We start from the raw sequence: 108,559 nt of genomic DNA, 5'->3' as shown, positions 1-108,559 counted from the left end.
CTGCGCGAAGCACCCGGCTGCCAGGTCTTGGACAAGCGCGAGGATGGCGGTTACATCACGCCGCTCGAATCGGCCGGCGAAGACGCCACCTTCATTTCGCGCATCCGCGAGGATTCCACCATCGACAACGGCCTGTCGATGTGGATCGTGTCGGATAATCTGCGCAAGGGCGCGGCGCTCAATGCGGTGCAGATCGCCGAGCTGCTGGTCGAGCGCGGCCTGATCCAGCCGAAGAAGAAGGCAGCCTGACGGCTTTTGTTTTCGCTCACGGGCTCGGCCTTTGGCCGATTCTGTTTTCGCTCACGGGCCGTATCGCCGCCGCCGCGGCGGGCCCTGCGCGGGCGCGCCGGACCACCGGCGGCCTGCGGTCGCAGGCTCGGCCTTTGGCCGGGGCACTTCTTCCTTCCCCCCTTGTGGGGGAAGGTGGATCGGCGCGTAGCGCCGAGACGGATGAGGGGTGTTCCAGCGGAGTGAGGCGTTGGCGTTCCCTTGATGACTAGCACCCAGCCCGTCGATATCACCCTGCGTCCCGCCACCGCTTCCGACGCCGCTGCCATCGCTCGGCTCCTGCGGGCAGCTCTTGGCTCGTTCGACTGGATGCCGGTCATCCACACGCCGGCCGAGGACCTCGCCTTCATCCGTGACATCGTCATGCCCCGGCAGCAGGTCACCGTCGCCGAGACCGGCAAGACAATTGTCGGCTTCATTGCCGTCAACGGCGATTGGGTGGAACAGCTCTATCTCGATCCGGCCTGGACCGGACAAGGCATCGGCAGCCGATTGCTGATGGACGCGATTGCTATCGTGCCGGTCGCAAAACTGCACTGCTTCCAGGCCAACACCGGGGCCCGGCGGTTCTACGAACGTCACGGGTTCCACACCGAGTCATCCGGTGACGGCACCATCAATGAGGAAGGCCTGCCGGATATTCTTTACGTGCAGGCGGTGATCTTAGCCGGCGCTGTCGCTGGCCAGGTGGCGCAGCAACTCCATCGCCTCCCCCGCCCGGTCAGCGGGCACGAACAGATGGTCGTGATAGAAACCCGAGACTGGATTGACGCCCATCCCGGCAGCGGCGAGACGCGCGGTGATGGCGGCGAGGAAGCCAATGGCTTCCAGCGACGAATGGATGTTCAGCGTGATCATGCGGCAGCGGAACGAAGCAGTCAGGCCTGTGGCACGGGCTGCATCCTCGGTGACGATCAGCGTCAGGCCTTCGCGCTCGCGAAAAATCATCACCGATTCGAGGCCCGCCGGCGACGCAGCGCCGGGTGCCAGAGTGACGAACACATAAACGCCTGGCAGCAATTGCGGCGTCATCGTCGCCAGCAGTTTTTTCAGATCGGTCTCGCCCGTCATTCGCTCGTCTCGCCCAGCCCCATCAATAGCCGTCACTGGCGAACGCCGATAGTCTGAGCGGCACACGTTCCGTGGTCTGATCCAAAAGAATCCCTGTCTTGTAGGATCGCTCCCCTGGCGCACGTCCTTGGTCCGAAGCCAGCAAACGGAGGGAACACTATGAGCATTTCTCAAACCATGCCTATCTCGTCGGGCGCCCTGTGGACCGGCCGCGTGCTCAGCGGTCTCATCATTCTGTTCATGATCTTCGACGGCGTCATCAAGCTGCCGCCGCTCGAAATCGTCACCCAGACCATGGTGCCGCTCGGCTGGCCGGCCGACGCCAACGTTGCGCGGATGCTCGGCATCATCGGACTGATCTCGACCGCGCTCTACGCGCTGCCGCGCACCTCGGTGCTCGGCGCCATTCTGCTCACCGGCTATCTCGGCGGCGCCATCGCCACCCATATGCGCGTCGGCAGCCCGTTGTTCTCGCACACGCTGTTCGGCGTCTATCTCGGCATTATCCTGTGGGGCGGCCTGTATCTGCGCGACCCAAGGTTGCGCGCTTTGATCCCGTTCAGCCGCTAAACTTGAAGGATAACAACATGTTCAGCACCATCCTCATCCTCCTGGTCGTCATCATCGCCGCCGTCCTCGTCTATGCCGCGACACGGCCGAATGATTTCGTCACCTCTCGCACGGCCAGCATCAAGGCTCCGCCGGAAGCGATCTTTCCGCTGATCAACGATTTCAAGCGCTGGCCCGAATGGTCACCCTACGAAAAGCTCGACCCGCAGATGAAGCGCACGCTGTCCGGCACTGATGCCGGCAAGGGCGCGGCCTATGCCTGGGAAGGCAATGCCAAGGCCGGCAAGGGGCGCATGGAGATCGTCAATTCCGTGCCGTCCTCGCTGGTGTCGCTAAAGCTCGACTTCGAGAAACCGTTCCGTGCCAACAACAGCGTCGACTTCACCCTGAAGCCAGCCGGTGACACCACCGCTGTTACCTGGGCGATGCGCGGCAGCCGGCCCTTCATTGCCAAGCTGATGGGCCTGTTCATGAATTTCGACACGCTGATCGGCAAGGATTTCGAGGCGGGCCTCAACAATCTGCAGAAGGCAACCGAACGGTAAAAACGTCTGAATTTCAATAGGCTCGGCGGCGATCGACACGATGTGACCGGCGCGGACATCGCGATCTCCCACGTCTTCGGGATCAAATTAGCCGTCTGAGAGTTAAAACCATGGCGGCAAGGACGGCGATCCGCGTGAGAGAGGAACGACAATGAAAAATGCGATTATCATTCTGGTGCTGGCGACCGCGCTCGGTGCGTGCTCGCAAACCGAAAAGGGTGCCGCAGTCGGCGGCCTCGGCGGCGCGGCGGTTGGCGCGGCGGTGGCAAATGATCCGGTTAAGGGTGCCGTCGTCGGCGGCGCCGTTGGCGCCGTCGCTGGCGCCCTGATCGGCCATGCCAGCGAGAGCGGCCAGTGCCGTTATCGCGACCGTTATGGGCGCACCTACATCGACAGCTGCCCGGAAGGTTATTGAACGCACCTGATCCAACAGCGAAACCGGCGGCTACGGACCGCCGGTTTCGCATTGCCCGAGACAGCTGGATCGTGGCGGCCTGCGCTATAGCGATGCCAGAATATGTTCCCAAGCCAAGCGGCCCAAGCGTCTATCGGCATCGTCATTGCCGCCATGGGCATGCAGCCCTGAGCGCGGGATGGTTTCACCCGGTAAGAGGATGCGGTGGCCAGCGTCCGGCGCCGAGATGAGGCGCGCGGTCTTGCCGGCGTCCTTTCGCCCGCGAACGATCGATTGCGCAAAGTCGAGAGACTCCACAGAGCGTCGTCGCCGCCAGCAACCAGGACGATTTCCGCCGAAATTGCGTCGACGGGAATGGCGGACTTGCTAGCTGCATCCTTGAAGGTTTGCAAGGCGCGTTGGAAAAGCCCCCGGTACGACACCAGACCGCCGACATACTCCGCACTCCAGTCAGGCGCGCTCGGGACAAACGGCAAAGGAACCCCCTTGAGTGTCCATGACGATCGCTCCGGCCAGCTGATGCCGTCGCGGCCCGGTCCGATATTGCCCCAGACGACCGATGTCGGGCTGATCGCAACCACGGCGTCGATACGCGGATCATGAGCCGCCGCAAGCAGCGATGCCTCGGCGCCTTTCGACGTCCCGATATAGACGATGCGCCGGCAGCCCAGCCCGACAAGATAATCGGTCGCCGCGAAAAACGTCTCAAGCGGGATCTCGCAGATGCCGGGCACCTGGCCATCGCCGCCGAACCACTGGAGCGCGAGTGCCGATGCGCCCTCATTGGCAAACAACCGGGCACGGGCGACGTCGACACGGCCGCTCGATCCGCTCAACACCACGACGCCCGTCGTGGCGCCGGCGCACCGCAACAGTGTTCCGGCAACCTCGCCGGACAGGGTTTCTTGCGTGATCGCCCGCTCAGCCATCCTCATCCGCCAGCCTGCCGCTATGCAGCACAATAGCAAAACGGCGGGCACAGGCCCGCCGTTTGTCGATGCGATAAAGCGAACGCTTATTCGGCGGTGGCGGCTTCCGCCTCGGCCGGGGCCGCGGCAGCGGCGGCAACGGCTGCCGCTGCGTCGTCCTGGGCCTTCTTCAGCAGAGCAGCGCGTTCCTGCGCCTTCTTGCCCGGCTCGGCCTTCTTCGGGTTGGAGCGGGCCTCGCGCTTGAGCAGGCCGGCCTCGTCGAGGAAGCGCAGCACGCGGTCGGTCGGCTGGGCGCCGTGCGACAGCCAATGCTTGACGCGGTCGGCGTCGACCTTGACGCGCTCGCCGTCCTTCGGCAGCAGCGGGTTCCACGAGCCGATCGACTCGATGAACCGGCCGTCGCGCGGCGAACGGGCGTCGGCGATGACGACGTGGTAGTAAGGACGCTTCTTCGAGCCCGCACGGGCCAGTCTGATCTTCAGTGCCATTTCATTTCTCCTAAAAGCTCTGATTTCGATGGTAGGGTGTGGCTAGTTGTTAGCCGGCTTTGCTTGCGCCGTTGGACGCGGCGATCTGCTCGTGATGGCGGATCACTTCGCGGACGACGAAGTTGAGGAATTTTTCCGCGAAATCGGGGTCGAGATGGGCGTCCTTCGCCAACTGGCGAAGGCGGGTGATCTGCTGCTGCTCGCGCGCCGGGTCGGCCGGGGGCAGGCCATGCTCGGCCTTCAAAACGCCGACCGCCTTGGTGCAGCGGAAGCGCTCGGCCAGCATGTGGATGAGGGCGGCGTCGATATTGTCGATCGAGGCGCGGTAGCCTGCCAGGATGGTGCGTGCATCGGCCATGTCCTTTTCTTCGTTCATAGCGTCCTCACTTCTTCTTGCCCAAACCGGGCAGTCCGCCGCCGCCGAGGCCGGGAAGCCCTGGAAGTTTCATGCCGCCGGGCAGACCGGGCAGGCCACCGCCGCCGGGCAGGCCCTTCATGCCGCCGAGGCCGGCGGCCTGCGCCTGCTTCTGCAAGGCTTCGAGCTGCTTGGGATCCATCTTGGACAGGTCCGGCATGCCGCCGCCAATGCCACCCATTCCGCCGGGCATCATGCCGCCGAGGCCCATCTTGGAGGCCAAACCGCCCATCATGCCGCGCATCAGGCCGCCGCCTTTGCCCTTGCCGCCCATCGCCTTCATCATGTCGGCCATGCCGCGATGCATCTTCAAGAGCTTGTTGATTTCGGCCGCGTCGGTGCCGGAGCCGGCGGCGATGCGCTTCTTGCGCGAGTGCTTCAAAATATCGGGATTGGCGCGCTCGGCCTTGGTCATCGACGAGATGATGGCGAGCTGGCGGCCGAACATCTTGTCGTCGAGGCCAGCGGCAGCCATCTGGTCCTTCATCTTGCCCATGCCGGGCATCATGCCCATGATGCCGCCCATGCCGCCCATTTTCGACATCTGCTGAAGCTGCCCGGCAAGGTCGTTCAGGTCGAACTTGCCCGACTGCATCTTCCTGGCCATTGCCGCCGCCTGCTCGGCGTCGATGTTTTCGGCAGCCTTTTCGACGAGGCTGACGATATCGCCCATGCCGAGGATGCGATCGGCGATGCGCTTGGGGTGGAATTCCTCCAGCCCATCCATTTTTTCGCCGGTGCCGATCAGCTTGATCGGCTTGCCGGTGACGGCGCGCATCGAAAGTGCGGCGCCGCCGCGGCCGTCACCGTCCATGCGGGTCAGCACAAGGCCGGTGATGCCGACGCGTTCGTCGAAGCTTTTGGCTAGGTTGACGGCGTCCTGGCCGGTCAGCGAATCCGCGACCAGCAGGATCTCGTGCGGGCTCGACACCTTCTTGATGTCGGCCATCTCGACCATCAGCGGCTCGTCGATATGGGTGCGGCCGGCAGTGTCGAGGATGACGACGTCGTGGCCGCCGAGCTTGGCCGCCTGCACGGCGCGCCTGGCGATGTCGACCGGGTTCTGGCCTGATATGACAGGCAGCGTCGCCACCTTGACCTGCTCGCCGAGCTGGCGGAGCTGCTCTTGTGCTGCGGGCCGCCGCGTGTCGAGCGAGGCCATCAGGACTTTCTTGTTCTGGCGCTCGGTCAGCCGCTTGGCGATCTTGGCCGAGGTCGTGGTCTTGCCGGACCCCTGCAGGCCGACCATCATGATGACGACCGGGGCGGGCGCGTTGAGGTCGACGGCGACGCCCTCGGCGCCCAGCATGTCGACCAGCTCGTCATGGACGATCTTGACGACCATCTGTCCGGGCTTGATCGACTTGACGACGGCGGCGCCGACGGCCTTCTCGCGCACCTTGTCGGTGAAGGACCGCACCACTTCCAGCGCCACGTCGGCCTCGAGCAGCGCACGGCGCACCTCGCGCAACGCCGCCGAGACATCCGCCTCCGACAGCGCGCCGCGGCCGGTAAGGCCGTTCAGGATGGAGCCAAGGCGCTCCTGCAGTGATTCAAACATCTGTCGTCCTTCGATCTCGGTTCGGGGTTCGATCCGAGAGGTAATGCGTTCGCGCCAAGTGTCCAAACAAAAGAGCTTGTCCAGACCAAAGCCCGGGCAAGCGCAAAGCCAAAAAGCACCCGGGGGCGCTCAGCGCTGCCGGGTGTTGGCCTCCAGGATCTGTTTACAGCACTTGGCCTCAAAGAGGCTTTGGCGTCCTGGTCGGCTTGCTCGGAGGGATACTCGTCGCGGAATTCGGGGGCTGTAGACAGGAAATCGGCCGAAGAGTCAAGACAAGGCCGGCTTGCCCGTCTCTGCGCCCATCCTGGCTCAGTTCACCCTGGCTGCATCCCTAAGGTCCGCCGTGACCTTCAGCGGCGAGCGTGGGTGCAGGAGTAGCACGATTGTCAGCAAGGTGCAGACGATGCCGATGGCGGCGATGATGACCGCATCCGTCGTCGTCCAGTCGGGGCCTTCCAGCGGCTTGTCGTTGAACAGGGCAAAGGAATTGTAGTTCTCCTGGTGCGAGATCAGCAGGAAGCCGGTGAGATTGTTGCCGAGATGGGCGCCGAAGGCGGCGCCGAGATTGCCGGTGACATAGACCACCAGCGTCAACAGCAGAGCGAAGGCGGCGATCGAGGCCAGCACGCAGGCGTTGATGGCGAGCGTCGAGCCCGGGCTCCAATGCAGGGAGGTGAACAGCAAAGCGGGAAGCAACGCCCAGACGTACGGGCTGTCGAAGCGCTTGGCCAGGCCGCGCAGCAGATAGCCGCGAAACAGTATCTCCTCCGACGAGGTCTGCAGCAGGGTCAGCGCTACGATCGGGACCAGGAACAGTAGCCAGGTCGACAGGCTGATGGCGCCGCGCGCGATTTCGGGCTGCAGCCAATAGAGCAGGACTTCGGAAAGCGCCGATGTGATCAGCACCGCGATCAGCCCCTTGAGGAAACCCGGCCAGGAGACGCGGCGGCTGGCGCCGAAAAGCGCTGTCAGCGGCTCGCCATGGACGAAACGCATGGCAAGCCACAGGCCGAGCCAGATGCCCGCGAACGAGGTGAGCGCGGTGAGTATGCCGATCGGCGAAGCCAGAAAACCCTGTATCGGGCCGCGCGGATCGCCCGGCAAGATATGCCAGATGATGGCGAGATAGGTGCCGCCAAGCACCACAACCAGGGTGACCGCCACCCAGAACAGGACGACAATGGCCGTTCCGATCATCAGGCGCGGCAGGTTCGTCTTTTCGGTGGCTGTGTTGCGATAGCGCTCGAAGGCGGTTGGATCTGATATCACGCGAATTCCTCTGCCGAACGCATCGGGTCGAATGATCTAGGAGATCGGCGCGCCGCGCGCAATCGTGGGCGCTGGCGATAGATTCGCAGGACGTATCGCCACGAGATACGTCATGTTTGACACGTGAGACGTATCGTCGTATGATACTTACCATGGAGACGGCGGTTGATACGCTCGTTCAGGGACAAGACCACGGAAGCGGTTTCTCGCGGCAGGGCGCCGAAGGGCTTCCCTTCCGACCTTGTCCGCGCGGCTCAGCGCAAGCTGTTCATGCTGGACAATGCGGACGATCTCGCCGACCTCAGAACGCCTCCGGGCAACAGGCTCGAAGCGCTGAAGGGCAACCGTGCCGGCCAGCATTCGATCCGCATCAACGATCAGTTCCGCGTCTGCTTCCGGTGGGTGAATGGCGGGGCAGAAGACGTGGAAGTCACCGATTACCACTAACCCGGGCAGCAGGAGCCGATGATGTTGAACCTCGATACCCCCATCCATCCCGGCGAAATCCTTCGCGAAGAATATCTCGTTCCGCTTGGACTGAAACCTTATTCGCTGGCGAAGAAGCTGCATGTCCCACGCACGCGCATCGAGCGCCTGGTGAACGAAACGACGCCAGTCACACCCGATACGGCACTTCGTCTCGCCAAGTTCTTCGGCACGTCGCCGAGATTCTGGATGAACATGCAGGCAAGTTATGATCTTGCTGTCGAGGGCAGGGCCAAGCACGCCGAGATCGACGCTATCGAGCCGTTGCAGGCCGCTTAAGGAACCTTCCAAAAGGGAAGCGACCGCGGGGTGGCGGTCGCTTCGGGAGAATCGCGTCAGCGCACGACGTACATGATGCGCCGTGTCTGCGGGTCGACCAGTGCTTGCTGGCCGTTCACATAGACATAGCGGTAGCGGTAGTCGGGGATTTCACGCAGTTCGACGGTGTCGGGCAAGGTCGCGCCGGTCACCACCTCGCCGTCGAGATAGACGGGGTCGAGCCGGTGCGTGCTGACATAGGTGCCGACTTCAGCCGGCGGCCTGTCGATGGCGTCGATCGGGCCATCATCGGAAAGGATCGCGCCGGTATAAGTGTCGGGATAATCGTCCTGCGGCGGTGTAACGACGGTGATGGCGGCGTCGGCGGGGCGGCGCGTCAGCACGACCCGGTTGCCGCCGAAATCGGCCGTCACATAGTCGGAATAGACCCAGCCCTGGCCACCGGCCTCGGCGATGGTGCACCATTTGCTGTTTTCGATGCAGCCATTGAGCGTCGCCGACTGGCCGGCGGCAAGCACGCCGATCACCGGATATTGCGGGCCGGGGCCGGCGCGCACGTTAAGATCGGTGACGGCCGAGACGGCAGTATCGGCAAGTGCCGCACCCGACATGGCGACAAGCGTCCCGGCGACAGCCGGAAACAGTATGCGTCTCATGGTTTCTCTCCGTTTTCATGGTCCCTCGCGACCCCAAACGAAAACAGAGCGCATGCGTTCCGGCTAAAATGCCCCTACCGGCTCACGATTTGTTCCGGTTTCTTTCGGCAAACCGGTCAAAAGCTCATGCACGAAGGCGAGTTTCTGCGCCGTCACGTCCGAAATGACGAAAGGATAGAGGTCGGGCAGGCCCATGCAGCGGTTGATCGAGTTGGAGGCTTCCGACAGCACCAGCCAGCGGGCGAGGATCTTTTCGAACGGCTCGGGCACAGCATCGGGTTCCGCGGGCGCGGCCTGCAGGCGGCCGCCGGTGTCGCTCTGCGGCAGCACATTGGTCTCCATTGTTTCCAGCTGGCCGAGCGGAAAATTCAACGCGTGCACCATCTCCAGCGTGTCGGTGATGTGCAGATGGTGCGCCCAGGTCTCGGCCCAGTCCTCCCACGGGTGGGACGTCGCATAGGCCGAAATGTGGCTCTGTTGCCAGTCGGGCGCCGCACCATTGGCGTAGTAGGTCTGCAGCGCACGCTCGTAATCGACGCGTTCGTCCCCGAACAGCGCGCGAAAGGCGCCGAGCCTCTGCGGGTCGTCGCGGATCAGCCTGTCCCAGTAATAGTGGCCGAGCTCATGGCGGAAATGGCCGAGCAGCGTGCGGTAGTTCTCGCCCATCTCGACGCGCCTCCGCTCGCGCTCGGCCGAATCCGCCTCGGCGACGTTAAGCGTGATCAGGCCGTTGTCGTGGCCGGTCAGAATGCGCTCGCCGCCGGGGCCACCGCCGATCGGGTCGGCCAGGAAGTCGAAGGCGAGCCCGATTTCGTCGCCGGGATTCTGCTTGGGCGCCACCGGCAGGCCGACGGCAAGCAGGGAATAGATGGCGCGCTTCTTGGCTGCCTCGACGCGGATCCAGCGACGACGGTTGCCGTCGACGGAGAGATCCGGGATCAGCTTGTTCAGCACGCAGGCGCGGCAGAAGGGCTGGCCCGGCTCGGCCATCCAGTTGCAGGCGCATTCATCGGCGTTGGTGCAGTGGAAGATGCCGTCGATATCAGACAGGGCGAAGCGTGCATGCTCGGGATCGTAAAGCACGAGGTTCGAGCAATTCAGGCACTGCGCGTTCTCGAAGTAGAGACGGTGGCCGCAATGCGGGCAGTCGAACAGTTTCATCTCGGCCTCAATTCGTCACGGCAGGATATATGGTATGCGCGGCGCGCTGCCCAAAACGCCAGTGATCGGCGGGCGTTCCGCCTTCCCGGCGCTATTTCACTGCCAGCCGGGCGGCGACCTGGCGCGCCACGTTCTCGCCCGACAGGCGTGCGCCGCCGCAGGTCTGGATCAGCGGCCCGGCCAGGTGCTCGCCGGCGAAGAAGATCTTTTCCGCCACCGGCTGCATCAGCGTAGCGCGGGCCCGGGAACGTCCGGGGCGGGCCGCCGCGTAGGCGCCGCGCACGAAGCGCTCTTCGCCCCACTTGGTCATCATGGCGCGCGCCACATGCTTTCTGGTGTCGCTGCCGAAAATGCCGCACAGCCGGTCGATGACAAAGTCGATGCCGGCCGCCTCGCCGGCCGCCGACATCTCCCAGGCAAAGTCGCCGCCGACGAAACCGACCATCAAATCGAGGTCGAAGGGAAAGCACAGGAAATAGATGTCGTGCCGGGCCATGCGTTCGATCAACAGGTCGTCGAAGGGTTCGAGACCCAGCCTGGTGCCGCGGATCTCCACCGGCAGTTTGGTCAGCATGCCCATCGGCAGGTCGAAAAAGGCGCCGAAATGCGTGTCGGGAAGCGCCGGCGAAAACTCGATCTCCTCGAAGGCGAGAACCGCCGGCGAGGCGGTCACGATCACCGCCTTGGCGCGCACGGTGCCGCGATCGGTGACGCAGGCGACGCCCGGAACATCCCACAGGATCTTGCGCACCGGCGTCGACAGTTCGACCGGCAGGTCTTCGCCGAAGCGGGCGACCAGCGCGCCGAAGCCTTCCTTGCTGAAATAGTTCGGGTCGAGGTCGGCTGCGGCCTGGAAATCGCGGATCGAGATCTCGTCCTCGTCGGCGCCGAAATCCATCGGTCCTGCGAAGGTGGCGGCGGCGCGAGGCGCCTGGCCCTTGGCCAGCAGCGTCGACAGCCGGTCGTCGTCGCCCTCTTCCACCTGATGGGTGGCCAGCAGCTCGAACAGCCGCGCATCGGCGGCTTTCATCTCGGCCTCCTCCTGCTCGCTCGCCTTGCGCTGGCGGTAATAGAGGTGGTCGACATTCATGTTGTGGTGATGCAGCGTCCAGCCGGCGGCTTGCGCCTCGGGAAAATAGGGATTGCGGTCGGCGGCATGCAGCCAGGCGCAGCCAATGTCGAACGGGATGCCGAAATGCTGGTCGCTGGTCCAGGCGCGGCCGCCGATGCGGCCCATGCCTTCGAGCAGCTTGAAGGAAAGGCCTGCGGCACGAATGGTCCTGGCGGCAGCCAAGCCCGCCGAACCGGCGCCGATGATAACGACATCAACGTCTTCCATGGTTTCCCCGCCACAATAAGCACTTGATCGTAGGCAAATTCCGCTGCATTGGCCAGCGTAGCGCCTGGGTACGGTGACAATGGCGCGTTTCACTGGCAAGTTCACAACCGGGACGTGATTCAGGCAATCAGGAGAGAAACATGGCATTGTTTGCCAAGGGAAAGATTTTTGCTGCCACGGTGGGGGCGATGCTTGCGCTGGCGACGGGCGCGCAGGCGGCGGCCAGTTGCGGCAAGACCGGCGCCGGTTTCGAGGCGTGGAAGCCGGAGTTCGCGGCAGAGGCCAGATCCGAAGGTGTTGGCCCCAAGGGCCTGGCCGCTCTGGCCGGCGCCAGCTACGCGACAAAGACGATCTCCGTCGACCGCGCCATCCACAAGGCATTCAGCGGCTCGGTGGACGCTTTCATGAAGCGTCGTGGCGGGGCGTCGATCATTTCCAGGGGCCGTTCGCTGAAGAAGCAGAACGCGGCCATGTTCGACAGGATCGAGAGCAATTACGGCGTGTCGCCGGGCGTGCTGCTCGCCATCTGGGGCATGGAGACCGGCTTCGGGTCCGCCATGGGCAATCAGAACACCGTCTCTGCCATTTTGACGCTTGCCTATGATTGCCGCCGTCCGGGTTTCTTCTACCCGCATGCCATTGCGGCGCTTAAGCTGGTCGATCGCGGCGCGCTGAGCGCATCGTCGGTCGGGGCCGCGCATGGCGAGATCGGCCATACACAGTTTCTGCCGGGCAATGTCCTGAAGTATGGCGTCGGCAACTCAAATCTGCGCGACAAGGCGACCGCGCTGGCGTCCACCGCCAACTTCCTCAAGGCTCATGGCTGGCGGGCGGGTGCGAGCGCGAGTGCTAACATGGGCGCGATTGCCGGCTGGAATTCCGCCAGCGTCTACCAGCAGGCCATCGCCCAGATCGCCGACGCGATCGACGGCAACTGATAGAAATCTCTATTCGATGGAGAGGCCCGGCCATGCGCCGGGCTTCTATTTTATGTCCAACGTGTAGGAGCAGCCGGCAAGCGTCTTTGCGGGATGTAACTCGACGGTCGAGCCAAGCCAGGAAACCGATTTTGAAACTGGCCCGGCGCCCAGGAATATCTCTCTCAATTATAGCCGCCGCCCAAGGGGCATTTCTCGGAAGCGGGAACCTCGAAGGAGCCGCCGTAAAGATTCGAGCAGGTACGGAACTTGGGGTTCCGCGGCGTTGGAGGAGCCGCCTTTGGCCTACCCTCGATCACCGTCGGGACTCCGGCAGCTTGCGAGTAGCTGCCGCCCAAGGGGCATTTCTCGGAAGCGGAAACCTCGAAGGAGCCGGTTATAACATTTGAGCAGGTACGGAATTTGGAGTTCCGCGGCGCCGGTGCTTGCGGAGGCGCCTTTGACTTGCCCTTAATGACCAGCCAGATTTCGGTCGATTGGTCGAGCTGCAGCCGGTTAAGGTCGGAGTAGGTAATCCGCCCGCTGCGTATCCCTTCGCCAAGGCGCTGGCAGAACAGGGCCGGCATGCGCTCCTGCGAGACGCCCATGAACGTGGCGATCTCGTGCTTGAAGGTAATGCTCCATAGGTGGACAGCGGAGATGCATCCGTCTGGATTCTGCTCGCGTTTCCCGGCTGCCTGCGAGGACTGGCATCCGGTAAAGACGATGGCCGCCGCAAGCAGGAGAAAAATGGCATTTTTCACTATCAGAATCCCTCCGTCCCACGAGGGAATTTAGATGAAGCTTTTAAAAGGTCAACACGAGCCGCTTTAGCTTGCTCGACTTTCTTTATATTAGAGAAATCAAATAAAAACCCGGCATCTCCGCCGGGCTTTTCGGGAACAGTATTTTGGCTCAACCCTTGCGGTTGCGCGCCGCAAGCGTCCTCAGCCGCAGTGCATTGAGGCGGATGAAGCCGGCGGCGTCCTTCTGGTCGTAGGCGCCGCGGTCGTCCTCGAAGGTGACCAGCGCGTCGGAATAAAGCGTCTTCTTCGACTTGCGGCCGGTGACCATGACGTTGCCCTTGTAGAGCTTCAGCCGCACGGTGCCTTCGACGTCTTCCTGGCTCTTGTCGATCATCGCCTGCAGCATCAGCCGCTCGGGCGAGAACCAGAAGCCGTTGTAGATCAGCTCGGCGTAACGCGGCATGAATTCGTCCTTGAGATGGCCCGCACCCCTGTCGAGCGTGATCGATTCGATGGCGCGGTGGGCCACGATCAGGATCGTGCCGCCGGGCGTTTCGTAGACGCCGCGCGACTTCATGCCGACGAAGCGGTTCTCGACCAGGTCGAGCCGGCCGATGCCATTGTCGCGGCCGAGATCGTTGAGCGCCGTCAGCATCGCGGCCGGCGACAGCTTCTTGCCGTTCAGCGCGACCGGATCGCCCTTCAGGAACTCGATCTCGATCTCGGTGACCTTGTCCGGCGCGTCCATCGGCGAGACGGTGCGCTGGTGGACGAATTCCGGTGGCTCGCTCCACGGGTCTTCCAGCACCTTGCCCTCGGAAGACGAGTGCAGGAGGTTGGCATCGACCGAGAACGGCGCCTCGCCGCGCTTGTCCTTCGCCACCGGGATCTGGTGCTGCTCGGCGAAGTTGATCAGGTCGGTGCGCGACTTGAATGACCAGTCGCGCCAGGGCGCGATGACCTTGATGTCGGGGTTAAGCGCATAGGCCGAAAGCTCGAAACGGACCTGATCATTGCCCTTGCCGGTGGCGCCATGCGCAATCGCGTCGGCCCCGGTTTCCTTGGCGATCTCGACCAGATGCTTGGAGATCAGCGGCCGGGCGATCGAGGTGCCGAGCAGGTAGGTGCCTTCATAGACGGCGTTGGCGCGAAACATCGGGAAGACGAAGTCGGAGACGAATTCCTCGCGGACATCGACGACGCGGATATCCTTGATGCCCATCATCTCGGCCTTCTTGCGCGCCGGCTCCAGTTCGCCGCCCTGGCCGAGGTCGGCGGTGAAGGTGACGACTTCGGCGCCGAGTTCGGTCTGCAGCCATTTCAGGATGATGGAGGTGTCGAGGCCGCCGGAATAGGCGAGCACGACCTTCTTGACGTCTTTGGTCTTCGACATGGTTGGCGGTTCCGCGACAAGGGTTCTTCGCGGGCGAGGTATCACGGGCTTTCCGGCCAGCGCAAGGGACGAACGCTGATCGCTGGACTAGATGATGCAACCCGTCAGCGGCTGGAAGCGACCCGGCGCCTGCGCTATAGGGCTGCGTATCCTTTCGCGCAGGGGCGACCATGTCCTTCATTCCCGACACCACGACGCTGATCCAGTTCGCCATCGCCACCATGATTCTGGCGATCACGCCCGGCCCGGACATGACCCTTTTCGTCTCGCGCACGCTGAGCCAGGGGCGCTCCGCCGGCTTTGCCTCGCTGGCCGGAGCGCTGTGTGGTACGCTGATCCACACAACTTTGGTGGCTGTCGGCGTCTCGGCCCTGATCGTCGCCTCGCCGATGGCCTTCCTCGTGCTGAAGATTTTTGGCGCGGCCTATCTCGTCTTCCTGGCCTGGCAGGCGCTCACCAAGGGCTCGGCATTTTCGCCCGAGAGGAAGAGCGGGCCGCAGATTTCGCTGTTCCGCAGCTGGGCCGCCGGGCTCGGCGTCAATCTGCTTAACCCGAAAATCATCCTGTTTTTCATGACGTTTCTGCCGCAGTTCGTTTCGGCGCATGATCCGAACGCGCCGGGACAATTGTTCTTCCTTGGCGTCATGTTCATCTTGCTGTCGATCCCGGTGACGGCGCCGATGGTGTTTGCCGCGGAAAAGTTCTCGGCGGCGATGAAGGCCAGCCCGCGGGTGACGCGGGTGGTCGACTATCTCTTTGCCGGGGTGTTTTCGGCCTTCGCGCTCAAGATTCTGACCGCTCAGGCGAAGTAGCGGCGTGCCACCAGCTTCCGGCCCAGCGGCCGGCGCTTAGCCAGTAGAAGATGCCGCCGACCATGCCGCAACCGATCACCGCGGCGATGCCGCGCGGCTCGGTGACGTCGAAGTTGATATCGGCATTCTGGTGGACGAAGCCGAGAAAGGCAGCGGCCACGATGCCGCCGGCCAGCGCATAGAACAGCCAGTCGCGCCGTCTGAAAATCTCCGAGATCAGGATGACGATGGCCGCCGGCATGAAGGCGAAGTAAGCGATGAACAGCGCCACGAAGGGGATCGAGAAATACAGCGATGCGGTTGCCGTCGGGTGGGCATGTTCCGGCGCGGAGCCGAGAGAGGCCAGGAACAGGACGTTGAGAAAGGCGCTCGCCGCCAGCGAGGCGACGATATAGCCGAACAGAATGACGGCGAAGCGGACGAGATAGGCGATGAGGCGGCTCACGCCTCGCCATGCCCCGCGATCATCATGGTTTCCAGCGCCAGCCGGTCGACCTTGCGCATGCGTTCGGAGTCTGACTTGAGCTGGCCGCAGGCGGCCAGGATGTCGCGGCCGCGCGGGGTGCGGATCGGCGAGGCGTAGCCGGCATTGTTGATGTAGTCGGCAAACTTCTCGATCGTCTCCCAGTCCGAGCACTGGTAGTTGGTGCCCGGCCACGGGTTGAACGGAATCAGATTGATCTTGGCCGGAATGCCCTTGAGCAGCTTGATCAGCCCCTTGGCGTCCTCGATGGAATCGTTGACGTCCTTCAGCATCACATATTCGAAGGTGATGCGCTTGGCGTTGGACAGGCCCGGATAGGCGCGGCAGGCTGCGATCAAGTCCTTCAGCGGATACTTCTTGTTGATCGGCACAAGCAGGTCGCGCAAATCGTCATTGGTAGCATGCAGCGAGATCGCCAGCATGACGCCGATCTCCTCGCCGGTGCGCAGGATCTCGGGCACGACGCCGGAGGTCGAGAGCGTGATGCGGCGCTTCGACAAGGAAAGCCCGTCGCCGTCGGAGGCGATCAGCAGCGCTTTCTTGACCGCCTCGAAATTGTAGAGCGGCTCGCCCATGCCCATCATGACGATGTTGGACACTTTCCTGCCCTCCGCCGGCACGATGGCGCCGTCGGGCGTGTCGCGGTCGGGGAAGTCGCCGAGCCGGTCGCGGGCGGTGAGCAGCTGGGCGAGGATTTCTTCCGCCGTCAGGTTGCGCACCAGTTTCTGCGTGCCGGTGTGGCAGAAGGAGCAAGTCAGCGTGCAGCCAACCTGCGAGGAGATGCACAGCGTGCCGCGGCCCTCCTCGGGGATGTAGACGGTCTCGATCTCGACGGGACGGCCGGCGCCGCGCGGTGGAAAGCGGAACAGCCACTTGCGCGTGCCGTCGGAGGAAATCTGTTCCTCGACGATCTCGGGCCGGGCGACGGTGAAATGCTTGTCGAGTTCGGCGCGCAGATCCTTGGAGATGTTGAACATGCCGGCAAAGTCGGAGACGCCGCGCACATACATCCAGTGCCACAGCTGCTGGGCGCGCATTTTCGCCTGGCGCTCGGGCACGATACCGGCACCGACAAGGGCTTCTGCGAGCTCTGCGCGGGTTAGGCCGATCAGCGACGGCTTTTCAGCCGATGCAGCGCGGGCGCGCAACGCATCGCGTGCGCCCTCAGTGGTGAGATCGAAGGAAAGGGTCATATCAGCGCCAATATAAGCGAATTGCGGCCGATTTCATCCATCGTGCCGAAAAGAAGCGCGGCGCATAGCACAGGTTGCGGCGAGAGTCATGCGGAGCGTTGTGCGCGCCGCTGCCCCGTCTAATTACACTTGGCGATTGACGACAGCGCGGCCGAAATGCCTTTCAGCGAAAACACATAGGTCGTCGTGTTGCCACGGCCCGACTTTGCCGACACCTTCATGTCGGTGCCGGTCTTCATGGCGGCGATCAGCACCGGCTCTTCGGCGGCGTTTTCCACCCAGGCCGACTTGCCGCGGGTGAACATCGAGAACGACTTCTTGTCGATGGTGACGGTGGCCTTCGAGCCTTCCTGGAAGGTGTAGCCGGCGATGAATTGCGGTTCGTAGGACACTTGCTGGCCCGGCCGCTGGCTGACGAAGAAGAACATGTCGCCATGGTCGAGCGTCGGCGGCTGCTTGTCGGTCGGCACGGTCAAGACGTAGCACACCTTGCCGCCCTGCGCCTGATAGCTGTAGGTGCCCCAGGCGTTGTGCTGGCCGATCTTGGTCGCCTGCTGCGCCAGCGCCGGCGCTGCAAAGGCCACCAGGACCAGGCTCGAGACTAGTGCAATCAATCCGCGCATCGTTTTTCCCGTATTCCAAATGGTGCGGGGGCAGGCCGGCTTGGCGTCCTGCCCGTCGCTTCATTTTGATTTAATCTGGGTTACCAAACGGTGAATTTCCTTCCGGAAAAGGACGTCCAACCGAGGAAACCGCCGCCATTTCCGCGCCGCTTCTTGAAAAACGGCTTTCGCAATGTCCCTTCGGCGACTTGGAGGCCACGAAAGCGGCAAGAGTTTGACTTTTTCAACGGCCGCAGCGGAAGCCGAAGCCGAGTCGCTATTGTCCTGTTTGAGCGCCGGATTTCTTGTGAACCAGTTGCCAACGCAACGCCGATTCAGCCCTTGTCGGCAATCGCTTCCCTGGCAGCCTTGCGGTGCGCAGGGGTGATATGGGCGCTGACGGCGGTGATCGCGGCCGTCAGCACGGCGATGTCGTCAGTGAAGCCGAGGCCGAAGACGAAATCGGGGATGACGTCGACCGGCAGCACGAAATAGCCGAGCGCTGCCAGCAATATGCCCTTGGCGCGCAAAGGCGTCTTCTTGTCGAGGGCGCAGTAATAGGCGGCGACTACCTCTTCCATGAACGGAATCTGCCGGGCTGCCTTCTTGGCCGTGCGCCAGAATTTGGCGCGCACTTCGCTCTCATCGCCCAGCTTGCCGCCGAAGCCGAAGAAATCAAAACCCGGTTGCTGCGCCATCAATGTCTCCTCTGCGGGCCGTCACGCACCGTGTTGCGCGCCGCTGCCAGCGGAAAATGTGGTGAAAGTGCCGGTCCGCTACAAGAGGATGACGCCGATTTGCCGGCACAGGCGCGTTGCACGCCGGACGGTCAGCCGCCGAAGTACCCGTTCATCTTCTTGGCCAGCGCAATGTCCAGCGCGGTGACGCCGCCGGCATCGTGCGTGTTCAGCGTCACGTCGACCGTCTTGTAGACGTTCGACCAGTCGGGATGATGGTCCATCTTCTCGGCGGCCAGAGCGACGCGGGTCATGAAGGCGAAGGCTTCGGAAAAATTCTTGAAGACGAAGCTGCGGTTGATGGAAGCGCCGTCCGCGGCCAGCGACCAGCCGCCCAGTTCGGCCAGTGAAGCTGCAATGGCGTCCTTGCTGAGTTTCTCTCTCGTCATGATGGTGTCCCGTGCTATCCCGGATTTTGACCCTGACCATAATGCAAGTCGTCCAAGCGTGCTTTGCGCTTTTGGGCTTCCAAATGCACAAATGGCGCATACCGATGAGCATAAAGCCGATAAACTCCATACTCTTCGTTTGCCTCGGCAATATCTGCCGCTCGCCACTCGCGGAAGGCGTGTTTCGCGCCGTGCTCGCCGAGCGCGGCCGCGACATGCTGCTGGACTCGGCCGCGACCGGCGGCTGGAACCTCGGCGAGGCGCCCGACCCGCGCTCGATCGCAATTGCGGCCCGCCACGGCATAGACATTTCCGGGCAGCGGGCACGCAAAGTCAGGCCAGAGGATTTTGCCCGCTTCGACCTGATCCTCGGCATGGACCGGCAGAATGTCCGCGACCTGAAGGCGCTGGCGCCGGCTCACGCAAGCGAGCGCATCCATCTGCTGGCGGCGTTCGCGCAGGGACAGGCCCGCGACGTGCCGGATCCCTATTACGACGGGGCGGACGCCTTCGCTTCGGTCTACCGCATGATCCGCGAAGCGTCGGAAGCGCTGGCAAAGCTGCTCGAAGAGCGCGCATCGGCGCCGGAGAGCGGCCAGGCTTCCTCGACGATGTAGGGTCCGCCGCCGACCGAATCGCGCGACGACATCAGCACGAAGCGGCCGACGCGGAACGGCAGCGTCGAGAAATTGCCGCGCGCCGACAAGTACTGCGCTACGTCGAGCGGGCTCGAATTGCGCAGACGCGCCAGCGTCACATGTGGCGTGAACTTGCGTGGGTCTGCCGGTAGGCCTAGCCGCTGGCAGATGCGGTCGATTTCGCCTTGCAGGGCGGAGAGATCCGGTGAGGCGAAAACGCCGGCCCAGACGGCATGCGGCTTTTTCTGGCCGAAAGCGCCGACCCCAGACAATGTCAGCGAGAAGGAGGGGCGGTGAACCCGGTCGAGCGCGTTGGCGATCTCGTCAGCGACATGGCCTTCGACATCACCGATGAAGCGTAGCGTCATGTGGTAGTTTTCAACGTCGATCCAGCGCGCCCCCGGCAGCCCGCCCCTGAGCAGGGACAGAGAAAGAGCGGCGTCACGCGGTATTTCGAGGGCGGTGAAAAGACGCGGCATGGTGAGCCTCCCTTCCTCGAATCGAACTATGCCCTACCGAATCATCGATATTGAAGCGGGGCAAGTGGTTTGTTGGTCGCAGGCTTTCCCTAGTGTTTCCCTTGCGGAAGGCTACGCCAGGAGTGAAGACCCCGCTTCAGGCTCCGCCCTCGACGGCTGCAATCGCCTTCTCCACCGTGGGCAGGATGCGCTCGACCATGCGGTCGACGCCCTTGGCGTTGGGGTGCAGGCCGTCCTCGAGCTGGAACCCGCTCTCGCCGGCGACGCCGTCGAGAAAGAACGGATAAAGCGGCACATCGTATTTCGCGGCCAGCTTCGGATAGATCGCATCGAAGGCGGTCTGGTAGTCGGCGCCGAGATTGGGCGCGGCGCGCATGCCGGCCAAAAGCACGGCGATCTTGCGAGCCTTGAGCTTCGCCAGCATCTCGTCCAGGTTCTTTTCCGCGATATTGGGCGAGACGCCGCGCAGCATGTCGTTGGCGCCAAGTTCGAGAATGACCAGCTTTGTGCCGTCCGGCACCGACCAGTCGAGCCGAGCCAGGCCGCCGCTCGTCGTGTCGCCGGAGACGCCGGCATTGGCGACGCTCACGTCACGGCCCTTGGCGCGAAGGGCAGCCTGCAATTTGTCGGTAAAGCCTTCGCCGGGCCCGAGACCGAAACCCGCCATCAGGCTGTCGCCGAAGCCGACGATGGTGAACGTCTCGGCGCGCGCCGACGAAATGGCGCCGCAAAGGGTAAGGAAAAGGATGAGCCCTGCGACAATCGAGTGTTTGAAAGACATGCGGCAGGCCCCATATGACGAAGAATTCTTCCGGCAACGGCTTCCGGCAGGCAGAGCCTTCATCCCCATATAGGACGCTTTAATTGTGACAGAAGCCGTCATCGAGCTGAAAGACATATCCCTGACCCTTGGCCAAGGGGCGTCATCCGTTCATGTGCTGAAGGGCGTCAGTCTCGACGTGACGCGCGGCGAAGCGACCGGCATTGTCGGTCCCTCAGGGTCCGGCAAGTCGACCTTGCTGATGGTGCTGGCCGGGCTGGAGCGGGTCGATTCGGGCACGGTGCGCATCGCCGGCGAATTGCTTAATGGCAAAAGCGAGGACCAAATCGCATCGTTTCGGGGCCGAAACATCGGCATCGTTTTCCAGTCCTTCCACCTCATTCCCAACATGACGGCGCTCGAAAATGTCGCGGTGCCGCTGGAACTGGCCGGCCGTGCCGATCCGTTCGGCGTCGCGGCGCGCGAGCTGGCGGCCGTCGGCTTGAGCGACCGCGTCACCCATTATCCCGGCGAACTCTCCGGCGGTGAACAGCAGCGCGTGGCGATCGCTCGCGCGCTGGCGCCGGCGCCGCGCATTCTCATTGCCGATGAGCCGACCGGCAATCTCGACCAGGCGACTGGGCGGCAGGTCGCCGACCTTCTGTTCGCCAAGGCGGCCGAGCGCGGCATGACGCTGGTGCTGGTCACGCATGATCCGGCCCTTGCGGCGCGCTGCTCGCGCCAGGTGTCGATGCGCTCGGGCCGCATCGAGGATGCGCCGGTCGCGCCGCGCAAGGTGCCGGCCTGATGCCGCTGTCGCAGACGCTGAAGCTGGCGTTCCGCTTTTCACTGCGCGAGATGCGTGGCGGGCTGTCCGGATTTCTGATTTTTCTTGCTTGCATTGCGCTCGGCGTCGCGGCGATCGGTGGCGTCAATTCGGTGGCGCAGGCGATCACCGCCGGGGTCGCCGACCAAGGTCAGACACTGCTCGGTGGCGATCTGCGTTTCCAGATCAACCAGCGCGACGCGACGCCGGCCGAAAGCGCCTTCCTCGATCGTCTCGGCACGGTATCGCACAGCGCCAATATGCGCTCGATGGCGCGGCTCGAGGACGGCTCCGACCAGGCGCTGGTCGAGGCCAAGGCGGTCGACGACGCCTATCCGCTCTATGGCAGGCTGGAGACCGAGCCGGCACTTTCGAGACCGGATTTGTTCCGCGAAAAATCCGGCGTCTTTGGCGCAGTGGCACCCGACCTGTTGTTCGCCCGGCTCAATGTGAAGCTCGGCGATCGGCTGAAGGTCGGCAGTGCGACATTCGAACTGCGCGCCAGGCTGGTCAGCGAACCGGACGCGGTGTCGGACGGTTTCGGCTTCGCTCCGCGGCTGATGGTCTCGACGCAAGGCCTTGCCGCGTCCGGGCTGATCCGGCCGGGCAGCCTGGTCGAGAATGCCTACAAGGTGCGGCTGCCGGCCGGCGTCAGCGAGGCCGATCTCAAAAGCATCCAGGATCAGGCGGCGAGCGATTTCCCCGAATCCGGCTGGTCGATCCGTACCCGCTCCAACGCCGCACCGGCGCTGTCCTCCAATATCGAGCGCTTCTCGCAATTCCTGACGCTGGTCGGGCTGACGGCGCTGGTGGTCGGCGGCGTCGGCGTCGCCAACGCCGTGCGCGCCTACCTCGACGGCAAGCGCGGCGTCATCGCTACCTTCAAGAGCCTCGGCGCCTCGGGCGGCTTCGTCTTCACCGTCTATCTCGTGCAGATCCTGATCATCGCAGGCCTCGGCATCGTGCTCGGCCTCATCCTCGGCGCCGCCATGCCGTTCGTGGCAAGTGCGGCACTGCAATCGGTCATTCCGGTGCCGGCGGAAGGTGGTTTCTATCCCGGCGCGCTGGCTATGGCGGCGCTGTTCGGGCTGCTGGTGACGCTGGCTTTCGCGCTGCTGCCGCTCGGCCGCGCCCGCGACGTGCCGGCAACCGCCTTGTTTCGCGAAATGGGGTTTGAAGGCCGCGGCTTTCCGCGCCTGCCCTATCTGGCGGCGGCGGTCGGCATTGCGCTTGCCCTGGCCGCACTCGCTATCCTGTTTTCCGGCGACCAGCGCATCGCCTCGATCTTCGTTGGCGCCTCGATCTTTGCCTTTCTGGTGCTGCGGCTCGTCGGCGCGCTGGTGCAATGGGTGGCGCGCAAAAGCCCGCGCGTGCGCTCGGTTGCGCTCAGGCTCGCCATCGGCAACATCCACCGGCCTGGCGCGCTGACGCCTTCCGTCGTGCTGTCGCTGGGGCTCGGGCTGACGCTTTTGGTGACGCTGGCGCTCATCGACGGGAATCTCAGGCAGCAGATCTCCGGTAGCCTGTCGGAACGGGCGCCGAACTTCTTCTTCGTCGATATCCAGAACGGCGATGTCGACGCCTTCTCGACACTGATCGGCAAGGAGGCGCCGAAGGGAACGCTGGTCAAGGTGCCGATGCTGCGCGGCCGGGTGATGGCGCTGAACGGCGTCGATGTCGACAAGGCCAATGTGCCGCCGGAAGGCGCCTGGGTGCTGCGCGGCGACCGCGGCCTGACCTATGACGCCAAACAGCCGTCCAACGCGACGCTGACCGAGGGCAGTTGGTGGCCGGACAACTATACCGGCGAGCCGCTGGTGTCGTTTTCCAACGATGAAGGCAAGGCGCTCGGGCTGAAACTCGGCGACACCGTCACCGTCAATGTGCTCGGACGCAATGTGACGGCAAGAATCGCCAATTTCCGGGAGGTGCAATGGGAGACCATGGGCATCAATTTCGTCATGGTGTTCTCGCCCAACACATTTGCAGGCGCTCCGCATGGCTGGCTGGCGACGCTGACCAACAAGGATGCCACGACAGCAGATGATGCCCGCCTGCTCAACGCCGTCACCCGTGCCTTCCCGGCGGTGACGACGGTCCGGGTCAAGGACGCGCTCGATATCGTCAACCGGCTGGTCGGCCAGCTCGGCACGGCGATCCGGGCCGCGGCCGGTGTGGCGCTGATCGCCTCGGTCCTGGTGCTGGCGGGCGCGCTTGCCGCCGGGAACCGCGCCCGCATCCACGATGCGGTGGTCCTCAAGACGCTGGGCGCAACGCGGCGGACGCTGATCACGGCATTTTCGCTGGAGTACATGCTGATCGGGCTGGCCACCGCAGTGTTCGCGCTTGCCGCCGGCGGCATCGCGGCCTGGTACATCGTCGCCCGAATCATGACGCTGCCATCGCATTTCATGCCGGAGGTGGCGGTGGCGACCTTGGTGTTTGCGCTGGTGATCACCGTCGGCATCGGCCTTGCCGGCACCTGGCGGGTGCTCGGTCACAAGGCGGCGCCCGTGCTGCGCGACCTCTGAGTTTTGAGGTGGGAAATCCCGGCCGAATCCCGCCGGTCCGGTTAAATCTTGGTAATGTGCGGGGTTGGAAGCCCAAGAAAACCGGCTTCCGGCGATTCACCAAGCGTTGCACCCCGTTACGGTCTTGTTCTTGACGTCAAGAACCATCATATTTCGCCACAGGCATGCTGGAGCCCCGCCAGCGGCGCCCAGGTCCTAAGGACCTGACACCGTACGGGGCAGAAGCAACAGAGGATTCCAATGGCTGAGCCCATTCGCAATTACCAAACTTCGGCCGTGCCAGGCGCGCGCGCCGACATTGACCAGGGCCTGCGCAGCTACATGCTGAAGGTCTACAATCTGATGGGGCTTGGCCTCCTCATCACCGGCATCGCCGCCTGGGGCGCTTTCCAGCTCGCCGTCACCGGTGACGGACAACTGACCGCTTTCGGCACGCTGATCTATGCCAGCGCCTTCCGCTGGGTGGTCATCCTGGCCCCGCTCGCCGCCGTCTTCTTCTTGTCTTTCAGGATCCAGTCGATGAGCGTGGCTGCGGCGCAGACGACCTTCTGGGTCTATTCGGGCCTTGTCGGCCTGTCGCTGTCGACCATTTTCCTGGTCTACACCGGCGCCTCGATCACCCAGACTTTCTTCGCCACGGCGGCTGCCTTCGGCGCGCTGTCGCTTTATGGCTACACGACCAAACGCGACCTTTCGGCGTTCGGCTCGTTCCTGGTGATGGGCGTCGTCGGCCTGGTGATCGCCATGGTGATCAACATCTTCCTGGCGTCGTCGGCGCTCGCCTTCGCTATCTCGGCGATCGGCGTACTGATCTTCGCCGGCCTCACCGCCTATGACACGCAGACCATCAAGGAAATGTACTATGAAGGCGACCAGTCCGACGTTGCCGGCCGCAAGGCGATCATGGGCGCGTTGAGGCTCTACCTCGACTTCATCAACCTGTTCATGTTCCTGCTTCAGTTCATGGGCGATCGTCGCTAAGCGGTCTCCATCCAGGCAACTGGACTATCTGTTATGCGAAGGGCGGCCCAACGGGCCGCCCTTTTCTTTTATGCCGGCCTTTGCTGTGATGGCAGGCGGATGAATCGTTTGCACAAATCATGAGCATTGTTACCATACGAGCGGCCTTGGAGGTCGACCTCGACCGAAACACCGAGATCTACGCCGATGCGGTGACGCATGGCACGGCGAGCTACGAGCTGGAGCCGCCCAGCCGCGCCGAGATGGGCGCGCGCTTCGACAGCCTGACGGGTGGCGGCTTTCCCTATCTGGTGGCGGAAAAGGATGGCGTGGTGCTTGGCTACGCCTATGCCGGCGCGTTCCGGCCGCGCCCGGCCTACCGATTCATCGTCGAGGATTCGGTCTATGTCGCGCCTGACGCCAAGGGGCAGGGCGTCGGGCTCATGCTGATGCAGGCGTTGATCGAGGCCTGCCGGGTCGCGGGTTTTCGCCAGATCATAGCTGTGATCGGCGACGGCCATGCCGACAGCGCCTCGGTGCGGTTGCATGAAAAGCTCGGCTTTCGTCATTCCGGCCGGCTGGAGGGCTCCGGCTACAAGCACGGACGCTGGCTGGACACGGTGTTCATGCAGCTGTCGCTGAATGGCGGCGCAACAGTCCCGCCCGATCCGGATTCGTTGCCGGAGCAGAAATTTCGCAACAAAATAATTAGTTAGCCTGGGACCAGCTTCAGCTTGCTGTCGAACACGCCAAGCACGCGGCCGAGTTCCTGGCCGCGCTTGAGGATGCGGCCGCCAGCGGCGATGACGGCGAAGGCGCCCTGCCGGCGGGCCAGTTTCGGATCCTTGACGATCTGGAACAGCGGCACTTCGCTGGCCCGGCGGAAGACCGAAAAGACTGCGCGATCAGACAGATGATCGATGGCGTAGTCGCGCCATTCATTGGCCGCAACCATACGCCCGTAGAGTCTCAGGATCTCATCGAGTTCACGCCGGTCGAAACGAACCGGCTGGTCGAGGCGTTCACGTCGCGCCTCCTGCAGCGGGATCAGTATTGCGGATGCGTCCCCATCCTCCGTCCCACCGCTGCGATCGGTCATACCGCGATCCCTTAAAAAAAATGAATCTCGCTTGCAGAAGTTGGCGTGTTCGCGGTGGAATTGCAAGACCCGGCTAACCATCCCGGGGCTGCGCTGTTTTCGCAACGTCCAGTCACTTTTGTAAGACGCCGTGTTTGAATTGGTGATGCTTCGCCACATTCCTGCCTTATTTTATCCGCGCTCATGCCCCAATGTCCGACGAATTTACCGGCGTTGCCTGAGACGGTTCGGTCCGGCACCGGCTCGTAAACCCCAAGCCCCCCGCCCACGGGTCTGCGTCGGATCGAACCAACCTCGGACCTTCCCCAGGGAAAGACCGGGTGCGACGATCCCAAAACCTAAATGACCGACGTCAGAAGCAAGCTGACGTCGGTTTTTTGTTGCGTGGCTTCGTCATCCTAGGGCGGAGTGCCGCAAAGCGGCGCGCAGACCCTAGGATCCATGCCGTGAAACTTGCCGTAGAATGATACGATCCAGAAGAGAGATCGGCGACGCTAGCGCTCCGGTACTGGGATTTGCACCCTCGGATAGCACGTGGGTCACCGCATGGATCCTAGGGTCTGCGCAGCGTCGCTTCGCTCCTTGCTCCGCCCTAGGATGACGAAGGCTAGCGGTGCTCTCACGGCTTATGAATAAACGCGGCGCCCAAAATCGGGCCGGGCAGGCCGTCCTTGCCGACCGATTGCAGCAGCACGGCGCAGCCGCCTTTCTTGGCGATCTCGGTCATCGGCAACTCGTAGCGCTGCGCCTTGCCGTGCCACATGCCGGCCGTCTGGATGCTGGAGACGGCGTTCCAGTAGGTCATCGAGCGGCCGGTGTTCTCGCCCTTGGCGATGGCGACCGTCTGCGGCGGTTCGAAATAGACGATGACGACATGGGCGTCGGTCGGGCCGCTGCCGGCGTCGCCGGCATCGATCATGACGCGGTCGCTGGTGCGGCTGACCTTGATCGAGACCCGCATGCCGTCGCCGGACTTCTCCATGCGGGCAAGCGCGCCGTCGACTTCCTTGCGGCTGGCGCCGTTGACATGGCTGCGGCCATTGATAACGGCCTGTGGCGTGTAGACGGAGCGGGTGCCGAAGGCGCGCATGTAGTCATATTGCCGGTCGGTGTTGTCCTTACTGCTCAGCGTGTCCTGCCAGCCGAGATAGTCCCAGTAATTGACGTGATAGGCGAGCGCGACGACGTTGTCCTTGGCGGCCAGCTCGGCAAAGAAAGCGTCGGCCGGCGGACAGGAATTGCAGCCCTGGCTGGTGAATAGCTCGACGACGCCCAAAGGCCTATCAATCTGGGGCTTGTCGGTCTGCGGCTTGTCTGCCTGGGTGGCGCCGGTCTCCTCGGCAAAGCCGCTCCCGGCAAGCGCCGAGAAGGCCAGCGCGAAAGCCGCAAGCCGTAGGGGTTGTCGAGGTGTCATGGTCGTTCCGATTCCCGCCGGTGACGCCGGCCTTGTTCTGGTTGCCCAGATTTGTGGCAGAAGCGACAGTCAACGGGAAGTCACGTTGCGGTGAAATTTTTGCTGCCGCAACCGTGGGTATGGCCGCTGCGGGCGGAGCACTTCACCGCCCGGTTCGATCGGGAGCATGGCGGCAGGAGATCGCGGCAGATCTTGCTGAGCCCAGCCGGTTTTTACTGCGGGCGGGCAGGGCGGAACTTCCGCCGGACCGGCCAATGCTTTGGAAAGACTGGGCAGTAGGGCAGTAGGGCAGTAGGGCAGTAGGGCAGTAGGGCAGTAGGGCAGTAGGGCAGTAGGGCAGTAGGGCAGTAGGGCAGTAGGGCGGCCTCCTTGCCTTACTCCTACTGCCCTGCTGCCCGTATTCCCTTCCTGCTACGCAGCCAGATCGCGCAGCACGTATTGCAGGATGCCGCCGTTCTTGAAGTAGTCGAGTTCGTCCAGCGTATCGATGCGGCAGATGATCGGCACGTTCTTCACCGTGCCGTCGCCATAGGTGACCTTGGCGATCATGGTCTGGCGCGGCTTGATCGTGCTCAGGCCGTCGATCTCGACCATTTCGTCACCCTTGAGGTTGAGGGAAGCCCATGAGGTACCTTCCTCGAAGACGAAGGGGATGACGCCCATGCCGACCAGGTTCGAGCGATGGATGCGCTCGAAGGACTGAGCTATGACCGCGCGGACACCGAGCAGGTTGGTGCCCTTGGCCGCCCAGTCGCGCGAGGAGCCGTTGCCGTATTCGACACCCGCGAAGATAACCAGCGGTACACCTTCCTTCTTGTACTCCATCGCCGCGTCGTAGATCGATTCCTCTTCTTTCGACGGGTAGTGGATGGTGTAGCCGCCCTCGCGGCCGTTCTCGCCCAGCATGTGGTTGCGGATGCGGATGTTGGCGAAGGTGCCGCGCATCATCACCTCATGATTGCCGCGCCGCGTACCGTACTGGTTGAAGTCGGCGACGCCGACGCCATGGTCTGTGAGGTACTTGCCGGCCGGCGACGCCGCCTTGATCGAACCCGCCGGCGAAATGTGGTCGGTGGTGATCTTGTCGCCGAAGAGGCCAAGCACTCGCGCGCCCTTGATGTCGCCGATCTTGCCGAAACCGGCCGTCATGCCGGCGAAATAGGGCGGGTTCTGCACATAGGTCGAATTGTCGTCCCAGGCATAGGTCTGGCCTTCCGGCGCCTTGACGTTCTGCCAGTACTCGTCGCCCTTGAAGACGTCGGCATATTTGCGGGCGAAAAGCTCGCGGGTGACGTTCTTCTCGATGAACTCCTGGATCTCGGCCGAGCTCGGCCAGATATCCTTCAAGTAGACCGGCTTTCCGTCGCGGCCTTCGCCGAGCGGTTCTGTGGTGAGGTCCTTGGTGACCGTGCCGGCCAGCGCATGTGCGACGACCAGCGGCGGCGAAGCCAGATAGTTGGCCTGCACGTCAGGCGAGACGCGGCCTTCGAAATTGCGATTGCCGGACAAGACCGCGGCAGCAATCAAACCTTTATCGTTGATGGTCTTGGAGATCGGCGCCGGCAGCGGGCCGGAATTGCCGATGCAGGTGGTGCAGCCGAAGCCGACCAGGTTGAAGCCGATCTGGTCGAGCTCTTTCTGCAGACCGGACTTTTCGAGATATTCGGCGACCACCTGGCTGCCCGGCGCCAGCGAGGTCTTCACCCAGGGCCTCTGCTTGAGGCCGACGCGGTTGGCGTTGCGCGCCAAAAGGCCCGCGCCGATCAGCACGCTGGGGTTCGAGGTGTTGGTGCAGGAGGTGATGGCGGCGATGACGACGTCGCCATGGCCGAGGTCATGGTCGGTGCCTTCGACGGCATAGCGCTTGGAGATTTCGGCGGCCTTCTTGTATTCGGTTTCCATCGCCTTGGCGAAACCGGCCGGAATGCCTTCCAATGCAACGCGGCCTTCGGGACGCTTGGGGCCGGCCATCGACGGCACGACTTCGCTGAGTTCAAGCTCGAGCAAATCGGTGAAGACCGGGTCGGCCGAGCCGGCGTCGCGCCACATGCCTTGCGCCTTGGAATAGGCCTCGACCAGAGCGATGCGGCTTTCCTCGCGGCCGGACATTGTGAGATAGCGGATGGTTTCGCCGTCGACCGGGAAGAAACCGCAGGTGGCGCCATATTCGGGCGCCATGTTGCCGATGGTGGCGCGGTCGGCCAGCGTCATGTTGGACAGGCCGGGGCCGAAGAACTCAACGAATTTGCCGACGACGCCCTTCTTGCGCAGCATCTGGGTGACGGTGAGCACGAGGTCGGTGGCGGTGACACCTTCTTTCAACTTGCCGGTGAGGCGGAAGCCGATCACTTCCGGCAACAGCATGGAGACCGGCTGGCCAAGCATCGCCGCCTCGGCCTCGATGCCGCCGACGCCCCAGCCGAGCACGCCAAGCCCATTGATCATGGTGGTGTGCGAATCGGTGCCGACGCAGGTGTCGGGATAGGCGGTGGTTTCGCCGTCCTCGGTGTTGGTCCACACGACCTGGCCGAGATATTCGAGATTGACCTGGTGGCAGATGCCGGTGCCGGGCGGCACGACGCGGAAATTGCGGAACGCCTGCTGGCCCCATTTCAGGAATTTGTAGCGCTCTTCGTTGCGCTCATATTCGAGTTCGACATTCCTGGCGAAGGCCATCGGCGTGCCGAATTCGTCGACGATGACCGAGTGATCGATGACGAGGTCGACCGGCACCAGCGGGTTGATCTTCTGCGGATCGCCGCCGAGCGCCTTGAGGCCGTCGCGCATCGCCGCCAGATCGACCACCGCCGGAACGCCGGTGAAGTCCTGCATCAGGACGCGGGCCGGGCGATAGGCGATCTCGACGCCGGCCGTGCCCTTGTCGGTCAGCCAGCCAGCAACCGCCTGGATCGATTCCTTGGTGACGGAGCGACCGTCTTCGTTGCGCAAAAGGTTTTCCAGCAGCACCTTCATCGAATAGGGCAGCTGGGCAATGCCAGTGAGGCCGTTTTTCTCGGCCTCGACCAGATTGTAATAGACATAGTCCGCGCCACCAACGGTGAGGGTGCGGCGGCAATTGAAACTGTCGAGGGATTTTGACACGTGCGGTCCGTCCTTGTCTGTTCAGCCTGAAAGGGAACGGACGCCGATGGGCATGCAATCACGCGCAAAGGTGCGGGTACGGCCATTTCCGCTGTCCGCTCCCAAGCAACCCGAGCCGTTCAAGGCGGCGCGTGCGCTGGTTCGGCGCAAATTCTGTTCCCGTGCCGACCGCTGGCACGGATGACCCGCATATAGAGAATTTTCTGGAATAGTTCTAGACAGGCGACAGGCAATTTTGTGCGATGCGGCAGCTGTCGCGCGGTAAAGTTTTCGGGACGGGCAGGCATGCGGCTGATTGCCGAAAATCTGGGCGGCGAACGCGGCGGCGAGACGGTCTTTTCCGGCATCGGTTTTGCGCTCGAGAAGGGCCAGGCGCTGATCGTCACCGGACCCAACGGATCAGGCAAATCGACGCTGCTCAGGGTCATCGCCGGGCTGCTGCCGAAAGCGCAAGGCGATGTGCGCATCGAAGGCGGCGGCGAGGCGTTTGCGACGATCGCCTCGGCCTGCCACTATCTCGGCCATCTCAATGCAATGAAGACGGCGCTGAGCGTGGCGGAGAATTTGCGTTTCTGGCGCGATTTCAACGGCGATGGCCAGTTGGGTGTCGAAGAGGCGCTGGAAACGGTTGGTCTGGGCGGTATCGGTCATCTGCCGTTCGGCTATCTGTCGACCGGGCAAAGGCGGCGGTCGGCGATTGCGAAATTGCTGGTCAGTCATAAGCCGCTGTGGCTGCTGGATGAGCCAACGGCTGGGCTGGACAAGGCTTCGGAGGAACGGTTCGCGAGGTTGATGACGAGGCACTGCGCCGACGGTGGCATTGTCGTTGCGGCGACGCATCTGCCACTGGGGATTGAAGGAACCGGTGAACTGAGGATGGGGGGGTGATGTTGGCGCTCCGTCACACCCCCCTCTGGCCTGCCGGCCATCTCCCCCGCAAGGGAGGAGATCGGATGCCGCGTCGGCTTTTGCCAATCACCAACGATGAAGGAAAGGTGCCTTCAAGGACGCTGCCAATCTCCCCCCTTGCGGGGGAGATGTCCGGCAGGACAGAGGGGGGTGTGAAGGAACGCTACGATCGAAGAGATGGCGATCCAGCCGCAGAGGCGTCTCGCCGATGCTAGCCCTCTTCCTCCGCGATATCCGCCTCTCCATCCGCGCCGGCGGCGGTGCACTCACCGGCGTCATCTTCTTCCTCGCCGTCATTGCCACCATCCCCTTCGGTGTCGGCCCCGACCTCAAGCTGCTCGCCCGCATCGGTCCGGCGATCCTTTGGATCGGCGCCTTGCTCGCCTGTCTGCTCGGTCTCGACCGGCTGTTCCAGGCCGACCGCGAGGACGGTTCGCTCGATCTCTTGGTGCTCGGCAACGACCGCCACATGCTGGCGCTGACGGTGCTGGTGAAATGCCTGGCGCATTGGGCGGGCAGCGTTCTGCCGTTGGTGGTCGCCGCGCCCTTGCTCGGCCTGTTCATGAACATGGAGCCGCTCAGCATCGGCGCCACCGCACTGACGCTGCTCACCGGTACGCCGGCCATCACTTTCATCGGCGCGGTCGGTGCGGCGGTGGCGGTGGCGCTGCCGCGCGGCGGGCTGCTGATCTCGGTGCTGGTGCTGCCGCTAACCATTCCGGTGCTGATCTTCGGGGTGTCGGCCAGTTACGGCGCGGTGGCCGATCCCGATCCCTTCGTGCAGCCCTTCCTCATTCTTGCCGCGCTGACGCTGTTTCTTGCCGTGCTCGGCCCGGTGGCGGCAGCGCTGGCGCTGCGGCATGGAACGGATTGATGTGGCCGCTGCGCATTGAAAACCCGATCTTTCTTGAGACCATCTACGGTCACTACCCTGATCTGTCTTCGGTCGAGATTACCGCAGCCACAATGCACCGCGACGGGCCTAGCATGCACCTCTCCTTTATTTCGACGATCCTTCCTTACCGCCCGCCCGCCAAATGGGGCGAGTTCAATGCTGTGTCTTTCGCGCTTGAGTTCATCGCGGTCGAGTCGATCAGCCTTCGTAAATTCAAGAGCCATGGCAGGAGTGCCATCAGAATGTGGGACGACGCAGGTAAAATCCTGCTTACTTGCGAAGGCGCTGTCAGGCTGTCGCTGACATGCGGGTGGCTACAGATCAAAGCAATATCCGGCTTGCGGCAGGAGCAGTGACGAATGACACCCAACCGTAAATCTGCCGCAGAGGCAGTTCATTGCGGCGAGCCGCCACTATGACTATGAAACCATCCTTGGAAGCCTTGGACCTGTAAATGAGCGCGCACGCCCTTTATGTCACCGCAGCCTACGCCATCACGGCGATTGTGCTGGCCGGGCTGATCGGCTGGGTCCTGCTTGATCAGCGAGCGCGCAAGCGTGACCTCGCCGAACTCGAAGCTACCGGCGTGCGGCGGCGTTCCGACAAGACAAAGGCGGCAAAGTCGTGAGCGACGAAACAGAAACCCAGGCGCCGCGCCGCCGCCTGATCGTGCTGTTGCCGCTGCTGGTTTTCCTTGGCCTTGCCGGATTGTTCCTGTTGCAGCTTTTGTCGGGACGCGAGGAGGCGGAAGTGCCGTCGGCGTTGATCGGCCTGCCTGCGCCGCAGACCAACCTGCCGGCACTGGAGGGGTCAAACCTGCCTGGACTGGATTCGAAAGCGTTCGCCGGCAAGGTGACGTTGGTCAACGTGTTTGCATCGTGGTGCGCACCGTGCCGGGAAGAACATCCGGTGCTTTTGGCGCTGTCGCAGGACAAGCGCTTCACGCTTGCCGCACTGAACTACAAGGACGAGCCGCAAAACGCGCGCCGGTTCCTCGGCGATCTCGGCAATCCGTTCCAGGCGATCGGCGTCGACGAAGCCGGCCGCACGGCCATCGACTGGGGCGTCTACGGCGTGCCGGAAACTTTCGTCATCGGCAAGGATAGCAAGATCGCCTACAAGCATGTCGGGCCGCTGACGGGCGAGTCCGCGCAGACGGTGCTGATGCCTGAAATTGAGAAGGCGCTCGCGGCACCGGGCTGACGGCCGCCTCGCGTCGAACGCGGAGCCGTCAGGTCGTTAAGCTCAGCCGTAAATCTGCTTGTGGACCTGATAGAGCATTTCCGAGCGATCGGCGCGCAGGTCGGCGAGGTCGCGACCGGAAAGGTTCTCGATTTCGGCGACGAGGCGGTTGTAGTGCTTGCGCTTGGCAATCGAGGTGCGAGCGCGGGTCATGAGACTGTCGAAGATCATAGCAAGGGTCCTTTCGTGCCGCATATCGCGGCGAATTTGTTCCTCCCTTGACTGTACGCAGCATGACATAGGAATGGTGCAATGCAAAAACGAGATGTTGCAATGCACCATTGCACAGGACGCATAGCCGGTTAATGCAGCGCTAACAGTGCCATGCCCTGCCGGACAGGCTGGCGAGCTAATGCTGGCGGCGTGTCTTTTGTCTTACAAATTGCGTATGCGCCATCTTGCCTTCTCGCTTACAGGCTGGCTTGATCCACGCGTTGCGTGATGCCCGGAGGAAAGCATGGCTGCTGCAGATTATTACGAAATTCTCGATTCGCGATTCGCGCGCCTGTTCAACGGCAATGCGCAGGTGGAAAAGCTGTTCACCGGATGTCAGTGGGCGGAAGGACCTGCCTGGTTCGCCGCCGGCCGCTATGTCGTCTGGTCCGACATCCCCAACAACCGCATGCTGCGCTACGACGAAACCGACGGCAATGTAAGCGTGTTCCGTCAGCCCTCCGGCAATTCCAACGGCAACACCGTCGACCGGCAGGGCCGGCTGGTGACGTGCGAGCACTCCGGCCGCCGCGTCAGCCGCACCGAGCATGACGGCTCCGTCACCACCATCGCGGCCAAATGGAAAGGCAAGCGGCTGAACTCGCCCAACGACGTCGTGGTGCGCTCCGACGGTTCGATCTGGTTCACCGATCCGAGCTACGGCATCGACACCGACTATGAGGGCGACAAGGCCGTGAGCGAGATCGGCGCCTGCTACGTCTACCGGGTCGATCCCGACAGCGGCGAGGTCGAGGCCGTTATCACCGACATGGTCCGACCGAACGGGCTTGCCTTCTCACTCGATGAAAGCCAGCTCTATGTCGTCGACACCGGCCGCACGCATGGCGCGCAAAACCCGGCGCATATGCGGGTCTTCAACATCGGCAAGGGCGGCAAGAAGGTGTCGGGCGGCAAGGTGTTCGCCGACTGCACGGCCGGCCTGTTCGACGGCTTCCGGCTCGACGAGGCCGGCCGCATCTGGACCAGTGCCGCCGATGGCATCCATTGCTACGATCCCGACGGCACGCTGATCGGCAAGGTCAAGGTGCCGGAAGTGACCGCCAATTGCGTGTTCGGCGGCAACAAGCTGAATTGCCTCTACATCGCCGGGACGACGTCGCTTTACATGGTGCGGCTGATGGTCAACGGAGCCAAGACCTATTGAGCGAGAGTGCTTGGAAATTCTACTCTGGCGGCCATCTGATGGCGTTTTCTGCGCTTCCGGTGCTCACGGACCAAATGTCCGCTGCGCTCCGGTTCTCGAAACCACCATCATATGACTCACCAAAGCGAATTTCGAAGCAGTCTCTCGGCGCTGTCTGCAGAAAATGAAGGGGAGGACGTCATGCCATTCGTCAACATCCGCATCGTCAAGGAAGTGATCGCCGCCGATCCGGCGGGCAAGAAGGCTGACATCGCCAAGAAGGTCACGGCGGCCATCATGGATGCCACCGGGCTCGGCAATGACGATGTCTGGGTGGTGTTCGAAGAGGTCAACGCGCGCGATTGGTATGTCGGCAAGACCGATGTCGAGACGTTGCGGAAGGGGTAAGGCCCGCCTTCCTTCTCCCACAAGGGAAGAAGGGGAGGGCTCCCTCACCGCCTGCGTATAAAACCCGCAAAGGCCTCCACGGCGGCGCGCATCGCCAGCAGATTGTCCGATTCCGCCAGGATGGCTTCCATCTCCGGCGGTTTCCTGCCGAGCAAGGCAATCTCCAGCAGCGCGTCCTCACAAAGCGCGAACGACATGGTCCGCATGATTTCAGCCAGAGCGGCGCGGGCATAGAGCGAGCGCGCGGAGGCATGCACCAGCATGGCCGGCTTGCCGACGGCGGCGTCGCGCGAGACCAGCCAGTCGAGTGCGTTCTTCATGCCGCCCGGCACGCCATGCGCATATTCGGGGCAGGAGACGATGATGCCGTCGGCGCTGGTGACGGCCTCGATCAGCCGTGCGGCTTCGCGTGGCGTGCGCTCGCCTTCGTCGTCGGGATTGAAGATCGGCAGCTGGCCGAGCTCGTCATAGAGGCTGACGCGGCAGCCGGATGGCGCATTGTACGCCAGAGCCGCGAGCAACGCCGAATTGGTCGAGGCGGCACGCAGACTGCCGGAGATGGCGAGGAGCTCGATCAAGGGGAAACCGGGGTAGGGGAATCGTGCTCCACTCTACCACATGGTCTGGCGGTAGGCCTCGTCGAGCGAGCGGTCGAATTCGCCGGCAGTTTCGGAAAGCGTCATCTGGTCGGATAGAATCTGGCCGAGCGTCGGCAATGTCGCGCGATCATACCAGCTGTCCGGCCTCCACAATTGCGAACGCATGAAGGCCTTGGCGCAGTGCATGTAGGCGGCCTTGACGCTCACCATGACGATGCTTTGCGGTTGCTTGCCATCGACGGCAAGGCGCTCGCGCAACGCCGCATCGATGGTGATACGTGCGTCGCCATTGACGCGCAGCGTTTCGTTCATGCAGGGGATGAGGAAGAGCAGCCCGACCGACGGGTTGCGCAGTATGTTTTCCAGCGTGTCGAGCCGGTTGTTGCCAGGCCGGTCGGGTATGGCGATGGTCTTGTCGTCAAGGACGAGGGCGAAGCCGGGTCTATCGCCTTTCGGCGTCACGTCGGCATTGCCGGCGCCGTCGGAAGATCCGATCAGCACGAAGGGGCTCTTGCCGATGAAGGAGCGGCAATGGCCGTCGAGCGCCCTGAGTTCCTTGCGGATGGGAGGGTCGGTCGGCCGCGGCGTCTTGTAGATCGTCCTCAGCTCGTCGTGCGTGGTGACGAATTCCATAGCCGTCTCCCCTTACTCTGACGCAATTCCGAACGGAAAAACCGCCACACACTTTTCCTGGAATTGCTCTACTTGCCAGCGTTCTCCGCATTCTCGGTCTTGTCATCCAGCGAATGGCGCAGGATCAGCGGCATCTGGCTGAAGGTGAACAAAAGCGTGATCGGCATGATGCCCCAGACCTTGAAGGTAACCCAGAAGTCCGTGGAAAAATTCCGCCATACGACTTCATTGGCAAGAGCCAGAAACAGGAAGAACAGGCCCCAGCGGAAGGTCAGCTTGCGCCAGCCTTCGGCATCAAGGCGAAAGGCCGAATCGAAGACATAGCCGAGCAGCGAGCGGCCGAAGTAGAGGCCGCCGAGCAGCACGCCGCCGAACAGCGTGTTGACGATAGTTGGCTTCATCTTGATGAAGACGTCGTCCTGCAGATAGAGCGTCAGCGCGCCGAAGATGAAGACGACGACGCCGGAGACCATCGGCATGATCGGCAAGGTGCGCATCAATAGCCAGGACGCGATAAGCGCGATCGCGGTCGCGGCCATGAAAAGGCCGGTGGCGACGAAGATCGGCCCACCGAATTCGGCCAGCACCGGAAATTTCTCCACCAGCCAGGCGCCGCGCGCATTGGCGAAGAAGAAAACCATCAGCGGTCCGAGCTCCAGCACCAGCTTGAGCAGCGGATTGACGCTTTCTTTCTTCTTTTGCGGGTCGGACGGGTCGCGTTCGAGGATGGGAGGGTTCATGACTTCCTTCTGACGCATGATCTTGTCCAAAAAGCCTGCAGCTCTTCGGGATCGTGCCTTTTACGCTACGCCCGCGATCGCCCTGGCGAATTCGCTTGCCGAGAAAGGTTCGAGGTCGTCGACCTGTTCGCCGACGCCGATGAAATAGACCGGCAATTTGTGCTTTGCCGCGATCGCCACCAGAATACCGCCGCGTGCCGTGCCGTCCAGCTTGGTCATCACCAGGCCGTTGACCCCGGCGACATTGCGGAAGATCTCGACCTGGTTGAGCGCATTCTGGCCGGTGGTGGCGTCGACCGTCTGCAGCACGGTGTGCGGCGCTTCCGGGTCGAGCTTGCCAAGCACACGGACGATCTTCTCCAACTCGGCCATCAGTTCGGTCTTGTTCTGCAGCCGGCCGGCAGTGTCGATGATCAGCACATCGGAGCCGGCTTCCTTGGCCTTTTCGAACGCATCGTAGGCGAGGCCGGCGGCATCGGCGCCGATCTTGGATGCGATGACTGGCGACTTCGTCCGCTCACCCCAGATCTTCAGCTGCTCGATCGCGGCGGCGCGAAACGTATCGCCGGCGGCAAGCATCACCGACAGGCCGCCATCGGTCAGTTTTGCCGCCAGCTTGCCGATGGTCGTGGTCTTGCCGGTGCCGTTGACGCCCACAACCAGGATGACATGCGGCTTGTGCGAGAGGTCCAGCTCCAGCGGCATGGCGACATGGGTCAGCACCTTTTCCACTTCGGCCGCCATCACGGCGCGCACTTCCGTGTCCGAGACATCCTTGCCGTAGCGGCTGGAGGCCAGCGCATCGGTGACGCGCAAGGCGGTCTCCAGACCGAGATCGGCGCGGATCAGCACATCCTCCAGGTCCTGCAGCGTGTCCTCGTCCAGCTTGCGCTTGGTGAAGACGCCGGCAATGTTGCCGGTGAGTTCGCGCGACGACCGCGCCAGCCCGTCGCGCATGCGCTGGAACCAGGAGCGCCGCGGCGCCGGTTCGGGCGCTTTGGCCGGTTCAGCCTTCTGCTCGACCTTTTTGGTGACGGTGACCTTGCCAGCGGCGGGGGGCGGTGGGGTGGGCTGCGGCTCGGGCGCAATTTCAGCAAGGATAGGCTGCGGCTCAACCGGAGCCGGTTGGCGAATGGGTGGAACAATTTCAGCTGCGGGTGCCTCAACCGCTGCTGCTGATCCTTTCGCAGGTTCGCGCTGCCCCTCACCCTGACCCTCTCCCCGCAAGGGGCGGGGAGAGGGGGGCATCAGCGTTGCGGTTTCTTCTTCGATATTTGCAGGGGGAGGCGCGGAGTTCGATTCAGCTCCCTTCTCCCCGTCACTAGACGGGGAGAAGGTGCCGGCAGGCGGATGAAGGGCGGCGGTGGCTTCTGACGTTGGCTGCGCGGAAGGCGCTTCCGGTGGCGGCACCTCGATCGGGGCAGCCGGTTCTGCCGGAACCTCAACAGGCGTCGGTATCTCGACATGGGCAGGTTCAGGCTGCTCCTGCGGCCGTGACGGCTCGATCTCCGGCTCGGTCGGTACAGGCACCTCTTGCGGCTGCGGCTGCGGCTCGGGCGCCGGCTGAGCCGGTGGCGGCACTTCCTCAGGCGCCGGCGGTTCAGCTGGCGTCTCAGGTGCGGGCTCTTCTTCCGGCGCGGGTGCCGGCAGAGGTTCGGGCTCCGAGGGAACGACCGGTTCCGGTGTTGGCGGAATGATTGGGGCAGGTTCGGGTGTTGGCTCCTCGGGCGTCGGTTGGACCGCCGCTTCAGGCTCGTCGCGCTTCAAAAACTCCGGAACGACCTGTTCAGCCGCCGGCTTCAGCGCCTCAAGCGCATCCCATTTGATCGGCGGCAACGGGGCAGTTTCGTCGATGCGCTCCTCGACGACTTCCTTGTTGCCGAACGAAAATATCTTCTTGAAAAAACCGGCCATGCTTCAATCGTCTCAGGCGGCGCGGGCGGTGAGCGGGGCAGCGGTCAGGCGCGCGCCGTCATGGCCGGTAATGGTGGCCTCGACTATCTCGCCAGGCGCACCGGCGGCGATGGCGGCCAGCGTAAATCCTTCGGTGCGGCCCAGGCCGTCGCGCTCGACCAGTATCGACTGGCGCGTACCGGGAAGCGATGCGAGATGACGGCGATAGGCGACCTCACCCGCGGCGCGCAGCCTTGCGGCGCGCTGCTTGACCAGTTCGCGGCGCACCTGCGGCATGCGGGCGGCGGGCGTGCCTTCGCGCGGTGAGAACGGGAAGACATGCAGATGCGTCAGCCCGCACTCCTCGACGATTTTTAAAGAATTCTCGAACATGTCCTCGGTCTCGGTCGGGAAGCCGGCGATGATGTCGGCGCCGAAGACGATTGCTGGGCGCAGCTTCCGCACATCCTCGCAGAAGCGGATCGACTGGTCGCGTAGATGGCGACGCTTCATGCGCTTCAATATCATGTCGTCGCCGGACTGCAGCGACAGATGCAGATGCGGCATCAGCCTGGGTTCGGTGGCAATCGCGTCGAGCAGATCGTCGTCGGCCTCGATCGAATCGATGGAGGACAGCCGCAGCCGCCTGACGTCCGGCACCTGCTTGAGGATTGTCTTCACCAGTTTGCCCAGTTGCGGCGCGCCGGGCAGGTCGGCGCCGAAAGAGGTCATATCGACGCCTGTCAACACGATTTCGGTATAGCCATTGCCGGCCAGCCTCTTGACCTGCTCGACCACGGCGCCCATCGGCACCGAGCGCGAATTGCCGCGGCCATAGGGAATGATGCAGAAGGTGCAGCGGTGGTCGCAGCCATTCTGCACCTGGACGAAAGCCCGGGCCCGGCCTTCGATGGCGTCGACCATATGGCCGGCGGTCTCGCGCACTGAAAAGATGTCGTTGACGCGGGCCTTTTCGGTGTCGTTGACGCCGAAATCGGGCAGCGCGCGGTAGGAGTTCGCCTTCAGCTTCTCCTCATTGCCAAGCACGAGGTCGACCTCGTCCATGGCGGCAAAATTCTGCGGCTCGGTCTGCGCCGCGCAGCCGGTGACGATGATCCGCGCCGCCGGGTTTTCGCGACGGGCTTTGCGGATCGACTGCTTGGCCTGGCGCACCGCTTCGGAGGTGACGGCGCAGGTGTTGAAGATGATGGCGCCGCCTTTGAGCGCGCCGAGGCCGGCGCTTTCGGCCTCGCGGCGCATCACCTCGGATTCATAGGTGTTGAGGCGGCAGCCGAAGGTGACGACGTCTATCCCTTTGGAGTTGGCAAGAACGGACATCAGGCCGCGCTTTCGGTGTCGCGGGCCCAAGTGCCGGTCGACGGATCGAAACTGCCAGAAAATTCCCATTCGGCCGCACCGGTCAGGATGACGTGGTCGTCATCGCGCCATTCGACATGCAGCGAGCCGCCGCCGGGCGTCATCAGCGTGACGCTGCGGCCGGTGCGGCGGGTGCGGGCGGCGGCGACCACGGAGGCGCAAGCGGCCGAGCCGCAGGCCTTGGTCAGGCCGGCGCCGCGCTCCCAGGTGCGGATGATCATGGTGTCGGGCGACGTCACCTGGGCGATGGTGATGTTGGCGCGCTCGGGGAAGATCGGATGATTTTCGAGCAGCGGGCCGAAGCGCTCGAGTTCGTAGGACCAGACGTCGCGATCGACCCAGAAGATGGCGTGCGGATTGCCCATCGAGAGAGCCGAAGGCGAATGCAGCACCGGCGCGTCGATCGGGCCGATCTGCAACTCGATCATGCGGGTGTCGCGGAATTCCTCGGCCAGCGGAATGTCCTGCCAGCCGAAGCGCGGCGTGCCCATATCGACCGAGATGGTGCCGTCGGCATGCTCGACGGCGTTGAGAATGCCGGCGCGGGTTTCGAAGGTGAAAGTCTTCTGGCCGGTCTCGGCGGCCAGCGCCTGGACGACGCAGCGCATGCCGTTGCCGCACGCCTGCGCGCCCGAGCCGTCGGAATTCAATATGTCGATGTAGTAGGCGGTGCCAGGCGTGCGGGCGTCATGGATCGCCATGATCTGGTCGAACTTGGTCGCCGCGTCGGCGTTCAGCGCAACAGCCGACGCCGCCGTCACCCGGTCGGCACGGCCACGCATGTCGGCAACGATGATCTCGTTGCCGATGCCGTTCATCTTGGCGAAGGGGGCAGTGCCTGCCATGTCTCAGGTAATTCCTGTCCGTTTTGCCGCTATATGGCGGAAACGGGCGGGAATTACCAGTGTGGGCTGCGTCTAGGTTACCGCAAAGACGCCGAGCACGATCAGCAGGAAGATGACGAGAACGATGCCGATGAGCACACGCGCGCCGGTGGCGGCGGCGCCCGCCAGCGCCGGCATGCCAAGCAGGCTGGCGGCAGCGGCGACAATCAGAAGAATGATGATCCATTTGATCATGGAAAGGCTCCCGGCCAAATTGCGTTGAGCAAACAACGCGTTTCGCCCCTTTGGGTTCCTTGCTAGGCGTCCGGCACGTCCCAGATTTCGCCCGGCCGCAAGGCACGGAATCGCTCCTGTGGAAGGCCTTCTGCCTCCAGCGCCTGGCCAAGTTTTTGCGCCGGCTCGTCAATCGGCTCGTCGGTGAGCCGAAACGTCCCCCAGTGGCAGCCGGCGGCATAGGCGGCGTTGCAGAGCTGCATGCCTTGCACGGCCTCCTCCGGGTTCTGGTGCTGCGGCGCCATGAACCAGCGCGGCTCATAGGCGCCGATCGGCAGGATGGCGAGGCGGAAGCCGCCATGCTTTTCAGCCATCAGCCGGTAATTGGCGCCGTCATGGAAGCCGGTGTCGCCGGCGAAATAGGTCTTTCCGGCCGGAGTCTCGACCACGAAGCCGGCCCACAGCGCCATGCGGCGATCGCGCGCGCCGCGCGCCGACCAGTGGTGCACCGGCTCGAGATGAACGGCGACATCGTTGCCGATGTCGATGCGCTCGCCCCAATCATGCGCCGTCATTCGCATGCCCGGCACGGCGTCGTCGATGATGGCGTCGTTGCCGAGCGGCGTCAGCACCTGCGGATCGTGCTTGGCCTTCAGCCGCTTGAGCGTGGCAAGGTCGAGATGGTCGTAATGATTGTGGCTGACCAGCACCAGGTCGATCGGCGGCAGCCGGGAAAAGGCGATGCCCGGCGCATTGACGCGCCTGGGTCCGGCAAAGGAGAGCGGCGAGACGCGCGGCGACCACACCGGGTCGGTCAGGATGTTGAGGCCGGCGGTCTGGATCAGCAGCGTGGAATGGCCGACCATTGTCAGACGCAGTCCGCTGCCATCGATGCGCGCCGCCGGCTCTGCCGATTCAAACGGGCTTGGATTGGCTGCTGGCCATTTCGAACGCTCGCCGCTCAGCTGCCATTTGAGCAGATCGGTGAAGCGGCCAGGCATCTGGCCGTCGGGGTTGAAAAACAGAGTACCGTCGAAATGGTCGCTGGGCGGGCCGCTATAATAGCGGTTGGCGGCTCTTTTTCTCGCGGCCAAGGTTTCGGCTCCGGCGGATTTCTGTCCTTGCTAGATAAGGTCGACGTCTTCCGGCGCAAGCATTTGCCGGGGGCGGATGGCTGTTTTGGGCAAAAATACCGCGCGCTGGTGCGGTCGATGGGTTCCGGTGTACGATCCGGCGGCGGAGGGCGCCACTATGCGTTGGCAGGCAGTTCTTGCAGTCATGGCGGTGATCGTGCCGATATCGGCGGCCGCCGCGCAGACAGAGCCCAGTGCATGTCCCTACACGCCAACCATCCTGGAAGCGGGCGACTTCCTGCTTGCCGAACCGGCGACGTTTCCGAATTTCTGGCGCGATCGTTACGGCGATGACGCCGCCTATCTGAAGATACGCTATGGCGGCCTCGGCTATGTCGAGGGCACAGCATTGCTGGCCGATCTGGAAAAACGGAGCCATCCGCCGCAGCGCATTGTCGAACTCAGGCTTGCCTATGCAAAACCCGCGGAGCGGGCGGCGATGATTGCAGCCATGCAACCGGCGCCCAACGCGAAGTCGATTCTGCCTCAGCTTGGGCTAGCTGCCTTCCACGTGCTTGTTACCGAGGATGGCGGCGATTGGCTGCTGGGCGAACTGGGGCGCTTGCAGACGTTGGATCTGGATCAGGCGGCAGACGTCGCCGAGACAATTGCGGGTGCGCTGTCCACTCTTGATGATTCGGCAAAGACTCAACTCGCCCAAAGGGCCGAGAATGCAGGCATTTGGCCGCTAGCTCTCTATATGCGGGCAGTCAAGGATGACCTCTCAGACTACGTCGCGTACCTCGACAAGCTTCCACCCCAGAAGGGCAATCGCACGGGCTCTATCCGCAATGCCCTTTACTCAGCCTATCTCCGCCCTTCCTTCGATATCTCCAAACAGCCAGCCGAAGTGCAGGCGCTTGACCATCAAACCGATATGGGGCCGGCTATCCGACAAATCGGGCAACTGATGAACTCTGCTCCTCAGGCCGCGATCTTGCTGCCCCTCGTGAACCAGACCGGCAACCTGAGCCTCGGCACAGCGGTGGCAGGGGCGATCAACGCGCAGATTGCCGCAAAACATCTCGATCCGATCAACAATCCCGATACGGTCACGGCAGCCATGCTCGACGGGATCGACTACGTTCTTGGCCGCCGCGACCGGGAGCATAATTTGCGCGACGCTCTGATCTCCGAAATGCAGGGCGAAACGGCGGAGTCGTTCATGGACAGGGCGTTAGCCCGGGTGATGTTGGCCTCCTTCATGCTAGACAATGGGGCCGAACCGCCACGTCGCCCGGATCTGCTCACAGCGACCTTCCTCTGGGAACAGTGGGTCGGATTGGCCGGGAAGCTGAAGACCGGCGAAGCCATCGCGCCGGAAGACCGAATCGCTGGGGCCGATCTCATGATCGCAGCCGACCGTCCTGCGGATGCGCTGGCCTTGCTGAAAACGGCCGGCGATTGGAAAACGGCAGTGCGGCGCTCTCATGAACTGGCGCTTAGGCTGGACCGCCGATGCGCCGACCTGCTGCGGTCTCCGCCGCCGCTTTCGCAATCACTCTACCGGTTCGAACCGCGCTAGAAAGTCGGTGAGGCGATACAGTGCGAACGCTTGACGCAAAGGCAGACGGCTGTTCGGCCGCCATTTTGCGATAAAATTACAACAATTCTTGCTGCAAACCCTATTTTAACCATATCGGGTTGAAATTTCGCCACCTTCTCCATCTTGGTGGGGGTGAGATTGTGCGGACGGCTTCCCCCCAGCCGGATCCGACGGAGGTTGACATGACTTTTTCGAGAAGCGGCCTGGTGGCCGTATCGCTGGCAGCGCTGTTTGCAAGCGGCTGTTCGACCTCGCGTTTTTCATCGATGGATGATCAGCAGCCGGCGCCGCTGCAGCCCGCGCCCGCCGGTACGGTGAGCGGAAGCCAGCTGCCGCCGCCGGCAGCGCCGGGCACAACCGACCCGTCGCAATTCCCGAACGCGCCGGCGGGCACGCAGGTCGCCTCGCTGCCGCCGGATGGATCGGCGCCTGCGGGCGCCACCGACCTCACCGCGGCCAGCGTCGCCGGCGTCTGGAACGCCAGCGTTTCGGGTCAGAGCTGCAAGGTGGCGACGCCGCAGACCAAATTCGGCGCCGGCTATCGCGCCGGACCGCTGCATTGCCCGGCGCCGATCGACGGCATCAAGTCGTGGAACGTCGCCGGCAAGCAGCTGACGCTCTATGACGAGAATGGCGGCACGCTGGCGCGGCTTTACTCATCGGGCGGTTCGAAATTCGACGGCCAGACTTCCACCGGTCTGCCGATTTCGCTTACAAGATAAGCTGCCTATCCCCAGTCAGCGACGTGACCGATGCATTTGCGTGACGGCCTCCAGACCCATGCGACCGTCAGGCAGCGCTACGACCATCTGGTCGACACCGGTGCCATCGAACGCGATCCGGCGCAGGAGCGAACCGCCGCCGCACTCGACCGGCTGACCGACGAGATCTCGGTCAAGCGGCTGGCGCAAAAGTCGAGCGCGCTCGGCTGGCTGTTTGCCCGCAAGCGCGAGACGCGCGAAGTCGTCAAAGGCCTCTACATCCATGGCGGCGTCGGCCGCGGCAAGACCATGCTGATGGACATGTTCTTCGAGTTGTTGCCGGTCCGGCGCAAGCGCCGTGTCCATTTCAACGACTTCATGGCCGATGTGCAGGACCGCATCCAGAAGCATCGGCAGGCGCGCAAGAACGGCGACGTCAAGGAGGACGACCCGATCCCGCCGGTAGCGCTGGCGCTCTCCGAACAGGCCTGGGTGCTGTGCTTCGACGAGTTTTCGGTCACCGACATTGCCGATGCGATGATCCTGTCGCGGCTGTTCTCGGCGCTGTTTGCCAATGGCGTAGTGCTGGTCGCAACCTCGAATGTCGCGCCGCAGGATCTCTATCGCGATGGGCTGAACCGCCAGCTCTTTTTGCCCTTCATCGGCATTCTCGAGCGCCACGCGCATGTGCTTTCGCTTGACGCGGACAAGGACTACCGGCTGGAAAAACTCGCCCGCACGCCGGTCTATGTCACGCCGGCAGATACCGAGGCCGACCGCGTGCTGGACGAGGCCTGGCAGGTGATGACACGGGGCGCGCCGGTCGCCGAAACGACCGTGGCGGTGAAGGGCCGCCAGGTGGTTGTACCGGCGGCCGCCGGCGACGCGGCGCGATTTTCCTTCGCCGACCTTTGCGAAAAGCCGCTTGGCGCGCGAGATTTCCTGGCCATTGCTGGCCGCTTCTCGACCATCTTCATCGATCACGTACCAGTGCTCGGCGAGGGACGACGCAACGAAGCCAAACGCTTCATCCTCCTGATCGACACGCTCTACGATCATCATGTGCGGCTGGTGGTGAGCGCCGAGGCCGCGCCGCCTGCGCTTTACACAGCCAAGCGCGGCAACGAAGTCTTCGAATTCGAACGCACGGCTTCGCGGCTCATCGAGATGCAGAGCCGCGACTGGCTGGAGGATTGGGCGGAAAGGCGGAAGGAGAAGGCGGCATTGGTTGGAGTGGAGCAGGCACAGGCCTGACACGGGGTCCAATAAGGTAGCGATCCTTCGCGCCCCTCTACAACTGATAGACATACATCACAAACCCCTCCGCCGGCCCATGCGGCTTGCGCGACTCATAAAGCGCGCGGGCCGGCGTGTTGTCCCGTTCGGTGCCGACCCAGGCTTCGCCGCAGCCCTGCTCGCGGCTGAGCGCGAACATGGCGTCGAGCATTTTGCGCGCTATGCCCTGGCGCTGGAAGGCCGGGGAGACGCCGACTTCGTCGATGTAGAGCTCGCTCACCTTATCGGGATGGCGGTGGATGACGGCGGCGCATTGACCGACGACGACACCATCTACCAGCGCGACAATCATCATATGACCTGATGAGGCGAGGTACGCGGCAAGCCTGTCAGGGCGCACGGGCTCGTCGAACACGTCTTCGGCGATCCGCTTCACAAGGGCGTCATCGCCGGCATAGAGTCTTCTGATTTCCATATTCATTGTGTAAAACCTCCCAAGTCGGCTCATAGACTTTGACGTTTACGTAAATCCCAGCGTTTCTAACCGATTGAAAATATTCAGCTTGAAATAATCGATTGAATATTTTTTCGACCGGAGCTACTGGATGCGGCGAAATCTCGCTGAGACCACAGCATTCCGGCCTCTTCCTCGACGCCGTCAACCAAGTCATCCAGGATTTGGGCGTCGTCACAGTCAAAGGGAAAATTTCCTCACATGGCACGCAACAAGATAGCGCTTATCGGCTCCGGCATGATCGGCGGCACGCTCGCCCACATGATCGGTCTCAAGGACCTCGGCGACGTGGTGCTGTTCGATATTGCCGAGGGCATTCCGCAAGGCAAGGGGCTCGATATCGCGCAGTCGTCGCCGGTCGACGGCTTCGATGCCAGGCTGACCGGCGTCAATGATTATGCCGGCATCGAGGGCGCCGACGTCTGCATCGTCACCGCCGGTGTGCCGCGCAAGCCGGGCATGAGCCGCGATGATCTGCTCGGCATCAACCTCAAGGTCATGGAACAGGTCGGCGCCGGGCTGAAGAAGTACGCGCCGAAGGCTTTCGTCATCTGCATCACCAACCCGCTCGACGCCATGGTGTGGGCGCTGCAGAAGTTTTCGGGCCTGCCCAAGACGCATGTCGTCGGCATGGCAGGCGTGCTCGACAGCGCGCGCTTCCGCTATTTCCTGGCCGAGGAATTCAAGGTCTCGGTCGAGGACGTCACCGCCTTCGTGCTCGGCGGCCACGGCGATTCCATGGTGCCGATGATCCGCTATTCGACGGTATCGGGCATTCCGCTGCCCGATCTCATCAAGATGGGCTGGACCTCGAAGGAAAAGCTCGACCAGATCGTCCAGCGCACCCGCGATGGCGGCGCCGAGATCGTCGGCCTGTTGAAGACCGGCTCGGCCTTCTACGCGCCGGCCGCCTCGGCCATCTCGATGGCTGAATCCTATCTCAAGGACAAGAAGCGCGTGCTGCCTTGTGCTGCGCATCTCTCGGGCCAGTATGGCGTCAAGGGCACCTATGTCGGCGTTCCCGTGGTGATCGGCGCCGGCGGCGTCGAGCGCATCATCGAGATCGACCTCAACAAGGCCGAGCAGAAGATGTTCGACGCTTCTGTCGCGACGGTGCAGGGCCTGACCGAGGCCTGCGTCAAGATCGCTCCGCACCTCGCCTCGAAGTGACCCTCAAGCCGTCGATCCGGAGACCATCCAAATGAACATCCATGAATATCAAGGCAAGGCGCTGCTGAAGAGCTTTGGCGCGCCGGTGGCCGAAGGCGTGCCGGTGTTCAAGGCGAGCGAGGCGGAAGCCGCCGCCAAGGCGCTGCCCGGTCCGCTCTATGTGGTGAAGAGCCAGATCCATGCCGGCGGCCGCGGCAAGGGCAAGTTCAAGGAGCTTGGCCCCGACGCCAAGGGCGGCGTGCGGCTGGCGAAGTCGGTCGCCGATGTCGTCGCCAACGCCAATGAGATGCTCGGCCACACGCTGGTGACCAAGCAGACGGGCCCGGCCGGCAAGCAGGTCAACCGCCTCTATATCGAGGACGGGGCCGATATCGAGCGCGAGCTCTACCTGTCGATCCTGGTCGACCGCGCGGTCGGCCGCATCGCTTTCGTCGTCTCGACCGAAGGCGGCGTGGACATTGAAGGTGTCGCCCACGACACGCCGGAAAAGATCATCACCCGCGCCATCGATCCGCTGGCCGGCGTGACGACCATCGATGTCGACATGTTGGTGCAAGCGCTGGGGCTCACCGGCGACGCCGCCAAGGATGCCGCCACGCTGTTCCCGATCCTCTACAAGGCCTTTGTCGAGAAGGACATGAGCCTGCTCGAGGTCAATCCGCTGATCGTGATGAAGAACGGCCGGCTGCGCGTGCTCGACGCGAAAGTGTCGTTCGACAACAATGCACTGTTTCGCCACCCCGAGCTGATGGAACTGCGCGACACCACCGAAGAGGACGAGAAGGAGATCGAGGCGTCGAAATACGACCTCGCCTATGTCGCGCTCGACGGCAATATCGGCTGCATGGTCAATGGCGCCGGTCTCGCCATGGCGACGATGGACATCATCAAGCTCTACGGCGCCGAGCCTGCCAACTTCCTCGATGTCGGCGGCGGCGCGTCGAAGGAGAAGGTGACGGCGGCGTTCAAGATCATCACCAAGGACCCTGCGGTGAAAGGCATTTTGATCAACATCTTCGGCGGCATCATGAAGTGCGACATCATCGCCGAGGGCGTCATTGCCGCGGTCAAGGAAGTCGGCCTGCAAGTGCCGCTGGTGGTGCGGCTCGAGGGTACCAATGCCGAACTCGGCAAGAAGATCATCAACGACAGCGGCTTGAACGTGGTGTCGGCCGATGACCTCGACGACGCAGCCAAGAAGATCGTGGCGGCGGTGAAGGGTTGAGCGGATGCGGCTGCTGCTGGCCATAACGCTGATCGGCATGGCCCTTTGGGCCAGCCCAGCGACTTCGGCCGAAGATCCGGCATCGCCTGCCTGGATCGGCAAGCGGGTCAATCTGTTCATGACTTTGTGTCCGGCGACAGCGCCGAGCTTCGGCAGGTTTAACGCTGCCGCCCGAGGGAATGGTTTTCGGCCGGACTTCAAGGGCCATCAGATTTATAAGGAAACGGAAATTGTTGCCTCGATCAGGAATGTTGGCGGCCAGTGCGACTGCCTGGTTTCGTTTGGCGCCGACAATCCGAAGCTTGCCGCCAATATGATCTTGAAGAGGCTGCTTTCCAAATACGGTAGCAGGTTTCAGGCAGACGATGATCCTGAATCCCTTGGACTGCTCAAGACGACCGACGGCGAACTGTCCGTTCAAGTCGTGACGACGCATGAGGCTAAGGGGCAATGGATCGGCGCTGTCGTTCACGGGAAGAAGCAATGCCCCGCTTGAATCCGCAACCCGCCAGAGGTCGATAAACGATGCCCCCGCGCAAGATAAACCTCGTCGAGGCGGCGGATCAGAAGATCAAGAAGGTCTTCGATCCGCATGTTGCCGGCGACGTCAACGACAGCCAGGCCAAGGTGGCCAAGTTCGGCGAGATCTTCGACTGGCATGCGCATGACCATGAGGACGAGGCCTTCCTGGTGCTGCGGGGCAGGATCGCCATCGATTTCCGCGACGGTCCGGTCGAGCTCGGCGAGGGCGACTTCATCGTCGTGCCTAAGGGCGTCGAGCATCGCCCGCGGTCGCTGACCGCGGAGCCGGTCGTCTTGATGTTCGAGCCGGCGACGACGCTCAACACCGGCAATGCCAAGAGCGACCTCACCGTCACCGATTTGAAGCGGCTCTGACCATGAACGCGGCGTCCTTCTCCTCACTCTCGCCCGATCACCAGCGCCTGCAGGCGCTGGTTGGCGCGTGGAGCGGCGAGGAAGAGGTGGCGGAAACACAATGGGCCGATGGCGGCACGGCGACGTCGGATGTGCTGGCAGAGGCACAGTTCGGCGGTCTGTTCGTGGTGCAGCGCTATCGCCAGCGCCGCGATGGCACGATCTCGTTCGGCTCGCACAATTTGTTCGGCTTCGACCAGCAAAATAGTGTCGTCACGATGCACCAGTTCGATTCGATGGGCTTTGTGCCGGCGTCGCCGGCCACGGGTTCATGGAACGGCAGCGAGCTGGTCCTGGAGCGGTCGTCGCCGCGCGGCGCCGCGCGTGTGACCTATATTTTCGACAATGCCGATGCCTACCGCATGCGACTGCATTTCAAACCTGCCGGCAGCGACAGCTGGCAAGACATGGTGAGCGGCGTCTACCGGCGCGTCTCGCCTTCCTCGATCAACGGTTTTTAGAAAAGGGCTCCGATGTCCATTCTCATCGACAAGAACACCAAGGTGCTGGTGCAGGGCCTGACCGGCAAGACCGGCACGTTCCACACCGAACAGGCGCTGGCCTATCACGGCACCAAGATGGTGGGCGGCATCCATCCCAAGAAGGGTGGCGAGACCTGGACCGGATCGAAAGGCGAGAGCCTGCCGATCTTTGCTTCGGTTGCCGAAGGCAAGGAAAAGACCGGCGCCAACGCTTCGGTTGTCTATGTGCCGCCGGCGGGCGCGGCCGAAGCGATCATCGAGGCGATCGAGGCCGAGATCCCGCTGATCGTCTGCATCACCGAAGGCATTCCGGTCATGGACATGGTCAGAGTCAAGGCGCGGCTCGACCGCTCGACCTCGCGGCTGCTCGGGCCGAACTGTCCGGGCGTGCTTACCCCCGACGAATGCAAGATCGGCATCATGCCCGGAAGCATCTTCCGCAAGGGCTCGGTCGGCGTTGTTTCGCGTTCGGGAACGCTTACCTATGAGGCAGTGTTCCAGACCACCAATGTCGGCCTCGGCCAGACCACCGCCGTCGGCATCGGCGGCGATCCGGTCAAAGGCACCGAGTTCATCGACATGCTCGAAATGTTCCTCGCCGACGACGAGACCAAATCGATCATCATGATCGGCGAGATCGGCGGTTCGGCCGAGGAAGACGCCGCGCAGTTCCTCAAGGACGAGGCCAAGCGCGGCCGCAAGAAACCGATGGCGGGCTTCATCGCCGGGCGCACCGCGCCGGCCGGCCGCACCATGGGCCACGCAGGCGCGGTCATTTCCGGCGGCAAGGGCGGCGCGGAAGACAAGATCGCGGCGATGGAATCGGCCGGCATCAAGGTTTCGCCATCGCCGGCACGGCTAGGCACGACGCTGGTCGAGGCGATCAAGGGGTAGGCCAAGGAGTAGGCAAGGTAGAGGAGGGCCGTTTGGCCCGATGATGATGAAGCGCTTGTTCGGCTCAGCTAAATCCCCGACCTACCGCCCCGCGGTCGCTGCTGCAGTGGCGTCGGGGATGGATGAGCCGGGTTCGCTCGTGGAGGAAAGAGACGTCGGACTTCAGTCTCTATTCCTGGGGTTCGAGCGGATTGCGTCCAGATGTGGAGCGAGAGCCAAGTTCGAAGCGCTGGATCATTTGCTGACGGAGACCGGTTGGCGAACGACCAACAGCGGCAACCACGAAGAGCGGTTTTTGGAATATTCCGCCTTGGGCAGAATGTTGCAAGCTCGTTCGATTTCGTGGCTTGAGTTACCTGATCGGGATCCGCTTTCAGCCGGATTTTTGAAAGCAAAATCTCTAAGCGAGAGCTATTTTACACCAGATCAATACACCCGCGAAATCAGTGACAATTTCTACACAAGCCGATCCGGCAGAAGCACGGCGCGCCTTTGGGGGTGCCTTCATTCCGATGCGCTGTCGTTCAAAATGATCCTGCAGGCTGAACTGTCGGAGGTGTTCGGTGGTCAGGCTCTTGATTTCTGCCGCGCAGACGCCATCGCACGGGAATTTATTGACGACAAAAATGGTGGTCACTGGAGATTTCTTAGCTTGGGAGATGCGTCGTGGAGCATCGACGCAAGCCGAGGATCCGGGGGACGTTCCACTTTCGACATGTCGCTTTCGGCGATGAAGTTCGGGGAAAAACGCCGGTCAGGCTCGGGATGGAAACTGCCCGAGCTTTTCATGTCGATTTCACAAGACGACTGCAACCCGTAGGCGCTTCCAAGGAAGCTGACAGGTACACCCAATGGCACGACAAGACCAAGCTAACGACCAGTTTTCGCTCACCTCTTTCCTCTATGGCGGCAATGCCGACTATATCGACGCGCTCTATGCGTCCTATGAGGACGATCCGGAGTCCGTCAATCCCGAATGGCAGGACTTCTTTGCGGCGCTGAAGGACGACGCCGGCGATGTGCGCAAGAACGCCAAGGGCGCCTCCTGGGCAAAGCCCTCCTGGCCATTGCAGGCCAATGGCGAACTGGTGTCGGCGCTCGACGGCAATTGGGGCCTGGTCGAGAAGACGGTCGAAAAGAAGGTCAAGGACAGAGCGGTCACTAACGGCGTCGTGCTGTCGGATGCCGACGTGCACCAGGCGACGCGCGATTCGGTGCGCGCCATCATGATGATCCGCGCCTACCGCATGCGCGGCCATCTGCATGCCAATCTCGATCCGCTCGGCATCGCCAAGCCGCTCGAGGACTATAACGAGCTGTCGCCGGAAAATTACGGCTTTACATCAGCCGACTACGACCGGCCGATCTTCCTCGACAATGTGCTGGGCCTCGAATTCGGCACCATCCGGCAGATGCTGGAGATTCTCACCCGCACCTATTGCTCGACGCTCGGCGTCGAGTTCATGCACATCTCCGATCCCGAGGAGAAGGCCTGGATCCAGGCCCGCATCGAAGGCACCGACAAGGAGATCTCGTTCACCGCCGCCGGCAAGAAGGCGATCCTGCAGAAGCTGGTCGAGGCCGAAGGTTTCGAGCAGTTCATCGACGTCAAGTACAAGGGCACCAAGCGCTTCGGCCTCGATGGCAGCGAAGGGCTGATCCCGGCGCTGGAGCAGATCATCAAGCGGGGCGGCCAACTTGGCATGAAGGAGATCGTGCTCGGCATGGCGCATCGCGGTCGGCTCAACGTGCTCAGCCAAGTGATGGCCAAGCCGCACCGCGCCATCTTCCACGAGTTCAAGGGCGGCTCGGCCGCCCCCGATGAGGTCGAAGGTTCGGGCGACGTGAAGTACCATCTCGGCGCCTCGTCCGACCGCGAGTTCGACGGCAACAAGGTGCATCTGTCCTTGACCGCCAATCCCTCGCATCTGGAAATCGTCGATCCGGTGGTGATGGGCAAGGCGCGGGCCAAGCAGGACTATCTGTTCGGCCGCAGCCGCGAGGAGATCGTGCCGCTGGAGGAACGCGCCAAGGTGCTGCCGCTGCTCTTGCATGGCGACGCCGCTTTTGCCGGCCAGGGCGTGATCGCCGAAATCCTCGGCCTGTCGGGCCTGCGCGGCCACCGCGTCGCCGGCACGCTGCATTTCATCATCAACAACCAGATCGGCTTTACCACCAATCCGCGCTTCTCGCGCTCGTCGCCCTATCCGTCCGACGTCGCCAAGATGATCGAGGCGCCGATCTTCCACGTCAATGGCGACGATCCGGAAGCCACGGTCCATGCCGCCAAGGTGGCGATCGAATTCCGCATGAAGTTCCACAAGCCGGTCGTGGTCGACATGTTCTGCTATCGCCGTTTCGGCCACAATGAGGGCGACGAGCCGTCCTTCACCCAGCCGATCATGTACGCCAACATCCGCAACCATAAGACGACGGTGCAGATCTATGGCGACCGGCTGATCGCCGAAGGCCATATCACCCAGGCCGAGCTCGACAAGATGAGGGCCGACTGGCGCGCCCATCTGGAGCAGGAATGGGACGTCGGCCAGCACTACAAGCCCAACAAGGCCGACTGGCTGGACGGCGCCTGGTCGGGTCTGCGCACGGCCGACAACCAGGACGAACAGCGCCGCGGCAAGACCGCCGTGCCGGTCAAGGTGCTGAAGGACATCGGCAAGAAGCTGACCGAGGTGCCGAAGGGTTTCGAAGCGCACAAGACCATCATCCGCTTCCTCGAAAACCGCCGCCAGGCGATCGACTCCGGCGAAGGCATCGACTGGTCGACGGCCGAGGCGCTGGCCTTCGGCGCCATCCTGCTCGACGGCAATCCGATCCGGCTGTCGGGCCAGGATTCGGAACGCGGCACCTTCTCGCAGCGCCATTCGGTGCTCTACGACCAGCGCGACGAGACCCGCTATATCCCGCTCAACAATCTGTCGGCGGCGCAGGCGGGCTACGAAGTCATCAACTCGATGCTTTCGGAAGAGGCGGTGCTCGGCTTCGAATATGGCTACAGCCTGGCCGAGCCGAAGGCGCTGACCTTGTGGGAAGCGCAGTTTGGCGATTTTGCCAACGGCGCCCAGGTGGTGTTCGACCAGTTCATTTCGTCGGGCGAACGCAAGTGGCTCAGAATGTCGGGTCTCGTCTGTCTGTTGCCGCATGGCTATGAGGGCCAGGGTCCGGAACATTCCTCGGCCCGGCTCGAGCGCTTCCTGCAGCTTTGCGCCGAAGACAATATGCAAGTCGCCAACTGCACGACGCCGGCTAACTACTTCCACATCTTGCGCCGGCAGCTGAAGCGAGACTTCCGCAAGCCGCTGATCCTGATGACGCCGAAGTCGCTGCTGCGCCACAAGCGGGCGGTGTCGACGCTGCCGGAGATTTCGGGCGAAAGCTCGTTCCACCGGCTGCTTTGGGACGATGCCCAGCTGTTGCAGAACCAGGCGATCAAGCTCACCAAGGATTCCAAGATCCGCCGCGTCGTGCTGTGCTCGGGCAAGGTCTATTACGACCTTTACGAGGAGCGCGAGAAGCGCGGCATCAACGACATCTATCTGCTGCGCGTCGAACAGCTCTACCCGTTCCCGGCCAAGGCGCTGATCACAGAACTGTCGCGTTTCCGTAACGCCGAGATGGTGTGGTGCCAGGAAGAGCCCAAGAACATGGGCGCCTGGTCGTTCATCGATCCGTATCTGGAATGGGTGCTGGCGCATATCGACGCCAAGCACCAGCGGGTGCGCTACACCGGCAGGCCGGCGGCGGCATCGCCGGCGACCGGCTTGATGTCCAAGCATCTGGCACAGCTCGCCGCCCTGCTCGAAGACGCGCTCGGCGAATAAAGAACAGAACAGAGAAAGAAACGGACAGGCACAATGGCTACCGAAATCCGCGTTCCCACTCTCGGCGAATCCGTCACCGAGGCGACCATCGGCAAATGGTTCAAGAAGGTCGGCGATGCCATTGCCGTCGACGAGCCGCTGGTCGAGCTCGAAACCGACAAGGTGACGGTGGAAGTGCCTGCCGCTGCTGCCGGCACGCTGGGCGAGATCGCCGCCAAGGAAGGCGAGACGGTCGGTGTCGGCGCTTTGCTTGGGATGATCTCGGCAGGCGGCGCTGCCGCCGCGGCTCCGGCAAGCAAGCAGGAGACCAAGTCGGTGGCGCAGGCGTCGAGCCCGGACGCCGCGCATACCACCAAGCAGGCCGCGGCAGAGACCGCCAAGATCGCCGGCGATGCCGGCACGGTCGAGCCGCGCTCGATGCCGCCGGCGCCGGCCGCAGCCAAACTAATCGCGGAACACAATCTGTCGGTCGACCAGGTCTCCGGCTCTGGCAAGCGCGGCCAGGTGCTGAAGGGCGACGTGCTCGACGCGATTTCCAAGGGCGCGCCGTCGCAGCCGGCGGAAATGCCGAAGGCTGCACCGGCGCCGGTCGCAGTGCGGGCGCCGTCTTCGGGCGACGATGCCTCGCGCGAAGAGCGCGTGCGCATGACCAAGCTGCGCCAGACCATTGCGCGCCGGCTGAAGGAAGCGCAGTCGACCGCCGCCATGCTGACCACCTTCAACGAGGTCGACATGTCCGCGGTGATGGCGCTCCGGACCAAGTACAAGGATATCTTCGAGAAGAAGCACGGCGTGAAGCTTGGCTTCATGGGCTTCTTCACCAAGGCGGTGACGCACGCGCTGAAGGAGATCCCGGCGGTCAATGCCGAGATCGACGGCACCGACATCATCTACAAGAATTTTGCCCATGTCGGCGTTGCCGTCGGCACAGAAAAGGGCCTCGTCGTGCCGGTTGTGCGCGACGCCGACCAGATGTCGATTGCCGAGATCGAGAAGGAGATCGGCCGGCTGGGCGTTGCCGCGCGCGACGGCAAGCTGTCGGTGGCGGACATGCAGGGCGGCACCTTCACCATCTCCAACGGAGGTGTCTACGGCTCGCTGATGTCGACGCCGATCCTCAACGCGCCGCAGTCGGGCATTTTGGGGATGCACAAGATCCAGGACCGGCCGGTCGTTGTCGGCGGCCAGATCGTGATCAGGCCGATGATGTATCTGGCGCTGAGCTACGATCACCGCATCGTCGACGGCAAGGAAGCCGTGACCTTCCTGGTGCGCGTCAAGGACAGCCTGGAAGATCCGGAGCGGCTGGTGCTCGACCTCTGAGTGATCCGGAATGGCCGAACCTGCCCCGCCGATAGATCTGTTCGAGCTTCTGACGACAGGCTGTGCGGGTCCTCTCGAACTCGGCAAAAGCAGCCGTGAGACGGTTCGAGAACTGATCGACGCGGAGGATGTGCGAACTGACAATCATTTTCGCCACGGGGACACCGAATCTGCTTGGTGCATATACGGCACGAATTGCGAATTCTTCTTCAGCCCCGATTTTCGCTTGCGGTCGATCAGCATCGAACCCGTCTTCGGAAGATTGCAACCGAGCGGAATGATGGCGACCTGGCATGGCCATCTGGATGTCGATGTTGGTCGGTATCCCGTGACTTTTGCAGGCACCAAACCGATAGCCATTTGTACCTTGCCCAAGGCGTTGCAGTTCCTCAACGAAAGCGACCTCAAATTGGCAATCGGCGGCGGTCGCGAGCGCGACGTTTATATCGAGCTGGCGGAGAGTTCTCGCATCTTGACCCTCAAATACGAGGTGAATGCGATTCCGGTCGACGGGAATGAAAACGTTGCATTCGAGATAGACTATTTTCTTTCGACCGTTTTCATCGTCGATCAAGCTGTTCAAGGCGACTAGCTATGACGATCCGTTCTCTCTTGTCCGAAAGCCTGTCGACCTCGTCGATAGCGGTCGGCATGGCAATGATCCCGGCCGCCGCCCACGCCGCCTGTCCGCTGGCGCTCGCCGTTTATGGCGATGCCGAGAGCGATGCAGGTATCGATTTTCGGCCGACGATGGACGCGGCCACCGTCACCAACTCGCTCAAGATGGTGCTCGACAAGGGCGTCGTGCTCGACGGCATCGTCATGTGGACCGATGGGGTTTCGCGGCCGCACGGATCGCTGATGTACAAATGCCCGACGGGTGACGTGACCGGGGACGAGCTTGCCGCCTGCACGGTGTGGCAGGGCGTCGTCTACAGCGCCGACGACAAGGGCAACATTGAGCTGTTGGCGGCTGAAGGCACGGACGCGCCGCACAGCCTGATCTTCCCCGATCTCGGGCCGTCGCTGCAGATGTCGTCGGCCTTCGGGACCAAGGGGTTTTCGAAACTGCCGTGGGACGTGTTTCTGCTGAAAGGTTGCCAGGAATGAGCGCGGCGCAAAAGGTGCTGTTCGTCACCGGCGGCAGCCGCGGCATCGGCGCCGCCATCTGCCGGCTGGGCGCCGCCTCCGGGTACCGCGTCGCGATCAACTATGCCTCGAACAAGACTGCCGCCGACGCGGTGGTCGCCGAAATCAAGGCGGCGGGCGGCGAGGCTATCGCGGTCAAAGGCGATGTTGGCAACGAAGGCGATGTCGTTGCTATGTTTGAGGCGGTGGACCGCGCCTTTGGCCGGCTCGACGCCTTCGTCAACAATGCCGGCATCGTCGACGTCAAGGCGCGTGTCGACGAGATGAGTGCCGAGCGTGTCGAGCGCATGATGCGCATCAACGTCACCGGGTCTTTCGTCTGCGCCCGCGAGGCGGTCAAGCGTATGTCGACCCGGCATGGTGGCAAGGGCGGCGCCATTGTCAATATCTCCTCGGCGGCCGCGAGGCTCGGTGCGCCCGGCGAATACGTCGACTACGCCGCGTCCAAGGGCGCGATGGACACTCTCACTGTCGGGCTGGCGCGCGAGGTGGTGAGCGAGGGCGTCCGCGTCAACGCCGTCAGCCCGGGCATCACCGAGACCGAAATCCATGCCTCCGGTGGTCAGCCCGACCGGGTGGCCCGGATGCAGGACATGCTGCCGATGAAACGCGCCGGCACCGCCGATGAAGTCGCGCATGCCGTTCTCTATCTTTTGTCGGATGAAGCGTCCTATACGACGGGCGCGATCCTGAATGTCAGCGGCGGCCGCTGAGCCCCAAGCAAAAGGGAAACAAACATGGCTTATGACGTCGTTATCATCGGCTCCGGACCGGGCGGCTATGTCTGCGCCATCAAGGCGGCGCAGCTTGGGCTGAAGGTGGCCGTGGTCGAGAAGAACGCCACCTTCGGCGGCACCTGCCTTAACATCGGCTGCATTCCGTCCAAGGCGCTGCTCCATGCCTCCGAGATGTTCGCCGAGGCCGGCCATTCCTTCGATACGCTGGGCGTCGAGATACCGGCGCCGAAACTCAATCTGAAGAAGATGATGGCGCACAAGGACGCGACCGTTTCGGCCAACGTCAATGGCGTTGCCTTCCTGTTCAAGAAGAACAAGATCGATAGTTTCCGCGGCACCGGCAAGGTGGTCGCCGCCGGCAAGGTGTCGGTGACGGCTGAGGACGGGAAGGTCGAGGAGATCGAGACCAAGAACATCGTCATTGCCACCGGCTCCGACGTCGCCGGCATTCCCGGCGTCAAGGTCGACATCGACGAGAAGGTGATCCTGTCGTCGACCGGCGCGCTGTCGCTGGAGAAAGTGCCTGGCCATCTGGTGGTGGTCGGTGGCGGCGTCATCGGGCTGGAGCTCGGCTCGGTCTGGGCGCGGCTCGGCGCCAAGGTCACGGTGGTTGAGTTCCTCGACACCATTCTGGGCGGCATGGACGGCGAGGTTTTGAAGCAGTTCCAGCGGCTGCTGTCGAAGCAAGGTTTCGAGTTCAAGCTTGGCGCCAAGGTCACCGGTGTCGCCAAGGCCAAGAAGGGCGCCACCGTTACCTTCGAGCCGGTCAAGGGCGGAGCGGCCGAGACCATCGAGGCCGACGCGGTGCTGATCTCGACGGGACGCCGCGCCTATTCGGACAGCCTCGGGCTGAAGGAGGCTGGCGTCGAGGTCGACGAGCGCGGCCGGGTCAAGACCGACGGCCATCTCAGGACCAACGTCGCCGGCATCTACGCCATCGGCGATGTCATCGCCGGACCGATGCTGGCGCACAAGGCCGAGGATGAAGGCGTGGCGGTGGCCGAGACCATTGCCGGCCAGGCCGGCCATGTGAACTACGATGTCATCCCGAGCGTCGTCTACACCAGCCCGGAAATCGCTTCGGTCGGCAAGACCGAGGAGGAGCTGAAGAAGGCCGGCATCGACTACAAGATCGGCAAATTCCCGTTCACCGCCAACGGCCGCGCGCGCGCCATGTTGCACACGGACGGCTTCGTGAAGATCCTCGCCGACAAGGCCAGCGACCGCGTGCTCGGCGTCCACATTGTCGGCTTCGGCGCCGGCGAGATGATCCACGAGGCGGCGGTGCTGATGGAGTTCGGCGGCTCGTCGGAAGATCTCGCCCGCACCTGCCACGCCCACCCGACCATGTCGGAAGCGGTCAAGGAAGCGGCGCTGGCAACATTCTTCAAGCCCATTCATATCTAGCCTGTGGGACCGACCGCCGGTGACGAAGGCGCGGACAATCCGCGGCCAATCGCCAGCGTTGCGGCTTGACGATCCTCTCTCGAGTTCAGCCCCAAAACAAAACGGCCCGCTTTTCAGCGGGCCGTTCTTCGTTGAAATCAGGGACCTGATTACTGGGCCGGTGCGGGCGCCGGGGCCGGAGCAGGCGCGGGAGCCGGGGCTGGTGCCGGAGCGGGCTCAGGCGCAGGTGCAGGAGCAGGAGCCGGTTCGGCGGGCTTCATCGGCTCAGCCGGTGCAGGCGCGGGCGCCGGTGTGCTGGCTGCCGGCGGCTCGGCGGGTGCCGGATGCTCGCCGCTTCGTCCGAAAACATAGTACGCGACAATGGCCAGGATAACTACGACAAGCGCAATGAGCCAGCCGCTGCCACCGCCCGATCTGGGCGATGGGCCTGGGTCGTTAGGGTTCGCCATAAAAGTGTCCTCCGTGGATGAAAAGCATCAAACAACACCCATCAACGCGCAACCGTTGAACGGGTTTCATACTAGGCCTGGAAATCGCCGAACGCAGGATAATTCTGATTCGCAACCGCTCGGTGGCCTGTATTTCCCCCGCAAAATCAATCACGAATGGGTAGAAACGAGCTTAGCTGGCCTTTTCCGCCAAAAATAGGGCCAACCGCCTCCGCCTTGCGAATCAGTTGCGGTCCCCAACAGAGCCGGGACCTTGCGTGATTCGGCACAGGGTGAGAGTGCGGCTCAGTCGACGGCGGTGACGGTATAGCCCGCTTTGCGAAAATCCTCGACCAGGCCTTCGGGGCCGGGAAGATGCAGGGCGCCGACCGCCATGAAGGCGTTGCCCTTGGCCAGGATCGGCCGGGCATGATCGACCATCACCTTGTTGCGGTCGGTGATCATGGCCTGATCGAAGGCGGCGTACCCCGCGGCGTCCTCTTCTTCGCCTGGGGACATTGAACGCAGAAGCGGCCAGAATGTGCCGGTGTCGCCGCGCTGGTAGAGCACGATCATGGTTTCGTTGATGTCGTTTATCTTGTCGCCAAGCTTCAGGGTCTCGACCAGCCCCTTGATGTGAAAGGCGAGCGGCAGCGAAGCCATGGCACGGAGTTGGCCGGCGGCGGTCTCCAACCCCTCCACCGGCTTTCCATTAGCCTTGGCGTCCTCAGCCAGTTTGACGTCGAGGACCGGAGCGCCGCCGGCCTGGCGGGCGACCTCGCAGACCGGCAGCGCGACCATTGCCGACAGCAGCCACGGATTCATCTTGGAGACGGTCGCCGGCGGAATGCCGCGTGCATCGAGCCCCTTGTTCACCACCGCCGCATCCTCCGGCGACAGCAGCGAGGACAGCGTTGTGCTGTCGGTGAACATCATCAACTCGGGTTCCTTGAGCATGGCCTCCATCATCTTCTGCTTGTCGAGCACGTCGGTGGTCTCGATGATGATGGTACCGGCGGCGTCGTAGGCCCGCTTGGCGGCCGGCGGCAGCGTGGTCACGCGCGGGTCGGTCATGTGCATGGTGCCGAACAGGAAGGATGGCTTTTCGCCTGATTTTTCCAGCTTCCACAACAGGCCCTTGCCGTTCGGCGTCGCCGCCGCTTCCGTCTCGATCCTGGCATAGGTGGCGGGATCGTCTTTCTGCAGGGCCGACAGCAGATCGGCGCCGGTGCAGACCGGGGCTTCGGCGTGCGCCTTGCCCATGGCAAGCAGCAGCACGACGAGGAAAGACAGGAAAAACAGCGCGTTGAGCGCGACAAGCAGCTTCAGCGACGCGAGGGCCGCGCGGTCGGCGATGGCAATGGCGCGTTTCATGATCGCCTTTCTAGGACCGAAAAGCGGCGAAACGGTTAACCAGCACGGCGAAATTGGAGGGTTCACGCCCTTGGATGCGCGGACTCATAGATTTCGAGCAGCCTTGCGGTATCGACGCCGGTGTAGACCTGCGTCGTCGACAGGCTGGCATGGCCGAGCAGCTCCTGGATGGTGCGCAAATCGCCGCCACGGCCGAGCAGATGCGTGGCGAAGGAGTGGCGCAAGGCATGCGGCGTCGCGGTATCCGGAAGGTTGAGCGCCGAGCGCAGTTTGGCCATGTCGCGCTGGACGATGGCCGGATTGAGCGGTCCGCCACGGGCGCCGCGAAACAAGAGGCCCTTGGGGTCGAGATGATAGGGGCACAGTTTGCGGTATTCGGCGATGGCCCTGAGTGCCACCGGCAGCACCGGCACCAGCCGGGTCTTGCCGCCCTTTCCGGTGACGCGCAGCACGGTGTCGGCTTCCGACGCCAGGTCGGCAGCGCTGAGGCCAAGTGCCTCGGAAATGCGCAGGCCGGACCCATAGAGCAGCGTCAGCACGGCGGCATTGCGGGCGGCGATCCAGGGCTCCTCCGCCAACTGGCCTTCCACCGAGACGACATGTTTGGCGTCGCTCGCGGTCAGCGGCTTTGGCAGCGATTTCGGCTGGCGCGGCGCGCGCAGCGCTGCCGCACCGGCGGCATTGGCGAGGCCGCGCCGCTCGAGGAAGCGCAGCAGCGAGCGAATGCCGGCAAGACCCCGGCCGAGCGTACGAGCGCCGGCGCCGGCGTTGCGCCGCGCGGCGAGAAAGCCGCGCAGGTCGGCGGGACGCAGCGCGGCGATGTCGGAGATGCCCGGCGAACCGCCGCAATGTCCGGTCAGGAAATGCAGGAACTGTCTGGTATCGCGCTCATAGGCTTCGACCGTCGCCGGCGACAGCCTGCGCTCGCGCGTCAGCATCTTCAGCCAGCTCTCGCGCGCTGCCTGGAGGTCGGGTTTTGCCGGAATGAGGAATTCCTGCATCAGGGTTCGGATCCTACGCCTTTGCGCATCAGGCCACCATCCTGCGACGGCGAGGTTAGGAAGCGGTGAAGAGCCCGTCATTGGGATGACAACTGGAAATGACAACCGAGCGATCATTGAAATGACGCCGGGGCGGCGTTAGAGCAAGGCAAAGGATGTCAACCATGTCGAAGCCTCAGAACCCCGTCCAGATGGCCGTGATCGGCGCTGCCCATGGCATCAAGGGCGAGCTCAGGGTCAAAACCTTCACCGGGGAGCCGCTGGCCCTGGCTGACTATGGGCCGCTCTACGCCAAGGACGGCCGCGCCTTCCAGATCATCGACATAAGGCCGGCCAATACTGTCGTCGTGGTGCGCTTCAAGGGCATTGCCGACCGCAACGCCGCCGAGGCGCTGGCCGGCACGGAACTGTTCGTCGACCGCTCGATGCTGCCTGACGATGGTGAGGAGGATGAATTCTACCACGCCGATCTCGTCGGGCTCGAGGTGCGGGACGAAACGGGTGCGGTGCTGGGCAAGGTGGTAGCCGTGCACAATTTCGGCGGCGGCGACATTCTCGATGTCACGCTTGCCGGGCGCAAAGGCGTGCTGATCCCGTTCACCCAGGCCGCCGTGCCGCAGGTGGCGGTCGCCGAAGGTTATGTCCGCGTCGACCCGGCTGCGGCCGGGCTGCTTGAGGACGAGGATGGTGGCGGCCCGCGCGACGAGGAGTTCAATCCCAAAGGCAGGCCACGCGGACCGCGCGACGCCGGGGGCAACCGGTGACCTTCAAGGCTTCGGTGCTGACGCTCTATCCCGAGATGTTTCCGGGCGGGCTCGGCCTGTCGCTGGCCGGGCGAGCGCTGGAGGCGGGGACCTGGTCGCTGGAAACGATCCAGATCCGCGACTTCGCCGAGGACAAACACCGCACCGTCGACGATACGCCGGCCGGTGGCGGCGCCGGCATGGTCATGCGCGCCGACGTGCTGGCCAAGGCCATCGACCACACATCGCCGGCCGGCGATTCGCGCCCGAAACTGCTGATGAGCCCGCGCGGCAAACCGCTGACGCAGGCGCGTATCCGCGAGCTTGCCGCCGGGCCGGGCGCCGTCATCGTCTGTGGCCGCTTCGAAGGCGTCGACCAGCGATTGATCGAGGCGCGTGGACTGGAAGAGGTTTCCATCGGCGACTTCATCCTCTCCGGCGGCGAGCCGGCAGCACTGGTGCTGCTCGACGCCGTGGTGCGGCTGCTGCCGGGCGTCATGGGCAATGCGGTGTCGGGCGAGGAAGAAAGCTTTGAAAACGGCCTGCTTGAACATCCGCACTACACCCGGCCGCAGGAATTTGAGGGCCGGCCGATCCCCGACGTGCTGGTGTCCGGCAATCACAAGAAGATCGCCGCATGGCGGCGCGCGGAGTCCGAGAAGCTGACCAGGGAGCGGCGGCCGGATTTGTTTGGCGCTTCGCCTCAGCCCTTGGTGAAGTAATAGAAGGCCAGGAACAGGCCGACGGCGATGACGAAGCCGCGTACCGCGTTTTGCGGCACGCGCTTGGCGATCCAAACGCCGGCATAGCCGCCGAGCGCGCCACCGGGGATCATGACGATCGCCTGCGGCCAGGCCACGACGCCGCCGGAGACGAAGACGATGATCGCCACCGCCGCGATGACCACGGCCAGCATGTTCTTCAGCGCGTTCAGCCGGTGGTAGTCGCCGGCCTGGGTCAGGCCCAGCGTCGCCAGCATCATCACGCCCATGCCGGCGCCGAAGAAGCCGCCGTAAACGGCGGTGAGGAACTGCGCCAGCGATCCGGCGAGCGAGCCGACCGAGGCCTCGTGCCCCGGTTTGGGCGCCGGCTTCAGCCACGGCCCGGCGGCGAATAGTGCGGTGGCGGCGAGCAGCAGCCACGGCACCATGAGCCTGAAAGACGGGTTGGACAGCGCCAGAAGGATGAAGGCGCCCGCCAGCGCGCCGGCCGCCGAGATCAGGCAAAGCAGCAGCGCGCCGCGCCAGAAATGTTTGATGTCGGTCCAGTAGGCGAGCGTCGAGGTGATGTAGCCAGGGAATTGCGTTACCGAGGAGGTGGCGTTGGCGACGATGGGCGGCACGCCGACCAGGCTCATGGCGCCGAAAGTGATGAAGGTGCCGCCGCCGGCGACCGCATTGCATGCGCCAGATAGAAAGCCTGCCGCAAACAGCAGGACTGCGTCGAGAACGGACATGTCGAAAATTGTCATGAGAACGGCGCCGGGAAACAATGCTTCGCGCGGCTTTAGGAAGCTTGAAGGGTCGGCGCAACCCCGTACTGGACGATTGCGTGGTGGCATGCGACCAAAAAAGACAGGGCCAAGGCGTGACAAGTGAGCGAAATAGCTGTATCTGCCCGCCCGAACCGGAAGAAAAATCTGCCGGGCCCGTCAACAATGACGGTGTAGTCGCCCCTGCCCAATGTTTCGAAGACAGATGTCTCGGAGACAAAGGGCATAGCCGAGCGGTCAATGGAACTGCAAGGCGAGTGTCGGACGCTCTGACTGTCGGAAGAACAAGAAGTGGATTACTGACATGGATATCATCCGTCAGCTCGAGGCCGAACAGGCCGCCAAGATCGAAGCCAAGCGCAAGCTTCCCGAATTCCAGCCCGGCGACACCGTGCGCGTCCAGGTCCGCGTGACCGAGGGCACCCGCACCCGCGTCCAGGCCTATGAAGGCGTCGTCATCGCCCGCTCGGGCGCCGGCTTCCAGGAAAACTTCACCGTCCGCAAGATCTCCTATGGCGAAGGCGTCGAGCGCGTGTTCCCGGTCTTCTCGCCGATGGTCGAAGGGGTCGAGATCGTCCGCCGCGGCAAGGTGCGCCGCGCCAAGCTCTATTATTTGCGCGACCGTCGCGGCAAGTCGGCCCGTATTTCGGAAAACACCGGCGTGCGCGCCCGCAAGCTGAACGATGAGGAGCGCGACGCGCTGAACGCCGAGAAGGCCCGCATTGAGGCCGAGAAGGTAGCCGCCGCCCAGGCGCTGGCAGCCGAGACGGCCGCCAAGGAAGCCGCCGAGAAGAAGGCCGCCGACGAGGCTGAAGCCGCAGCCAAGGCCGCCGCGGAAGCCACCCCGGCCGAGTAAGATCTCGACCAAGGATTTTGAAAAGGCGGCTTCGGCCGCCTTTTTTCGTTTCACCAGACTGTGAGCGATTCAGCCGCTAAAAATCGGACTGGGCGATTGACTCTATATTATCTTGTGTACTAAATAATCGTGCACAAGCAAATTGGAGATACGACATGGCACTCTACACGACTCAGGCTCGCGTCACCGGTGGTCGCGCCGGCCACGGCGAGACCAGCGACGGCCTGCTCAAGGTCGACCTCGCTTTGCCCAGGGAACTGGGTGGATCGGGTGGCGCCACCAATCCCGAGCAGCTGTTCGCGGTCGGCTATGCCGCCTGCTTCGAAAGCGCCATCCGCTTCGTTGCGCGCAAGCAGAAGCTGCCGCTGACCGATGCGTCGGTGACCTCCACCGTCAGCCTGCTTCCCCATGGCGAAGGCTTCAAACTCGGTGTCGCCCTCGCCGCGGAGACGAAAGGCCTTGATCAGGCAGAGGCGGAAGCGCTTGTATCGGCGGCGCATCAGATTTGCCCGTATTCCAATGCGATCAAGGGCAATGTCGAGGTGGCGCTTTCGACTGTGGCGCTTCCGGCAAAGGCAGCATGACGACCAAGACCGAAACCGGAGCTAGCGACGTCCCGGCGGACACCGCCGGGACGATCGCTGTTCCGCGCCTCGACCAGCAGCTCTGCTTCGCGCTCTATTCGGCGAGCGGGCTGATGACCAAGCTCTACCGCCCGCTGCTCGACCCGCTCGGCCTGACCTATCCGCAATATCTGGCGATGCTGGCGCTGTGGCAGCACGCGCCGAGCACTGTCGGCGAGCTTGGCGAGGCGCTGGGGCTCGATTCGGCGACGCTGACGCCGCTGCTCAAGCGGCTCGAGGTAGGTGGCCTGGTCACCCGGCGGCGCGATCCGGCCGACGAGCGTCGCGTGCTGGTAGAACCCACGGCACAAGGGCAGGCGCTGCGCGCCCGTATCAAGGATGTGTCCGCAGGCGTTGCCTGTGCCATGCCGCTCGAGGTCGACGAACTGAAGTCGCTGCACCGGACCTTGACCGGGTTTGTCACTAAGTTGCGTGACGCAACGTCAACATCCTGACCGTCATTTGACGGTTTCCCTTATGTCTGGGAGCGGCCTGGTTTGCCGCGGCGGATCACGGAATAAATGCCGGCCACAAGGCGTTCTAAAACCGCGGCGGCTAGGGGCATTGAAATCCTGCTTTCAACCGGCCTTAAGCACCGGACCGGCTTGCAAGCCGTCTGCGGACGGCTAAAGTCGCGCCGGGATCTTCATGTTAGCCCGGCTGCATACGGGCTTCTCACCCTGGAGTGTGTCATGACCAAATCGAAACTGCTGCTGGCCGTCCTCGCGGCCTGTCTTCTCGCACCCGTCGCCGCTTGGGCGGCCGACGCGCTGCCCGACCTCGGCGGCAAGAAAGTTGTGGTGGTGACGGAAAACGCCTATCCGCCGCTGCAGTTCATCGATGCCAAGACGGGCAAGCAGATCGGCTGGGAATATGACGCGATGGACGAGATCGCCAAGCGGCTGAACTTCAAGGTCGAGTACCAGAACACCTCCTGGGACGCGATGATCCAGGCGGTTTCCGACAACCAGTACAACATCGGCATGACCGGCATCACCATCAAGGACGACCGCAAGGAGAAGGTCGACTTCTCCGATCCCTATATGCGTTCGGAGCAGTTCATGCTGGTGCGCGGCGATGAAAGCCGCTTCACCGACGCCAAGACCTTCGGCGCCTTCAAGGACGGGCTGATCGGCGCGCAGGCCGGCACCACGCCGTTCTACACCGCCGTCTACAGCGTGCTCGACGGCAATGAGCAGAACCCGCGCATCAAGCTGTTCGAAACCTTCGGCGCCACCGTGCAGGCGCTGAAATCCGGCGACGTCGATGTCGTGCTGACCGACGGCACGGCCGGCAAAGGCTATGTCGATGCTTCCGAGGGCAAGCTCAAGCTGGTCGGCGGCCCGCTCGGCACCGAGGATTTCGGCTTCATCTTCCCGAAGGGGTCCGATCTGGTGAAGCCGGTCAACGCCGCCATCGCCGCGCTCAAGGCCGACGGCACGCTGGATGCGCTGAACAAGAAGTGGTTTCTTGATTACAAGATGGGGCAGTAGGCCCGTCTTGGCGCAACGGCTTTCGCTAATTGCAAACGTGGATGAACCGGCGTGGTTGGCGAAGCTGCCAATCTCCCCCCTTGCGGGGGAGATGCCCGGCAGGGCAGAGGGGGGTGTGAAGGAACGCTTCCCTTTTGTGTTGGGGTCTTCCGAAGAGAATTCGGGCAAGGGTCGTGGATTTGAACCGTCGATAGGCCGGAGGGACAGCACCCCCCTCTGTCCTGCCGGACGTCTCCCCCGCAAGGGGGGAGATTGGCAGTTCATGCGACGGGGGCTGTTCACCGGCGTTGCCTGTTAATGGCCGCGCCCGCCTCTCCCAAATCCGACTTCCCCTGGTGGCTTGCCGCCGCGCTCGTGCTTGCCGTCGCGGCCGCGCTCTATATTGCCGCCAGCGACCTCTACGCCCAGGTGTTCGCCACCGTCGCCAAGGGCATCGGCGTCACCGTCTTTGTCACCGTGGTCGCTTTTGCGCTGGCCTCAGCCATCGGGCTCGGCATTGCCTTGATGGGATTGTCGGGATCCGGTTTGCTAAGGCAGATCGCCCGCTTCTATGTCGAGATCATTCGCGGCGTGCCGATCCTGGTGCTGTTGTTCTGGATCGCCTTTGCCGGCGCGCCGGCCTTCGTCGCGGCATGGAACGCGCTGACCGCACCGCTGCAGAGCGCCGGCTATCTTGGCGAGCTTTTGGTGCGCGACGTATCGCTGCTGTGGCGGGCCATCATGGCGCTGACCATCGGCTATTCCGCCTTCATCTCCGAGGTCTTTCGCGCCGGCATCCAGTCGGTCGAGAAAGGCCAGATCGAGGCAGCCAAGGCGCTCGGGCTTTCGCGCACGCAACGCTTCCGGCTGATCGTGTTTCCGCAGGCCATCCGCACCATCTTGCCGCCGCTCGGCAACGACTTCGTCGCCATGGTCAAGGATTCCTCGCTGGTCTCGGTGCTCGGCGTCGCCGACATCACCCAGATGGGCAAGATTTACGCCGCCGGCTCGTTCCGCTTCTTCGAGACCTATTCGATCGTCGCCTATATCTATCTCATCCTGACCGTCGGCCTGTCGCTGGCGCTCAGGGCGCTGGAGCAGCGGCTGCGTCGGCAGCACGGGGAATAGAAGTCCGGCGTGGACACGGCTACGATCGAGAAAAGATCGTTCCGGAGGACAAGCGATGATCGTCGACAAGGCCAATGCGGCGCTGGACTCGGTCTATTCGGCCGACACACCGGAAGGGCTGGCCAAGGCTTATGCCGACTGGGCAGCGACCTATGACAGCGAGACCGCCTCGCTCGGTTATCTGCTGCCGTTCCTAATCACCGCCTGGGTGGCGCGCCATGTGCCGGTGGGCGAAGGACCGCTGCTCGATGCCGGCTGCGGTACCGGCCTGTCGGGGCCGTCGCTGAAGGCGCTGGGTTACGGCAAGATCGCCGGGCTCGACCTCTCCGACGACATGCTCAAGATCGCCGGCAGCCGCAATGCCTACAGCGATTTGAAAAAGGCGATGCTCGGCGGCCCGCTGCCCTGGCCCGACGGCCATTTCCGTGCCTTCTTCTCGACGGGCGTGTTCACCATCAGCCATGCGCCCGCGTCCGGCCTGCACGAGCTTGTGCGCATCACCAGGAAAGGCGGCCACGCCATCTTCACCGTACGCGACCAGGTGTTTGAGAGCGGCGGGTTTCAGTCCGTGTTCGACGCGTTGGAGCAGGCGGGCAAATGGCGGCCGGTCGAGCAGAGCCCGTGGTTCCGCTGCTACGCCATCGCCGAGCCGGACGCGCTGGTGAAGACCTTCGTGTTCGAAATCCTGTAGCGCGGTGATGGCTGGTCTCCGGCATCCAAGCGCCAGTGGTCGGAACCATGTGCAAGTCAGTGCGTTCCGAAAGCGTGGGCTGCGCCCGGCGAAAGCGGCTACGGCGCGGCCCCCGTAATTCCTCACGAGAGGAGACGGTTAGAATGGCGTCCGTCCGTTATATCGTTGCCGACGTAGACAAGGCTGTGGAATTTTACCGGGACAATCTCGAATTCAAGGTCGAAATGCACAATCCTGGCAAGTTCGCTGCGCTGCTTCGCGACGACCTTACCCTGTATCTCAGTGCTCCAGGTGCGGGAAGCGGCGGTCAGGCCGGAGGCAATCCGAAGCCAGGCGGGTGGAACAGGTTCATGGTCGTAACCAGGGGGTTGGATGACCTGATCAACCAGCTGCGCGCGGCCGGCGTGACGTTCCGAGGGAACATCAGCGATGGCGGTGCGGGCCGGGCTATCCTGCTTGAAGATCCCTCGGGCAACGTCATTGAGCTGTTCGAATTCAAGACGGACAGACGGTAATCACCCCATTTCGTGAGCGAGGAACCAGGTTCCGCGAAGGCACGCAATTGCCGAAAACCCAAAACATTGGTATGAGCCACGCCATGGAAGAGCTTTTTGGCGATCCGGCCTACAAGGGGTTCGTGCTGCAGGACAGGAAACGCCTGCCGTCGCGCTTCTCCGCGCGCGTTTCCGGCGCGCTCACCAGCCGACTTAGCTAGGCCGCTTTCGCCGGGCCGAAGGCCTCCGGCGCGTCTGCCCTTCCCCTACTTCAAATCGACGGATTTACGCACATGAGCGAACCGCGCACCCTCTACGACAAGATATTCGACGACCATGTCGTCGATCGCCAGGACGACGGCACCTGCCTGCTCTACATCGACCGCCACCTCGTCCATGAAGTGACTAGCCCGCAGGCCTTCGAAGGCCTGCGCATGAGCGGCCGCAAAGTCCGGCATCCCGAAAAGACGCTGGCCGTGGTCGATCACAATGTCTCGACCTCGCCCGAGCGCAAGTTCGGCATCAAGAACGAGGAGAGCCGCATCCAGGTCGAGGCGCTGGCCAAGAATGCCAAGGATTTCGGTGTCGAGTATTATTCCGAAAACGATATCCGCCAGGGCATTGTCCACATCATCGGGCCGGAGCAGGGCTTTACGCTGCCGGGCATGACCATCGTCTGCGGCGACAGCCACACCTCGACGCACGGCGCTTTCGGCGCGCTGGCGCATGGCATCGGCACGTCCGAGGTCGAGCATGTGCTGGCAACGCAGACGCTGATCCAGCGCAAGGCCAAGAACATGCTGGTGCGTGTCGACGGCCAGCTTCCGGAAGGCGTAACCGCCAAGGACATCATCCTCGCCATCATCGGCGAGATCGGCACCGCCGGCGGCACCGGCTATGTCATCGAATATGCCGGCGAGGCGATCCGTGCACTGTCGATGGAAGGCCGCATGACGATCTGCAACATGTCGATCGAGGGCGGCGCCCGCGCCGGTCTGATCGCGGCCGACGAAACCACCTTCGCCTATGTCAAGGGCAAGCCGCGCGCGCCGAAAGGCGCTGCATGGGATGCGGCGCTCGAATACTGGAAGACGCTGCAATCCGACGAAGGCGCGCATTTCGACAAGGTGATCGTGCTCGACGCGGGCAAGCTGCCGCCGATCGTCTCCTGGGGCTCGTCGCCCGAGGACGTGGTTTCGGTGCAGGGCGTCGTTCCCAATCCGGAAGAGATCACGGACGAGAACAAGCGCACCTCAAAGATCCGCGCGCTCGACTATATGGGTCTGACGCCGGGCACAAAGATCACCGACATCACGCTCGACCGCGTCTTCATCGGCTCCTGCACCAATGGCCGCATCGAGGATCTGCGCGCCGTCGCCAAGGTGGTCGAAGGCAAGACGGTCAGTGCGCATGTCGACGCCATGATCGTGCCGGGCTCCGGCCTGGTCAAGGAACAGGCGGAAGCCGAGGGTCTCGACAAGATCTTCATCGCCGCTGGTTTCGACTGGCGCGAGCCGGGCTGTTCGATGTGCCTGGCCATGAACGACGATCGGCTGAAGCCGCATGAACGCTGCGCCTCGACCTCGAACCGCAATTTCGAGGGCCGGCAGGGCTTCAAGGGCCGCACCCATCTGGTGTCGCCGGCAATGGCGGCCGCGGCGGCGATCGCCGGGCATTTCGTCGACATCCGCGACTGGAAATAGTTTCCGGCGCGCAGCTCACAATCCATATCACGCCCCGGATCGCATCGCGGTTCCGGGGTCCTTTTTTCATCCGCTCCGCCCGCATATTCGCTCTGGCTTAACCGCTTGTTGGGGCTTGCGCCCTAAGGTCTTCCCTGACGTCAAGCGGGGAAGTCACCGTCCTTTGGACACCGGTCTGTTCATTGCGCTGCTCAATCCGACGATCGCGCTGGCGCTCGGCGCGGCGTTCCTCGTGCTGTGGTTCTATCAGCGTCACCGGCCCTATCTGGCGGTGCTCGGCGCGAGCTACTGCATGTCCGCGCCCGGCTTCCTGCTGCAGTATTTTACCCTGCCCGTCGGCATGGTGCTGACCAAGCTTGTCTCCAACCTCTGCTTCACTTTCGCCGCCTGCTGCCTCGTCGGCGCAATCATCTCGCGCTATGGCAGGCGCGTGCCCTATGTCGCGATCGGCATTCTGGCCGGCGGCGGGCTGGCCGCGTTCTGCTGGTATCTGTTCGTGGAGCCGGACCTCACCTGGCGCATCCTGGCCATCAATTTCGGTTTTGGCGGCCTCAGCCTGCTGGTCGCCGCCGAGCTGCGCGCCGTGCGCAACAACGGCCCGACCGAAAAAATCCTGTTCGTGCTGTCGTTGCTGTCGGGGCTGAACTTCATCGGCCGGACGCTGCTCGTCGTCATCTCGCACGGGCCTTTCACCAGCTATGACGGGTTCTACGGCTCGTCCTACTGGACGACTGCGCTGCTGACGCATGCGCTGCTGTCGCTGCTGATCGCGCTCTGCCTGTTCTCGGCCGCCGCACTCGATGTGATGAAGGCGCTGAAGACCGAGACGCATACGGACCCGCTGTCCGGGTTGTTCAACCGCAGGGGTTTTGAGGAGCGCGCCTTGCTGGTGCTGCAACACTGCGCCGCCGCCAAGGTGCCGGTCGCACTGGTGCTGGCCGATCTCGATCACTTCAAGCAGCTCAACGACCGGTACGGACATGCCGCGGGCGACCAGGTGATCGCCGACTTCGCCGCCAAGCTTCGTGCCGCCGCCGGCACGCGCGCCGTTGCCGGGCGCATCGGCGGCGAGGAGTTCGCCGTGCTCTTGTCGCTGAGCGATCTTGCCACGGCGCGGCTGTTTGCCGAGGCCGTGCGCACGCACTATTCGGCTGGCAGCGTCGACGGGTTGCCGCCGGGCACCAAGGTGACCGCGAGCTTCGGCGTCGCGGCGCGCACCGGCGACGAAGGGCTGGAGCCGCTGATGCGACGCGCCGACGAGGCGCTCTACAAGGCCAAGAAGAACGGCCGCGACAGCGTGCGGCTGTCATACGAGCGAGCCGAAACGGTGTTCATTCCCGATACCGGCGGTCTCGGCTGATAAGTATCGCTTGCGCGGCCAATGGGACGCGCGTCGCTTCATGCAAGCTGGCGTTAACGTCTTTTTCGCCCGTCGATGGTTTGCTGTTGGCCAAAGCGCGAAAGAGGTCGGGCGCGAAAAGGGGCCATGAGCAGCGCAGACTTCCTTCTGGTCATCAACATGTGCGTTGCCGGCCTGCTGGCCGCGGCGTTCATGACGATCGCCGTTCACGGCGTCGGACGTGCGGCGGCGCGCTGGCTGGCGTTGGGCTATGTCCTGGGCATAGTCTATTGTGTCATCGAGATCAGCATTCCGGCCTTCGCCAATGCGCGGCCACCAGTTGTCGCCGCCTTTGCTGTTTTCCTCGGCGCCACCATTGCTTTCAATGGCGGGCTCGCCCGCAAATACGGTGTGACGCCGCCCTGGGCGGCGATGCTGGTCTTCCTGGTCGTCGCCACTGTCGCCGTCTATTTCGTGCAGGACCTGCCGCGGCAATCGCTTGCCCGCATGATGGCCTACCAGCTTCCCTATGCCGCCATGCAATTCGTTGGGTTGGCCATCGTCTGGTCGTCCAGGCAAAGACGCGGATGGCTAGACATCACGCTGATGGCCGTTCTGGCCGCCAGTGCGGTGCAGTTCGCTTCAAAGCCATTTATTGCCGGAGCTCTGGGCGGCTGGGGTGCCAATCCGCAGTCCTATCTGCAGAGCAGCTACGCCTTGGTCTCGCAGTCGCTGGGAACCGTGTTCGCGCTGGCGCTGGCACTTTTGATGTTGGCCGTGCTGGTTCGCGACGTGCTGGCCGAGGCGACGTCCAGGTCGGAAACCGACATGCTCTCACAGTTGCTCAACCGCGGCGGCTTCGAGCGCCATGCCAAGCTGGCGCTGCGCGACGCCGTGCGCCAAGGTGTTCCGGTGGCCCTGGTCATTGCCGACCTCGATCATTTCAAGGGCATCAACGACAGTTTTGGCCATGCATCCGGCGACCGCGTCATCGAGACCTTTGCGGGGTTCCTGCGCGATGCGGCGGCCGACCATCATGTCGCCGGCCGCATCGGCGGCGAGGAGTTCGCCATCATCCTGCCGGGCACCAATCTTGCCGCTGCAAGGCTGTTCGCGGAGGGCACGCGCAGCGCCTTCGGCGCCTTGCCGATCGAGAGCCTGCCGGCGGACCACCGCTGCAGCGCCAGCTTCGGCGTCGCCGAACTTCATGCGGGAGAATATTTCTCCGACCTTTTGCGGCGCGCCGACGATGCTCTCTACCTAGCCAAGGGCTCAGGCCGCAACTGCGTCCGAGTCTCGACCGGGCTAACCGTTGTGCGGCAGCCGGCGACAAAGGTCGGCCAAACCGATTGATCTAGCGGCAAGGGCTGAGGTTGGGCATCTCGCCGTCGGAGAGACCGTACATATAGGAGCGGCCCTTCACGAACACCGGGGGCTGATAGCAGCCACGTCTGGAGACGTGGTCTGCCTCATTTTCATAAAGGACTTCGGGTTCTGCTTCCGGCTGGCCGGCGCTGGTGTAGTCGGACAATTTCCTGGCCAGTTTGCCTTTGCCGACGATGATGCGCTTGTAGCCGGCGGCGCTGTCGATGACGAGATTGCCGAAGGAATCGGCGTAGACGCGGTCATGATGGCGCGACCAGGCCATTGCCGGAGCGGCGAAGCCGAGACTGGCTGCCGCCAGCACAAGCGCCGCAAGGCGTGCTCTTCCTGAATTCGAAAGCATGGTGTCCTCTCTGCTTTGGACCCGTTCGGAATCGGAAATTAACCTTTTATTAACCTTTGTTAAGAGGGCAGATGCATCCAGCGGCGATCTCTTGTCAAACATGGTTAATATCCGACAGGATGGAAAACCCTGATGTCATCTTTCGGCCATGCTTGGCCGCACCATCGGCCAGCGACGCACGCAATTGCGCTGACGCCGGGTGAGCTTGATCTTGGCGGAACATCGCGGCTAGTTTGCCGCGCAGGAGGACATCATATGGCGTTACGCCGGACGTTCGGGTGACGCTTTTGTCGATCCCCTTGCTGACTGCCGCAGCCTGTGTGCCGCAGAACAACGCGCCGAAGGCCGCAAGCGCTGGAACTCCCGCCGTCTTGATGGCGCCCGGCGCGCCTGTGACCGCTGCCCCCATCGCTGTCGAAACGGCCGCGCCGCAACCGCGCACCGCGACCTACAATTGCGCCGGCGGCGGCAGGATCACCATCGAGAATCTCGGCACGTCTCTCCACGTGCTCAGCCCCGACGGTACCGCTGAAGACCTGCCGGCCTCGCCTGCCAACCAGAACAGCCGGTATGGCGCGGCCCATGACGCAATCGTGATCGACGGACGCGAGGCGCTGGTGATGAAAGGCGGGAAGACGCCGGTGACCTGCAAGCGGTAGTTGGGTGTAATGATGTTTGGGGAGGCCGGCCTGCGAACAGCAGCGCCCTGCGCTTTCCGGACCCAAGAGTGCGCTACGCTCCGGTTCCCGGACGCCATGCTTTCTCGACTCGGCCTGACCTAAATCTCAACCCACCCAAGGTGCCCAGAGCCGAATGATTTTTTCGCACTGCAGCGAACGGTCCGCCGGCTTTCGGCCATGGCCTAATCGATTGAAGCAATCGACAGCCTTTTTGTCAGACTAAATGACGTTTCCAAAACGATTTTCTGGCTTTGACGCGGTGCAAAAAGAGCATTAGAAACCGGCTGTCTGAAGTCATAATATCGAGGCGGTAAATGCCGTTTTCCACCGCGGCTCCGGACATCGAACTGGGGCAGCCATGAGCAAATCACCAGCCACCCGAACCGCCAGACGTGAACGGCCGCTCTCGCCACACCTGACGATCTACCGTCCGCCAATCACCATGACGATGTCGATCATTCATCGCATCACCGGCGGCGCGCTGTATTTCGGCACGCTGCTGGTCGCCGCGTGGCTGATGGCGGCGGCGAGTTCGCAAGGCGCCTTCGATTGGGTCAACTGGGCCTTCGGCACCTGGCTCGGCCGGCTTATCCTGTTCGGCTACACCTGGGCCTTGATGCACCACATGCTGGGCGGCGTGCGCCACCTCGTCTGGGACACCGGCGCCGGGCTGGAGAAGCACACGGCATCGAAGATCGCCTGGGTGACGCTCGCCGGCTCGGTTGCGCTCACGCTGCTGATCTGGGTCGCCGGCTATATGGCGCGGGGAGCCTTGTGATGAGCGGCACGAACAACAACGACATGCGCACGCCACTGGCCAGGGTTCGGGGTCTTGGCTCGTCGCATGAAGGCACACAGCATTTCTGGCGCCAGCGGCTGACGGCGCTCGCCAACATTCCGCTGACGCTGTTCTTCGTCGGCTTCCTGATCGCGCTCAACGGCCACGGCTACGCTGAGGTACGCGCCGCACTCGCCAATCCATTCGTGGCGCTGGTGATGGTCCTTTTCCTCATTTCCGGGCTCTACCACATGCGGCTCGGCATGCAGGTGATCATCGAGGACTATGTGATCAGCGAGGGCCTGAAACTGCTGACGATCGCGCTCAGCACATTTTTCACAATAGCGGTCGGCGTCACCTCGATCTTCGCCCTGCTCAAGCTGGCATTTGGAGGCTGAGTTGGCCAAGGACGCAAAATCAGCCAACACGGCTTACACTTATATCGATCACAAATTCGATGTCGTGGTCGTCGGCGCCGGTGGCGCCGGCTTGCGCGCCACGCTCGGCATGGCCGAACAGGGCCTGCGCACCGCCTGCATCACCAAAGTGTTCCCGACGCGTTCGCATACGGTGGCCGCGCAAGGCGGCATTGCCGCGTCGCTTTCCAACATGGGGCCCGATTCCTGGCAGTGGCACATGTACGACACGGTCAAGGGCTCGGACTGGCTGGGCGATGTCGACGCCATGGAATATCTGGTGCGCGAAGCGCCGGCAGCCGTCTACGAACTCGAGCATTACGGCGTGCCGTTCTCGCGCACCGAAGAGGGCAAGATTTATCAGCGGCCATTCGGCGGCCACATGATGAACTATGGCGACGGCCCGCCGGTGCAGCGCACCTGTGCCGCCGCCGACCGCACCGGCCACGCCATCCTGCACACGCTTTACGGCCAGTCGCTGAAGAACAACGCGCAGTTCTTCATCGAGTATTTTGCACTCGACCTGATCACGGAGCCGGACGGCACCTGCACCGGCGTCGTCGCCTGGAACCTCGACGACGGCACAATCCACCGCTTCTCCGCCAAGATGGTGGTGCTGGCGACCGGCGGCTACGGCCGCGCCTATTTCTCGGCCACGTCGGCGCACACCTGCACCGGCGACGGCGGCGGCATGGCCGCGCGCGCCGGCTTCCCGCTGCAGGACATGGAGTTCGTGCAGTTCCATCCGACAGGCATCTACGGCGCCGGCTGCCTGATCACCGAGGGCGCGCGCGGCGAGGGCGGCTATCTCGTCAATTCCGAAGGCGAGCGCTTCATGGAGCGCTACGCGCCATCGGCCAAGGACCTGGCTTCGCGCGACGTTGTTTCGCGCTGCATGACGCTGGAAATTCGCGAGGGTCGCGGCGTCGGCAAGAAGAAGGACCACATCTTCCTGCATCTCGATCATCTCGATCCGGCGGTGCTGCATGAACGGCTGCCGGGCATTTCGGAATCGGCCAAGATCTTCGCCGGCGTCGACCTGACCAAGGAGCCGATCCCGGTGCTGCCGACGGTGCACTACAATATGGGTGGCGTGCCGACCAATTACTGGGGCGAGGTGCTGAACCCGACGGCCGAAAATCCCGACCGTGTGTCGCCCGGCCTGATGGCGGTGGGCGAGGCCGGCTGCGCCTCGGTGCACGGCGCCAACCGGCTGGGCTCCAACTCGCTGATCGATCTCGTGGTGTTCGGCCGTGCGGCGGCGATCCGTGCCGGCCAGGTCATCGATCGCAATTCGGCGATCCCTTCGCCCAACGAAGCCTCGGTCGAAAAGATCATGGACCGCTTCGACCGGCTGCGCCACGCCAATGGCTCGACGCCGACCGCGGTGCTGCGCGAAAAGATGCAGAAGGCGATGCAGGAAGACGCCGCCGTGTTCCGCACCCAGGAATCGCTGGAGAATGGCTGCAAGCGCATTTCGGAAATCTGGACCGAACTGAACGACATAAAGGTATTCGACCGCTCGATGATCTGGAACTCCGACCTAGTCGAGACGCTGGAGCTGGAAAATTTGATGGCCAACGCCATCACCACGGTCTACGGCGCCGAAGCGCGCAAGGAGAGCCGCGGCGCGCACGCGCGGGAAGACTTCTCGGCCCGCGACGACGAGCTCTGGCGCAAGCACACGCTGGCGCGGCTCAGCGAAGACGGCAAGGTGACGCTGAGCTACCGCCCGGTGCACACCGAGCCGCTGCTGGCGGAAAAGGACGGCGGCATCAATTTGGCCAAGATTGCACCCAAGGCCAGGGTATACTGACCATGGCGCTGGCGGCCTCAGGATATTCAGGCACGCCGCTTCCGGCCAAGCTTGGCCTGAAGGACGGGATGGTCGCGGCGTTCATCGCGTTGCCCGACGATCTCAACGGTCTCGTGGAAGCCGTCGCCTTCGCTCAAGTCGACCAACTGGGCGACTGGTCGGCGATTTCGGGAACGACCCTGAAATACGACGCCGTGCACGCCTTCGCTCGTCAGCGCGCCGAGATCGAGGATCGTCTCGGCGATGTCGAGGCGGCGATCAAGCGCAACGGCATGGTCTGGGTGTCGTGGCCGAAGAAGGCATCGAAAGTGCCGACCGACGTCACCGAAGGTGTCGTCCGCGCCGAGGCACTGAAGCGCGACCTGGTCGACGTCAAGGTTGCTGCCGTCAACGAAATCTGGTCCGGGCTGAAGCTCGTCATCCGAAAGGACCTGCGGTAATGGTCGAACTCACGCTTCCCAAGAACTCGAAAGTGCAGCCGGGCAAAACCTGGCCGAAGCCGGAGGGCGCCACCAACCTGCGCGAATATCGCATCTACCGCTGGTCGCCGGACGATGACGAGAACCCGCGTATCGACACCTATTTCGTCGACATGGACGATTGCGGGCCGATGGTGCTCGACGCGCTGCTCTGGATCAAGAACAAGATCGACCCGACGCTGACCTTGCGCCGCTCCTGCCGCGAGGGCATTTGCGGCTCCTGCGCCATGAACATCGACGGCTCCAACACGCTCGCCTGCACCAAGGGCTGCGACGACATTTCCGGCGCCGTCAAAGTCTATCCGCTGCCGCATATGCAGGTGGTCAAGGATCTGGTGCCCGACCTCACCAATTTCTACGCCCAGCACGCCTCGATCCAGCCCTGGCTGAAGACCGTGTCACCGGAGCCGGCCAAGGAATGGCTGCAGAGCCATGAGGAGCGCGAGAAGCTCGACGGGCTCTACGAGTGCATCTTGTGCGCCTGCTGCTCGACCTCGTGCCCGAGCTATTGGTGGAACGGCGACCGCTATCTAGGCCCGGCGACGCTGCTGCAGGCCTATCGCTGGCTGATCGACAGCCGTGATGAGGCCAAGGGCGAGCGGCTCGACAATCTCGAAGACCCGTTCCGGCTCTATCGCTGCCACACCATCATGAACTGCGCGCAGACCTGTCCGAAGGGGCTGAACCCGGCCAAGGCGATTGCGGAAATCAAGAAGATGATGGTGGAGAGAAGGGTTTAACAAAGGCCGCTGCCGATGAAATCATCATCGATAGTGATCCTTCACACTCCCCTCTGTCCTACCGGACATCTCCCCCGCAAGGGGGGAGATTGGCTGTTTTTCCCGCTTTCTTTAATCTTCAACCTTGCAAGAATGGACGAACGGCGCTGAAGCTGCCGATCTCCCCCCTTGCGGGGGAGATGGCCGGCAGGCCAGAGGGGGGTGCTGTCCCTCCAGCTTCAAAGGATAGCCAACCCAATGAGCGAAGACCTACCCATCCTCAATCCCATCGAAGCCCGGGTGCTCGGCTGCCTGATCGAGAAGAAGGAGCTGACGCCGGATGTCTATCCACTGACGCTGAACGCAGCGCTTGCCGCTGCCAATCAGAAGACGGCGCGCGAGCCTGTCATGGCGCTGGAGCAGACTGAGGTGCACCGGGCGCTCAAGCTGCTTGAGCAGAAGGGGCTGGTGCGGCAGATGTTCGGCTCGCGCGTCGAGCGCTATGAGCACCAGATGGCGCAGCGCTTCTCGCTGACCACGCCGCAGACGGCCTTGCTCGGTTTACTCCTGTTGCGCGGACCGCAGACCGCGCATGAGCTCCTGGCGCGGGGCGAGCGTATGGCGCGGTTCCCGTCGATCGAAGACCTGCGCGGTGAGCTGGACATGCTGATCGGCCGCCGGCCGCCGCTCGTCCAGGAAATCCCGCGCGGACCAGGCCAGCGCGAGGACCGCTACGTGCATCTTCTCGCTGGACCGGTTGACGTCGCAGCCCTTTCGGCCCAGCGGAGTGCGCCGGCCCTGCCTCACTCCGACCTGGAGGCGAGATTGGAGGCGCTGGAGCAGGAAGTCGCGGCACTGCGCGCCAAGCTTGATGCGCTGGGCGGTTAAGGTCGCCAGCGATTCCGGATGTAGCCGCGCGGTGGGGCTGTTGTCCCTAATGAAAACGCCGGCTTCGGGCCGGCGTTTCACATCAGGCAAGTCTACTCACCCCAATTTCGCGTCCAGCGACACATTGATGGCGCCGAGCGCCTTCGACACCGGGCATCCGGCCTTGGCCTTCTCGGCCAATTCCTGGAACTTCGCCGCGTCGATGCCCGGTACCTTGCCGACCACCGTGAGGGCACTGCCGGTGATCCCCGTGCCCGGAACCAGCGTGACCACCGCCTTGGCGTCGAGTTCGGTGGCGGGTGTGCCGTTCTCGGCCAGGAAGTGGGAGAACTGCATGGCGAAGCAACCGGCATGCGCAGCAGCGATCAACTCTTCGGGATTGGTGCCGGATTTGCCGCTTTCGTCCTCGAAGCGCGCCTTGAACGAATAGGGCGTGCCCTTCAGGGTGCCGCTCTGTGTGTCGAGCGTGCCTTTGCCCTCTTTCAGATTGCCTTGCCAGACGGCGTTTGCGGTGCGGTCCATGAAGTCCTCCTTGATTGCAGCGATAGCGCCGGCCGGGCGGCGTTCCTCCCAACTATAGCGCGGGCGCGGGCGAAGACCACCGCGCTGTTTGCGCGCGCATGGCGATCCAACGACGTGGCCAAAATTATTTTTCAAAAAATCTGCGTGCAAAAATGTCGACTTGTCGTGGCGCCGACCGTCCTGCGGGCGGCCACGGATTTCGTGGCGGATGGAGATTCAAGATGAACAACCTGTTTTCCGCCCATTGGAACTGCACCGGCAAAAGCCCTTGGCTGCAAGAGATCGACTGTCCGCGACCTTCCGGCTTCGGCCGGCTGCTCGCGGCAATTGTCGTCATCGGCATTGCGGTCATCCTTCTCGATCATGCGGCTGCTGGCAACGGCGCAAATGATACCGTGATCACCTATGGTTCATCGCAGCAAGGGAGCTGGAAATGAAATATGTCTGTCTGGTCTACGGCGAGGAAAAGGACCTCCATGCCATGACGCCGCACCGTCTGGCCAAGCTCGACGCCGATTCGATGGCCTATGACCGGTCGTTGGACCAGCAAGGCAAGCTGATCATCGCGCAGGCGCTGCAATCGGCCAAAACGTCGAAGGCCGTCCGGCGGCGCCAGGGCAAGCGGCTAATCACCGACGGTCCCTTCGCCGAAACCAAGGAGCAATTGCTTGGTTTCGTCATGATCGAGGCGGATGATCTCGAGGAAGCGTTGGAGATCGCCGGCGAGATTCCGCTTGCCGAAATCGGCACCATCGAGGTCAGGGCGATTTACGACGTGCCGGGGTCATAGCAGTCTGCGCATCGGCAGCTTCAGACAGAGCGGCGGATCATGTCCGCCGCCTTCTCGGCGATCATCACCACCGGCGAAGCAGTGTTGCCGGAAACGATGCGCGGCATGATCGAGGCGTCGATGACGCGCAGGCCCTCGATACCGGTCACGCGCAAATCGGGACTGACGACGGCGCGGTCGTCCATGCCCATCCGGCAGGTGCCGACGGGATGGAAGATCGTAGTCGCGATCGAGCCGATCTGGTGCAGCAGATCGTCGTCGGACTGGTGCGCGAGACCGGGCAGGATTTCTTCCGGGTGAAAGGCTTCAAGTGCCTTGGCGGTCATGATGGAGCGCGCCTGGCGCACCGAGCGCAGCGCGATCTCGCGGTCGCGGACGGTGGAGAGATAGTTCAGCCGGATTTCCGGCTGCACGGCCAGCTCGCGCGCCGTCGCATGCACGGAGCCGACGCTGTCGGGCCGCAGATTGCAGACCGACATGGTGATCGCCGGGAACGGGTGCAGCGGGTCACCAAGCCTGTCGGTCGACAGAGGCTGGACGTGATATTCCAGGTCCGGCGTCGCCATCGACGGATCGGATTTCGAGAACATGCCGAATTGGCTCGGCGCCATCGACATCGGCCCCGACCGGGCAAAAGCATATTGCAGCGCGATTCGCGCCTTGCCGGTCAGGCTGTTGGCCAGCGTGTTGAGCGTCAGGGCCGATGACACTTTGTAGACGGTGCGGATCTGCAGATGGTCCTGCAGATTCTCGCCGACATCCGGACTGCCGTGGACGACATCGACGCCGAGTCCGGCGAGGCGATCCGGCTGGCCGACACCGGAAAGCTCGAGCAGTTTTGGGGTGTTGATCGAGCCGGCGGTCAGCAGCACCTCGCTTCCGGCCTTTGCCTCGATGGTTTCACCGCCTACGCGGTAGCGGACGCCTGTCGCGCGCTTGCCGTCGAACAGCACCTTTTCGACATGGGCGTTGACGACCAGGCGAAGGTTGGGCCGCCGCAGCGCCGGGCGCAGGAAAGCCTTGGCGGTGTTCCAGCGCACGCCCTTGCTCTGGTTCACCTCGAAGAAGCCGGAGCCCTCATTGTCGCCGTCATTGAAGTCTTCGCGCGGCATGATGCCGAATTCCTTGGCCGCCTCCTGCACCGTGTTGAGGATCGGCCAGGACAGGCGTTGCCGCGCCACTTTCCATTCGCCGCCGGAACCATGCAGCTTGGTCTTGCCGCCATGGTGGTCCTCGGATTTGAGGAAATAAGGCAGCACGTCGTCCCAGCCCCAGCCGACATTGCCCATCTGCCGCCAGCCATCATAGTCCGCCGCCTGTCCCCGCATGTAGATCATGCCGTTGACCGAGGTGCAGCCGCCCAGCACCTTGCCGCGGGGATAGACCAGCGAGCGGCCGTTCAGGCCGGCTTCGGGTGCTGTCTTCATCATCCAGTCGGTGCGCGGATTGCCGATGCAGTAGAGATAGCCGACAGGGATATGGACCCAATGGTAATTGTCGCTGCCTCCGGCCTCGAGCAGCAGCACACGTGTGCCCGAATCCCCGCTCAGGCGATTGGCCAGCACGCAGCCGGCGGTGCCTGCACCGACGATGATGTAGTCGTAGTCGCCTTGGAGCCGTTGGGTCATTGCGGTGTTCTACTCGGTCCTGCGGCCTGTTCGGCCCAGAACGATCGCAGCGTATCGGCGAGGCCGCAATAGGCGCGATAACGCCTGTTGTAGTGTTCTTGCATCGCCGGGTCCGGACGATAGGCGGCGCGAGACCTGGGATCTCAGTGTGTCGACGCTTGAAAGAAACACCTCTGTTTTCTTCACCGGATGCAATTCTTGCGTGTTGAAGCAACGCCGCAGTTCTCTTATCGTCGCCGGAATTTCCGGGGGAATTCGATATGCCTTTCCTGATTGCTATTCTCGGCGTGCTGGGAGCGGCGGCGTTCTGGTGGTACCGCATGAAGGCCATGAACGACGCCGCGCGCGAGGTGGCCGACGTCGTCGGGCGCGTCCAGGGCAACATAAGGCGCAAGAAGCTGCGCAAGCAGGCGGCTCTGTCGCCGCTGACGGCGATCGACGACCCGGTGGTGGCGGCGGCAACGCTGATCACCGCCATGGCTGCGGAGCATGGCCCGATCCTGCCGAAGCGCGAAACGATCATCCGCGAGGTGATTTCGCAGATTGCGGACAACCAGAAAAAGACCGACGAAGCCGTTGTCTACGCCAAATGGGCCTCGGACCAGATCGACGACACGACAATAGTCATCGACAAGCTGGCGCCGTTCCTGCGCGAACGCCTCGATCCGCACGAGCGAGAGGATCTGTTGCAGATGCTGAACCGCGTCGCGCAAGGCGGCGAGCAGAGCTTCAAGGTTGCCGACCAGCGGATGCTGAGGCTGAGGCAAAAGCTGGGGTTTGAAGTGAATTGAGGGTGTTGCGACACTTGGAGCAGCGAATTCGGCTTCAGGTTATTTCCAAGCGTTGCGCTGCCCCTCACCTGCCTGTCCTCCTCAGCGGTTGCGGAAGGGGCTCTTCCTCTGCCCCGTCGATCGGGGGAGAGGTGTCGAGCGAAGCTCGACGGAGTGGGGGTCGACCCTCAGGGACAAGGCGGAATGATGCTTGCGCCTACTGCCCTTTCTATGTCCGTTTGCGGCGATTGCAGGTGGTTCCCCCACTCCGTCTCGGCTTCGCCGAGCCACCTCTCCCCCCTCCGGAGGGAGAGGAAAGGAGCCTAGCTGGGGCGGCGCTGACCTCAACGATACCGAGGCCCAATCCGCTAGATCGCCTCGCCCTTGAGCAGCCGCGGCGTGTCACCGGACAGGCCGGACGCCTGGCGGATGAAAAACTCTTTCAACCTGGGCATGCGTTCGACCAGGCCGAGGCCGATGTCGCGGACCTGGCGCAGTGGGCCGATGTCGTTGGAAAACAGCCGGTTCAGCACATCGGTGGTGACGCCCATCTGCACGGTGTCGAAGCGGCGCCATTGCTGGTAGCGCTCGAGTACGTCGAGCGCGCCGATGTCCTGTCCCAGGCGATCTGCTTCGACCACCACTTCGGCAAGCGCCGCCACATCCTTGAAGCCGAGATTGAGGCCCTGGCCGGCGATCGGATGGATGCCGTGGGCGGCGTCGCCGGCAAGGGCGATGCGCGGGGCGACAAAGGCGCGCGCTATGGTAAGGCCGAGTGGCCAGGCGCGCGGCTTGTCGGTAACGCGGATATCGCCGAGCTTGAGGCCGAAGCGCAGCTCTAGCTCATGCTCGAAGACGAGATCGTCGCCCGAAACCAGTTTCTCGGCATCCTCGGAACGTTCGACCCAGACCAACGACGAGCGGTTGGTGCCGTCCTCGGTGGGCTTCAGCGGCAAAGTGGCAAACGGGCCGGCGGGCAGGAAATGCTCCTCGGCGCGGCCATTGTGCGGCCGTTCATGCGCCACGGTGCAAACGATGCCGGACTGGCCATACTCCCATTTCACCGTCTTGATGCCGGCCATGTCGCGCAATTTGGAATTGACACCGTCGGCGGCGACCAGCAGCCGCACCTTCAGCTTGGCGCCGTCGGCCAGATGCACGGTGACGCCGGCGCCATTGCTGTCGAACGATGCGACCGCGACACCCTCGATGATATCGATGCCGAGCTTTTGCGCGCGGCGGCGCAAGGCGCCGTTCAGATCCCGGTTGGCGACCATGTGCGCGAACGGTTCGCCCGGCGCGACCTCGCCGTCAAAGGTGAGGAACACCGGACGCACCGGGTCGGCGGTGCGCGAATCGGTGACGATCATCTCGGTTATGGCCTGCGATTGACCGACGATTTCCTGCCAGACGCCGAGCTGGTCGAGCATACGGCAGGCGGCAGCGGCAATCGCCGAGGCGCGGCCATCCTTCTGCCAGACGCCAGCGGGGGCTGCATCGACGACGGCAACTCCCAGGTTCGGCCGCGCCTGTTTCAGCGACACGGCGGCGGCGAGGCCGACATAGCCGGCGCCGGCGACCAGCACATCAAGCGAGGTTTTTGCGTCCGTCTTGCGGTCTGCCATGTCAATTCCTTTCGAGGTCTCGGCCGTCCTCGCCGCGCTGGGACATTCCGGCCTTGACTGCCCGCCATTCCTGTCGGAAACCGCCATAGCATCTTAGTGCGGTTCTGCGTTTCATGGAATCGCAAACCCGCTCTAAGTCTTTGTTTTCGCAATTCCGGACGGAAAACCGCTCACACTTTTCCTGGAATTGCTCTAAGGCGAGGTCACGAAACATGACAGCGGCCATGGACGAGCTTCTCAGCATTCTCGACCTCGAGCAGCTGGAACACAATCTGTACCGTGGTCGCAGCCCCAAGGTCGACTGGCAGCGCGTCTTCGGCGGCCAGACCATCGCCCAGGCGCTGGTCGCCGCGCAGCGCACGGTCGAGCCCGAGCGTCATGTGCATTCGCTGCATGGCTATTTCATGCGGCCGGGCGACACCAAGGTGCCGATTGTCTACGAGGTCGACCGCATCCGCGATGGCGGCTCCTTCACCACGCGGCGTGTGGTGGCGATCCAGCACGGCCAGGCGATCTTTTCGCTCGAAGCCTCGTTCCAGCAGGACGAGGTCGGACTGGAACACCAGCTGCCGATGCCGCGCGACGTGCCGGCGCCCGACAGCCTGCTGTCGCAGCGCGAATTGCTGGGAAAATTCGGCGAAGCGGTGCCGGACGGCATCAAGCGCTACTGGGAACGCGACCGGCCGATCGAGATGAAGCCGGTGATGGTGAAGCATTACACCAGCCGCGAAAAGCTGGAGCCGCAGCAGAACATCTGGATCCGCACCACCGGCCCGGTGCCGGCCGACCGCGGCATTCAGGCGGCGGTGCTTGCCTACCTCTCCGACATGACGCTGCTCGACACCTCTACCTTCGCCCATGGCCGCGCCATTTTCGACCGCGACATCCAGGCGGCGAGCCTCGACCACGCCATGTGGTTCCACCGCAGCCATCCCCTCGATGACTGGATCCTGTACACGCAGGACAGTCCGTCGACGCAAGGGTCGCGCGGCTTCACCCGCGGCTCGCTGTTTGCCCGTGATGGCACACTGATCGCCTCGGTTGCCCAGGAAGGCCTCATCCGCCTGAAGCGTCCGCCTGCCGAATAGGCATTTTCAAAAAATTGCCTATTTTTTAATCAGTGACCGTCCAGTGACAGTGCGCGCCGTACTGCCGTGGCCTAGGCAATCCGTTTGTTTACAACGAGTTAACACCCTGCTTCGGCAACTGGCACGGAGCTTGAATCCTGTTGGGCACTCTCCGGGCTCTTTGGGATCGGTGAAGGTGTGCAAACGCGGGGGACCGCAACAGCAAAGGGTGAAACCTTATGAAAATCGTGATGGCAATCATCAAGCCGTTCAAGCTCGACGAGGTACGCGAAGCGCTCACCGCCGTCGGCATCCAGGGCCTGACCGTCACCGAAGTCAAAGGCTACGGGCGTCAGAAGGGACATACGGAAATCTATCGCGGGGCGGAATACGCGGTCAGTTTCCTGCCGAAAATCAAGATCGAAGTCGCGGTCAGCACCGACCTGGTCGACAAGGCCGTCGAAGCCATCACCGCGGCGGCCAAGACCGGCCAGATCGGCGACGGCAAGATTTTCGTCTTCGGCATCGATCAGGCGGTGCGCATCCGTACCGGCGAAACAGACACCGACGCGCTTTGAGCGGCGAACACGTATTCCAATGGAGAGTTCAATGAATATTCCTTCCACCTTGAAGACGACGGGACGCGCGGCCGCACTCGGCTCGCTCGCTCTCGCAGCATGGGGCAGCGTCGCCGCCTTCGCGCAGGAAGCAGCCCCGGCGGCCGCGGCTGCCGCCCCGGCGGCGCCGGCGCCCGTGCTCGACACCGGCAACACCGCCTGGATGCTGACCTCGACGGCGCTGGTGCTGATGATGACCATTCCCGGCCTGGCGCTGTTCTACGGCGGAATGGTGCGCAAGAAGAACGTGCTCGCCACCATCATGCAGAGCTTTGCCATCACCTGCCTGGTGACGATCCTGTGGTTCATGTTCGGCTATTCGCTGGCCTTCTCCACAAATGATTCCGCCAGCATGAACAGCTTTATCGGCGGCGCCTCGAAGTTCTTCCACCATGGCATCACCACCTCGTCGCTGTGGTTGCCCGGCGTGGCGAACATTCCCGAGTTCGTCTTCTCGATGTTCCAGATGACCTTCGCCATCATCACGCCGGCGCTGATCGCCGGCGCGTTTGCCGAACGGATGAAATTCTCGGCACTGCTCATCTTTATGGCGTTGTGGCTGCTGGTCGTCTACGTGCCGGTCGCGCATTGGGTCTGGGGTGGCGGCTTCCTCGGCACGGCTGGCGTTCTCGACTTCGCCGGCGGCACGGTCGTCCACATCAATGCCGGTGTGGCGGGCCTGGTCTGCGCCCTGGTTCTCGGCAAGCGCGAAGGTTACGGCACCGCCAACATGGCGCCGCACAACCTGGTCTATTCGGTGATCGGCGCTTCGCTGCTGTGGGTCGGCTGGTTCGGCTTCAACGCCGGTTCGGAACTGGCGGCTGACGGCCTTGCCGGTGCTGCCATGCTCAACACCCAGGTTGCCACCGCCGCCGCGGCGCTGGCCTGGATGTTTGCCGAATGGATCGTTGCCAAGAAGCCTTCCGTGCTCGGCATCATCTCGGGTGCGGTTGCCGGCCTCGTCGCGGTGACGCCGGCTTCCGGCTTCGTCAACCCGACCGGCGCCTTCATCGTCGGCATCGTCGCCGGCGTGCTCTGCTACATCTCGGCAGTCAAGGTGAAGCACATGTTCGGCTATGACGACTCGCTCGACGCCTTCGGCGTGCATGGCATCGGCGGCATCATCGGTGCGCTGCTCACCGGCGTGCTCGCCGATCCGGCGATCAACAGCCTGTCGTCGGGCGCATCGCTCGGCAAGCAGGTCTACGGCGTTGCCGTCACCATCATATGGACGGCGATCGCCACCCTCGTGATCCTCTACATCGTCAAGGCGCTGGTCGGCCTGCGGCCCAGCACCCAGGAAGAGGTCGAGGGCCTCGACATCAGCCAACATGGCGAGGTGGTTCCGTAAGGCCACTTGCCAACGGGACCGGCGGAACCTCCTCCCGCCGGTCCCGCATTGATATAGGAGAATCCCGTCGTGACGCTCCCGAAAAGGGCTCACGCTTTGAGGCCCGGGTCATTCCGGGCCTCTTTTTTGGCAAAGCATTCCTTCGAGCCACGATTCCGCGCAATCACGTTCGTGGCCAGTGCCCGCCATTTCCGTCAGCATCTCCCGCACGGGAGATGCAAGCGCCGCACCGGTGTGACACCTCGTGGAAGATTGCGGGATTCGCGATTTCACACAAACAGGACGTGTCACCATGAAAAAGGTCTACGAAAAGCCGACGCTGTCAAAGCGAGAAAAACTATCTTGCGTCACCGCTGGCATCCCTTTGTCGCAGCAGGCATGAGTTTCGTCGAAACGGCCGTGCCGCGCTCTGCGCAAGATCGTAGCGCACGCCCTTATAGTTAATGCGGCCTTAACCTTCCCCCCGATAGTCTGGCATCCGAATCTGCCGGAGTGCGTCATGCGCCCGGCCAGGCAAAAACAGACGGGGAACGAAGCATGCGTTCAGGGGCTTCAGCACCGCTCGCGCTGACCGATACGGGGCACGGCATCCAGGCATTCGCGCGGCGCCAGGTCGGGCGACTGGTCGGCGCCTGCCTGTTTGCGCTGGTTGCCTTCGGCGTTGCCGGTCTGGCCACTTGGAACGTCGCCGATCCGAGCTTTTCGCACGCCACCGACAACATCGTCACCAACGCCATGGGCTATGCCGGGGCGGTGTTCTCCGACCTCGCCATGCAGTTCTTCGGCCTGGCCGCGGTCGCCGCCCTGGTGCCGGCGGTGATCTGGGGCTTTCTGCTGTTTTCGGCACGTGGCGTCGACAGGCTGCCGAAGCGCGGCCTCGCCTGGTTCGGTTTCGCGCTGCTTGCCGCCGCAATCGCCGGCTGCGTGGTGCCGCCCAAGACCTGGCCGCTGCCGACCGGCCTCGGCGGCGTGTTCGGCGACATGGTGCTCAATATCCCCGGCCTGGTCATTGGCGGTTACCCGACCGGGATCGTTGCCAGCGTCATCGCCATGGTGCTCATTGCGCCGGCGCTGTGGCTGTTTGCCTATGGCTCGGCGCTGATTGCGCGCAAGAACGGCTTTGCCGTCATGGAGCGCACTGCCGAGCCCGATCCCCGAGAGGACGACCTGCTCTTCGACGAAGACGAGGACGAGGGCGACGAGGGCATATTGGCGCTCGGCGCCATCACCCACTGGTGGCTGTCGTTCCGCGCCTGGATGCATCGCCGCGCCGTACGTCGCCAGCAGGAGCGCGACGAGTATGAGCCGGAGATGGAGCAGCGCTCCACCGCATGGCGCCGTGCCGCCGAACGGGTCGAATCGGCCGAGTTCGCCGAATCGCGGATGAGCCCGGATGGCCGCGCCCGCGTCGAGCCGGAATTCTTCGCCGCCATGGTCAATGATCGCAGCGTTTCCGTCGATCCTGATGATGACGACGTCCTCGACGCCGGGTTCGACAATGGCGACGAGGAGGTCGAACTCGACGACGAGCCATTCCAGCGCCGTGCCGCGCCGAACGCCAAGGTGCAGAACTTCCGCTCCGATGCGGCGACCCGTGTCGCGGCACCTGCGCCACGTCCGGCTCCAGGCGCCCGCGTCCAGCGCGAGGCGCAGACCTCGCTGATCGGCTCCGAAACATTCGAAATGCCGTCGCTGCATTTTCTGTCCGAGCCAAAGAATGTGGTGCGCGATGCCAGCCTCTCCAAGGATGCGTTGGAGCAGAATGCGCGCCTGCTCGAGGGCGTGCTGGAAGATTTCGGCGTCAAGGGCGAGATCATTGCGGTGCGGCCCGGTCCGGTGGTCACGCTCTATGAGCTGGAACCCGCGCCCGGCATCAAATCGTCACGCGTCATCGGTCTGTCCGACGACATCGCCCGTTCGATGAGTGCCATTGCCTGCCGTGTCGCCGTGGTGCCTGGCCGCAACGCCATCGGCATCGAACTGCCGAATGCCAAGCGCGAGACCGTGTATCTGCGCGAGATCATGGCCAGCCGCGATTTCGAGACCACCAAGGCGAAGCTGGCGCTGGCGCTGGGCAAGACCATCAATGGCGAGGCGGTTATCGTCGACATCGCCAAGATGCCGCACGTGCTGGTCGCCGGAACCACCGGCTCGGGCAAGTCGGTCGCCATCAACACCATGATCCTGTCGCTGCTCTATAGGCTGACGCCGCAGGACTGCCGGCTGATCATGATCGATCCGAAAATGCTCGAACTCTCCGTTTATGACGGCATTCCGCATCTGCTGACGCCGGTCGTCACCGATCCGAAGAAGGCGGTGGTGGCGCTGAAATGGACCGTGCGCGAGATGGAAGACCGCTACCGCAAGATGTCCAAGGTCGGCGTGCGCAATATCGACGGCTTCAACGCCCGCGTGCAATTGGCCGAGAAGAAGGGCGAGAAGATCTCGCGCACCGTGCAGACCGGCTTTGACCGCCAGACCGGCGAGGCGATCTACGAGACCGAGAATCTCGACCTCGAACCGATGCCCTACATCGTCGTCATCATCGACGAGATGGCCGATTTGATGATGGTCGCCGGCAAGGACATTGAAGGTGCTGTCCAGCGCCTGGCCCAGATGGCGCGTGCGGCCGGCATCCACGTGATCATGGCGACGCAACGCCCGTCCGTCGACGTCATCACCGGTACCATCAAGGCCAATTTCCCGACCCGTATCTCCTTCCAGGTGACGTCGAAGATCGACAGCCGCACCATTCTGGGCGAGCAAGGCGCCGAACAGCTGCTCGGCATGGGCGATATGCTCTACATGGCCGGCGGCGGCCGCATCCAGCGCGTGCACGGCCCGTTCGTCTCCGACGACGAGGTGGAGAGGATCGTCGCGCATCTGAAGCTGCAGGGCGTGCCCGAATATCTCGACGCCATCACCGAGGATGACGGCGAGGACGATGACGACGAGCCGTCAGGCAAGGGCGGTGGCGGTGGCGGCAATTTCGAGGATTCCGACGATCCTTACGACCAGGCGGTATCAGTGGTGCTGCGCGACGGCAAGGCCTCGACCAGCTACATCCAGCGCCGGCTCGGCATCGGCTACAACCGCGCCGCCTCGATCATCGAGAAGATGGAGAAGGAAGGCATTGTCGGCCCGGCCAACCATGCCGGCAAACGCGAGATCCTGGTGCCGACGGAGGACGACAAGTTCTGATCGGCTGAAACGACCGGCGGCAACCTTGAACCTTTTGGTGCGTTACAGCGACTGAGTGCCGTTCGGCCGCCAAACTTAAGTCTAACTGGGGGTCCACGGACTGCAACGAGACACACACCACACGAGAGTGACCGGCATGAAAAACGATCCTTCCGCGATCAGCGATTTCGCTCCAAACCGCCGTCAGTTGCTCGGCCTCGGCCTGATGCTTGCCGGCGCCGCGGCCGTCAATGTCATGCCGGGGTTCCAGCTCCTGGCCTCGGCGCAAGCCGCGGTGCCGCCAACGGCGCAGAAGATCGCCGACCACTTCTCCTCGGTCAAATCGATGAGCGGCGAGTTCGTGCAGTTCGGGCCCAACAACCAGCAGACCGGCGGCAAGTTCTTCCTCGAGCGGCCGGGCAAGATCCGCTTCAACTATGAGGGCAAGTCGAATTTCCGGGTGATCTCCGACGGCAAGTCGGTGGTCATCCTCAATCAACGACTGAAAACGTCCGATCTTTATCCGCTGTCGAAGACGCCGCTGAAGCTTCTGCTCGACAACCGGATCGATCTCTCCGGCGGCCGCGTAAAATCGATCAAGGAAGAGAGCGACCTCACCACCATCCAGCTCGCCGACAAGTCGGTGTTCGGCAATTCGAAGATCACAATGATGTTCGATCCGAAATCCTACGACCTGCGCCAGTGGACCATCACCGACGCGCAGGGCAAGGACACAACCGTGATGATCTACAACACCAAGGAAGGCGTCAGCTTTCCGCCGGACACCTTTGCCATCGATTATACGGCCAATCGCGAGCTGAACACGAAGACCAGATAGCGTTCTGCCACCGCAGGCGCTCCTCCTGCATCGGGGGTTGGCGCCCGCTTGTTTTTAGGCCTTGCGGCTGGCAGTAGTTCCAGGACCAATTTTATAGGCACAAAATCCTGTCGGGCTGTCCCGGCAGGATCTTCGCTGCTTCGGACCGGACTCCTGCATGCCCTTCACAGTTGCTACCTGGAACATCAACTCCGTGCGCCTGCGCATGCCGATCGTCGAGCGGCTGCTCAACGAGTATGTGCCGGATGTTCTTTGCTTGCAGGAGACCAAAGTTCCCGACGAGCTGTTTCCGGAAAAGGCCTTCCGCAAACTCGGCTACCAACACATCGCCTTCCACGGCCAGAAGGGCTATCACGGCGTGGCGACGGTGGCGCGGCGGCCGATCGAGGTGATCGAGAAGCGGCGCTTCTGCGAGATCGACGACAGCCGCCATCTGTCCATCAAGGTACAGGCCGGCGGCAAAGCGATCCTCATCCACAATTTCTACGTTCCGGCCGGCGGCGACGAGCCCGATCCCGAAATCAACCGCAAGTTCCGCCACAAGCTCGATTTCGTCGCCGAGATGAATGCCATCCGCGCCGCGCATGACGAGGCATCTGCCTCGATCCTGGTCGGCGACCTCAACATCGCGCCGCTGGAGCACGATGTCTGGTCGCACAAGCAATTGCTCAACGTCGTCAGCCACACGCGGGTCGAGACGGAAAATTTCGAGGCGATGCGGATCGCTGGCGACTGGGTCGACCTGATGCGGCTCAACGTGCCGCTTGAGCAAAAACTCTACACCTGGTGGAGTTATCGCGCGCAGGACTGGGAGGCGTCGAACCGCGGCCGCCGGCTCGACCATGTCTGGTCGTCACCGAACCTGGTGCCAAGTTTTGCCGGCTACGAAATCCTGCGCGAGGCACGCAGCTGGGACCGGCCGTCGGACCATGTGCCGGTGATTGCACGGTTCGACCTGGATTAGGCCATGGGCCGAAGGAGTCGCTGATTGGAAATACTGGCAGCAGAAGATCCGGATGTGACTTCGGCCGCCGACTGTCTGGCGGCTGCCTTTGCCGATGATCCGCAGATGGCGTTTTTCTTCTCGGGCGATCCTGCGCAGCGTCAGGGGCTGGTGACGGAGTTCTTTTCGATCCTGATGGCGGCGCGCCTCGCGCTGGGAATGCCTGTGCTGCTGTTAAAGAGCGAAGGCCGCATCCTGGGTGCGGTGATGGGCTATGATGTGCGTCGGCCTGAATGGCTCCCGGCTCACCAGGAGAGATGGGCTCTGCTTCAGCAAAGGCAGGCATCGATGGCTTCGCGCTTCGAGAAGGCTGACGCCATCAGCGAGAAATACAAACCGCAGGAACCGCATTTTTATCTTGGAGTCCTGGGCGTTCACCCCTCGATGCAGGGAAAGGGGGCGGGCGGCGCGCTCATCAGGGCTTATTGCGATCTTGCCGAAAGAGATACTGCCTCGACAGGGACTTTTCTCGAAACCGCACAACGCAACAATTTGGCTTTCTATGAGCGTTGCGGGTTTCAACTCCTCGGCCAAGCTGAACTTGCACCGGGAAAGCCATTCTGGTGCCTGTTCAGGCCAAAACCCGTCCGAGACGGCAATTAGCCTACCCGCCAAACCGCGGCGCCAGCTTCTCGATGCGGGCGATCATGGCCTGGAAATCTTCGAGGATGCGCTGGTGCAGTTTCACCGCCACGTCGGGGTACTCCTCGAGAATGCGACGGAACATCTTGCGGCTGAGGCGGATCACTTCGGAATCGGTCTCGGCCGATGCGCTGGTCAGCCGCCTTGAGTCGGCGATCAGCGCCAGTTCGCTGAGGATCGTGCCGGGACCGGCGGTGCCGATGGGGATGCGGTCGCCATCCTGCTCGCGGTAGAGCACGATCTTCCCACTGACCACGATATACGCCGAATCGGCTTCGTCGTCTTCGCGGTACAGCTTGCGGTCGGCCTGCAGATGGGTGGCCTCGGCGCCGAAGGCGAGCAGGCGCAGCTGTTCCTGCGTGAAACCCTCAAAGAGTTTCACGGCGGACAGGATGCGGATGTCGTCATCCAGCGCCATCTCTAGCTGCGTCCCCGAACGGTCAGTCCAATCCCTCCCTTAGAGCGCCGCGCGTCCTCCTGGTCACGCAAAGTACGCTCCAACATTTTTCAATCTGCGCATCGTTCTGCCCAAAAACCGAATCGATTTTCGGGCCGATGCGCGGGTCGATCCAGGCCCTCCAGCCGGATCGTACCCTGAAACAGTCCCGCCCCGACCGCCTATTGAATAATGAAATGTTTAAGGAACCAGCTTGTAGCCGCCGCTTTCTGTCACAAGAATTTCAGCATTGGAAGGATCGCGTTCGATCTTCTGGCGCAGCCGGTAGACGTGGGTTTCCAGCGTGTGCGTGGTGACGCCGGAATTGTAGCCCCACACTTCCTCGAGCAGTACGTCGCGCGTCACCACCTTCTGATCGGCGCGGTAGAGATATTTGATGATCGAGGCCTCCTTCTCGGTCAGCCGCACCTTGGCGCCGCGCTGGTCGATGAGAAGCTTCTGGCTAGGCTTGAAGGTGTAGGGACCGACCGAGAAGGTGGCGTCCTCGCTCTGCTCGTGCTGGCGCAGTTGCGCGCGGATACGGGCGAGCAGCACCGCGAAGCGGAACGGCTTGGTGACATAGTCGTTGGCGCCGGCTTCCAGGCCCAGAATCGTGTCGGAATCGGTGTCGTGGCCGGTCAGCATGATGATCGGCGCCTTGTAACCGCCCTTGCGCAAGATCTTCACCGCCTCGCGGCCATCCATGTCGGGCAGGCCGACATCCATGATGAGCAGGTCGATGAGCCCGCCGCGCGCCGCGGCGACGCCTTTGGCGGCGGTCGCTTCCTGCAGCACGTCGAATTCTTCGTAAAGGGCCAGTTGCTCGACGAGGGTTCCGCGCAGGTCGTCATCGTCGTCAACGATAAGAATGGTACGTGATGTCATGGATCAATCCGTTGTTTTGAAAAGAATTTTCAGTTGACCGACCCCCATTTATGCGGAAGCTGACCGGCGCAACAGTCCGATCACAGTGATTTGTTCCGTGACACGATCATACAAGAAAAAACGCGTTCGCAATGCAGCCGGCGCAATTTTGCCAAAAGGGCTGCGTGTGCTGGTGGTGCGGGCGAGGCCCGGCAACCCCAGCCAGGGGATTTTGCAGGCCGGCAGCAAGGTGTTTGCCTGTGCGCTCGGACGCGGTGGCATCTCGGCCAACAAGCGCGAAGGTGACGGTGCAACGCCGCTTGGCGAGATGCGGATTCTGTCGGGATATTTTCGCGGCGATCATTTTCCGGCGGCCCGCAAAACCCGGCTGGCGATGGCGCTGATCGGCCCGGATCTCGGTTGGTGCGAGGTGCCGGACGACCGCAACTACAATCGGCCGGTGAAAATCCCCTACGGCGCCAGCCATGAGCGGATGCGGCGCGACGATCGCCTCTATGACGCCTGCCTGGTGCTCGACTGGAACATGGCGCCGCGCCGGCGCGGCCGCGGCAGCGCCATCTTCTTCCACCTGGCGCGCCCCGGCTTCACGCCGACGCAAGGCTGCGTGGCGGTGACCGCGAGGACGATGGCAAGGCTATTTCCACTGATTTCGGATAGGACGGTGGTGAGGGTGGTGAGGTAGGGGAGATTAGCAGCTGAGTGGTCTCTATTCCCCCTCCCTATTGCCCTATTCCCTTATTCCGTTGCCAACCGATATCCAGCAGTCCCAACCTGCCCAGTTCCCGGTCCACTGCCCGGGTGACGTCCTTGCGTCTGGCGCCGATGTCGCGCAGTTGGCGATCCGACAAATGCTCGACATCCTGGCGGGGCAGGTTGATCGCGACCCTTGCCTGGCGAAGCCAATCGGTGATGGCGAGGAGACAGGACGGACGAGTGGCTGGCGTGTTCAGAACGATGATGGACATGATGTGCTCCGGTTCCGCCGGATATCAAATCCGGCTTGATGGTGTTTCGATGGATGCATCATGCCGCATTGAAATCGCGAAGAGAAACGAGTAGTTCTTTTCAGATCATCAAGTTTTGTTTGAGGATGGCATGTCCCGCCTTCTGCCTGGAACCCGCGCGCTGAGGACGCTGGAAGCGGCGGCTCGGCATCTCAATTTCACCCGCGCTGCCGACGAGCTCGGCCTAACGCCTGCCGCAGTCAGCCACCAGATCAAGGAAATCGAGGATCAGCTCGGGCTGGTGCTGTTCACGCGCACCAGCCGCACCATCCGGCTGACCGCGGCGGGCACGCTGCTGTTCGAGGCCTCCATCGATGCGCTCGACCTGCTCAACCGGGCTGTGTCGCGGGCGCGCAAGGCGACGCGCGGCACGGCATTGTTGAAGGTGACGCTCGACGCGCAGTTCGCATCAAAATGGCTGATGCGGCGCGTCGACGATTTTCGCAAGCGTCAGCCCGATATCGAGCTCCGATTCGACATCGCCTACACATTGCGGGATTTCGAGCTCGACGACGTCGATGTCGGCATCCGCTTCGGCATCGGCAAATATCCGGGCCTTCGCGCCCATCGTCTGTTCGATAACATCATCATTCCGGTGTGCAGTCCGGGGCTGCTGCGGTCCGGTCCGCCCCTGCGCGAGCCGCGCGATCTGTTCAACCACACGCTTGCCCATATCGAATGGGCGCGACAAGGCGTGACCTGGCCGAACTGGCGCATGTGGATGGCGGCTGCCGGCGTCACCGATTTCGACGACAGCCGGACCATCGTGTTCGGCAATTCCACCGATGCCGTTCAGGCAGCGCTCGAAGGCAATGCGGTCGCGCTCGCCGATTTCGCCATGGTGGCAAACGACCTTTCCGAAGGCAGGCTGGTGCAGCCCTTCGAACTCGGCCTGCGCGTAGGGGCCGAATTCGCCTATTTCCTGGTCTATCCCGAAAACACTGCCGACGATCCGCGCATCATCGCCTTCCGCGAATGGCTGCTTGAGGAAGTCGCCAGGACGCAGACCTGACGATCGCGACAGGCCTCAGCCGGCGACGACCGGTGCGCCGAACCAGCCGATCACCGCGCCAATGATCAAAAGCACGCCGAGCCAGTGGCCGCCGTCGATCAGGGTCAGGTCCCAGCCGAAATTTTCATAGCGGTGGTTGGCCGTCAGCGTCGTGGCGACAAAGCCGAGCCAGAGCACGAAGCCGAAGACCAGGCCGGCGGTAAGGGCCGGCTCGCCGCCGGTCATCGCCCCGACAACCAGAGCAACAACCAGCGCCATGATGAGTTCGGCAATGAAGGAGATGACGAAGGGCAGTTTCGATTTGCTCATCGTTGCCGGATCGAGCTTGGCCGCCTTCAGCCACGGCTTGCTCAAAGCCATGTACCAGACGGCGCCGAACAGCCACGCCAGCACGGCCGCGACAATCACCGCCAGCCAGTTCACTGCTGAAAAATCCATAAAGTCCTCCCCTCAAGCATGCCGCCCAAAGCCTGACGGTTTGGGAAAAGACATGCGTATTCTTCGAAATCAATGCGCGATGGAACGCCTGTTCGGCAGTGCCGTCAAGCGAAGCGCCACACGGTGGTGCGCTTGACTTCGGCATCCTCCAGCGCCCGCGTGACCGCCACTTCGTAGGCGGCCAGCGGCTCCAGCCCTGTCTTCGGCAGATAGGAGCGGCCGGGATCGCCAACAAGGATGTCGGCGCCGCGCGCCTTCAGCGTCGAAAACCACGGCATCAGCCTGTCGGCAAAGGATCTGTCGTAGAAAACGTCGCCGGCCAGCACCACGTCCCAGCCGGCGTCCGTGCCGATGCAGTCGGTGCCGCAAAACTCGATTGCAACGCCATTGGCTTCGGCATTGAGGCGAACAGCGGTTTCGCAGAATGGGTCGATGTCGGTGGCGATCACTTGCGAAGCACCGGCCTTGGCTGCGGCGATGGCGACAAGGCCGGAGCCGGAGGCGAAGTCGAGCACGCGTTTTCCCCGCACATTGGACGGATTGTCCAGCACGCAACGGGCAAGGCCTTGCCCGCCGGCCCAGGCAAAGGCCCAGAAGGGCGGCGGCAAGCCGATTTCGGTCAGTTCGTCCTCGGTCCGCTGCCAGAGGTCGTGGGCCTCGTCGGCAAGCCGCAGAAAAATTTCCGGCACATGCGGCGGCGCCATCAGCGCCGTGTTGTCGAGAATGAACTTTCTCGCGCTGTTCGGCGTGAGGACCGTCACGGAGCCGGCGTCAGGCCGCCCATGCGGCAGACTTCCTTCCATTCGGCCGGAGTCACCGGCTGCACCGAAAGCCGCCCGAGCCGCACCAGCGCCATCTCGGCCAGCTTGGGATTGGCTTTGACCTGTTCCAGCGTCGGCGGGTTCGGCACGTCCTTGAAGGCGCGGATGTCGACACATTCCCAGCGCGGATCGTCGGTCGTCGAGTCAGGATGGGCAAGCGCGCAGACCTCGGCAATGCCGACGACATTCAGCCCTTCATTGGAGTGGTAGAAGAAGCCGAGATCGCCGATCTGCATCGCCTTCATGTTGTTGCGCGCCGCATAGTTGCGCACGCCGTCCCATTGCGTGCCGGCCTTGCCCTTGGCCTTCAGCGCCTCGAAGGAAAACACCGAGGGTTCGGATTTGAACAGCCAGTAGTTCATGTCTTTCTTCCTCTTTGGCGTGGGCTGAATTAACTAGCCGCGGGCTTGTTGAAGGTCCAGTTCCACTGGCGGATTTCGACTGTTTCAAACAGCCCTGCCTTGGCATAGGGGTCGGCAGCCGACAGCGCCTGCGCGGCGGCGAGGTCCGGCGCCTCGACGACGACAAGGCTGCCATTCGGCTTGCCGTCGGCATCGAGGAAGGGGCCGGCAAAGGCCAGTTTCTTGTCGGCGTTCAGGCCCTCGAGAAAGGCGACGTGGGCGGGCCGCGTGTCGACACGCACCTGCAGGCTTCCGGACTTGTCCTTGCATACCAACGCAAACAGCATGTTTTCAAAACTCCGGTTTGTTTGGGATCAGAGATCGGTTTCGGTCTTCAGCGGCCGGGTCATCAATGCCGTTACAGCCTGCCGTATGGTGATCGTGCCGTCCAGTATCGCCGACACTGCCGCGATGATCGGCGCGTCGATGTCGCGCTCGGTGGCGATGCGGGCGGCGATTGCCGCCGTGGGCACGCCTTCGGCGAGCGGCAGGCCGGCCAAGGGTTTGCCTTGTCCGAGCGCCAGGCCATAGGCGAAATTTCGCGACTGGGCGGAAGAGCAGGTGAGCAACAGGTCGCCGAGGCCGGACAGCCCCATCAGCGTCTCCGGCCTGGCGCCGAAGGCGGCGCCAATGCGGCGCAATTCGACGAAGCCGCGCGTAACCATGGCGGCCTGGGCGCTGGCGCCGAGCCCGGCGCCGGTGACGGCACCGGCGGCGATGGCAAAGACATTCTTCAGCGCGCCGCCGATCTCGACGCCGATCAGGTCGTCGCTGGAATAGCAGCGCAGATTTTGCGCCGAAAACCGGGCGGCAAGCTCGGCCGCCAAAGTCTCGTCGCGCGCGGCGACGACGACAGCGGTTGGCAGGCCCCGCGCGACATCGGTGGCAAAGCTCGGACCGGACAGGGCCGCAACCGGGGTTTGCGGCAGGATGTCCGCGACGATGGCCGACAGCAGCGCGCCGGTGTCGCGCTCAATGCCCTTGGCGCAGAGAACCAGCGGGACGCCTTGCGGCATATGAGGCTTTGCCGTCGTCAGCATGGCGCGCAGCGATTGTGCGGGCGCCACGGCCAGCACGCAGTCGGCATCGGCGAGGGCAGCGCCGATATCGCTCGTCGCCGCCATGCCGGGCTCGATGGCGATACCGGGGAGGTAGCGCGGGTTCGCCCCACCACGAAGTGCGGTGACCGTTTCTTCGTCGCGGGCGTAGAGCCGGACATCATGGCCGGCACGCAGCATGGCGAGCGCCAGCGCGGTGCCCCAGGCGCCGCCGCCCTGCACCGCGACGCGCCAGCCGGTCTTGTCCCTGCCGCTTGTCGTGCTGGCGCTCATGCTTTCGCTCCGCGTCGGCCGGAGCCGACCATCGGCGCCGAGATCGAGTCCAGCGGCCAGCGCGAACGCGGCACGAAATCGAAGCCGTTCTCTTGCGACAGCCCCGCCCGTAGTCGCTCGATGCCGGCCCAGGCAATCATCGCCGCATTGTCGGTGCACAGTTTCAGCGGCGGCGCCACAAAGGCAAAGCCGGCCTCGGCGCACTGCTTCTGCAGTGTCGCCTTGATCGTGCTGTTGGCGGCGACGCCACCGGCAACGACCAGTGACGGCGTGGTCTTGTCGGGAAATTCCTGGCGGAAGCGGGCAAGCGCGCGGGCCACGCGGTCGCCCAGTGCGTCGGCCACCGCCGCCTGGAACGAGGCGCAGATGTCGGCGACATCCTGCTCGCTCAGGGGCTGAATGGCGGTCGCCGCCTGGCGCACGGCGGTCTTGAGGCCGGAGAAGGAGAAATCGGGCTGCGCCGAACCCTTCATCGGCCGTGGGAAGGCAAAGCGCGTCGCGTCGCCCGAGGCCGCCGCCTTTTCGACGTTCGGGCCGCCCGGATAGGGCAGGCCGAGCATTTTCGCCGTCTTGTCGAAAGCTTCGCCCAGCGCATCGTCTATGGTCGTCGCCCAGCGCTGATAGTCGCCGACGCCGCGCACGGCGACGATCTGGGTGTGGCCACCGGAGACCAGCAGCAGCAGATAAGGGAAGTCGAGCCCGTCGGTCAGCCTGGCGGTCAACGCATGGCCTTCGAGGTGGTTGATGGCGATCAGCGGCTTGCCGGCCGCCGCGGCAACTGCCTTGGCCGTCATCAGACCGACGATCAGCCCGCCGACAAGGCCGGGGCCGGCAGTGGCGGCAATGGCGTCGATGTCGGCAAGCGCTGTGCCCGAATCGGCAAGGGCCGCCTCGACAATGCCGTCCAGCGCCTCGACATGGGCGCGCGCGGCGATCTCGGGCACGACACCGCCAAAGGCGGCATGCTCCTCGATCTGGCTGAGCACGATGTTGGACGCAATGACCGGTGCGGAGGCGCCATCCAGCGTCACCACGCTGGCGGCGGTCTCGTCGCAACTCGTCTCAATGCCCAGAACGCGGATCAATTCGTCGCTGTCTCCAGAGATTGTGTCGCCGGACGTTCCCCTTTAGAGGGAGTGCCGGAAACGCAAAGCCAGCCGGGGGTTATCACGGACCGCGCGCCATGCAAACTTTGAAAATCGGAACACGCGGCAGTCCACTGGCGCTGGCGCAGGCGCATGAAACGCAGGCGCGGCTGATGGCAGCGCATGGCATGCCGGCGGAAGCGTTCGAGGTCGTCGTCATCTCGACCAGCGGCGATCGTATCCAGGACCGGCCGCTGTCAGAAGCCGGCGGCAAGGGCCTGTTCACCAAGGAGATCGAAGAGGCGCTGCTCGCCGGCACGATCGACATCGCGGTGCATTCCTCCAAGGACATGCCGACAGTGCTGCCGGATGGACTTGAGCTTTCCGCCTTCCTGCCGCGCGAGGATGCGCGCGATGCCTTCATCGGCAAGGCCGTGAAACGCATTATCGACTTGCCGCAAGGCGCCAAGGTCGGTTCGTCCTCGCTGCGGCGCCAAGCGCTGATCCGGCGCATGCGGCCGGACCTCGACGTGGTGATGTTTCGCGGCAATGTGCAGACCAGGCTGCGCAAGCTGGAGGAAGGCGTCGCCGAAGGCACTATCCTCGCCCATGCCGGGCTGAAGCGGCTCGGGCTCGGCCATGTCGTCACCGATCTGATGCCGCTCGACGCTTTTCCGCCGGCGCCGGGGCAAGGCGCGATCGGCATCGAGACCCGCATCGGTGACAGCGCTGTCGAAAAGATGCTGGTGGCCATCCATGATGTGCCGACAGGCCAGGCGCTGGCCTGTGAGCGCGCCTTCCTGGCGGCGCTCGACGGCTCCTGCCGCACACCGATCGCCGGCTATGCGACTGTAGCGGGCGGAAAATTGGTTTTCGCGGGGCTGATCATTTCGCCCGATGGCACACAATCGCATGAGGTTAAGGCTGAAGGGCTGGCGCTGGATGCCGCTGATATCGGCACGGACGCCGCCAGGACGGTACGGGCCAAGGCCGGCGAAACCTTCTTCGACGGCTGGGTCTGACATGCGTGTCCTGGTGACGCGGCCGCAACCCGGGGCATCGCGCACCATGCGGCGGCTGCAGGAATTGGGATTTGAGCCGATCCTTCTGCCTCTGACCGAAACGGTGACACTGCCGGTTGGCGTCGATGCTATGAGCGACAACGCCGCGGCCGTTGCGATCACCAGCGCCAATTCCGTGCGCCATGCGCCGAAAGAGCTCGTCGACGCGCTCGCCGCCTTGCCTTGCCATGCCGTTGGCGCAAGGACGGCTGAAGCAGCGCGTGCGGCGGGATTTCTGTCGGTCAGCGAAGGGCCGGGCGATGCCGAGAAGCTGGCCGAAGCGATTGCCGCCGGCCTGTCCGGCAAGGCGATCTTCTATCTCTCAGGGCGCGTGCGGTTTCCGGCCTTCGAGGCACGGCTGCGACAGGCCGGCATCGAGGTCCGCGCCATCGAGACCTACGACACGGTTGCGCTCGAATATTCCGACGATCAGGTCCGTGTGTGCCTGTCCGGTCAGGCGGTCGATGCGGTACTGCTCTATTCGGCCAGGGCGGCGGTGGTGATGCAGACCTTGGCCAGCCGGGCGGGACTGCACGATCTCTTTGAAAAGACACAGGCTTTTGCCCTTTCCGAACGGATAGCAGCGACGCTTGGCGATACCGTCGGCAAAAAAATACGAGTTGCGCGGGAACCGCGGGAGGAGGCGCTGCTTGATCTGTTGCACGGTGGCGACTGAGCCCCGTGTCATCACGCCGCCCCTTTTCACCAGATGATGATGTGCTAGACCATTTTTCAAACCATCACGCGCCATCGGGCGCCCAGACGAAGCAGGATTGCGGAGCCCAGGCATGGTCAAGACGCCGAAGATGCGACATTCAAAAAGCCGCCGCGAGCCGGTGACCATCGAACTCGAGCCCGGCGCTGTCTCGCGCGTTGTCGATGCGGAAGCCGCCAAGGCGGACGAAGCCGAGGCTCCGGCCGAATCGGTCGCGGCCGACGAAACGGCTGCGACCGATGCACAGCCGGAGACGCCTGACGAGCCGGTTCATGCCGATCAGGCCGATCTCGAGCCGTGGGAGCACTCCGACGCCGCGGCGCAGGCCGCGCCGGAGAGCGATGCCAAGGTGTCCGGCGAACCGGAAAGGCCTTATCCCGCCGCCTCCGACACGCCACCACGCGCCCGGACCTCCGACTACAGTTTCGAGGATGCCTCAGCCAAGCCGGGTGCGCGTAAGGAAACGTCTGATGCCGCCGAGATGAGGAACCAGCCCATGGCAGCGCAGCCGAAGCGTGGGAACGGCATTGCCGCCGGCATCATTGGCGGGGTGATCGCGCTGGCTGCCGCCGGCGGCCTGCAGTTCGCCGGCGTGCTCGGCGCTCCGGGGTCGGGCGGTGGCACCGTCTCGCTCGAGGGCGTCAATGGCGAGATCGCTTCGCTGAAGCGCGAAATCGCCGACCTCAGGGAAGCCGGCGGCAATGGCGCCGCAACGGCCAAGGTCGACGGGCTGTCGTCGGCGTTGGATCAGGTCAAGGCCGATGTCGCATCGCTGAAATCGGCGGTCGAGCAAGGCGGCGGCGGCGACAATGCCGGACTTGCCGCGCTTGGCGACAAGGTCAAGCAGATCGAGACGGCGGTTGCGGCGCTTGGCCCAGCCGGCAACGCGGCGCCGGTCGATCTCGCGCCGCTCAACGAAAAGCTTTCAAGTCTGGATGCGCTGGTGAAATCGGCCGGCGAGGCAGCCAAGACGCAGGAAGGCAAGATCGCTGCACTTGAACAGTCGGTGACGCAGCTCTCCGGCAAGGTGGAGGCGCAGGCCTCGCAGCCGAAGATCGCGATGGCCATCGCCGCGTCGGCGCTCAAGGCGGCGCTCGACCGCGGCGCGCCGTTCGCCGCCGAGCTGGAAACTTTCGCGGCTATCTCGCCCGACGCGCCGCAGATCGCGGCGTTGCGTCCCTATGCCGAAAAGGGCGTCCCGACCCGCACCCAAATCGCCGGCGAGGCCGATGCCGCGGCCAATGCAATGGTCGCTGCCGCGACGCCGGTCGACGAAAATGCCGGCTTCTTCCAGAACCTTCTGTCGAGTGCCGAATCGTTGGTCAAGGTGCGGCCGATCGGCGCCGTAGAAGGCGCCGGCGCGCCTGAAACCGTGGCGCGCATGGAAGTGGCGGTCAACCAGGGCGACTACGCCAAGGCGCTCAGCGAATATGCAACGCTGCCGGATGCGGTCAAGGCAGCGGGCGCCGACTTTGCCGGCAAACTGAAAGCGCGCATCGAGGTCGAGACCCAGGTCGACGCGCTGATCGCGGGCGCGATGAAGGCATGAGGACGACACGATGATCCGCATTCTCATCTTTCTCACCGCCGTCTTCGCGCTCGGCCTGGGCTTTGCCTGGCTGGCGGACCGCCCCGGCGAGATGGTCGTCACCTTCAACGGCTACCAGTACCAGGTCAGCCTGATGGTGGCGGCGGTGGCGATCGTTGCGGTCGTCGCTGCGGTGATGATCGTCTGGTGGCTGATCAAGTCGCTGTGGAACAGCCCGTACACGATCTCGCGCTATTTCCGCGTGCGCCGCCGCGACCGCGGCTACCAGGCGCTGTCGACCGGCATGATCGCAGCCGGCGCCGGCGATGGTGCGCTGGCGCGCAAGAAGACCAAGGAAGCGGCCAAGCTGATCCGCTCCGACCAGGAGCCGCTGATCCATCTCCTGGAAGCGCAGGCCTCGCTGCTCGAAGGCGACCATGAAGGCGCGCGCGAAAAATTCGAGGCCATGCTCGACGATCCCGAAATGCGGCTGCTCGGTCTGCGCGGGCTCTATCTGGAAGCCGAGCGGCTGGGCGACCGCAACGCGGCGCGTCACTATGCCGGCCGCGCCGCTGCCGTCGCCCCGCAACTGGCCTGGGCCGCCGAATCGACGCTGGAGGAATTGACCCAGCGCGGCGACTGGGACGGCGCGCTGAAGCTGGTCGAGGCGCAGAAGTCGACCCGGCAGATCGAACGCGACGCCGCCAACCGCCGCCGCGCCGTGCTTTTGACCGCAAAGGCGCAGGCGCTGACCGACAGCGACCCCAATGCGGCGAAGACAGCCGCGCTCGAGGCCAATAAGCTCGCCCCCGATTTCGCGCCGGCCGCGGTTGCGGCGGCCAATCTCCTGTTCAAGCAGAACGATGTGCGCAAAGGCTCGAAAATCCTGGAGACAGCCTGGAAGGCGGAGCCGCATCCGGAGATCGCCGAGCTCTACACCCATGCAAGGCCGGGCGACGCGGTGGTCGACCGCCTCAACCGGGCGAAGAAGCTGCAGGAGCTGAAGCGCAACAACGCCGAGTCGTCGATGACGGTGGCGCGCGCCGCACTCGACGCGCAGGATTTTTCCACCGCCCGCCGCGAGGCGGAAGCGGCGATCCGCATGGATCGGCGGGAAGGCGCCTACCTGCTTCTGGCCGATATCGAGGAGGCCGAGACCGGCGACCAGGGCAAGATCCGGCAATTGCTGTCCAAGGCCGTCAGGGCGCCGCGCGATCCGGCCTGGGTTGCCGACGGCGTCGTCTCCGAACGCTGGGCGCCGGTGTCGCCGGTCAGCGGCAAGCTCGACGCCTTCGCCTGGCGCGCGCCGATGGAGCGGCTCGGCCAGCTCATCGACAGCCATGAGGACGCGGTTGGAGCCGAGGTGCCGGTGCTTGCGGCACCCGCCAAGCCGGCAAAAGAAGCCGAAGTGATCGACCATCCGGCCGCCTCCGCAAAGACAATCAGCGAGGCGCCGACGGAACCGAAGCCTGCTGTAAGCGACGACCATGTCACGCCGGTCACTGCCGCCGCCTTTGCCGCCGTGCCGTCGGATGCCGAGGCGGTCGAGCCGGCCGAGGAGGTTATCCGGTTGCCGGACGACCCCGGCGTCGACCCCGACGACGAAGCGGAGAAATCACCGCGCCGGTTCCGCCTGTTTTGATCCCTGACCTGATGTGAGCACCATGTTCGAACGCGTCCTGTCCTTTCTGAGAGACCTGCCTTCCGGCGCAGGCGCTCGCGCCAATGCGGACGATCCGCGCGTTGCCGCCTCGGCTTTGCTCTATCATGTGATGAATGCCGACGGCGTGCGCCAGGACGTCGAGTGGGAGCGGTTCAAGCAGGTGCTGGCGCAGAGCTATTCGATCAGCGGCGACGAGCTCGATGCGCTGGCTGCCGCGGGCGAGCGCGCCGACAATGAGGCGATCGACCTCTATGCCTTCACCAGCGTTTTGAAGCGCCATCTCGATGCCGATGCGCGCAAGGCCTTCATCGGCCTGATGTGGGAAATCGTCTATGCCGACGGCGAGCTGCATGAGCTGGAAGACAACACGGTCTGGCGCGTTGCCGAGCTGATCGGCGTCGAGCGCCAAGATCGCGTCGAGGCGCGCCGCAAGGCCGCCGCCGCCGCGCCCGGCGCCAGCGGAACGTCGAGTGACGAATAGGATCCCGCCTTTTCATGCCGCCAGCTCCGCGCTCGAAACCAAAGATCCTGATCGTGCTGCACCAGGAGACTTCGAGCCCCGGCCGGGTCGGCCATATGCTGATGGAGGAAGGCTTCGACCTCGACATCCGCCGGCCGCCTCTGGGCGACAGCCTGCCGGAAACGCTGGAAGGGCATGCCGGCGCCGTGGTGTTCGGCGGGCCGATGAGCGCCAATGACGAGGATGAGTTCGTCCGCCGCGAGACCAACTGGCTGAACGTGCCGCTGCGCGAGAACCGGCCCTTCCTCGGCATCTGCCTCGGGGCGCAGATGCTGGCCAACCATCTCGGCGGCAAGGTCGAGGGTCATGGCGAAGGACTGGTCGAGATCGGCTGGTATCCGCTGAAACCGACCGAAGCCGGCAAACAACTGCTGCCTTGGCCCGACATGGTCTACCAGTTCCACCGCGAAGGCTTTTCCCTGCCGAAAGACGCGACGCTTCTGGCGACGGCGGAAACCTATCCCAACCAGGCCTTCCGCTATGGCGACAATGCCTGGGGTATACAATTCCATGGCGAACTGACCAGGATGATGATGCAGCGCTGGGTGGTGCGCGGCGCGCACCGTTTCGAATTGCCCGGCGCCCAGCCCGGCCGCGACCATCTCGGCGGCCGGCTGATCTGGGACATGCATCTCAAGCGCTGGCTGGGCGAGTTTTTGGGGCTGATTTTCGGCAAGCCGGCTGAGAGATAGAGCAAGAGCCAACTACTCTGAACGGCCGAGCTCAACCGCCGAGGCGTGGACGACCGGTTTGCCCCGGTGGGTTCAACCGGTCATCGCAACACGCTTTAATCTGAGAGGATGAGGAGGTGTTGCATGGTGAC

General features: G+C 63.4%; 119 protein-coding genes and 2 pseudogenes (1 of these 121 cut by a window edge). 74 read left to right on the top strand and 47 right to left on the bottom strand.

All coding sequences use genetic code 11. The features are described from left to right. A protein-coding gene (locus ACWTU9_RS27815) for an aspartate-semialdehyde dehydrogenase (RefSeq protein WP_455861110.1) crosses the window boundary here: on the top strand, positions 1-249 show its end. The gene continues 786 nt to the left of window position 1, outside the view; only the last 249 of its 1,035 coding nucleotides appear in the window; its start codon lies off the left edge, out of view; it ends in the stop codon at positions 247-249. 243 nt (positions 250-492) lie between these two features. Beyond that, positions 493-873 (top strand): annotated as a pseudogene (locus ACWTU9_RS27810) (N-acetyltransferase family protein); the annotation flags it as partial. 78 nt (positions 874-951) lie between these two features. On the opposite strand, the gene ACWTU9_RS27805 reads toward ACWTU9_RS27810, so the two are convergent. After that, positions 952-1,359: an ACT domain-containing protein gene (locus ACWTU9_RS27805; protein WP_455861118.1), complete on the bottom strand. Its 408-nt coding sequence runs from the start codon at positions 1,357-1,359 to the stop codon at positions 952-954. A 159-nt stretch (positions 1,360-1,518) separates the two neighbouring features. Between ACWTU9_RS27805 and ACWTU9_RS27800 the strand changes: the two genes are divergently transcribed. From ACWTU9_RS27800 to ACWTU9_RS27790, 3 genes are all read left to right on the top strand, one after another. Further along, the gene (locus ACWTU9_RS27800; protein WP_455861109.1) at positions 1,519-1,929 is read left to right on the top strand and encodes a DoxX family protein; all 411 of its coding nucleotides are present in this window, start codon (positions 1,519-1,521) and stop codon (positions 1,927-1,929) included. A 17-nt stretch (positions 1,930-1,946) separates the two neighbouring features. After that, on the top strand, positions 1,947-2,474 hold the full coding sequence (locus ACWTU9_RS27795) for an SRPBCC family protein (protein WP_455861108.1): 528 nt from the start codon (positions 1,947-1,949) through the stop codon (positions 2,472-2,474). A 151-nt stretch (positions 2,475-2,625) separates the two neighbouring features. Then, positions 2,626-2,889: a YMGG-like glycine zipper-containing protein gene (locus ACWTU9_RS27790; RefSeq protein ID WP_455861107.1), complete on the top strand. Its 264-nt coding sequence runs from the start codon at positions 2,626-2,628 to the stop codon at positions 2,887-2,889. Positions 2,890-2,973: 84 nt separating this feature from the next. On the opposite strand, the pseudogene ACWTU9_RS27785 reads toward ACWTU9_RS27790, so the two are convergent. From ACWTU9_RS27785 to ACWTU9_RS27765, 5 genes and pseudogenes are all read right to left on the bottom strand, one after another. Further along, positions 2,974-3,818 (bottom strand): annotated as a pseudogene (locus ACWTU9_RS27785) (acyl-CoA thioester hydrolase/BAAT C-terminal domain-containing protein). An 86-nt stretch (positions 3,819-3,904) separates the two neighbouring features. Continuing rightward, entirely contained in the window at positions 3,905-4,306 is a 402-nt protein-coding gene (gene rpsP, locus ACWTU9_RS27780; protein ID WP_454575618.1) for a 30S ribosomal protein S16, read from the bottom strand. A gap of 49 nt (positions 4,307-4,355) precedes the next feature. Beyond that, entirely contained in the window at positions 4,356-4,682 is a 327-nt protein-coding gene (locus ACWTU9_RS27775) for a chorismate mutase (protein WP_454575617.1), read from the bottom strand. A gap of 7 nt (positions 4,683-4,689) precedes the next feature. Further along, complete coding sequence (gene ffh / locus ACWTU9_RS27770; protein ID WP_455861106.1) at positions 4,690-6,282, bottom strand: signal recognition particle protein; 1,593 nt, start codon at positions 6,280-6,282, stop codon at positions 4,690-4,692. Positions 6,283-6,591: 309 nt separating this feature from the next. Further along, complete coding sequence (locus ACWTU9_RS27765; protein ID WP_455861105.1) at positions 6,592-7,551, bottom strand: CPBP family intramembrane glutamic endopeptidase; 960 nt, start codon at positions 7,549-7,551, stop codon at positions 6,592-6,594. A gap of 165 nt (positions 7,552-7,716) precedes the next feature. On the opposite strand from ACWTU9_RS27765, the gene ACWTU9_RS27760 reads away from it, so the two are divergent. Both ACWTU9_RS27760 and ACWTU9_RS27755 read left to right on the top strand, forming a co-directional pair. After that, positions 7,717-7,998 carry a type II toxin-antitoxin system RelE/ParE family toxin gene (locus tag ACWTU9_RS27760; RefSeq protein ID WP_455861104.1) on the top strand — a complete coding sequence of 94 codons (282 nt, stop codon included), beginning with the start codon at positions 7,717-7,719 and terminating at the stop codon, positions 7,996-7,998. 21 nt (positions 7,999-8,019) lie between these two features. After that, entirely contained in the window at positions 8,020-8,316 is a 297-nt protein-coding gene (locus ACWTU9_RS27755) for a HigA family addiction module antitoxin (protein ID WP_455861103.1), read from the top strand. A gap of 56 nt (positions 8,317-8,372) precedes the next feature. Here the strand turns inward: ACWTU9_RS27755 and ACWTU9_RS27750 are convergent, their stop codons facing one another. The 3 genes from ACWTU9_RS27750 to ACWTU9_RS27740 form a co-directional block, all read right to left on the bottom strand. Further along, positions 8,373-8,972 (bottom strand): DUF1236 domain-containing protein, encoded by a 600-nt coding sequence (locus ACWTU9_RS27750; protein WP_455861102.1) that lies wholly within the window; start codon positions 8,970-8,972, stop codon positions 8,373-8,375. Between the two features lie 63 nt (positions 8,973-9,035). Continuing rightward, the gene (locus tag ACWTU9_RS27745; protein WP_455861101.1) at positions 9,036-10,133 is read right to left on the bottom strand and encodes a zinc-binding metallopeptidase family protein; all 1,098 of its coding nucleotides are present in this window, start codon (positions 10,131-10,133) and stop codon (positions 9,036-9,038) included. A 91-nt stretch (positions 10,134-10,224) separates the two neighbouring features. Then, a complete protein-coding gene (locus tag ACWTU9_RS27740) occupies positions 10,225-11,472 on the bottom strand; it encodes a flavin monoamine oxidase family protein (protein ID WP_455861100.1) in 1,248 nt (415 codons plus the stop codon). A 140-nt stretch (positions 11,473-11,612) separates the two neighbouring features. Here ACWTU9_RS27740 and ACWTU9_RS27735 point away from each other — a divergent pair, with 140 nt between their 5' ends. Next, the gene (locus tag ACWTU9_RS27735; RefSeq protein WP_455861099.1) at positions 11,613-12,410 is read left to right on the top strand and encodes a lytic murein transglycosylase; all 798 of its coding nucleotides are present in this window, start codon (positions 11,613-11,615) and stop codon (positions 12,408-12,410) included. Between the two features lie 164 nt (positions 12,411-12,574). Here the strand turns inward: ACWTU9_RS27735 and ACWTU9_RS27730 are convergent, their stop codons facing one another. Then, complete coding sequence (locus ACWTU9_RS27730) at positions 12,575-13,153, bottom strand: hypothetical protein (RefSeq protein WP_455861098.1); 579 nt, start codon at positions 13,151-13,153, stop codon at positions 12,575-12,577. 151 nt (positions 13,154-13,304) lie between these two features. Beyond that, positions 13,305-14,528, bottom strand: a complete 1,224-nt coding sequence (locus ACWTU9_RS27725; protein ID WP_455861097.1) for an argininosuccinate synthase — start codon at positions 14,526-14,528, stop codon at positions 13,305-13,307. 170 nt (positions 14,529-14,698) lie between these two features. Between ACWTU9_RS27725 and ACWTU9_RS27720 the strand changes: the two genes are divergently transcribed. Continuing rightward, positions 14,699-15,340 carry a LysE family translocator gene (locus ACWTU9_RS27720; protein ID WP_455861096.1) on the top strand — a complete coding sequence of 214 codons (642 nt, stop codon included), beginning with the start codon at positions 14,699-14,701 and terminating at the stop codon, positions 15,338-15,340. Here ACWTU9_RS27720 and ACWTU9_RS27715 read toward each other — a convergent pair. The 5 genes from ACWTU9_RS27715 to ACWTU9_RS27695 all read right to left on the bottom strand — a co-directional run bounded on the left by ACWTU9_RS27715 (position 15,312) and on the right by ACWTU9_RS27695 (position 18,745). Then, positions 15,312-15,785 (bottom strand): hypothetical protein, encoded by a 474-nt coding sequence (locus ACWTU9_RS27715; protein ID WP_455861095.1) that lies wholly within the window; start codon positions 15,783-15,785, stop codon positions 15,312-15,314. The genes ACWTU9_RS27720 and ACWTU9_RS27715 overlap by 29 nt on opposite strands. Then, positions 15,782-17,017 carry a 23S rRNA (adenine(2503)-C(2))-methyltransferase RlmN gene (rlmN, locus tag ACWTU9_RS27710; protein ID WP_455861094.1) on the bottom strand — a complete coding sequence of 412 codons (1,236 nt, stop codon included), beginning with the start codon at positions 17,015-17,017 and terminating at the stop codon, positions 15,782-15,784. The genes ACWTU9_RS27715 and rlmN overlap by 4 nt, the downstream gene beginning before the upstream one ends. A gap of 119 nt (positions 17,018-17,136) precedes the next feature. Next, on the bottom strand, positions 17,137-17,640 hold the full coding sequence (locus tag ACWTU9_RS27705; RefSeq protein WP_454575606.1) for an invasion associated locus B family protein: 504 nt from the start codon (positions 17,638-17,640) through the stop codon (positions 17,137-17,139). 314 nt (positions 17,641-17,954) lie between these two features. Continuing rightward, the gene (locus ACWTU9_RS27700; RefSeq protein ID WP_455861093.1) at positions 17,955-18,317 is read right to left on the bottom strand and encodes a YkvA family protein; all 363 of its coding nucleotides are present in this window, start codon (positions 18,315-18,317) and stop codon (positions 17,955-17,957) included. 131 nt (positions 18,318-18,448) lie between these two features. Next, positions 18,449-18,745 (bottom strand): 4a-hydroxytetrahydrobiopterin dehydratase, encoded by a 297-nt coding sequence (locus tag ACWTU9_RS27695; protein ID WP_455861092.1) that lies wholly within the window; start codon positions 18,743-18,745, stop codon positions 18,449-18,451. A gap of 104 nt (positions 18,746-18,849) precedes the next feature. On the opposite strand from ACWTU9_RS27695, the gene ACWTU9_RS27690 reads away from it, so the two are divergent. Then, positions 18,850-19,362, top strand: a complete 513-nt coding sequence (locus tag ACWTU9_RS27690; protein ID WP_455861091.1) for a low molecular weight protein-tyrosine-phosphatase — start codon at positions 18,850-18,852, stop codon at positions 19,360-19,362. Here the strand turns inward: ACWTU9_RS27690 and thpR are convergent. Both thpR and ACWTU9_RS27680 read right to left on the bottom strand, forming a co-directional pair. Continuing rightward, a complete protein-coding gene (thpR, locus tag ACWTU9_RS27685; protein WP_112560072.1) occupies positions 19,266-19,862 on the bottom strand; it encodes an RNA 2',3'-cyclic phosphodiesterase in 597 nt (198 codons plus the stop codon). The genes ACWTU9_RS27690 and thpR overlap by 97 nt on opposite strands. Before the next feature lie 136 nt (positions 19,863-19,998). Continuing rightward, a complete protein-coding gene (locus tag ACWTU9_RS27680) occupies positions 19,999-20,643 on the bottom strand; it encodes an arylesterase (protein ID WP_455861090.1) in 645 nt (214 codons plus the stop codon). 85 nt (positions 20,644-20,728) lie between these two features. Between ACWTU9_RS27680 and ACWTU9_RS27675 the strand changes: the two genes are divergently transcribed. From ACWTU9_RS27675 to ACWTU9_RS27660, 4 genes are all read left to right on the top strand, one after another. Then, complete coding sequence (locus ACWTU9_RS27675; protein ID WP_455861089.1) at positions 20,729-21,430, top strand: ABC transporter ATP-binding protein; 702 nt, start codon at positions 20,729-20,731, stop codon at positions 21,428-21,430. Further along, complete coding sequence (locus ACWTU9_RS27670) at positions 21,430-23,979, top strand: ABC transporter permease (protein WP_455861088.1); 2,550 nt, start codon at positions 21,430-21,432, stop codon at positions 23,977-23,979. Before ACWTU9_RS27675 ends, ACWTU9_RS27670 begins: the two co-directional genes overlap by 1 nt. A 240-nt stretch (positions 23,980-24,219) precedes the next feature. Then, positions 24,220-24,960 (top strand): Bax inhibitor-1/YccA family protein, encoded by a 741-nt coding sequence (locus ACWTU9_RS27665; protein ID WP_455861087.1) that lies wholly within the window; start codon positions 24,220-24,222, stop codon positions 24,958-24,960. Between the two features lie 119 nt (positions 24,961-25,079). Further along, positions 25,080-25,655: an N-acetyltransferase family protein gene (locus tag ACWTU9_RS27660; protein ID WP_455861086.1), complete on the top strand. Its 576-nt coding sequence runs from the start codon at positions 25,080-25,082 to the stop codon at positions 25,653-25,655. Here ACWTU9_RS27660 and ACWTU9_RS27655 read toward each other — a convergent pair. The 3 genes from ACWTU9_RS27655 to acnA all read right to left on the bottom strand — a co-directional run bounded on the left by ACWTU9_RS27655 (position 25,652) and on the right by acnA (position 30,554). Next, positions 25,652-26,038: a DUF2794 domain-containing protein gene (locus ACWTU9_RS27655; protein WP_454575597.1), complete on the bottom strand. Its 387-nt coding sequence runs from the start codon at positions 26,036-26,038 to the stop codon at positions 25,652-25,654. The genes ACWTU9_RS27660 and ACWTU9_RS27655 overlap by 4 nt on opposite strands. Before the next feature lie 619 nt (positions 26,039-26,657). Then, positions 26,658-27,452, bottom strand: coding sequence for a DUF1223 domain-containing protein (locus tag ACWTU9_RS27650; RefSeq protein WP_455861085.1), 795 nt, complete (start codon positions 27,450-27,452; stop codon positions 26,658-26,660). 411 nt (positions 27,453-27,863) lie between these two features. Beyond that, positions 27,864-30,554, bottom strand: coding sequence for an aconitate hydratase AcnA (gene acnA, locus ACWTU9_RS27645; protein ID WP_455861084.1), 2,691 nt, complete (start codon positions 30,552-30,554; stop codon positions 27,864-27,866). Between the two features lie 285 nt (positions 30,555-30,839). Here acnA and ccmA point away from each other — a divergent pair, with 285 nt between their 5' ends. The 5 genes from ccmA (at position 30,840) to ACWTU9_RS27620 (ending at position 33,561) form a co-directional block, all read left to right on the top strand. Further along, entirely contained in the window at positions 30,840-31,442 is a 603-nt protein-coding gene (gene ccmA, locus ACWTU9_RS27640) for a heme ABC exporter ATP-binding protein CcmA (RefSeq protein WP_455861083.1), read from the top strand. A gap of 229 nt (positions 31,443-31,671) precedes the next feature. Next, positions 31,672-32,337, top strand: a complete 666-nt coding sequence (gene ccmB / locus ACWTU9_RS27635) for a heme exporter protein CcmB (RefSeq protein WP_455861082.1) — start codon at positions 31,672-31,674, stop codon at positions 32,335-32,337. Further along, the gene (locus ACWTU9_RS27630; protein WP_455861081.1) at positions 32,337-32,714 is read left to right on the top strand and encodes an Imm50 family immunity protein; all 378 of its coding nucleotides are present in this window, start codon (positions 32,337-32,339) and stop codon (positions 32,712-32,714) included. Before ccmB ends, ACWTU9_RS27630 begins: the two co-directional genes overlap by 1 nt. A 98-nt stretch (positions 32,715-32,812) precedes the next feature. Then, the gene (gene ccmD, locus ACWTU9_RS27625; protein ID WP_455861080.1) at positions 32,813-32,986 is read left to right on the top strand and encodes a heme exporter protein CcmD; all 174 of its coding nucleotides are present in this window, start codon (positions 32,813-32,815) and stop codon (positions 32,984-32,986) included. After that, positions 32,983-33,561: a DsbE family thiol:disulfide interchange protein gene (locus tag ACWTU9_RS27620; protein ID WP_455861079.1), complete on the top strand. Its 579-nt coding sequence runs from the start codon at positions 32,983-32,985 to the stop codon at positions 33,559-33,561. Before ccmD ends, ACWTU9_RS27620 begins: the two co-directional genes overlap by 4 nt. Positions 33,562-33,603: 42 nt before the next feature. Here the strand turns inward: ACWTU9_RS27620 and ACWTU9_RS27615 are convergent, their stop codons facing one another. Beyond that, positions 33,604-33,771, bottom strand: coding sequence for a hypothetical protein (locus tag ACWTU9_RS27615; RefSeq protein ID WP_142867213.1), 168 nt, complete (start codon positions 33,769-33,771; stop codon positions 33,604-33,606). A gap of 286 nt (positions 33,772-34,057) precedes the next feature. Between ACWTU9_RS27615 and ACWTU9_RS27610 the strand changes: the two genes are divergently transcribed. Both ACWTU9_RS27610 and ACWTU9_RS27605 read left to right on the top strand, forming a co-directional pair. Continuing rightward, the gene (locus ACWTU9_RS27610; RefSeq protein WP_455861078.1) at positions 34,058-34,978 is read left to right on the top strand and encodes an SMP-30/gluconolactonase/LRE family protein; all 921 of its coding nucleotides are present in this window, start codon (positions 34,058-34,060) and stop codon (positions 34,976-34,978) included. A 180-nt stretch (positions 34,979-35,158) separates the two neighbouring features. After that, complete coding sequence (locus ACWTU9_RS27605; protein WP_013892236.1) at positions 35,159-35,365, top strand: tautomerase family protein; 207 nt, start codon at positions 35,159-35,161, stop codon at positions 35,363-35,365. Between the two features lie 44 nt (positions 35,366-35,409). On the opposite strand, the gene ACWTU9_RS27600 is transcribed toward ACWTU9_RS27605, so the two are convergent. From ACWTU9_RS27600 to ACWTU9_RS27565, 8 genes are all read right to left on the bottom strand, one after another. Continuing rightward, complete coding sequence (locus ACWTU9_RS27600) at positions 35,410-35,943, bottom strand: NADPH-dependent FMN reductase (RefSeq protein WP_455861077.1); 534 nt, start codon at positions 35,941-35,943, stop codon at positions 35,410-35,412. Between the two features lie 33 nt (positions 35,944-35,976). Beyond that, positions 35,977-36,597, bottom strand: a complete 621-nt coding sequence (locus ACWTU9_RS27595) for a pyridoxamine 5'-phosphate oxidase family protein (RefSeq protein ID WP_455861076.1) — start codon at positions 36,595-36,597, stop codon at positions 35,977-35,979. Positions 36,598-36,665: 68 nt separating this feature from the next. After that, complete coding sequence (locus tag ACWTU9_RS27590) at positions 36,666-37,337, bottom strand: septation protein A (protein ID WP_455861117.1); 672 nt, start codon at positions 37,335-37,337, stop codon at positions 36,666-36,668. A 60-nt stretch (positions 37,338-37,397) separates the two neighbouring features. Next, the gene (ftsY, locus tag ACWTU9_RS27585) at positions 37,398-38,918 is read right to left on the bottom strand and encodes a signal recognition particle-docking protein FtsY (protein WP_455861116.1); all 1,521 of its coding nucleotides are present in this window, start codon (positions 38,916-38,918) and stop codon (positions 37,398-37,400) included. 345 nt (positions 38,919-39,263) lie between these two features. Further along, complete coding sequence (gene mtaB, locus ACWTU9_RS27580) at positions 39,264-40,568, bottom strand: tRNA (N(6)-L-threonylcarbamoyladenosine(37)-C(2))-methylthiotransferase MtaB (RefSeq protein ID WP_455861075.1); 1,305 nt, start codon at positions 40,566-40,568, stop codon at positions 39,264-39,266. Further along, a complete protein-coding gene (gene dapF / locus ACWTU9_RS27575; RefSeq protein WP_455861074.1) occupies positions 40,568-41,452 on the bottom strand; it encodes a diaminopimelate epimerase in 885 nt (294 codons plus the stop codon). Before dapF ends, mtaB begins: the two co-directional genes overlap by 1 nt. A gap of 72 nt (positions 41,453-41,524) precedes the next feature. Further along, a complete protein-coding gene (locus ACWTU9_RS27570; protein WP_023683859.1) occupies positions 41,525-41,686 on the bottom strand; it encodes a DUF1328 family protein in 162 nt (53 codons plus the stop codon). Positions 41,687-41,748: 62 nt separating this feature from the next. Beyond that, a complete protein-coding gene (locus tag ACWTU9_RS27565; RefSeq protein WP_455861073.1) occupies positions 41,749-42,759 on the bottom strand; it encodes an MBL fold metallo-hydrolase in 1,011 nt (336 codons plus the stop codon). Positions 42,760-42,835: 76 nt separating this feature from the next. On the opposite strand from ACWTU9_RS27565, the gene ACWTU9_RS27560 reads away from it, so the two are divergent. From ACWTU9_RS27560 to zapE, 3 genes are all read left to right on the top strand, one after another. Then, positions 42,836-44,323 carry a hypothetical protein gene (locus ACWTU9_RS27560; RefSeq protein WP_455861072.1) on the top strand — a complete coding sequence of 496 codons (1,488 nt, stop codon included), beginning with the start codon at positions 42,836-42,838 and terminating at the stop codon, positions 44,321-44,323. A gap of 203 nt (positions 44,324-44,526) precedes the next feature. Further along, positions 44,527-45,066: an AprI/Inh family metalloprotease inhibitor gene (locus tag ACWTU9_RS27555; protein ID WP_454575582.1), complete on the top strand. Its 540-nt coding sequence runs from the start codon at positions 44,527-44,529 to the stop codon at positions 45,064-45,066. A gap of 30 nt (positions 45,067-45,096) precedes the next feature. Then, positions 45,097-46,299: a cell division protein ZapE gene (gene zapE / locus ACWTU9_RS27550; protein ID WP_455861071.1), complete on the top strand. Its 1,203-nt coding sequence runs from the start codon at positions 45,097-45,099 to the stop codon at positions 46,297-46,299. A gap of 37 nt (positions 46,300-46,336) precedes the next feature. Here the strand turns inward: zapE and ACWTU9_RS27545 are convergent, their stop codons facing one another. Further along, positions 46,337-46,762, bottom strand: a complete 426-nt coding sequence (locus tag ACWTU9_RS27545) for an N-acetyltransferase family protein (protein WP_455861070.1) — start codon at positions 46,760-46,762, stop codon at positions 46,337-46,339. Between the two features lie 234 nt (positions 46,763-46,996). Here ACWTU9_RS27545 and mdh point away from each other — a divergent pair, with 234 nt between their 5' ends. From mdh to lpdA, 13 genes are all read left to right on the top strand, one after another. After that, on the top strand, positions 46,997-47,965 hold the full coding sequence (gene mdh, locus ACWTU9_RS27540) for a malate dehydrogenase (RefSeq protein ID WP_455861069.1): 969 nt from the start codon (positions 46,997-46,999) through the stop codon (positions 47,963-47,965). A 31-nt stretch (positions 47,966-47,996) separates the two neighbouring features. Beyond that, a complete protein-coding gene (gene sucC, locus ACWTU9_RS27535; RefSeq protein ID WP_455861068.1) occupies positions 47,997-49,190 on the top strand; it encodes an ADP-forming succinate--CoA ligase subunit beta in 1,194 nt (397 codons plus the stop codon). A 4-nt stretch (positions 49,191-49,194) separates the two neighbouring features. Then, positions 49,195-49,686, top strand: a complete 492-nt coding sequence (locus tag ACWTU9_RS27530) for a hypothetical protein (RefSeq protein ID WP_455861067.1) — start codon at positions 49,195-49,197, stop codon at positions 49,684-49,686. Between the two features lie 29 nt (positions 49,687-49,715). Further along, positions 49,716-50,087: a cupin domain-containing protein gene (locus tag ACWTU9_RS27525; RefSeq protein WP_455861066.1), complete on the top strand. Its 372-nt coding sequence runs from the start codon at positions 49,716-49,718 to the stop codon at positions 50,085-50,087. Between the two features lie 2 nt (positions 50,088-50,089). After that, the gene (locus ACWTU9_RS27520; protein WP_455861065.1) at positions 50,090-50,587 is read left to right on the top strand and encodes a DUF1579 family protein; all 498 of its coding nucleotides are present in this window, start codon (positions 50,090-50,092) and stop codon (positions 50,585-50,587) included. Positions 50,588-50,599: 12 nt separating this feature from the next. Then, positions 50,600-51,502, top strand: a complete 903-nt coding sequence (gene sucD, locus ACWTU9_RS27515; protein WP_455861064.1) for a succinate--CoA ligase subunit alpha — start codon at positions 50,600-50,602, stop codon at positions 51,500-51,502. 40 nt (positions 51,503-51,542) lie between these two features. Further along, positions 51,543-52,322: a hypothetical protein gene (locus ACWTU9_RS27510; protein WP_455861063.1), complete on the top strand. Its 780-nt coding sequence runs from the start codon at positions 51,543-51,545 to the stop codon at positions 52,320-52,322. Positions 52,323-52,353: 31 nt separating this feature from the next. Beyond that, positions 52,354-55,341: a 2-oxoglutarate dehydrogenase E1 component gene (locus tag ACWTU9_RS27505; RefSeq protein WP_455861062.1), complete on the top strand. Its 2,988-nt coding sequence runs from the start codon at positions 52,354-52,356 to the stop codon at positions 55,339-55,341. A 33-nt stretch (positions 55,342-55,374) separates the two neighbouring features. Then, a complete protein-coding gene (odhB, locus tag ACWTU9_RS27500; RefSeq protein WP_455861061.1) occupies positions 55,375-56,664 on the top strand; it encodes a 2-oxoglutarate dehydrogenase complex dihydrolipoyllysine-residue succinyltransferase in 1,290 nt (429 codons plus the stop codon). Positions 56,665-56,674: 10 nt separating this feature from the next. Further along, the gene (locus tag ACWTU9_RS27495; RefSeq protein WP_455861060.1) at positions 56,675-57,256 is read left to right on the top strand and encodes a hypothetical protein; all 582 of its coding nucleotides are present in this window, start codon (positions 56,675-56,677) and stop codon (positions 57,254-57,256) included. 65 nt (positions 57,257-57,321) lie between these two features. Next, the gene (locus ACWTU9_RS27490; RefSeq protein WP_455861115.1) at positions 57,322-57,774 is read left to right on the top strand and encodes a hypothetical protein; all 453 of its coding nucleotides are present in this window, start codon (positions 57,322-57,324) and stop codon (positions 57,772-57,774) included. Then, positions 57,771-58,526 carry an SDR family oxidoreductase gene (locus ACWTU9_RS27485; protein WP_455861059.1) on the top strand — a complete coding sequence of 252 codons (756 nt, stop codon included), beginning with the start codon at positions 57,771-57,773 and terminating at the stop codon, positions 58,524-58,526. Before ACWTU9_RS27490 ends, ACWTU9_RS27485 begins: the two co-directional genes overlap by 4 nt. Positions 58,527-58,550: 24 nt before the next feature. Then, entirely contained in the window at positions 58,551-59,957 is a 1,407-nt protein-coding gene (gene lpdA / locus ACWTU9_RS27480) for a dihydrolipoyl dehydrogenase (protein WP_455861058.1), read from the top strand. A 734-nt stretch (positions 59,958-60,691) separates the two neighbouring features. Here lpdA and ACWTU9_RS27475 read toward each other — a convergent pair. Beyond that, complete coding sequence (locus tag ACWTU9_RS27475; protein ID WP_455861057.1) at positions 60,692-61,759, bottom strand: TraB/GumN family protein; 1,068 nt, start codon at positions 61,757-61,759, stop codon at positions 60,692-60,694. A gap of 62 nt (positions 61,760-61,821) precedes the next feature. Continuing rightward, positions 61,822-62,760, bottom strand: coding sequence for a tyrosine recombinase XerC (locus tag ACWTU9_RS27470; protein ID WP_455861056.1), 939 nt, complete (start codon positions 62,758-62,760; stop codon positions 61,822-61,824). Positions 62,761-62,924: 164 nt separating this feature from the next. Here ACWTU9_RS27470 and rimM point away from each other — a divergent pair, with 164 nt between their 5' ends. Next, positions 62,925-63,524: a ribosome maturation factor RimM gene (rimM, locus tag ACWTU9_RS27465; RefSeq protein WP_455861055.1), complete on the top strand. Its 600-nt coding sequence runs from the start codon at positions 62,925-62,927 to the stop codon at positions 63,522-63,524. Beyond that, on the top strand, positions 63,521-64,225 hold the full coding sequence (gene trmD, locus ACWTU9_RS27460; protein WP_455861054.1) for a tRNA (guanosine(37)-N1)-methyltransferase TrmD: 705 nt from the start codon (positions 63,521-63,523) through the stop codon (positions 64,223-64,225). The genes rimM and trmD overlap by 4 nt, the downstream gene beginning before the upstream one ends. Here the strand turns inward: trmD and ACWTU9_RS27455 are convergent. Continuing rightward, positions 64,207-64,959, bottom strand: a complete 753-nt coding sequence (locus tag ACWTU9_RS27455) for a sulfite exporter TauE/SafE family protein (protein WP_455861114.1) — start codon at positions 64,957-64,959, stop codon at positions 64,207-64,209. The two genes, trmD and ACWTU9_RS27455, sit on opposite strands and share 19 nt — an antisense overlap. Before the next feature lie 340 nt (positions 64,960-65,299). On the opposite strand from ACWTU9_RS27455, the gene rplS reads away from it, so the two are divergent. From rplS to ACWTU9_RS27405, 10 genes are all read left to right on the top strand, one after another. Beyond that, the gene (gene rplS / locus ACWTU9_RS27450; protein ID WP_142867183.1) at positions 65,300-65,851 is read left to right on the top strand and encodes a 50S ribosomal protein L19; all 552 of its coding nucleotides are present in this window, start codon (positions 65,300-65,302) and stop codon (positions 65,849-65,851) included. A gap of 155 nt (positions 65,852-66,006) precedes the next feature. Beyond that, positions 66,007-66,435, top strand: a complete 429-nt coding sequence (locus tag ACWTU9_RS27445; RefSeq protein WP_455861053.1) for an organic hydroperoxide resistance protein — start codon at positions 66,007-66,009, stop codon at positions 66,433-66,435. Beyond that, on the top strand, positions 66,432-66,929 hold the full coding sequence (locus tag ACWTU9_RS27440) for a MarR family winged helix-turn-helix transcriptional regulator (protein WP_455861052.1): 498 nt from the start codon (positions 66,432-66,434) through the stop codon (positions 66,927-66,929). The genes ACWTU9_RS27445 and ACWTU9_RS27440 overlap by 4 nt, the downstream gene beginning before the upstream one ends. Positions 66,930-67,166: 237 nt before the next feature. Next, positions 67,167-67,967 (top strand): transporter substrate-binding domain-containing protein, encoded by an 801-nt coding sequence (locus ACWTU9_RS27435; RefSeq protein ID WP_455861051.1) that lies wholly within the window; start codon positions 67,167-67,169, stop codon positions 67,965-67,967. Between the two features lie 297 nt (positions 67,968-68,264). Continuing rightward, a complete protein-coding gene (locus tag ACWTU9_RS27430; protein ID WP_455861050.1) occupies positions 68,265-69,074 on the top strand; it encodes an amino acid ABC transporter permease in 810 nt (269 codons plus the stop codon). A gap of 55 nt (positions 69,075-69,129) precedes the next feature. Further along, positions 69,130-69,765: a class I SAM-dependent DNA methyltransferase gene (locus tag ACWTU9_RS27425; protein WP_455861049.1), complete on the top strand. Its 636-nt coding sequence runs from the start codon at positions 69,130-69,132 to the stop codon at positions 69,763-69,765. A 143-nt stretch (positions 69,766-69,908) separates the two neighbouring features. Beyond that, a complete protein-coding gene (locus tag ACWTU9_RS27420; RefSeq protein ID WP_455861048.1) occupies positions 69,909-70,280 on the top strand; it encodes a VOC family protein in 372 nt (123 codons plus the stop codon). Between the two features lie 272 nt (positions 70,281-70,552). Continuing rightward, positions 70,553-71,962, top strand: a complete 1,410-nt coding sequence (gene leuC / locus ACWTU9_RS27415) for a 3-isopropylmalate dehydratase large subunit (protein ID WP_455861047.1) — start codon at positions 70,553-70,555, stop codon at positions 71,960-71,962. 163 nt (positions 71,963-72,125) lie between these two features. Continuing rightward, positions 72,126-73,322 (top strand): GGDEF domain-containing protein, encoded by a 1,197-nt coding sequence (locus tag ACWTU9_RS27410; RefSeq protein ID WP_455861046.1) that lies wholly within the window; start codon positions 72,126-72,128, stop codon positions 73,320-73,322. A 126-nt stretch (positions 73,323-73,448) separates the two neighbouring features. Then, positions 73,449-74,654 (top strand): diguanylate cyclase, encoded by a 1,206-nt coding sequence (locus tag ACWTU9_RS27405; protein WP_455861045.1) that lies wholly within the window; start codon positions 73,449-73,451, stop codon positions 74,652-74,654. Between the two features lies 1 nt (position 74,655). Here the strand turns inward: ACWTU9_RS27405 and ACWTU9_RS27400 are convergent, their stop codons facing one another. After that, the gene (locus ACWTU9_RS27400; RefSeq protein ID WP_455861044.1) at positions 74,656-75,027 is read right to left on the bottom strand and encodes a hypothetical protein; all 372 of its coding nucleotides are present in this window, start codon (positions 75,025-75,027) and stop codon (positions 74,656-74,658) included. Positions 75,028-75,305: 278 nt separating this feature from the next. On the opposite strand from ACWTU9_RS27400, the gene ACWTU9_RS27395 reads away from it, so the two are divergent. From ACWTU9_RS27395 to ACWTU9_RS27365, 7 genes are all read left to right on the top strand, one after another. Then, the gene (locus ACWTU9_RS27395) at positions 75,306-75,686 is read left to right on the top strand and encodes a hypothetical protein (protein ID WP_455861043.1); all 381 of its coding nucleotides are present in this window, start codon (positions 75,306-75,308) and stop codon (positions 75,684-75,686) included. A 379-nt stretch (positions 75,687-76,065) separates the two neighbouring features. Next, on the top strand, positions 76,066-76,485 hold the full coding sequence (gene sdhC / locus ACWTU9_RS27390; RefSeq protein ID WP_455861042.1) for a succinate dehydrogenase, cytochrome b556 subunit: 420 nt from the start codon (positions 76,066-76,068) through the stop codon (positions 76,483-76,485). Next, the gene (gene sdhD, locus ACWTU9_RS27385) at positions 76,485-76,883 is read left to right on the top strand and encodes a succinate dehydrogenase, hydrophobic membrane anchor protein (RefSeq protein ID WP_455861041.1); all 399 of its coding nucleotides are present in this window, start codon (positions 76,485-76,487) and stop codon (positions 76,881-76,883) included. The genes sdhC and sdhD overlap by 1 nt, the downstream gene beginning before the upstream one ends. A gap of 1 nt (position 76,884) precedes the next feature. Further along, the gene (sdhA, locus tag ACWTU9_RS27380) at positions 76,885-78,717 is read left to right on the top strand and encodes a succinate dehydrogenase flavoprotein subunit (RefSeq protein ID WP_455861040.1); all 1,833 of its coding nucleotides are present in this window, start codon (positions 76,885-76,887) and stop codon (positions 78,715-78,717) included. Positions 78,718-78,719: 2 nt separating this feature from the next. Then, the gene (locus tag ACWTU9_RS27375) at positions 78,720-79,157 is read left to right on the top strand and encodes a DUF3052 family protein (protein ID WP_455861039.1); all 438 of its coding nucleotides are present in this window, start codon (positions 78,720-78,722) and stop codon (positions 79,155-79,157) included. After that, the gene (locus tag ACWTU9_RS27370; protein WP_455861038.1) at positions 79,157-79,936 is read left to right on the top strand and encodes a succinate dehydrogenase iron-sulfur subunit; all 780 of its coding nucleotides are present in this window, start codon (positions 79,157-79,159) and stop codon (positions 79,934-79,936) included. The genes ACWTU9_RS27375 and ACWTU9_RS27370 overlap by 1 nt, the downstream gene beginning before the upstream one ends. A gap of 237 nt (positions 79,937-80,173) precedes the next feature. After that, positions 80,174-80,803 (top strand): YceH family protein, encoded by a 630-nt coding sequence (locus tag ACWTU9_RS27365; protein WP_455861037.1) that lies wholly within the window; start codon positions 80,174-80,176, stop codon positions 80,801-80,803. Positions 80,804-80,899: 96 nt separating this feature from the next. Here ACWTU9_RS27365 and ACWTU9_RS27360 read toward each other — a convergent pair whose 3' ends face one another. Continuing rightward, positions 80,900-81,325: an OsmC family protein gene (locus ACWTU9_RS27360; RefSeq protein WP_455861036.1), complete on the bottom strand. Its 426-nt coding sequence runs from the start codon at positions 81,323-81,325 to the stop codon at positions 80,900-80,902. Between the two features lie 221 nt (positions 81,326-81,546). Between ACWTU9_RS27360 and ACWTU9_RS27355 the strand changes: the two genes are divergently transcribed. Beyond that, the gene (locus ACWTU9_RS27355) at positions 81,547-81,762 is read left to right on the top strand and encodes a hypothetical protein (RefSeq protein ID WP_455861035.1); all 216 of its coding nucleotides are present in this window, start codon (positions 81,547-81,549) and stop codon (positions 81,760-81,762) included. Continuing rightward, positions 81,759-82,115, top strand: coding sequence for a YciI family protein (locus ACWTU9_RS27350; RefSeq protein WP_455861034.1), 357 nt, complete (start codon positions 81,759-81,761; stop codon positions 82,113-82,115). Before ACWTU9_RS27355 ends, ACWTU9_RS27350 begins: the two co-directional genes overlap by 4 nt. A 20-nt stretch (positions 82,116-82,135) precedes the next feature. Here the strand turns inward: ACWTU9_RS27350 and ACWTU9_RS27345 are convergent, their stop codons facing one another. Further along, entirely contained in the window at positions 82,136-83,743 is a 1,608-nt protein-coding gene (locus ACWTU9_RS27345; RefSeq protein ID WP_455861033.1) for a GMC family oxidoreductase, read from the bottom strand. Positions 83,744-84,003: 260 nt separating this feature from the next. Between ACWTU9_RS27345 and ACWTU9_RS27340 the strand changes: the two genes are divergently transcribed. Beyond that, positions 84,004-84,534 (top strand): hypothetical protein, encoded by a 531-nt coding sequence (locus ACWTU9_RS27340; protein WP_455861032.1) that lies wholly within the window; start codon positions 84,004-84,006, stop codon positions 84,532-84,534. A gap of 347 nt (positions 84,535-84,881) precedes the next feature. Here ACWTU9_RS27340 and ACWTU9_RS27335 read toward each other — a convergent pair whose 3' ends face one another. Then, a complete protein-coding gene (locus ACWTU9_RS27335; RefSeq protein WP_455861031.1) occupies positions 84,882-86,138 on the bottom strand; it encodes a ubiquinone biosynthesis hydroxylase in 1,257 nt (418 codons plus the stop codon). 212 nt (positions 86,139-86,350) lie between these two features. Here ACWTU9_RS27335 and tesB point away from each other — a divergent pair, with 212 nt between their 5' ends. From tesB to ACWTU9_RS27300, 7 genes are all read left to right on the top strand, one after another. Further along, positions 86,351-87,226, top strand: coding sequence for an acyl-CoA thioesterase II (tesB, locus tag ACWTU9_RS27330; protein WP_455861030.1), 876 nt, complete (start codon positions 86,351-86,353; stop codon positions 87,224-87,226). A 218-nt stretch (positions 87,227-87,444) separates the two neighbouring features. Then, positions 87,445-87,783, top strand: a complete 339-nt coding sequence (locus ACWTU9_RS27325; RefSeq protein ID WP_023670499.1) for a P-II family nitrogen regulator — start codon at positions 87,445-87,447, stop codon at positions 87,781-87,783. A gap of 31 nt (positions 87,784-87,814) precedes the next feature. Continuing rightward, a complete protein-coding gene (locus tag ACWTU9_RS27320; protein ID WP_455861029.1) occupies positions 87,815-89,173 on the top strand; it encodes an ammonium transporter in 1,359 nt (452 codons plus the stop codon). Between the two features lie 537 nt (positions 89,174-89,710). Then, the gene (locus tag ACWTU9_RS27315) at positions 89,711-92,374 is read left to right on the top strand and encodes a DNA translocase FtsK 4TM domain-containing protein (RefSeq protein WP_455861028.1); all 2,664 of its coding nucleotides are present in this window, start codon (positions 89,711-89,713) and stop codon (positions 92,372-92,374) included. A 136-nt stretch (positions 92,375-92,510) separates the two neighbouring features. Further along, a complete protein-coding gene (locus tag ACWTU9_RS27310; protein ID WP_455861027.1) occupies positions 92,511-93,191 on the top strand; it encodes an outer membrane lipoprotein carrier protein LolA in 681 nt (226 codons plus the stop codon). Positions 93,192-93,348: 157 nt separating this feature from the next. Continuing rightward, the gene (locus tag ACWTU9_RS27305; protein ID WP_455861026.1) at positions 93,349-94,155 is read left to right on the top strand and encodes an exodeoxyribonuclease III; all 807 of its coding nucleotides are present in this window, start codon (positions 93,349-93,351) and stop codon (positions 94,153-94,155) included. Positions 94,156-94,179: 24 nt separating this feature from the next. After that, positions 94,180-94,797: a GNAT family N-acetyltransferase gene (locus ACWTU9_RS27300; protein WP_455861025.1), complete on the top strand. Its 618-nt coding sequence runs from the start codon at positions 94,180-94,182 to the stop codon at positions 94,795-94,797. A gap of 1 nt (position 94,798) precedes the next feature. Here ACWTU9_RS27300 and ACWTU9_RS27295 read toward each other — a convergent pair whose 3' ends face one another. Together ACWTU9_RS27295 and ACWTU9_RS27290 are read right to left on the bottom strand one after the other, a co-directional pair. Further along, positions 94,799-95,254, bottom strand: coding sequence for a cyclic nucleotide-binding domain-containing protein (locus ACWTU9_RS27295; RefSeq protein ID WP_454575531.1), 456 nt, complete (start codon positions 95,252-95,254; stop codon positions 94,799-94,801). Between the two features lie 219 nt (positions 95,255-95,473). Beyond that, the gene (locus ACWTU9_RS27290) at positions 95,474-96,157 is read right to left on the bottom strand and encodes a response regulator transcription factor (protein ID WP_112561232.1); all 684 of its coding nucleotides are present in this window, start codon (positions 96,155-96,157) and stop codon (positions 95,474-95,476) included. Positions 96,158-96,302: 145 nt separating this feature from the next. Between ACWTU9_RS27290 and ACWTU9_RS27285 the strand changes: the two genes are divergently transcribed. Further along, on the top strand, positions 96,303-96,839 hold the full coding sequence (locus tag ACWTU9_RS27285) for a L,D-transpeptidase family protein (RefSeq protein WP_455861113.1): 537 nt from the start codon (positions 96,303-96,305) through the stop codon (positions 96,837-96,839). A 37-nt stretch (positions 96,840-96,876) separates the two neighbouring features. Here the strand turns inward: ACWTU9_RS27285 and ACWTU9_RS27280 are convergent, their stop codons facing one another. Next, positions 96,877-97,122 (bottom strand): hypothetical protein, encoded by a 246-nt coding sequence (locus ACWTU9_RS27280; RefSeq protein WP_455861024.1) that lies wholly within the window; start codon positions 97,120-97,122, stop codon positions 96,877-96,879. Between the two features lie 130 nt (positions 97,123-97,252). Here ACWTU9_RS27280 and gcvA point away from each other — a divergent pair, with 130 nt between their 5' ends. Next, positions 97,253-98,173 carry a transcriptional regulator GcvA gene (gene gcvA / locus ACWTU9_RS27275; protein ID WP_455861023.1) on the top strand — a complete coding sequence of 307 codons (921 nt, stop codon included), beginning with the start codon at positions 97,253-97,255 and terminating at the stop codon, positions 98,171-98,173. Between the two features lie 15 nt (positions 98,174-98,188). Here gcvA and ACWTU9_RS27270 read toward each other — a convergent pair whose 3' ends face one another. From ACWTU9_RS27270 to tsaD, 6 genes are all read right to left on the bottom strand, one after another. Continuing rightward, complete coding sequence (locus tag ACWTU9_RS27270; RefSeq protein WP_455861022.1) at positions 98,189-98,611, bottom strand: DUF1761 domain-containing protein; 423 nt, start codon at positions 98,609-98,611, stop codon at positions 98,189-98,191. A 104-nt stretch (positions 98,612-98,715) separates the two neighbouring features. Continuing rightward, on the bottom strand, positions 98,716-99,414 hold the full coding sequence (locus tag ACWTU9_RS27265) for a class I SAM-dependent methyltransferase (protein WP_455861021.1): 699 nt from the start codon (positions 99,412-99,414) through the stop codon (positions 98,716-98,718). Beyond that, entirely contained in the window at positions 99,369-99,794 is a 426-nt protein-coding gene (locus tag ACWTU9_RS27260) for an EVE domain-containing protein (protein WP_112621800.1), read from the bottom strand. The genes ACWTU9_RS27265 and ACWTU9_RS27260 overlap by 46 nt, the downstream gene beginning before the upstream one ends. A gap of 29 nt (positions 99,795-99,823) precedes the next feature. Continuing rightward, positions 99,824-100,120 carry a YciI-like protein gene (locus ACWTU9_RS27255; RefSeq protein ID WP_454588996.1) on the bottom strand — a complete coding sequence of 99 codons (297 nt, stop codon included), beginning with the start codon at positions 100,118-100,120 and terminating at the stop codon, positions 99,824-99,826. A 27-nt stretch (positions 100,121-100,147) separates the two neighbouring features. Continuing rightward, positions 100,148-101,164, bottom strand: a complete 1,017-nt coding sequence (locus ACWTU9_RS27250; protein WP_455861020.1) for an NAD(P)H-dependent glycerol-3-phosphate dehydrogenase — start codon at positions 101,162-101,164, stop codon at positions 100,148-100,150. Further along, a complete protein-coding gene (gene tsaD / locus ACWTU9_RS27245) occupies positions 101,161-102,246 on the bottom strand; it encodes a tRNA (adenosine(37)-N6)-threonylcarbamoyltransferase complex transferase subunit TsaD (protein ID WP_455861112.1) in 1,086 nt (361 codons plus the stop codon). The genes ACWTU9_RS27250 and tsaD overlap by 4 nt, the downstream gene beginning before the upstream one ends. A gap of 101 nt (positions 102,247-102,347) precedes the next feature. Here tsaD and hemC point away from each other — a divergent pair, with 101 nt between their 5' ends. The 6 genes from hemC (at position 102,348) to ACWTU9_RS27215 (ending at position 108,428) form a co-directional block, all read left to right on the top strand. Next, positions 102,348-103,271: a hydroxymethylbilane synthase gene (hemC, locus tag ACWTU9_RS27240; protein ID WP_455861019.1), complete on the top strand. Its 924-nt coding sequence runs from the start codon at positions 102,348-102,350 to the stop codon at positions 103,269-103,271. A gap of 1 nt (position 103,272) precedes the next feature. Continuing rightward, a complete protein-coding gene (locus ACWTU9_RS27235; protein ID WP_455861018.1) occupies positions 103,273-103,986 on the top strand; it encodes a uroporphyrinogen-III synthase in 714 nt (237 codons plus the stop codon). Between the two features lie 112 nt (positions 103,987-104,098). Continuing rightward, positions 104,099-105,574, top strand: coding sequence for a COG4223 family protein (locus ACWTU9_RS27230; RefSeq protein WP_455861017.1), 1,476 nt, complete (start codon positions 104,099-104,101; stop codon positions 105,572-105,574). 10 nt (positions 105,575-105,584) lie between these two features. Beyond that, complete coding sequence (locus ACWTU9_RS27225; protein ID WP_455861016.1) at positions 105,585-107,195, top strand: heme biosynthesis HemY N-terminal domain-containing protein; 1,611 nt, start codon at positions 105,585-105,587, stop codon at positions 107,193-107,195. 22 nt (positions 107,196-107,217) lie between these two features. Beyond that, on the top strand, positions 107,218-107,697 hold the full coding sequence (locus tag ACWTU9_RS27220) for a tellurite resistance TerB family protein (RefSeq protein WP_454575520.1): 480 nt from the start codon (positions 107,218-107,220) through the stop codon (positions 107,695-107,697). A 14-nt stretch (positions 107,698-107,711) separates the two neighbouring features. Next, the gene (locus tag ACWTU9_RS27215; protein ID WP_455861015.1) at positions 107,712-108,428 is read left to right on the top strand and encodes a glutamine amidotransferase; all 717 of its coding nucleotides are present in this window, start codon (positions 107,712-107,714) and stop codon (positions 108,426-108,428) included. The last annotated feature ends 131 nt before the right edge of the window (positions 108,429-108,559 follow it).

Source organism: Mesorhizobium sp. 128a, from assembly GCF_053848025.1.
This window is presented reverse-complemented; position numbering and strand designations above follow the sequence as displayed.

What these genes read in the sequence shown, in the direction of transcription:
- ACWTU9_RS27805 (WP_455861118.1), bottom strand. Translation starts at nt 1,359, where the DNA reads ATGACGGGCGAGACCGATCTGAAAAAACTGCTGGCGACGATGACGCCG.
- ACWTU9_RS27800 (WP_455861109.1), top strand. Translation starts at nt 1,519, where the DNA reads ATGAGCATTTCTCAAACCATGCCTATCTCGTCGGGCGCCCTGTGGACC.
- ACWTU9_RS27795 (WP_455861108.1), top strand. Translation starts at nt 1,947, where the DNA reads ATGTTCAGCACCATCCTCATCCTCCTGGTCGTCATCATCGCCGCCGTC.
- ACWTU9_RS27790 (WP_455861107.1), top strand. Translation starts at nt 2,626, where the DNA reads ATGAAAAATGCGATTATCATTCTGGTGCTGGCGACCGCGCTCGGTGCG.
- rpsP (WP_454575618.1), bottom strand. Translation starts at nt 4,306, where the DNA reads ATGGCACTGAAGATCAGACTGGCCCGTGCGGGCTCGAAGAAGCGTCCT.
- ACWTU9_RS27775 (WP_454575617.1), bottom strand. Translation starts at nt 4,682, where the DNA reads ATGAACGAAGAAAAGGACATGGCCGATGCACGCACCATCCTGGCAGGC.
- ffh (WP_455861106.1), bottom strand. Translation starts at nt 6,282, where the DNA reads ATGTTTGAATCACTGCAGGAGCGCCTTGGCTCCATCCTGAACGGCCTT.
- ACWTU9_RS27755 (WP_455861103.1), top strand. Translation starts at nt 8,020, where the DNA reads ATGTTGAACCTCGATACCCCCATCCATCCCGGCGAAATCCTTCGCGAA.
- ACWTU9_RS27750 (WP_455861102.1), bottom strand. Translation starts at nt 8,972, where the DNA reads ATGAGACGCATACTGTTTCCGGCTGTCGCCGGGACGCTTGTCGCCATG.
- ACWTU9_RS27745 (WP_455861101.1), bottom strand. Translation starts at nt 10,133, where the DNA reads ATGAAACTGTTCGACTGCCCGCATTGCGGCCACCGTCTCTACTTCGAG.
- ACWTU9_RS27740 (WP_455861100.1), bottom strand. Translation starts at nt 11,472, where the DNA reads ATGGAAGACGTTGATGTCGTTATCATCGGCGCCGGTTCGGCGGGCTTG.
- ACWTU9_RS27735 (WP_455861099.1), top strand. Translation starts at nt 11,613, where the DNA reads ATGGCATTGTTTGCCAAGGGAAAGATTTTTGCTGCCACGGTGGGGGCG.
- ACWTU9_RS27725 (WP_455861097.1), bottom strand. Translation starts at nt 14,528, where the DNA reads ATGTCGAAGACCAAAGACGTCAAGAAGGTCGTGCTCGCCTATTCCGGC.
- ACWTU9_RS27720 (WP_455861096.1), top strand. Translation starts at nt 14,699, where the DNA reads ATGTCCTTCATTCCCGACACCACGACGCTGATCCAGTTCGCCATCGCC.
- rlmN (WP_455861094.1), bottom strand. Translation starts at nt 17,017, where the DNA reads ATGACCCTTTCCTTCGATCTCACCACTGAGGGCGCACGCGATGCGTTG.
- ACWTU9_RS27705 (WP_454575606.1), bottom strand. Translation starts at nt 17,640, where the DNA reads ATGCGCGGATTGATTGCACTAGTCTCGAGCCTGGTCCTGGTGGCCTTT.
- ACWTU9_RS27700 (WP_455861093.1), bottom strand. Translation starts at nt 18,317, where the DNA reads ATGGCGCAGCAACCGGGTTTTGATTTCTTCGGCTTCGGCGGCAAGCTG.
- ACWTU9_RS27695 (WP_455861092.1), bottom strand. Translation starts at nt 18,745, where the DNA reads ATGACGAGAGAGAAACTCAGCAAGGACGCCATTGCAGCTTCACTGGCC.
- ACWTU9_RS27690 (WP_455861091.1), top strand. Translation starts at nt 18,850, where the DNA reads ATGAGCATAAAGCCGATAAACTCCATACTCTTCGTTTGCCTCGGCAAT.
- thpR (WP_112560072.1), bottom strand. Translation starts at nt 19,862, where the DNA reads ATGCCGCGTCTTTTCACCGCCCTCGAAATACCGCGTGACGCCGCTCTT.
- ACWTU9_RS27680 (WP_455861090.1), bottom strand. Translation starts at nt 20,643, where the DNA reads ATGTCTTTCAAACACTCGATTGTCGCAGGGCTCATCCTTTTCCTTACC.
- ACWTU9_RS27670 (WP_455861088.1), top strand. Translation starts at nt 21,430, where the DNA reads ATGCCGCTGTCGCAGACGCTGAAGCTGGCGTTCCGCTTTTCACTGCGC.
- ACWTU9_RS27665 (WP_455861087.1), top strand. Translation starts at nt 24,220, where the DNA reads ATGGCTGAGCCCATTCGCAATTACCAAACTTCGGCCGTGCCAGGCGCG.
- ACWTU9_RS27660 (WP_455861086.1), top strand. Translation starts at nt 25,080, where the DNA reads ATGAGCATTGTTACCATACGAGCGGCCTTGGAGGTCGACCTCGACCGA.
- ACWTU9_RS27655 (WP_454575597.1), bottom strand. Translation starts at nt 26,038, where the DNA reads ATGACCGATCGCAGCGGTGGGACGGAGGATGGGGACGCATCCGCAATA.
- ACWTU9_RS27650 (WP_455861085.1), bottom strand. Translation starts at nt 27,452, where the DNA reads ATGACACCTCGACAACCCCTACGGCTTGCGGCTTTCGCGCTGGCCTTC.
- ccmA (WP_455861083.1), top strand. Translation starts at nt 30,840, where the DNA reads ATGCGGCTGATTGCCGAAAATCTGGGCGGCGAACGCGGCGGCGAGACG.
- ccmB (WP_455861082.1), top strand. Translation starts at nt 31,672, where the DNA reads ATGCTAGCCCTCTTCCTCCGCGATATCCGCCTCTCCATCCGCGCCGGC.
- ACWTU9_RS27630 (WP_455861081.1), top strand. Translation starts at nt 32,337, where the DNA reads ATGTGGCCGCTGCGCATTGAAAACCCGATCTTTCTTGAGACCATCTAC.
- ccmD (WP_455861080.1), top strand. Translation starts at nt 32,813, where the DNA reads ATGAGCGCGCACGCCCTTTATGTCACCGCAGCCTACGCCATCACGGCG.
- ACWTU9_RS27615 (WP_142867213.1), bottom strand. Translation starts at nt 33,771, where the DNA reads ATGATCTTCGACAGTCTCATGACCCGCGCTCGCACCTCGATTGCCAAG.
- ACWTU9_RS27610 (WP_455861078.1), top strand. Translation starts at nt 34,058, where the DNA reads ATGGCTGCTGCAGATTATTACGAAATTCTCGATTCGCGATTCGCGCGC.
- ACWTU9_RS27605 (WP_013892236.1), top strand. Translation starts at nt 35,159, where the DNA reads ATGCCATTCGTCAACATCCGCATCGTCAAGGAAGTGATCGCCGCCGAT.
- ACWTU9_RS27595 (WP_455861076.1), bottom strand. Translation starts at nt 36,597, where the DNA reads ATGGAATTCGTCACCACGCACGACGAGCTGAGGACGATCTACAAGACG.
- ACWTU9_RS27590 (WP_455861117.1), bottom strand. Translation starts at nt 37,337, where the DNA reads ATGAACCCTCCCATCCTCGAACGCGACCCGTCCGACCCGCAAAAGAAG.
- mtaB (WP_455861075.1), bottom strand. Translation starts at nt 40,568, where the DNA reads ATGTCCGTTCTTGCCAACTCCAAAGGGATAGACGTCGTCACCTTCGGC.
- dapF (WP_455861074.1), bottom strand. Translation starts at nt 41,452, where the DNA reads ATGGCAGGCACTGCCCCCTTCGCCAAGATGAACGGCATCGGCAACGAG.
- ACWTU9_RS27570 (WP_023683859.1), bottom strand. Translation starts at nt 41,686, where the DNA reads ATGATCAAATGGATCATCATTCTTCTGATTGTCGCCGCTGCCGCCAGC.
- ACWTU9_RS27560 (WP_455861072.1), top strand. Translation starts at nt 42,836, where the DNA reads ATGGCTGTTTTGGGCAAAAATACCGCGCGCTGGTGCGGTCGATGGGTT.
- ACWTU9_RS27555 (WP_454575582.1), top strand. Translation starts at nt 44,527, where the DNA reads ATGACTTTTTCGAGAAGCGGCCTGGTGGCCGTATCGCTGGCAGCGCTG.
- zapE (WP_455861071.1), top strand. Translation starts at nt 45,097, where the DNA reads ATGCATTTGCGTGACGGCCTCCAGACCCATGCGACCGTCAGGCAGCGC.
- ACWTU9_RS27545 (WP_455861070.1), bottom strand. Translation starts at nt 46,762, where the DNA reads ATGAATATGGAAATCAGAAGACTCTATGCCGGCGATGACGCCCTTGTG.
- mdh (WP_455861069.1), top strand. Translation starts at nt 46,997, where the DNA reads ATGGCACGCAACAAGATAGCGCTTATCGGCTCCGGCATGATCGGCGGC.
- sucC (WP_455861068.1), top strand. Translation starts at nt 47,997, where the DNA reads ATGAACATCCATGAATATCAAGGCAAGGCGCTGCTGAAGAGCTTTGGC.
- ACWTU9_RS27530 (WP_455861067.1), top strand. Translation starts at nt 49,195, where the DNA reads ATGCGGCTGCTGCTGGCCATAACGCTGATCGGCATGGCCCTTTGGGCC.
- ACWTU9_RS27525 (WP_455861066.1), top strand. Translation starts at nt 49,716, where the DNA reads ATGCCCCCGCGCAAGATAAACCTCGTCGAGGCGGCGGATCAGAAGATC.
- ACWTU9_RS27520 (WP_455861065.1), top strand. Translation starts at nt 50,090, where the DNA reads ATGAACGCGGCGTCCTTCTCCTCACTCTCGCCCGATCACCAGCGCCTG.
- sucD (WP_455861064.1), top strand. Translation starts at nt 50,600, where the DNA reads ATGTCCATTCTCATCGACAAGAACACCAAGGTGCTGGTGCAGGGCCTG.
- ACWTU9_RS27510 (WP_455861063.1), top strand. Translation starts at nt 51,543, where the DNA reads ATGATGATGAAGCGCTTGTTCGGCTCAGCTAAATCCCCGACCTACCGC.
- ACWTU9_RS27505 (WP_455861062.1), top strand. Translation starts at nt 52,354, where the DNA reads ATGGCACGACAAGACCAAGCTAACGACCAGTTTTCGCTCACCTCTTTC.
- odhB (WP_455861061.1), top strand. Translation starts at nt 55,375, where the DNA reads ATGGCTACCGAAATCCGCGTTCCCACTCTCGGCGAATCCGTCACCGAG.
- ACWTU9_RS27495 (WP_455861060.1), top strand. Translation starts at nt 56,675, where the DNA reads ATGGCCGAACCTGCCCCGCCGATAGATCTGTTCGAGCTTCTGACGACA.
- ACWTU9_RS27490 (WP_455861115.1), top strand. Translation starts at nt 57,322, where the DNA reads ATGATCCCGGCCGCCGCCCACGCCGCCTGTCCGCTGGCGCTCGCCGTT.
- ACWTU9_RS27485 (WP_455861059.1), top strand. Translation starts at nt 57,771, where the DNA reads ATGAGCGCGGCGCAAAAGGTGCTGTTCGTCACCGGCGGCAGCCGCGGC.
- lpdA (WP_455861058.1), top strand. Translation starts at nt 58,551, where the DNA reads ATGGCTTATGACGTCGTTATCATCGGCTCCGGACCGGGCGGCTATGTC.
- ACWTU9_RS27475 (WP_455861057.1), bottom strand. Translation starts at nt 61,759, where the DNA reads ATGAAACGCGCCATTGCCATCGCCGACCGCGCGGCCCTCGCGTCGCTG.
- ACWTU9_RS27470 (WP_455861056.1), bottom strand. Translation starts at nt 62,760, where the DNA reads ATGCAGGAATTCCTCATTCCGGCAAAACCCGACCTCCAGGCAGCGCGC.
- rimM (WP_455861055.1), top strand. Translation starts at nt 62,925, where the DNA reads ATGTCGAAGCCTCAGAACCCCGTCCAGATGGCCGTGATCGGCGCTGCC.
- ACWTU9_RS27455 (WP_455861114.1), bottom strand. Translation starts at nt 64,959, where the DNA reads ATGTCCGTTCTCGACGCAGTCCTGCTGTTTGCGGCAGGCTTTCTATCT.
- rplS (WP_142867183.1), top strand. Translation starts at nt 65,300, where the DNA reads ATGGATATCATCCGTCAGCTCGAGGCCGAACAGGCCGCCAAGATCGAA.
- ACWTU9_RS27445 (WP_455861053.1), top strand. Translation starts at nt 66,007, where the DNA reads ATGGCACTCTACACGACTCAGGCTCGCGTCACCGGTGGTCGCGCCGGC.
- ACWTU9_RS27440 (WP_455861052.1), top strand. Translation starts at nt 66,432, where the DNA reads ATGACGACCAAGACCGAAACCGGAGCTAGCGACGTCCCGGCGGACACC.
- ACWTU9_RS27435 (WP_455861051.1), top strand. Translation starts at nt 67,167, where the DNA reads ATGACCAAATCGAAACTGCTGCTGGCCGTCCTCGCGGCCTGTCTTCTC.
- ACWTU9_RS27430 (WP_455861050.1), top strand. Translation starts at nt 68,265, where the DNA reads ATGGCCGCGCCCGCCTCTCCCAAATCCGACTTCCCCTGGTGGCTTGCC.
- ACWTU9_RS27425 (WP_455861049.1), top strand. Translation starts at nt 69,130, where the DNA reads ATGATCGTCGACAAGGCCAATGCGGCGCTGGACTCGGTCTATTCGGCC.
- ACWTU9_RS27420 (WP_455861048.1), top strand. Translation starts at nt 69,909, where the DNA reads ATGGCGTCCGTCCGTTATATCGTTGCCGACGTAGACAAGGCTGTGGAA.
- leuC (WP_455861047.1), top strand. Translation starts at nt 70,553, where the DNA reads ATGAGCGAACCGCGCACCCTCTACGACAAGATATTCGACGACCATGTC.
- ACWTU9_RS27405 (WP_455861045.1), top strand. Translation starts at nt 73,449, where the DNA reads ATGAGCAGCGCAGACTTCCTTCTGGTCATCAACATGTGCGTTGCCGGC.
- ACWTU9_RS27400 (WP_455861044.1), bottom strand. Translation starts at nt 75,027, where the DNA reads ATGCTTTCGAATTCAGGAAGAGCACGCCTTGCGGCGCTTGTGCTGGCG.
- sdhC (WP_455861042.1), top strand. Translation starts at nt 76,066, where the DNA reads ATGAGCAAATCACCAGCCACCCGAACCGCCAGACGTGAACGGCCGCTC.
- sdhD (WP_455861041.1), top strand. Translation starts at nt 76,485, where the DNA reads ATGAGCGGCACGAACAACAACGACATGCGCACGCCACTGGCCAGGGTT.
- ACWTU9_RS27375 (WP_455861039.1), top strand. Translation starts at nt 78,720, where the DNA reads ATGGCGCTGGCGGCCTCAGGATATTCAGGCACGCCGCTTCCGGCCAAG.
- ACWTU9_RS27370 (WP_455861038.1), top strand. Translation starts at nt 79,157, where the DNA reads ATGGTCGAACTCACGCTTCCCAAGAACTCGAAAGTGCAGCCGGGCAAA.
- ACWTU9_RS27365 (WP_455861037.1), top strand. Translation starts at nt 80,174, where the DNA reads ATGAGCGAAGACCTACCCATCCTCAATCCCATCGAAGCCCGGGTGCTC.
- ACWTU9_RS27360 (WP_455861036.1), bottom strand. Translation starts at nt 81,325, where the DNA reads ATGGACCGCACCGCAAACGCCGTCTGGCAAGGCAATCTGAAAGAGGGC.
- ACWTU9_RS27355 (WP_455861035.1), top strand. Translation starts at nt 81,547, where the DNA reads ATGAACAACCTGTTTTCCGCCCATTGGAACTGCACCGGCAAAAGCCCT.
- ACWTU9_RS27350 (WP_455861034.1), top strand. Translation starts at nt 81,759, where the DNA reads ATGAAATATGTCTGTCTGGTCTACGGCGAGGAAAAGGACCTCCATGCC.
- ACWTU9_RS27345 (WP_455861033.1), bottom strand. Translation starts at nt 83,743, where the DNA reads ATGACCCAACGGCTCCAAGGCGACTACGACTACATCATCGTCGGTGCA.
- ACWTU9_RS27340 (WP_455861032.1), top strand. Translation starts at nt 84,004, where the DNA reads ATGCCTTTCCTGATTGCTATTCTCGGCGTGCTGGGAGCGGCGGCGTTC.
- ACWTU9_RS27335 (WP_455861031.1), bottom strand. Translation starts at nt 86,138, where the DNA reads ATGGCAGACCGCAAGACGGACGCAAAAACCTCGCTTGATGTGCTGGTC.
- tesB (WP_455861030.1), top strand. Translation starts at nt 86,351, where the DNA reads ATGACAGCGGCCATGGACGAGCTTCTCAGCATTCTCGACCTCGAGCAG.
- ACWTU9_RS27325 (WP_023670499.1), top strand. Translation starts at nt 87,445, where the DNA reads ATGAAAATCGTGATGGCAATCATCAAGCCGTTCAAGCTCGACGAGGTA.
- ACWTU9_RS27320 (WP_455861029.1), top strand. Translation starts at nt 87,815, where the DNA reads ATGAATATTCCTTCCACCTTGAAGACGACGGGACGCGCGGCCGCACTC.
- ACWTU9_RS27315 (WP_455861028.1), top strand. Translation starts at nt 89,711, where the DNA reads ATGCGTTCAGGGGCTTCAGCACCGCTCGCGCTGACCGATACGGGGCAC.
- ACWTU9_RS27310 (WP_455861027.1), top strand. Translation starts at nt 92,511, where the DNA reads ATGAAAAACGATCCTTCCGCGATCAGCGATTTCGCTCCAAACCGCCGT.
- ACWTU9_RS27305 (WP_455861026.1), top strand. Translation starts at nt 93,349, where the DNA reads ATGCCCTTCACAGTTGCTACCTGGAACATCAACTCCGTGCGCCTGCGC.
- ACWTU9_RS27295 (WP_454575531.1), bottom strand. Translation starts at nt 95,254, where the DNA reads ATGGCGCTGGATGACGACATCCGCATCCTGTCCGCCGTGAAACTCTTT.
- ACWTU9_RS27290 (WP_112561232.1), bottom strand. Translation starts at nt 96,157, where the DNA reads ATGACATCACGTACCATTCTTATCGTTGACGACGATGACGACCTGCGC.
- ACWTU9_RS27280 (WP_455861024.1), bottom strand. Translation starts at nt 97,122, where the DNA reads ATGTCCATCATCGTTCTGAACACGCCAGCCACTCGTCCGTCCTGTCTC.
- gcvA (WP_455861023.1), top strand. Translation starts at nt 97,253, where the DNA reads ATGTCCCGCCTTCTGCCTGGAACCCGCGCGCTGAGGACGCTGGAAGCG.
- ACWTU9_RS27270 (WP_455861022.1), bottom strand. Translation starts at nt 98,611, where the DNA reads ATGGATTTTTCAGCAGTGAACTGGCTGGCGGTGATTGTCGCGGCCGTG.
- ACWTU9_RS27265 (WP_455861021.1), bottom strand. Translation starts at nt 99,414, where the DNA reads ATGGAAGGAAGTCTGCCGCATGGGCGGCCTGACGCCGGCTCCGTGACG.
- ACWTU9_RS27260 (WP_112621800.1), bottom strand. Translation starts at nt 99,794, where the DNA reads ATGAACTACTGGCTGTTCAAATCCGAACCCTCGGTGTTTTCCTTCGAG.
- ACWTU9_RS27255 (WP_454588996.1), bottom strand. Translation starts at nt 100,120, where the DNA reads ATGCTGTTTGCGTTGGTATGCAAGGACAAGTCCGGAAGCCTGCAGGTG.
- ACWTU9_RS27250 (WP_455861020.1), bottom strand. Translation starts at nt 101,164, where the DNA reads ATGAGCGCCAGCACGACAAGCGGCAGGGACAAGACCGGCTGGCGCGTC.
- hemC (WP_455861019.1), top strand. Translation starts at nt 102,348, where the DNA reads ATGCAAACTTTGAAAATCGGAACACGCGGCAGTCCACTGGCGCTGGCG.
- ACWTU9_RS27235 (WP_455861018.1), top strand. Translation starts at nt 103,273, where the DNA reads ATGCGTGTCCTGGTGACGCGGCCGCAACCCGGGGCATCGCGCACCATG.
- ACWTU9_RS27230 (WP_455861017.1), top strand. Translation starts at nt 104,099, where the DNA reads ATGGTCAAGACGCCGAAGATGCGACATTCAAAAAGCCGCCGCGAGCCG.
- ACWTU9_RS27225 (WP_455861016.1), top strand. Translation starts at nt 105,585, where the DNA reads ATGATCCGCATTCTCATCTTTCTCACCGCCGTCTTCGCGCTCGGCCTG.
- ACWTU9_RS27220 (WP_454575520.1), top strand. Translation starts at nt 107,218, where the DNA reads ATGTTCGAACGCGTCCTGTCCTTTCTGAGAGACCTGCCTTCCGGCGCA.
- ACWTU9_RS27215 (WP_455861015.1), top strand. Translation starts at nt 107,712, where the DNA reads ATGCCGCCAGCTCCGCGCTCGAAACCAAAGATCCTGATCGTGCTGCAC.